Origin of the sequence: Magnetospirillum sp. UT-4 (genome assembly GCF_902729435.1) — a bacterium.
Classification (GTDB): domain Bacteria; phylum Pseudomonadota; class Alphaproteobacteria; order Rhodospirillales; family Magnetospirillaceae; genus Magnetospirillum.
This window is the reverse complement of record NZ_CACVCG010000101.1, coordinates 54,977-156,728: the sequence shown is the minus strand read 5'-3', so window position 1 is coordinate 156,728 and position 101,752 is coordinate 54,977. Positions and strand designations below refer to the sequence as shown.

Below are 101,752 nucleotides of genomic sequence, written 5' to 3'. Positions count from 1 at the left end.
ATGGGGCGGGCCAGGCCCTTCGAGACGCCGCCTGGGGCGGCTCCTCAGGGTGAGGCCCGAATGAGACGAAGCTCCCGCCTAAGGGAACGCCGATGGGCTGCCACCCGCCCGTGCGGAATTCCGGGGTAGATATGCACAATGGCCCGGGTATAGGATTTGCATCCGCGCTCCGATCGCCGAGGTCCGTCATGAAGAAACTGCTGATTGCACTCGCCGCCCTCGCCGCCGTGGTGGTGGCCGCCCTGGTGGTGCTGCCGTCCCTGGTCCCGGCCGACCGCATCAAGCAGGAGGTGGTGGCCCAGGTGAAGGCGGCCACCGGCCGCGACCTCACCATCGACGGCAAGGTCTCGGTCTCGGCCTTCCCCTCGCTGTCGGTGCAGGTGTCCAACGTGGCGCTGTCCAATCCGCCCGGCTTCTCGTCCAAGGATCTGGTGCGCCTGGGGGCTCTGGACGTGCAGCTGAAGCTGATCCCCATCCTGTCGGGCCGGGTCGAGGTGGACAGCTTCGTGCTGGTCGATCCGCTCATCAACCTGGAAGTGGACCGCCAGGGCCGCGCCAACTGGGTGTTCGACACCCCCGGCGCCAAGACCGAGGCCAAGCCGGCCGCCAAGCCCGCGGATTCGGGCGGCGGCGGCGGCGGCGGTGCCGGGCTGGGCGACGTGGCCTTGGGCGACGTCCGCATTTCCAACGGCCGTCTGGTCTATGTGGACGCCAAGGCCGGCACCAAGGAGGAGGTGGACGCGGTCGACCTCACCCTCACCCTGAAGAATCTGGATTCGCCGCTGGCCGCCAAGGGCTCGGCCAAGTGGCACGGCAAGACCATCGACCTGTCCCTGGGCGTGGCCAAGCCGCGCGCGGTGATGGAGGGCGGCACCTCGCCGGTCGAGATCGCCATCGGCGCCGAGACCGTCAAGCTGTCGTTCAAGGGCGACGCCACCGGCGGCAAGGCGGCCGGCGCCAAGGGCGAGCTCGACCTCTCGGTGCCCTCGATCCGCAATCTGGTCCAGTGGGCGACCACCAAGCCGCTGGACGCCCCCGGCACCGGCCTCGGTCCGTTCTCGCTGAAGGGCATGCTGGCGGCCGGCGGCACCAAGGTGTCGCTGTCCCAGGCCGCCATCGCCATCGATTCCATCAAGGCCAATGGCGACTTCGCCGTCGATACCGGCGGGGCGCGGCCGGCGCTGAAGGGCCGCCTCGACATCGACACCCTCGACCTCAACCCCTATCTGCCGCCCGAGGGCCAGGCCAAGGCCGGCGGCGGCGGCGCCTCCTCCCCCGCCCCGGCCGGCGGCGGCGGCGCGGCCAAGTCGGACTGGAGCGACGATGCCATCGACGCCTCGGGCCTGAAGGCCGCCGATGTGGACTTCGCCCTGTCGGTGGGCGCCATCAAGGTCAAGAAGATCCAGGTCGGCAAGAGCGCCCTCACCCTGGACATCGCCAACGGCCGCATGGTCGCCGACCTCACCCAGCTGTCGCTCTACCAGGGCGCCGGCAAGGGCCGCCTGGCGGTGGACGGCAGCCAGCCCGGCATCGGCCTGGACGCCGCCTTCAACCTCAAGGGCCTGGCCGCCGAGCCGTTCCTGACCGATTCCGCCGGCTTCGACCGGCTGTCGGGCACCGGCAATTTCGACGTCCAGGTCACGGGGCGCGGCAAGTCCGAGCGCCAGCTGGTCTCCAGCCTCGACGGCAAGGGCGCCCTGGCCTTCCTGAACGGCGCCATCAAGGGCATCAACCTGGGCGAGATGGTGCGCAACGTCGCCACCGCCTTCACCGGCACCGGCGGCGCCCAGAAGACCGATTTCGCCGAGCTGGGCGGCACCTTCACCATCACCGACGGCATCGTCAGCAACAAGGACCTGGCGTTGAAGTCGCCGCTGCTGCGGGTCGAGGGCGCCGGCACGGTGGAACTGCCGCCGCGCACCATCCATTACCGCATCGAGCCCAAGGCGGTGGCCAGCCTGGAAGGCCAGGGCGGCAAGTCCGACGTGGCCGGCCTCGCCGTGCCGGTGATCGTCGAAGGCCCGTGGGACAACCTGTCCTACCGCCCCGACCTCGCCGCCATGGTCAAGGGCCAGGCCGGCCAGGCCATCCAGGGCGCGCTGCAGGGCAAGGGCGGCGCGGTGGGCGGCGCGCTGGGCGGCCTGCTGGGCGGCGGCTCGGGGTCGGGCTCGTCCGGCGGGCAGCAGCAGCAGCAGCAGCCGCAGCAGAAGCAGAACCAGGGACCGCTGCCGCTCAACCCGGGCGCGCTGTTCGGGCGGTAAGGCGGCCGCGCACCGCCAGGATGAACAGCACGGCGGTGGCGTTCATCACCAGCGCGTAGGTGATGCTGGGCACCATCATGGCCGGATCCTGCAGCAGGGTCGCCGCCACGAAGATGCCCAGCGCGCCGTTCTGCAGCCCGGTCTCCATCACCACCGCGATGCCCTCGCGCCGCTCCAGCCGGGCGCCGCGCGCCGCCAGGAACGCCAGCGCCATGGCGGCGGCGTTGAGGGCCAGGGCCGGCGGCAGCACCTGCCCGGCATGCTCGGTCATGGTCGCCCACTGGCTGGCGAAGGCGCCGACCACGATGAGGGCGAACAGGACGGTGGCGACGTGGCGGGCGATTGGCTCCGTGCGCAGGGCGGCGGCGGGGAAGCGGGCCTTGACCGCCATGGCCAGCAGCAGCGGCAGGGTGGCGACGGCGAACACGCCCAGGGTCATGCGCGCCACCGGCAGATCGACCATCTGCTCGGCCCCGGCGAAGCGCATCAGGGCCAGATTGACCACCAGCGGCACCGACACCGCGCCGGCGACGCTGGTCAGCGCGGTCAGCGACACCGCCAGGGCGGTGGCGCCGCCGGCCAGGTGGGTGAGCAGGTTCGAGGTGATGCCGCCCGGGCAGGCGGCCAGGATGATCAATCCCACCGCGAAGGCCGGCGGCGGCGCGAAGACCTCGACCAGCCCCCAGGCCAGGGCCGGCAACAGCAGCATCTGGCAGGCCAGCCCGAGGGCGACGGCGCGCGGCCGGGTCGCCACCAGGCGGAAATCGGCGGGCGTCAGGGCCAGACCCATGGCGAACATGATGAAGGCCAGGCCCAAGGGCAGCAGGGCCTCGGTGATCATGCCAGCAGCCCCAGGGCGGCGAGGCCGGCCAGCAGCAGCTGATAGCGCGCGGTCTGGGCGAGGATGCGGTTGAAGCCGGGACCGCGCGGCTCGCGGGCGAAGGCCAGGATCAGGCGCACCGCCTCGGGCGCCGCCAGCAGCACCGGCCACCCGGCGCCGGCCGGCGGCAGCAGCGCCAACGGCGCCATCATCAGGATGGCGTAGACCGCCCGCGCCCCGTCCGGCCCCAGCCGGATGGCCAGGGTGCGCCGCCCGGCCAGGCGGTCGGGCTCGAGGTCGCGGAAATTGTTGACCATCAGCACCGCCGCCGCCGGCAGGCCGATGGCGAAACCGGCGGCCAGGGTGGCGGCGTCCATGGCTTCGGCCTGCAGCCACACCGTGCCGGCCACCGCGCCGACGCCGAAGAAGGCGACCACGAAGGCCTCGCCCAGGGCGGTATAGGCGATGGGGAACGGTCCGCCGGAATAGGCCCAGCCGGCCAGCAGCGACGCCGCCCCCAGGGCCAGGACCGGCCAGCCGCCCAGCCAGCCGAGATACAGACCGAGCAGGCCGGCGAGGCCGAAGCAGGCCGAGGCGGCCGCCCGGACCCGGGCCGGACTGGCCCAGCCCAGCGCCGTCACCCGCGGCGGCCCCTGGCGCATGGGCTGGTCGCCGCCCCTGATGGCGTCGCCGACGTCGTTCCACAGATTGGTGCCGGCCTGGATCAGCAGCGCCGCCAGCAGCGTCGCCAGCAGCGGCAGCGGCCGGAAGGCGCCCCAGCCGCCCTGGGCCAGCGCCGCCCCGAGGACGACCGGCGCCACCGCGATGGACAGGGTGCGCGGCCGCGCCGCGACCAGCCACAGCCGCCAGCCGGTGGGCGGCCGGTCGGAGCGGCTGGCCGGTTCGGCGCCGGGAACGGCGATCTCCGGCGGCGGCGCGCCGGGCTCGATCCTCATGGCTTCACCCCGCGGTGCAGGCATGCGATGCCGGCAGAGTAGTTCCTCCACCCGACATTGGCAAAGCCGGCATCGTGCATCATGTTGGCCAGCTCGCGCTGGTCGGGGAAGCGGCGGATGGACTCCACCAGGTATTCATAGGCCGCCGGCTCGCCCGCCACCCAGGCGCCCAGGCGCGGAATCGCCCAATAGGACCAGGAATCGTAGAACGGCCGCACCGGCGCCCAGGGGCGCGAGAATTCCAGGCACAGGACGCGCCCGCCCGGCTTTAGCACGCGGATGATCTCGCGCAAGGCGGCCTCGGGCTCGGTGGCGTTGCGCAGGCCGAAGGCGATGGTGACCAGATCCACCGAGCCGGTCTCGAACGGCATCGCCTCGGCGCTGCCCTCGACGAACCCCACCTCGGGCGGGCAGCGCCGCCGTCCCACCGCCATCATCGCCGGGCTGGGGTCGCACACCATCACCGCCGCTCCCGCCCCGGCCAGCAGGCGGGCGACGTCGCCGGTGCCGCCGGCCAGATCGACCACGAACTCGCCCGGCTTAGGGTTCGCCGCCTTGGCCATGGCCCGCTTCCACAGCCGGTGGATGCCCATGCTCATGACGTCGTTCATCAGGTCGTAGCGCCCGGCCACCGCCTGGAACACGGCGCGGATGCGGCGCTCGCGCTCGGCCGGCGCGACGCTCTCGCGGCCGAAGGTCCCCGACAGGGTCACGGCAGGTCGCCCCGCCGGAACAGCCGGTAGCCCAACGCCGCCGCCCCGGTCCCCAGCAGCACCGGCCAGGCCAGGGCGAAGGCCAGGTAGCCCTTGGCCCCCAGCGAATCGAGGATGACGTAGGCGGCCGGCCCCAGCACCACCATCTGCGGATCGAACAGCAGGATGGCGGCGGTGCGGAAGGATTGCAGCGGATTGAGCAGGGCGAGGCCGACCACCAGCTCCAGCGGCATCTGCTCGCGCACCAGCACCCCCAGCAGCACCAGGTCGAGGAACAGCAGCAGCACCAGCCACAGCAGGAAGGCCCCGGTCTGGGCCACGTCCGAGGACCGCGCCAGCACCGAGATCAGCATGCCGAAGCCCAGGAACGCCCAGGCCAGCGACACCAGCAGCAGGGTGTAGACGGCGAACAGGTCCCAGGCGACGCCGATCTGGCGGAATTCGGCATAGGCGGCGGCGGCGGCCATGGCGGCGAAGACCGGCAGGAACACCACGGTGAAGCGCCCGGTCATGCGGCCCCAGTACCAGGCCGACAGCGGCACCGGCAGCGACAGCATGTACTCGAACACCCCGGCCTCGCGGTCGCCGGCCACCGAGCGCACGGTGGTGATGAGCACGAAGATGGGCAGGATGGCGACGCAGAGCTGGATGTAGGTGACCAGCAGCCGCGACAACCCGGTGAAGCCCAGGATGCGCGATTCGGTCAGGCCGAACACGAACAGCCCGACCACGATGCCGCCGAACACCAGGGCGTAGAACAGGAACCAGCGCGCCCGCAGCGATTCCTGGACGTCCAGGCGGGCGGCGCGGAGGAAGGCGATCATCGCTAGGTGCTCCCTTGCGTCGGCGTCTCGCAACGGCTGGTGGAACCGCGCTCCAGGATGGTGCGCCGGAAGGCGGCGAAGTCAACCGCCCCGGCGCGGCCGTCGGGCACCGCGCCGAAATTATGGCCCATGGGCGATTTGCGGCCCTCCAGGTACCAGGCCATGCGGCCGTCCAGCCACACCCCCTTCTCGCAATCGCCGACCCAGAACTCGGTGGCGGGGTCCTCGGCGAAGGGCTGCCGGGCCAGCCACAGCACGGCGTCGCCCAGATCGTCGAATTTCTTCGCCCGCCCGCCCTTGGCGCGGACCTGGGCGGCATAGCGGGGATCGTCGACGATCATGCCGCAATACTCGCAATATTCCTTGCCCCAGCGCACCGAGACCGGCCCGGTCCTGTCCTCTCCGCAGCCGGCCAGGGTGAGAACCAGTCCAGGGGCCAGGCCGATGAAAAAGCGGCGGCTCACACCTTCTCGGTTGCACATGGATTCCCCTCCCGTTTCCCCTCGGCCATTTCCAGCCCGGCGATCAGCCCGGTGTAACGCGACAGCATGGCGAAGAACCTGAGCCGGTCCGGCCCGTTGACCGGCCCCCGCCAGTGGGTGCCGCCGCCCTCGAAGCCCCAGTCGGCGATGGTGCGGGCGAAGGCCTCGTCGGGGCGGACCAGGGTGACGCGGCAGGCCATGCGGCTGGCCATGTCCACCGTATCGGCGACGCGGTCGTCCAGCACCACCCGGCCCATGTCCATCTCGACGACCCGGTTGACCAGCGCCGCCACCTCGTCCAGGCGGTGGCTGGTGATCAGCATGATGCCGTCGTCCTTCCGGGCCGCCAGCAGGCGGAAGAAGATGTGGCGGGCCTCGGGGTCCAGGTTGGCGGCCGGCTCGTCCATGATCAGGATGTCCGAGGGCCGGCCCAGCGCCACCCCGATCAGGGTCTTCTGCTTCATGCCGCCCGACAGCTTGACGAAGGGCAGCCGACGGATGCGGTCGTAATCCAGGCCCAGCTCGGCCATCACCGCCACCATGCGGGCCGGGTCCGAGCCGCAGACCGAGGCGGCGAAGCCCACCAGCTCGCCCACCGGCATCTTCAGCGGCGGCGGGATCTGCGGCACGAAGCCGACCCGGGCCAGCACCTCGCGGCGGGCCCGGCGCGGCTCGAGCCCGTCCACCCACACCCGTCCCTCATGCACGTATTCGCCCAGCAGGCAGCGGATCAGCGTGGTCTTGCCGGCGCCGTTGGAGCCGACCAGGGCGATGCGGTCGCCCTTCAGGATGTCGAGCGAGACCCGCTCCAGCACAGCTGTGCGCCGGAAGGTCTTGGCGACGTCCTGGAAGCGGATCATGGGCGGGGGTCCTTTCTCACAGCAGCTTGTCCAGGTACTTGACCTCGAACCGCAGCGATCCGGTCGGGCAGATGTCGACGCACAGGCCGCAGCGGGTGCAATCGGCCCCCAGCCCCTGGTGCAGGCCGGTGGCGTAGCCCTTCTTGGTGGCGTCGAGCACGTGCGGCACCAGGCAGACCTTGCGGCAGGCGCCCTCGTGGTGGCACAGCGCCGGGCGATAGGCCACCCGCAGCGGGCTCACCGCCCCCACCGCGCCGTAGGTCAGCCCGATGGGGCACAAATAGCGGCACCACAGGCGACGCGAATAGAAGATCTCCAGCAGCAGCAGCACGCCGACCACCCCCAGCGCCAGGCCGGGGCCGTAGATCAGGGCGCGCGAGAGGATGCCGGTGGGCGAAATGGTCTCGTACACCGTATAGCCGGTTCCCAGGGCCAGCACCGCGAACACCACCCACAGCACGGTGCGGACACGGCGGTCGAGGGCGTGGTCCTTGACCAGCTTCCTGGCCGCAAGCTTCAGGTGCAGCGCCTCGGCCCATTCGGCCACCAGATGGTAGGGGCAGGTCCAGGAACAGAACGAGCGCCCGCCCAGCAGCAGCCACATCAGCAGCACCGTGCCGGTGCCGATGATCAGGTTGATGAGGATGGTCTTGAAGGCCAGCGTCACCTGCAGCGCCGAATTGAGGTCGGCGAAGTGGAAGCCGATGACCCGCGAGGCGGTCAGCGCCCCCTCGATCAGCTGCACGTCGAAGCGGTACGAGGCGACGAACAGCAGGTTCACCACCAGCAGGGTGATCCAGCGCCGGTTGCGCCAGGTATGGACCTTGTGGGCGTCGTGCAAGGCGGCGTGCAGCTCGTCGCGCAACGCCTTGTCGGCCTTGTGGGCGCGCTTCTCCTCGTGCAGCGCCCGGGCCTCGGGCGAATAGGCCTCGGGTGCGGGCTTGGCCGGCTCGCGCCCGAGCATGATGGCGATGGACTGCATCAGGCTCATGCCGGCCTCCATTGGGCGCGGGCGTCGATGACGATGGCGGCCGGTTCCACCGGGCAGATCATCTCGCACATGCCGCAGCCGACGCAGGTCTGGGTGATCTCGACGTGGCGGCGGCGGTCGGCGGGATCATCGCTCATGGGCCCCAGCCGGATGGCCTCCGGGACCGGGCATTCGCGCACGCACAAATCGCACAGCTCCAGGTCGTAGGGATGGTCGGCCACCGGGATCGGCTTCCAGCGATCCACCTTCTCGTAGCGGTGCAGGCCGGTATAGGACGGCCCCCGCGCCTGGCCCTTGAAGCCGGCGCCCTGGCGGGCCAGGCAGGCATCGGGCCGGGCCAGCCGGGCGATGCCCATGCGCACCTCTTCCTTCTTCGAGATGGCGTGGGTCAGCGCCCCGGTCGGGCAGGCCAGGATGCACTGCACCGCGTCGCACGAGAAGTCGCAGGCCTGGGCGCGGGCGTCGATGTGGGGCACGCCGATGCCGAAGCCCTCGGTGATGTCGCCCAGCTCGATGGCCTTGACGGGACAGACCTGGACGCACTGGCCGCACTTGATGCACGAGGCCAGGAACTCGTCCTCGGCGATGGCGCCCGGCGGACGCAGCCGGGGTTCGGCGCGAATGGCAATGGGTATCCACCCGGCCAGGGCGGCGCCCACGGCGGCCCCGCCCAGCAGGACCGAGCGCAGGAAGCGGCGGCGGCGTTCCAGTTGCACCGGGGATGGCGGCGGCCGGACGGCGGCGGCGGTCATGCCGGCTCCTTTCTCTTGGCGCTAACCGGGCGGCTGTCCTCCAGCAGCAGTTCGGGCTCGCTGAACGGGGCCAGACGGTCGAGGAAGTCGAGCACTTCAAGGATCGCCGTGCCCTTGAAGAAGCGGGTGTCGGGAACGTCCATCCACACCCGGCCGGCATAGCCCATCACCCGGTGCGGGGTGTCGCCGATGCCGTCGCCGTCGCGATCGAAGCCCTCGTAGCCGTCCCAGGCATTGCCATCCCACAGGTTGCGCTTGGCCGAGCCGCCGCCGAACACCGCCACCTCGGTCATGTTGCCGGTCAGCCGGTTGCCGGTGAAGTGGTTGCGCTCCCAGTCGTTGAGGAACGAGATGGCGATGTCGTTGAAGGCGATGCGGTTGTTGGATATGCGGTTGACCGCCTCGGGCTGGAACGGCGAGAGATCGAGGAAGATGCCGTTGGCGCAATACAGGATCTCGTTGCCCTCGATGACGATGTTGCTGGCCTCCTTGAGCGACAGACAGGTCCCGGTCGCCCCCACCGAGTGCGAGATGACGTTGTTGCGCACCACGTCGCCCTCGTCGTACATCATCGAGATGCCGACCGAATTGTTGAGGAAGCGGTTGTTCTCCACCACATTGTCGGCGGCGAACATGAAATGCATGCCGTAGCGGCTGCCGGTCGACAGGTTGCCGCGCACGGTGTTGCGCTTGGCGTACCACAGCACGAAATCGCGGCTGTCCTTGACCTCGTTGTCCTCGATCAGGTTGTCGTCGGAGTACCACAGCCGGATGGAATCGCCGCGCACCCCGAGATCGAGGGGCTTCGAGGCGATGCGGTTGCGGCGGATGACGTTGAAATAGGATTGCTGCAGGTCGATGCCGAACAGCGCGTCGTCGATGACGTTGTCCTTGACCACGTTGTTGTTGCCGCGCACCTGGATGCCCGAATCCTCGGCGTTGTGGTCCTCGCCGGTGCCGGTCAGGTGCAGGCCGCGCACGGTGGCGTCGTTGGTGCGCACCACCATCACGGTGCCGCTGCCGCCGGCGTCGATGGTGACCTTGCCGCCGCCGTCCAGGATCAGCGGCTTGTCCACCAGCACCCGGCCGCGGTAGCGCCCCGGCTCGGGCCGGATCTCCGCCCCGGGTTCGGCGGCGTCGATCATCGCCTGGATCTCGGCGGCGTCGCGCGAAGGCGGCGGCTCCGGCACCGCCGCGCCGACCACCGAGGCGGCGGCGAGCAGGGCGGCGACGGCTGATACCAAGTCCGAATTATGAATTCGGACTTGGTATGGTTTTGTTCGTCCCTCGCCGGGCGCAAACCTCCGGTTTGCTTGGCCGCGCCCGCAATGGGCGCATGATACGGAAATCGAACGGATTATTCGAATTCCGTACGACAGTGCCCGGATCATGGCGCCCTACCCCCGCTCCGCCTTCAGCTGCTTGCGCCGCAGCAGCAGGGCCAGCAGCAGCAGCAGGGCGGCGGCGGCGAGCAGGCCGAAGCCGTAATGGGGATACGAGAAGGTGCCGAACTGGGCGACCTTGCCCTCGCCGAACACGGTCGGCATGAACGGCTTGACCGTGAAGGCGCCCCACGGATGCAGGTTGTGGCCGAACCACCACAGCCAGGCGGCGTAATCGACCACGAAGGCCACCGGGATGACCACGCCGGCCAGCGGCAGCGCCCACCAGAACGGCCCCGAATAGACCAGGAACCCGGCCAGCATGGCGAGCGCCAGGCCGAACAGGTACGGGCTGGCGGCGATCTCCAGCCGCGCCCCCTTCTCGATCGGCTCCATGCCGATGAAGTGGTTGATGACGTTCATCTCGTGGACGCAGTCCAGCGCCTCGTCCTCGTAGACGTCGGCGGTCTTGGGGCGCTCCTTGCAGCCGTTGAAGACGCCGTTGACGTGGAAGTGGATGCGCACGCCGTCGGGGAAGGTGTGCTCGGGGTAGTTGGGCGCCTTCAGCGCCACCCACCAGATGGGGGAAAAGAACGCGGCCACGATCAGCGCCATGGCAATGGCGGTGAGGATGCGGAACAGGTGCCGCGGCGGGCCGGAAATCTGGGTCTGCATGGCAGCCTCTCGCTGGTCTTGGCGATGGGGCGCCCGGAGGACCCGGGCGCCCGCCTCCCGATCATTCGAAGTCGGGATTCTTCCAGCCCTTGGGACCGATCTTGTCGGCCGGGGGCTTGATGCGGCTGACGTAGTCCAGCACCGCCTTGGTGTCGCGCTCGGTCATCCACTGGATCTGCTTGATCATGTCGGGATTGGCGTTGCGGCGCTTGCCTTCCTTGATCCACTGGTACTGGCGGACCAGGTAGTTGTAATGCTGGCCCTCCAGGCGCGGATAATACTTCGCGTTGTCGCCCTGGCCGTGGTCGCCGTGGCAGCGGGCGCAATTGTCCTTGTAGAGCTTCTTGCCGTGCTCCAGGTCCTTGCCGTCGCCCATGCCGGGTTCCGGGTTCATCTTCAGCGTGCCGATATAGGCGGCGACGTCGGCGATGGCCTGGGGGCCGCCGATCTGGTCGGGCAGCGCGAAGGGATACATGGTCGGGTTGTCGCGGTTGAGGGCGCGGATGTCGGCCAGCTGCTTGATGATGACCTTGTTGTGCTGGCCGGCCAGCTGCGGGAAGGTGCCGTCGGTCAGGCCCCAGCCTTCGGGCAGGTGGCAGGCGGCGCAGACCTCGTAGACGTCGCGGCCGTTCTTGAGGTCGGGCTTGAGGTGCAGCGCTTCGTCCTGCTCGCCGCCGCCGGCGTTCCACTGGTAGTCCTTGTCGCCCACCGACTTGCCCTGGGCCGGCTTGTCGCGCGGCCCGGCAAGGGCGATAGTGCCGAAGGCGGCGGTTGCCACGAAGGCGACCGCGGCGGCCCGGATGATGGTCTTCATTCCTCTCTCTCCGCTGGCTTGGTTTATTAGGTAATGCTTGTACCCCTAGGGGTGCGGGACTTACTTGACGTTGGCTAAGAACTCGGCGATGGGCTCGATCTCGGCCTCGGTCACCAGGTGCATGACCGGCTGCATGGCGTTGGTGGCGCCGTTCTTGCGGGCCCCGGACTTGATGTCCTTCATCTGGGTCAGCAGGTACGCCTTCTCCTGGCCGCCGATGGCCGGATAGGTCTTCAGCACCGGCTTCAGCCCGTCCTTGCCGTGGCAGGCGACGCAGGTCTTGGTCATGTACAGCTTCTTGCCGGCGCCGGCGGGACCGGTGCCGGCCAGGCGCGGCAGCGTGGCCAGGTAATCGGCCAGGGCCCGCATCTCGGGCTCGGAGACCTCGTCCAGGATCGGCTTCATGGTCTCGGCGGTGAGCCCGTTGGCTCGCGCCCCCGACTTGATGTCCTTCATCTGGGTGAAGGCGTATTCGGCGTTCTGGCCGGCCAGGCGGGGATAGCCGACGTCGAGGGGCGTGTTGGCGTCCTCGCCGTGACAGGCGACGCAGCCCTTGTCGGTGAACAGCTGCTTGCCGTCGGCGGCCAGCGCCGGGGCCGCCGCAACGGCCAGCAGCGCGGCCACCGCCAGCGGACGGATCAACGGGTTGACGAACATCAATACCTCCCTCGTCCTTGTGAAACGGGGGGCGGATTGCTCCGCCCCCCGTCGTCGATAATCGCAACATCCCCTTCCCCCGCGCCGGGCGCGGGGGAAGGATTTCGGTTACTGGACCTTCTTGGCCCCGTTCTGCTCCAGGTGGGACTTGGCGCGCAGACCGATATCGGCCGCCTTGACCTGGTACTGGAACCACTGCTCGGCCCACAGCATGGCGTTCTGCCAGTCCGCCTTCTTGGCGAACTCCTCGGACTTGTCCTTGGCGCCCTTGGCGAAGTTGAGCTGGTCGGTGGCGTCCTCGACCAGGGCGACCGCCTGCGGGAAGTCCTTGTAGTTCACGCTGGTGATGTAGCCGACCACGCTGTCGATCACCTTCTGGGTATCGACGTTGGCCTTCACGCGGCCGTCATAGTCCTTCTGGGTGTAGGCCACGCCCTCCTTGCCCTTGGCGGCGTCGGCCGCCTTGTAGTTGGCGGGCTGGACCAGCAGGTAGCCCTGCATCTCCAGGTGCAGCGCCGAGCAGAACTCGGTGCAGTAGTACGGATAGACGCCGGCCTTGTTGGCCTTGAAGGTGGCCGAGGCGGTCTTGCCCGGCTCCAGCGACAGGTTGACGTTGTGCTTGGACACCGCGAAGCCGTGGGTCTCGTCCTGGGCACGCTCGAGGTTGGTGAGGTGGACGGTGACTTCGTCGCCTTCCGTGACCTCGATGATCTCGGGCGTGATGTGCGAGCGGATGACGGTGCCGAACACCTCGACCTTGCCGGGCTTCCTCTCGGTCCGCTCCTGGCCGGCGCGGACGGCGGCCGGGTGCTTCTCCTCGGTGCGCGAATCGGTGCCGTGCGGGTAGCGGATATGCGGCTTCAGCTTGTCGGCGGCGATGGCCACCGCGTAGTGGGGCTCGCCCAGCGGAAGCGGCATGTCGTAGAGCAGCTGCATCTTGTCGTTGGAGGCGTCGATCAGCTGGTGGTTCTGCGGATGCAGCGGGCCGACCGGATTGAAGCGGTCGATGGCCAGCTTGTTCAGCGCCACCACGTACTTGCCGGCGGGCTTGGCCGAATCGCCTTCCATGGCCATCAGGTGGCCGATGTTGTAGTGCACCGACACCTTGTCGAGCACCTTGCCCTCGCAGTAATCCCACTTGGCCAGCTGCGAGTCGACGTACACCGAGGTGTAGGCGACGCAGGGCTTGGCATCGTACTGGGTGTGCAGCGGGCCGAGGCCGATCTCCACCTGCTTGTGCAGCGACTTCTGCATGTCGAGGATCGGGATGCCGTACTCATCCTTGCCGGCGAACTGGCCGGCCTTGATCAGGCCCTGGATCTTCTCGAACGAATAGACGCTGGTGTGGGTGTCGAGCTTGCCCGAGACGGTGATGAACTTGCCGTCGGGGGTGACGTCGACGCCGTGCGGCGACTTCGGCTCGGGGATCAGGAACAGCACGCCTTCCTTGGCGGCGGTGGCCAGGTCGATGACCGCGTGGCCCTTGACCTTGGTGAACTTGCCGGCCTTGAACAGCTCCTCGGCCTTCTTCCAGTTGACCACGTGCAGGAAGTCGGTGTCCTTGGCCGAGCAGCCCGCCTCGAACGGCGGACGGCCCCGCTCGATGCCGCCGACATAGCGCTCGGAGCAGAACGAGTTGGTGAACGACCAGCCGTCCGACGGACCCTTGCCGAAGTCCGACAGATCCTGGCTGTAGGGCGGCAGCTCCAGCGAGAACGAGTTCTCGGGCTCGATGCGGCCCTTGGCCCGGTTGAACTTCCAATAGGTCACCGCGCCGCGGTACTTGTCGTTGAACTGCTCGGTCGGCACGAAATCGCCGCCCAGCGGGGCCGCGTACTGGGCCGCCTCGATGATGTAGTCGGTGTTGGGCGACACGAAGGTGCCGCCGTGCTCGGACTGCAGGATCGGGTTCTGGACGATCTGCTTGGTCTCGAAGTCCTTGAGGTCGATGACGGCGACGCGCGGGGTGTTCTTGTCGTTGATGAACAGGTACTGGCCGTCATACTCGCCGTTGGTCTCGGAGATGGCGGGGTGGTGGGTGTCGCCGAACAGCACCTCGCGGCCGTCCACGGTCGAGCCTTCCTTCAGCACCCGCTTCGACTCGTCGTCGTAGCCGTAGCCCTGCCAGGGCTCGGGCGTGAACACGCCGATGTACTTGAGGATGCGCATGGACGGGATGCCGTACACGATCACCTGGCCGCTCTGGCCGCCCGACGAGAACACGACGAACTCGTCGCGCTTGCCGGTGGGCGTGTAGGTCTTGGCCGCGGCCAGGACATCCTTTTCGTTCAGCCCGCGGCGCTTCATCACGTCCTGCAGGCTCTCGGCGGACCAGGCCTGGCCGGCGGCCAGCGCAACGAAGCTCGCCGTGGCGAGCAGGCTCGCCAGCTTCATGCTTCTATTCATTTTCCCCACCTTCAAGCTGTTAATAAGAATGGCAGCGTTTCCAACACTTCACCGGCGAGGATGGGGAGATGGCGCCCCGCCAGCCGTGACCTTGGTCAATTCGGGACGGTGCGAAGTCTGCTTCACTTCCGCCCGTACCGGTCCGGGCAAGGAGGAAGACATGTGGAGGAAAGTCGTGATGGCGGCCGCCTTGGCGCTGACCCTGGCGGCGCCGGCGCCGGCCGAGGAGGTGACCGGCCGTTTCCTACTGGAGACCCATGACGGCCGCCGCGTCACCGATTCCAGTTTCGCCGGCAAGGTGCGGATGATGGCGTTCGGCTATACCTACTGCCCCGACATCTGCCCGACCACCCTGGCGACCATGGCGGCGGCCCTGGACCTGCTGAGCGCCGACGAGGCGGCCCAGGTGGTGCCGATCTTCGCCACCGTCGATCCCAAGCGCGACACCGTGGCGCACCTCAAGGACTACATGGCGGCCTTCGGCCCGGCCTTCGTCGGCCTGACCGGCACGCCGCAGATGACCGACGCGGCGGCGCGCGCCTTCAAGGTCCGCTACCAGATCCATCCGCCGCCGGGCGAGGCGCGGGATTCCTACCTGGTCGATCACTCGGCCGGCATCTACCTGATGCGCCGCGACGGCAGCTTCGCCGCCCGCCTGGGCCACATGGCCGGCCCCGACGAGGTGGCGGCGCGCCTGCGCCAGGTGCTGGCGCAATGAACCGCCGCGCCCTGCTGGCCACCCTCGCGGCCGCCGCCCTGCCCCTGCCCGCGTTCGCCGCCAAGGCGGAGATGGGCCTGTTCGTCCACGCCCAGCCACGGCCGCTGCCCACCCTCGACATCCGCGACGGCGAAGGCCGGGCGGCCGGACCCGAGCAGTGGCGCGGCCGGCCGGCCCTGGTCAATCTGTGGGCCAGCTGGTGCCTGCCCTGCGTCGCCGAGCTGCCGGCGCTGGACCGGCTGGCCGCCCGCATGGCGGGGCGCGCCCACGTGGTGGCGCTGTGCCTGGACCGCGCCGGCGCGGTGTCGGCGGTCAACACCTATGCCCGCCTGGGCATCCGCACCCTGGCCGTGCGCATCGACCACCACCGCCAGGCCGGCGAGGCCTGGGGCGCGCCGGTGCTGCCGACCACCCTGCTGCTCGACCCCCAGGGACTCGAGCGGGCACGCTTCGTCGGCGCCGCCGAATGGGATTCGGCGGCCGGCGTGGCGCTGCTGCTGGCCCTCGGCGAGGGCCGCCCGCTGGCCGGCCTGGCCCCGCCGCCGCCGGTCAAGCGACCGGCGACGGCGCCGTGACCAGCTGGTGCGTGATGCCCGGCATGTGCGCGGCCGGCGCGAAACGGACTGACGTGAAGGTGTGGAAACGGCTGCCTTACGCGGCCGGCGGGGCGCGGGCCTGGGCATGCCGGGCGGGGGCCGACGGGACCAAGGACTGGGCGGCAGGCGGCAAGCGGATCGGGTCCGCGCTCTCGGTGGGGAGAGTGAAGTGCTGGGGCGGCACCGCCCCGTTCGCCAACTGCGCCGCCTGACAGGTCAGGCAGCAATCCTCGGCACCCTTTGGCGCCTCTTCTCCGGCGGGCAGCGCCTGAACGGAGCCGCCCTCGGCCTGGCACACGAACGCCGCCAGCGGGCCGTGGACGGCCAGGCCGCCGGCCTGGCCGACCAGCGCCATGCCGGGCGACGTCGCGGTGAACAGGAAGCCGAGCAGGGCGGCCAGCGCGCCGAGGTCGCGGACAAGTCCGCGTCCCATGCGTTTCAGCGCTGTCACCCCGAACAAGGTCATCGTCCCGGCTCTCCTTGGTCGGGGACAGCGTGGCGGCAAGCCGGCCGCGCCGCCGTGACGTCGGTCAAGAGGACGGGAACGATTTCCCGGTGGCGTCAATATCGCCCATAGACCGTCTCGCCGCCGCTTCCGAACGCGCGCACCTCGTTGACCTGCTTGGGGCCGGGCATGCCGGGCGACCCCGACGGCATGTCGGGCGAGGACAGCCCGCCGATCCCGGTCGGGCGCTCGCGCAGCAGGCGGCCGACCGCCTCGGCCGGGACATGGCCCTCGACCACATAGCCGGCCACCCGCGCGGTATGGCACGAGCGCAGGTGCCTGGGCACGCCGAGGGCGGCCTTGACCGGGTCGACGTCGTCGATGTCGGTGACCTTGACGCGGTAGCCGCTCTCCTTCATGTGCTCGATCCAGCCGCCGCAGCAGCCGCAGCTCGGGCTTTTCCACACTTCCACCAGGGGCGGCGCCTCGGCCGCGCCGGCCGGCGCCCACGCCATGGTCGCCGCCAATGCCAGAACCGCGATCCGCATCGTCATCGGTCGTCCTTTCCAGATGCCTTTGCGCCCATCCTGCCGTGGATGCCGCAATCCGCCCTTGATCGAGATCAACACAGCCGCTTGCCTGACGGATCGCGCACGGGCAGTGTGGCGGACATGACATCGGTCCTGCTCGGATTGCTGGCCGCCCTGGGCTGGGGCCTGGCCGACTTCGCCGCCCGCTTCTCGGGCCGCGCGCTGGGCAGCGTGGCGGCGCTGGCCGGCGTGGCGGTGGCGGGCAGCGCCGCGTTGACGCTGTGGCTGCTGACGGCCGGCGACGGCCTGCCGCTGACGAGTTGGCCGTCGCCGTGGGCGCTGGCCTATGGCGGTTTCGGCCTGGCCGGCATGCTGGGCCTTTACGAATGCCTGCGGCGCGGCCCGGTCACCGTGGTGGTGCCGCTGGTCGATACCTTCCCGGCCTGGGCGCTGGCGCTGATGGTGGCGTTCGGCGGCGTGCGCCCCGGCCCGGCGGAATGGGCCGCCATGGCGGCGGTGATGGCCGGCGTCTGGCTGGTCGCCCGCCACGCCCCCGAGGACAGGACCAGCGTGCGCCCGTCCCGCTCCACCATCGTGCTGGCGCTGGCCAGCGGCGCCGCCTTCGGCGCCGCCCTCAATTGCGGCACCCTCGCCGCCCCCGTGCACGGCGAGGTCGAGACGGTATGGATCGCCCGCAGCCTCGCCGCCCTGGTGCTGGTCCCGGTGGTGGTCCGTCGCGGCGAGTGGCGGGTGCCGCCGCGCTGGGCGGCGCTGGTGGCGGTCCAGGGGCTGCTCGACACGCTGGGGCTGCTGGCCCTGCTGTGGGCCGGGGCCGGCGAGGCGGCGGCCGACGCCACCGTGGTCGCCTCCACCTTCGGCATCATCACCTTCCTGCTGGCCCGCTTCATCCTCAAGGAGGCGGTGACGCCGCCGCAATGGCTGGGAGTGGCCCTGAGCTTCGGCGGCGTCGCGGTGCTGGCGGGATTGGGTTAGGTTAGGTTAGGTTAGGCTAGTTCCCGGCCCGCCGCCGCGCCTCGTCCAGGCAGGCGCCCAGCCACGCCATGCGGCGGGTGCGGTAGCGCTGGGCCGCCGCCTCGCGTTCGGCCTGGTCGCCCTGACTGGCGGTGGCCTCGCGCTCGGCCAGCCGCGACAGGCGCTCCTCGAGGCGGGTGCCGAGATGCTGCGGCCCCCGCCCGACCAGGGCCAGCAGATGGCCCTGCTCCTCCTCCAGCGCCGTCACCTGGCGGCTCCAGAACCAGCCGCCGGTGACCACGGCGCTGAACTGCGCCACCGGGTCGGCGGGCCGGCAATCGTCGTCCAGCGCCACGTCGCCGGGGGGCAGGGCCGCCCAGATCGCCACCGCCACGGATGCGACGATTCCCATGACACGACCGCTCATGCGCATGGCCCCCTCCGCACTGGTTCGAGGCTGGCGTCCAGGATAGCGCGGCTGTGGCCGCCGGGGAACCGCCAGTTGGGCAGATCAGCCCGCCACGGCCCACGTAGAGCCGCCGACACCCGGCGGATATTACTTCACAAAATCGTCATGTCAACGCGCCCGCATTACAACGATACACATCATTTATTGTCATCCAAAAGTATCTTGCACCATTCCCCTTCGCCACGCCGGCGCAGCCTCCGATCCGGGAATACCCCGCGCCTAGGACCGAGGCGCCGGCATCCGGTCTTTACTGTATTGCCCGTTCGTCAAACCTTCGAACCGAGAAATTCCGGCTGTTATGTGTTAGATTCTCCTTCCCCTTCTTGCTATGCTACGAGGTGCCGTTCCCCGTGGCCACGGAGGCGGGCGGCGAACCTAGCTGGGACGGATTGCATTGCCTAAGGATCGTTCGGGAGCACCAGACGGCAACAGCCCGCAAGTGCCCGCGGGCCAGGGGCCTCACATGATTGCTCCCCACGTCATCGACGCTGGCGGATCGGCTCGCATCCTGGTGCCGGGCGGCGACTTCCTGCTGACCGCCGACTACCAGAGGTCCGGCCTCGATCTGGTCCTGGTCGGCGCCGACGGCAGCCGCATCGTCATCAAGAACTACTTCGCCACCGAGACGCCGCCGGCGCTGGTCAACGAGATCGGCATGCTGATCGATCCGGCGCTGGCCGGAAAGCTGGCCGGGCCGATGGCGCCCGGGCAGTTCGCCCAGGCCGGCGACGGCCCCGGACTGGACCCCATCGGCAAGGTCGAGACGGTCACCGGCTCGGTCGAGGTGCGCCGGGCCGACGGCACCCGCGCCACGCTGAAGCAGGGCGACGTGGTCCACAAGGGCGACCAGATCCTGTCGGGCGAAGGCGCCAATGTCAGCCTGGTCTTCGCCGACAAGTCCACCTTCGCGGTGGGCGCCAAGGGCCGCGCCGTGCTCGACGACCTGGTCTACGACCCCGGCGCCAACCTGGCCCACGCCCAGATGTCGGTGGTGAGCGGCTCGTTCACCTTCGTGTCCGGCCAGATCGCCAAGATGGCGCCCGAGGCGGCCAGCATCAAGACGCCGGCCATGACCATCGGCATCCGCGGCACCGCCGGCGGCGGCAAGGTCGGATCGGACGGCGTGCAAGCGGTGCTGGTGCCGGAACAGGGCGGCGTGGTCGGCCAGCTGACCTTCACCACCTCGTCGGGCCAGAGCTTCACCGTCAACACCCCCGGCCTGGGCCTGAACGTCAGCCCGTCCGGCGTCGCCAGCGTGCAGCAATTCTCGGCCGCCCAGATCGGCTCGATGATCGGCAACGCCAATGTGGGCTCGTTCTCGAGCCAGATCGACAAGGGCTTTTCCGAGACCCTGCAGCCGGGCACCACCCAGGGCACCGACCAGCAGATCAATTTGCTGCCGGAACCGCCGCAGACCTATCAGCAGCCGGACACCCTGTTCAACGGCGTGTCGGATCTGGCCGAACTCTACATCCAGAACGGCCTCGAGGAGCTTGCGGCCGAACTGATCGAGCTGTTGCAGGGACTTGACGAGGACATCGAGGAGATCGAGGACGATTTCGAGGACTTCATCGACGACATCGACGTCGAGGATGCCGACGCCTTCGCCGACGACATCCAGGTGGCCATCGAGGAAGTCACCGAACTGCTGGAACTGGTCAGCGGCATTTCCAATTACCTGGAAACCCTGATTCCGGTCGAACAGGCCCGTCTGCTCTACGGCGACCTGTCGTTCATCCAGGGCTTCACCCCCGATCAGCTGGACCAGGCCGAGGCCATCCTGGAGCTGATCAGCAGCAGGACCTGGGGCGACACCGATGCCTCGGGCACCACCATCGTCACCTATTCCTTCCCCGACCAGGTGCCGGCCGATTACGCCGGCATGATCGAGGGCGGCGGCTTCGGCTCGTTCTCGGACGCCCAGAAGGCGGCGGTGCGCCAGGCCCTGGCCAATTGGGCCGACGTCGCCAACATCACCTTCGTCGAGGTCACCGGCGAGGGCGGCGAAATCCGCTTCGCCAACACCACCACCGGCCCCGACGTGGCCTGGACCTACATGCCCGGCGAGGGCATCGGCGGCGACGTCTGGATCGATGCCGCCAACCCCATGAACTGGGATTTGGGGGCGGGCAGCTACGGCTTCTTCACCCTGCTGCACGAGATCGGCCACGCCTTGGGCCTGGAGCATTCCGGCGAGTACAACGGCACCGGCGCCCAGGCCGGCCCCTACGATTCGCTGGCCTACAGCGTCATGTCCTATTACGGCGGCGGCCTCTACGGCTATTCCGACAAGCCGCTGGCCCACGACATCGCCGCGCTGCAGCTGCTCTACGGCGCCCGCGGCGAGGATCTGGCGGCGCAGTATTTCGGCGGCCTCGGCTTCACCACTACCGCCGCCGACGGCTCGGTGGCGCTGAACGCCTCGGGCGACTGGAACGAGGACGGCGTCACCGATGCCGAGGACGACGAGATCGAGGCGGAGATCACCGCCGCGTTCACCGGCCTGACCGATCAGGATGCCGATGGCGACGTCGACAACGACGACAAGATCATCGCCCTCGAGAACCTGATTACCACCAAGGAAACCGCCGCCACCACCATCGTCGAGCAGCTCGAGGAACAGGGCGCCTCCAGCAGCGGCCTGTTCCAGGGGCTCGAGATCGCCAAGGCCGAGGTCGAAGCCGCCAAGGCCACCGCCAAGGTCCAGGTCCTGGCCGCGCGCCAGGAAGTGGTGCAGGCGCAGATCGAGGCGCTGCTGACCACCTGGCAGACCGCCGGCACCCTGACGGCGCAGGAGCAGGCCAAGTTCGACACCCTGAGCGGAAAGCTCACCACCTACCAGACCCAGGCGACCACCTACAAGGCCCAGGTCGCCACCCTGGCGGTCAATTATCCCAGCGGTACCATAGCGGCCAAGCTGGATGCGGCGGCGACCAGCTTCGCCAAGGTCGAGGTCGCGGTCGCGGCGGCGGGCGCGCCGCTGAACATGCTGAAGACCATCACCGCCAACCCCGACAGCGACAGCTACAAGACCGACGCCATCACCGCCTGGGTCAGCGGCACCGCCGCCGCGGACGAGGCGACCAAGCAGGCGACCCGCGTCACCAAGACCCTGGACCTCAACACCGCCAAGGACGCCAGCGCCGCCGCCATCGCGGCGCTCGAGGACGCCCGCGACGCCGAGACCCCGGCCTACCTGACCTGGCAGAAGGCCGAGGCGGTGGCGGAAGGGGCGCGCGGCTATGCCGACACCCAGGTCAAGCCGAAGATGGACGACGCCGCCGACGCGGTGGCGACCTTCTCGTCCACCGCCACCACGGTGAAGATCGGCGCCACCACCGTCGATGTCACCGTGGGCGCCAACCTGCAGGGCGCCGCCAACAAGGTGGTGTCGGCCTTCACCTCGACCGGCGCCACCCGGCTGGGTCACCTGGACGACGCCCTGGACTCGGCCCTGGCCGCCAAGACCAACGCCGCCACCAACTACACCCTGGCCTTCAACACCTACCAGGCCGCCACCGGCGCCACCAACACCGCCACCGACAAGTATGTGGAGGTGGCGGCATGGAAGGCGGCGTCCACGGTGGCTGCCGATGCCTATACCCGCATCCTCGACGCCAAGGCGCTGGTGATGCTGGGACAGAACTACGTCACCGCCACCACCATGGTGGCCTCCGCCGCCGCCGCCATCGGCGATGTCCGCGGGGACTACCTGACCCAGGCCCTGGCTGCCGCCAACGCCGCCAAGACCGCCGCCGACACCGCCTATGACGGCGCCGTCGCCGCCTACATCGCCGCCCACACCGGCGCCGACGCCGCCGCCGCCGCGGCCTCCACCGACCTCGCCGACGAGATCAAGGCCAAGGCCTTCGCCGCCGACGCGGTGACCAAGATCCAGGCGGCCGAGGCCGATCCCACCAATACCACCCTGCTCAACGCCGCCCTCGGCCTGCCGGTCACCGACGCCCGCCTCGAGGCGACCACCGTGCTGGTGGCGCAGGGTCTGGCCATCAACCTGGAAATCAAGGCCTTCTTCACCGGCATCTTCTCCCAGTGGGAACAGGCCTACGCCATCGTCAACGCCGAGGCGGTCAAGTACGAGGCCGCCGCCGCCCTGGCCGAGACCGCCTACAACACGGTCAAGGCCCAGGTCACCCAGGCGGAGACCAGCGCTTCCGTCAAGCTGTCCGCCCTGCTGGCCGCCTACGACGCCCAGACCAAGGCCCGCGGCGACGAAGCGGCGGCCGAGTGGTATCTGAGCTTCGCCAAGACCACCGCCATCAACGACATCAAGGGCGACCTGGCGATTGCGGTGGACGCCGCGGTCACCGCCACCAAGGCGGCCGAGCAGGCGTCGCAGACCGCCAAGACCGAGGCCGCCGAGGCCGATGGCCACGACGATGCCGGCACCTTCGACGTCGCCGCCGCCCAGACCGACGCCCAGCAGGCCCGCGCCGCCGCCGACCTGGCGGCGACCAAGTACCAGCAGGCCGAGGGCGCCCGGGCCGAGGCGGCAATCGTGCTGGCCAAGATCGCCACCTGGAACCTGAGCACCGAGACCGCCTTCGTCACCCAGATGAATTCGGTCTATCATGCGGCGGTGAAGGCGGTTCTGTCGGCCCAGGCGGCGCGCGACGCCGCCGACTTCGCCGCCGATTCGGCCGAGGCCTCGCTGCTGCTGGCCCAGGCCCGCGCCACCGGCAACGCCGCCGCCATCGACAGCGCGGTGAACGGACTGACCGCCGTCGCCGCCCAGGCCGAGACCAAGGGCATCGACGCCGCCCGCCAGCAGGCCGCCGCCGCCCTGGACGAGGCCAGGCGCCTGAATGCCGAGGCCCAGGCGTCGCTGGCCGACGCCGACGAGGCCAAGACCGCCTATACCAACGCCACCACCACCCAGGACCAGGCCGACGCCCAGAATGCCGCCGGCACCGTGACCACCAAGCTGGGCGCCATCGAGGCCGAGGTCGCCACCGCCGATGGCGCCGGCAGCCGCGCCGCCGCCGAGGCCGCCGCCCAGGCCGCCCGCGCCCGCCTGGAAGAGGCCCGCACCGCCGCCGCCGATGCCCGCCTCAAGGCCGACCATGCCCAGGGCGCCGCCGCCGATGCCGGCCTGGCTGAAATCGCCGCGGCCAAGGTTGCGGCAACCAATGCCGCCGTCGCCGCCGAGGGCTTCGCCACCACCGCCACCAATGCCTTGGGGACGGCCAAGACCAAACTGGGTCAGATGACATCGACCGGCGACTTCAATACGCTGGCCAGCGACATCGACACCCTGAAGAATAGCGCGGTCGCCGCGTGGAACGCCGACGGCTCCACCAACGATGCCGCCGGCAAGCTCGACGAGACCAGGGCCCAGCTGGCGGCGGTCAAGGCCACCGTGCTGACCCTGCTCGACCTTGGCCCGGCCGCCGCCGCCAAGGCCAAGGAAGCCAACACCACCATCCTGCAGCTCGAGCAGCTGGTGACCCGCGCCGAGAAAGCCGTCGCCACCGCCGAAGCGGCCAAGGCCCAGGCGCTGCAGGTGGACGCCGCCGCCGAGGCCAAGCTCACCACCTACGCCGCCGCCGCCCAGGCCAAGACCGACGCCGAAAACGCCTCGAAGGCCGCCGCCACCGCCAAGCTGGAAGAGATCCTGGAGGCCGAGCGCACCCGCGCCGCCGCCGAGGCCCGCGCCGAGTCGCAGGCCGGCGACTACGTCACCGCCGCCGCCGGCCACAAGACCGACGCCCAGACGTTCCAGAATCAGGCGCAGAGTTTGTTCGAGGCCGGCGATATCGCCGGTGCCCAGTCGGCGGCCGCCAAGTCTGCGGCTTCGGCGCTGAAGGCCAAGGCGGCGTTCGAGGCGGCGGCCGAGGCCGGCGACGGCTATTCCGCCGCCATGGACGAGGTGGCGGCGGCCGCCAATCACAACAAGGACGCCCAGAGCTACGCCGCCGTCGCCCGCGCCATCTCGGACGCCGCCGGCAACCTGAAGGCGGCCGCCGAATCCTGGCGCCTGGGCACGGTGGTCACCACCCGTCTGGGCTCCATCGCCGGCTACACCGACGCCGGTGCCGGGCTGACCACCGCCCAGGCCTCCTACGAGGCGGCGGCCATCGCCGCCAATTCCGCCCGCGCCGACACCCGCGACCCGCTGATCGCCGCCGCCGCCGCCGAGGCCGCCCGCGATTCGCAGCTGGGGTCGAAAAACACCGCCTATGCCGCATACCAGGCGGCGCTGTCGGCCAACGGCAACGACGCCGCCAACCTGGTGGTGGTGGCCTACCAGGACGCCTACAACGCCGCCCTGGCCGCCTACAACAATGCCGTCGATGCCGCCACCAAGGCCCGCGCCGCCGCCGATGCCGCCGTCGCCCGCGCCGCCCTGGCCGAGGCCACCGCCGATACCGCCTACGAGTCCTATGTGGGTGCCCAGTCCGCTTTGGCCGACGCCGCCGCCACCCAGGCCAATGCCACCGCCGCCGAGACCCTGGCCCAGTACACCGCCCAGCGCGAGGTGGAGACGGCCATGACCACGGCGCTGGCCGATGCCGATGCCGCGCTTAAGAAGGTCACCTCCAATACCGGCGACGCCGACGGCATCGACCACGTCGCCGATGCCCTGGCGGCCAAGAACGTCGCCGCCCAGGCGGCCCTGGACGCCACCGCCGACAACACCGACGGCACCGCCATCACCAGCGCCGCCGCACTGGCCAAGGTCACCGCCGCCGAAACCGCGTACACCAACGCCTTCGCCGCCTACGAGCAGGCCCTGGCGGTGGGGGTCGAGGCCAATGCCGCCCTGGCCGGTGCCCAGGCCGCCCGCGACCTGGCCGCCGACCTGCCCGACCAGATGAATGTCAATGCCGACAATCTCGGCACCACCGACGACGATGCCAACGATCCCCAGGCCGCAACCGCCGCCGCCGCCCGCCTCGCCCTCGCCAAGGCCGAGGCCGACCTGGCCAAGGCCACCGGCATCCAGGCCGAGGTCGCCAAGCAGGCGGCGCTGGCCAAGTCCTACGCCGACCAGGCCTTCGAGTCGCTGAACGTCACCAAGTCGCTGCTGGCCGAGGCCCAGGCGGCTGAGGCCGGCACCCTCGCCGGCGCCCAGTCGGCGGCCGAGGCGGCCCGCCAGGCCGCTTTGAGCGCCGCCACCAAGGCCGCCGCCGCCGCCGCCACCGCGTTGGCCGCGCGCAACCTGATCGCGGTGGACGGCGGCGATGCCGACACCGTCGCCGATGGGTCCTTGCGCGCCACCCTGGACACCGAAATCGGCAAGGCCACCACCCGCCTGGCCGATTACGGCGACACCGCCTCGGGCCGCCTGAAGGCGCTCATCGACAAGATCACCAGTCTGAGCGGACGCACCGGTGTCGATACCGCCACGCTGAACACCCTCACCGACGCCAAGGACGCCGCCGCCACCAATATCGGCACCGCGCGGGTAACGGTGCTGGGCGACGGCGCCACCGATTCCGCCGCCGTCAAGGCCGATGCCGCCGCCGCCGCCGCCACCGCCGCCTATGACGACGGAACCAATGCCGCCGACGCCGCCTCGCTGGCCACCGACGCCCAGAACGCCTACGACGCCAGCGGCACCACCAACGATGCCGCCGGCAAGGCCGCCCTGGCCGCAGAAACCGACGACTTCACCACCGCCCAGGCCGCCGCCGCCGCCGCCGCCGCCTTCGCCAAGACCGCCGCCGCCGCGTCGGAATCCGCCGCCGCCAAGGCCGCCACCGCCCAGGACCAGGTCAAGGTGGTGGCCAAGCTGCAATCCGACGTCTCGTCCCAGGTCTCGGTCGCCGGCCAGCTGCTGGCGGACGCCGAGAACAAGGTCACCATCGTCACCGCCAAGGCCGACGCCGCCGACGACAAAAGTTCGGCCCAGAACACCGTCGATGCCACCGGCAGCGCCAACGACGCCGCCGGCAAGGCCGCTTTGGCCGCCGCTTCCAAGGCCAATGCCGGCGGCGATTACGACACCATCCTCGGCATCTACAACGCGCTCTACGTCAACCAGAGCGACACCGCCTCGGCCGACCGCAGCGCCCGCGCCATCATCGAAGCCGCCTACAAGAAGGCACTGCTGGCCAAGTCCGCGGTGGACGACTACTCCACCCAGTCCGCCACCGCGCTGGGCACCACCACCGACGCCGCCACCGTCAAGAGCGCCTACGGCCAATTGGCGCTGATCAACCAGACCATCGGCGCCACCAAACTGGGCTCCGCCACCGTCACCGCCGGCCAGGCGGTCGAATACGCCAAGACCGTCGACGACGCCCGCATCGAGATCGAGCGCCTGGCCGCCATCGTCGATACCGCCCAGACCAAGACGGCGGCCGAGCGGATCAAGGTCGCCGACGAACTGCTGGTGGCCCAGGCGGCACAGATTCTGGTCACCAACGCCACCACCGCGCGGACCGCCTACCAGACCGCCAATGACCAGCTCGCCATCGCCCAGGCCAAGGCGGCCACTGCGGCGACCCAGGCGGCCCTGGCCAAGGAATACGCCTTCCGCGCCGCCCAGGCGGCGCTGAACGCGGTTCCAACCGTCGCAACGCCAACCCCCACCGGCCTCTATCTCGGCGAGAATGCCGCCCATTGGAAGACCCAGGCCGACAACGCCGCCGCCGCCGCGCTGGCCGCGCGCAACGAGGCCAACACCGCCAAGCTGGCGGCGGCCGCCGCCTATGACGACAGCAACGGGCTGACCACCGAGGCCGCTTCGGCGGCGCTGGCGGCCAATGCGGCCAAGACCGTCACCCTGTCCACCGGCGCCTTCACCCTGGTCGCCGCCACCGAGGCCCAAGCCTGGGCCGACAAGACCCAGGCCGCCGCCACCAGCGCCGCCACCCAGGTGATCGATGCCGACCGCGCCGTCGCCACCGCCAACGCCGCCGCCGCCGACGCGGCGCTGTCCGCCAACGCCGCCAGCACCGCCGGCAGCAACGCCGCCCTGGTCTACGAGCAGATGGTGGATTCGTCGGTCTCGGCCACCGCCCGCTCGGCCGCCGATACCGAAGCCGCCAAGACCGCCGCCGCTGATGCCAGGGACAGCGTCGATGCCCTGATCGGCACCGCCGGCGGCGCCGGCACGGTGCTGAACAAGCTGGCCACCATCATCAGCGACATCGATACCTGGAAGGCCGCCAACCCGACCGCCGACGCCACCATCGCCGACGCCATCCGGGCCAAGGCGGTGGCGCTGCAGACCAAGGCCGATTCGGCCACCGGCACCCTGGGCATCAAGCAGCTGGCGGCCAACGCCGCCACCCAGGCCGCCCACTGGGACGACGAGGCCGACGGCAAGCTTGCCGACGTCACCACCCTGGACGACGATACCAATACGGTCGGAGACGACGCCAACACCCTGGCCGACACCACCGAGGCCAGCGGATACGCCCAGGAGGCGGCCACCGCCGCCACCAACGCCAAGGCCCAGGCCACCATCGCCCAGCTGCAGCTGTCGTCGGCGACCCAGGTGCTGGCCGATTCCAACGCGCTCTACACCGACTTCACCAGCTGGAAGAGCCAGGTGCTGCAGGCCGCCCAGCTCGCCGCCGCGCAACAGGCGGAGGCCCAGGCGGCGGCCGCCGCCGCCGACGCCAAGAACGACACCGCCACCGTCAACGAGGACGGCACCGTCACCATCTCGGTGCTGGGCAACGACACCCGCACCGACGGCGCCGCCCTGGACAGCGGCAAAATCATCTCCATCGGCGCCGTGGTCGCCCCCAGCAACGGCAAGATCGCGCTGAATGCCGCCGGCACCGCCGTGGTCTATACCCCCGACGCCAATTTCCACGGCACCGACACCTTCACCTACACCATCACCAACACGGTGACCATCGGCGGCGTCACCAAGGTCACCAGCGACACTGCCACGGTGACGGTGAACGTGCTGTCGGTGAACGACGCCCCGGTGGTGACCGCCGATGTGGGCACCGCCGTGAACGCCAACACCGCGGTGGTCATCGACGCCCTGGCCAACGACAGCGACGCGGACGGCAACACCCTGGCGCTGGCCTCGGTGACGCAAGGCGCCAAGGGCACGGTGGCCATCAGCGCGGGCAAGCTGGTCTACACCCCGACACCGGCGCAGTACCAGGCGCTGAAGGCCGGCCAGACCGGCACCGACACCTTCACCTACACCGCCTCGGACGGCCAGGGCGGCAGCCAGACCGGCTCGGTGACGGTGACGGTGACCGGCACCAACGATCTGCCGGTGGTGTCCGGCTTCACCAAATCGACGCCCGAATCCACCGATTACGTCTTCCAGTTGTCCGACTTCACCGGCGCGTATGTGGACGTCGATGCCGACACGATGACCAAGATCAAGCTGGTCACCGTGCCCGCCACCAGCGCCGGCACGCTGCAGATCACTTCGGACGGCAGCACCTGGACCACCGTCACCAGCGCCATGCTGCAGGCAAGCGAGGTCACCGTCACCAGCGCGCAACTGACCGGCGGCTACCTGAAGTTCGTGCCCAACGGTGATGCCACCGGCGCCGCCACCTTCAAGTGGAAGGCCCATGACGGCACCGGCTATTCCGAGGCCGACGCCACCGTCACGGTCCAGGTCAACAACGTCAACGACGCCCCCGCCTTCACCGCCGCCGCCACCCTGGCGGCCATCACCGAGGGCGCTTCCGCCGCCACCATCACCGGCGCCACGGTGACCAGCCTGTTCGGGGCGCTGTTCAGCGATCCCGACACCGGCTCCAGCCTGTCGGGCATCGCCATCGTCGGCAATCCGGCCACGACGCAGGGCAACTGGCAATTTTCGTCCGACAACGGCACCACCTGGGCCAATGTCGGCACGGTCGATGGCGGCGCCGGCGCCCTGGCGGTGCAGGCCACCGCCAAGCTGCGCTTCGTGCCCGCCACCGATTTCGCCGGCACCACCCCCGAGTTGGCGGTGCTGGCGGTCGACAACACCTATGGCGGCACCTGGTCCAATAGCCTGACCGCCACCCGTGCCCTGACCGACGTCGCCTCGCGCCTGCCCAGTTCGGCCCACGCCACGGAGCCGACGCTACTGACCACCACGGTCACCAACGCCAACGACGCGCCGTCGGCCACCGGCACCGCCACCCTGACGGCGGTCAAGGAGGATGTCGCCGCGCCGGCCGGGGCCACCATCGCCTCGCTGTTCACCAATGTGGTCGACCCCGACCCCGGCTTCAGCCTGGCCGGCATCGCGGTGGTCGGCAATGCGGCGGTGGCCGCCACCCAGGGCAAGTGGCAGTACTCGGTCAACGGCACCACCTGGTCCGACGTCGGCACGGTGGCCGAGGGCGCCACCGCGCTGGCGCTGTCGGCCGCCACCAAGCTGCGCTTCCTGTCGGTGGCCGATTACGAGGGCACGCCGCCGGCGCTGGTGGTGCGCGCCATCGACAACACCTTCACCGGCCTGTTCTCCGGCGCCACCGACCGCATCGCCGTCAACACCACGACCAATGGCGGCGGCACCGCCATCGCCGGCGCCACCGGCACGCTCTCCACGACCATCCTGCCCGAGAACGATGCGCCGACCATGACCGGCGCCGCCACCCTGGCACCGGTGGCCGAGGACGCCGCCGCGCCAGCCGGGGCCACCGTGGCGTCATTGTTCGGCGGCAATTTCTCGGACATCGACGCCGCCGCCGCCCTGGGCGGCATCGCCGTGGTCGGCAACAACATGTCGGTCGCCGCCACCCAGGGGACATGGCAGTTCTCCAGCGACGACGGCACCACCTGGGCCGATATCGGCCCCGCCATGGACGGCTCCATGGCCATGGCCATCCAGGCCACCGCCCGGCTGCGCTTCCTCGCCCTGCCCGACTACAACGGCGCCGCTCCGGCGCTGACCGTGCGCGGCATCGACAATTCCTACGCCGGCCCGTGGGCGCAAAGCGGCGCCAACCCCATCACCATCGACACCAATACAACCGGGGGCATCACGCCCATCGCGGCGACCACCACCACGCTGACCACCTCCGTCACCGCGGTGAACGACGCGCCCGTCGTGACGGCCGCGTCGCCCATCGACATGTCCGCCATTACCGAGGACCCGACCTCCATCACCGGCCAGGCTGTGTCGGCGCTCTTGGCCGGCCAGGTGCAGGACGTCGATGCCGCCTCCGGCCTCGGCGGCATCGCCGTGGTCGGCAACACCGCCAACGCCGCCACCCAGGGAACCTGGCAGTATTCCACCGATGCCGGCACCACCTGGCACGCGGTGGGCAGCGTCGGCGACGGCGCCACCGCCCTGGCGCTGTCCGCCGCGACCCAGCTGCGCTTCAGCCCGGTGGCCAATTACAGCGGCACCCCGCCGGACCTCGCCTTCCGCGCCATCGACAATACCCATGGCGGCGGCTGGACCAGCGGCGCCACCCGGTCCACCATCGACACCACCGCCCATGGCGGCACCACGGCCATTTCCGACGCCGTCGCCAGCCTGCACCAGGTGGTGACGGCCGTTCCCGACGCGCCGATCCTCACCGTTCCGGTCAGCCAGGCCAGCGGTCAGGCCAGTGCCCATGGCGGCGCGCTGTCCTTTGCCGGCGGCTCGCGGGTGCTGGTGGCCGACGCCCCGGACCTCGACGTCGAATCCGCCTTCACCGTCCAGGCCTGGGTCAAGCTCTCCGACGTCACCACCGAGACCAACCTGGTCGAGAAGGGCAACTGGGCCGGCAGCTGGGTTCTGCATTCCAAGCCCAATGGCGCCGGCGGCGCCACCTTCGCCCTCGCCGCCAGTCCGTGGACCTTCCCCTCCACCAGCTATGTGTACCTGCCCGGCACCACGGTCATTCAGGCGGGAACCTGGTACCACGTGACCGCCACATGGGACGGCACCACCGCCAGGATCTTCGTCAACGGGCAGAAGGAGGCCGAGGAAAGCCCCTCCGGCGGCAACCCCACCTCCAATGCCCAGGCCCTGTCCATCGGCGCCCGCGGCGACGGCACCTACGCCTCCACCTCGGTGATCGAGGATGTGCGGCTCTGGAACGTGGCGCGCAGCGAAGCGCAGGTGCTGGCCGACCTCACCACCGCGCCCAACCCCGCCGATTCCGCCCTGGTCGGGTACTGGACCTTCGCCGAGGGCAGCGGCACCACCACCGCCGACCTGGCCGGGACCAATGCCGGCGCCCTGACCGGTTCCCCCACCTGGATCGCCGACGGCACCTCGCTGACCGCCGCGCTGAATATCGCCACCGCGATCACCGATCCGTCCGAGACCATCACCGCCATCGTCGTCGGCAACCTGCCGAGCGGCGCCACCCTGTCGGCCGGCACCAACAACGGCGACGGCACCTGGACCCTGACCCCGGCCCAGCTGGCCGGCCTGACCATGACGTGGTCGCAGGGCGGCGAGACCGACGTGGCCCTGTCGGTCACCGTCCACACCGACGATGCCGGCACCGCCCTGGCCACCACCCGGACCCTGTACGTGGCGGTCGGCTCCAGCATGGTGACGAGCGTCAACGGCGCCTATGACGGCAGCCCGCTGGCCATTGCCCAGACCCTGACCGGCGGCAGCGGCGCCGACACCATCATCGGCGGTTCGGGGGCCGACACCATCACCGCCGGGGCCGGCAACGATACCGTGTCGGGCGGCACCGGCGCCGACGTCATCGTCGGCGGCACCGGCAACGGCGACGACACCTATTACGGCGGCACCGCCGCGCTGGACGACAACGCCGGCGACACCATCAAGTACTCCAGCGCCACCAGCCCGATCACCGTCAACCTGACCACCGGCACCGCCTCGGGCGTCGACATCGGCACCGACACCCTGTCAGGGTTCGAGCACGTCATCGCCGGCGCCGGCGAGGACATCATCGTCGGCAGCGCCGGCAACAACATGCTGGACGGCGGCACCGGCTACGACACCTACGACGCGTCGGCCGCGACCTCGACGGTCACCATCAACCTGGGCGCCGGCACCGCCGCAGGTGCCCAGATCGGCAGCGACACGCTGACCAGCTTCGAAACCGCGATCGCCGGTTCCGGCGACGACTTCCTGTACGGCTCGGCCGGCGACGACAACCTCTATGGCGGTGCCGGCAGCGACACCCTGGTCGGCAGTGCCGGCAACGACTATCTGGAGGGTGGAGCCGGCAACGACACCGTGACCTATTCCGCGATGGCCGGCTCGGTGGTGGCCGACATGACCGCGGAAACCATCACTTACGGCGGCGACACCACCACCGTGTCCGGTATCGAGGCGGTCATCGGCGGCACCGGAAACGACACCTTCACCAGCGGTCCCGGCCAGGACACCTTCACCGGCGGCGCCGGCAGCGACGTCTTCAAGATCACCCCCGCTTACTCGACCGTGGCCTCCCCCGACGTCTTCACCGATTTCGGCGCGTCCGACACGATCCAGCTGGCAGGCGCCTCGGGCTACAAGCTCTACGTCGCGCCGACGCAGGTGATTGGCACCGACGTCGCCACCGCCATCGCCGCCCTGCCCGCCGACCTCAACGTCGCGGTGGTGTTCCTGACCAACGGCACCAGCCACGGCTGGCTGTACGTCAAGGGTAATGCCGGCGGCACCCATTTCGCCGGCACCCTGATCACGCTGCCCGGTGTCACCGCCGCTCCCGACATCGCCAACATCCTGGGCGTCGATGGACGCCTGATGTTGGGTACCACCGGCAACGACGCCCTGACTCTGGCCACCGCCCAGGACGGCGACCTGATCCTGGGCGGGGCCGGCGACGACACCTACACCCTTGCCGCCATGCCGCCGGCAAGCACCACGGTAACCATCGACGACACCGGCGGCAGCGACGCCTTGAACGTCTCGGCGCTGCCCGACTACGCCTTGAAGGGCTTCGAGCGCAGCGGCAACGACCTGCACATCGTCTTCGCCAACGCGGCCAAGGTGGTGGTGCGCGACCATTTCGCCGGCCACACCATCGGCACCGGCATCGATGCCGAAGGCAGCGTCAAGCTGTCCCCCGCCACCCAGGCCGGCAACGTCCTGACCGGAACCGCCGTCGGGGAGATCATCGTCGGCACCAGCGCCGACGAGACCCTGGTGGGCAACGGCGGCGAGGACATGTTCTTCGGCGGCGGCGGCACCGACAAGTTCATCGGCGACGGCACCACCGATGCCTGGGGCAACGTGGTCGGCGGCGAGGTCTCGTTCGCCATGTCGGCCAGCCCGGTCACCGCCAACCTCAACACCACGGCGACGTTCGTCAACATCGACGGCCTGATCGGCTCGGCCGGCGCCGACACCCTGACCGGCCTCGATTCCCTGAATTCCAATCTGCTCGGCGGAGGCGGCAACGATACGCTGATCGCCGGAGCCGGCGCCAACACCTGGGCGGAATACTGGACGTCCTCGGCCGGCATCATCGCCAATCTGTCGGGCACCACCCAGGCCGGCGTCGCCGCCATGAGCGTGTCGGACGGATTGGGCGGTACCGATACCCTGACCGGTATCGCCAAGGTGTGGGGCTCCGCCTTCGCCGACGTGATGTTCGCCGGGGCCAGCGGCAATTACTACCTTGCCGGCGGCGAGGGCATCGACACCCTGGTCGGCGGCGCCGGCAACGACACCTTCGTGATCCGCGCCGGCGAGGGCGACACCGTCACCGGCGGTACCGGATGGGACGCCATCGCCCTCGATACCAACGACGGCGCGCCCCTCAGCCTGGATCTCAACGCCAACACGTCGATGACCGGCATCGAGGCGGTCAACCTCAACTGGAACTCGGGCAACCAGTCGGTCACCCTGTCCCAGGCCGCCATCAACGGCGTTACCGGCGGCGGCAACGTCCTGTTCGTCGATGGCACCGCGGGCGATTCCGTCACGGTGACCGACACCGGCTGGACCTTCAACGGCCTGTACGAATCGGGCCAGACCTACGCCTGGTTCACCAAGAGCGGGTTCGACCTCAAGATCGACACCGACGTCACCATGACGTTCAACGGCGTCGCCAACATGAGCCCGGCGCTGGGCATCGGCACGCCGAGTGCCACCCTGGTCGAGGCCGGCGGCACCGCCAACGCCATCGCCGGCGTCGCCACCGCCTCCGTCACGCTGACCAAGGTCGATATCGACGGTACCGTCACCTACGACACCACCTGGCTGACCGGCCAGGGGTGGACCACCGCCGATGCCGGCCTGACCTACACCAAGTCCGGAACCTACGGCACCGCGACCCTGACCGTCGCCACCAACGTCGTCAACTACGCGCTGGACAACAGCCGCGTCGCGACCCAGGCGCTGAAGTCCATAAACTCGGTCACCGATACCTTCGCCGTGCAGGTGGTGGACGACGACGGCGTCACCGCCGCCGGAAGCGTGGCGTTCTCCATCACCGGCGGCGACGATGCCCCGGTGGCGGTGGACGACACTGCCACGGTGACGGTGACCGCCGGCACCGTCAGCGGCAACGTCGCGACCAACGACTACGACCCTGATTCCAATTTCTCCGTCGTCGGACCGCGCGTCGGCGCCGTCGAGAACGCCGGCACCGCCGGAACCCTCGGCGTACCCATGGCCGGCACCTATGGCTCGTTGACCCTGAACTCCAATGGCACCTACACCTATGTGGTCGATACGGCCAGCGCGGCGGTCAAGGCCCTTGGCGCCGGTCAGACCGCGGTGGACAGCTTCAATTACCGGACCTCGGACGGCACCCGCATCGACCACGCCGTCCTGAACGTCACCGTCACCGGCGTCAACGACGCGCCGGTGCTCGCGCCGACCGCCCTGTCCTTCGACGGCGCCAACGACATCGCCACGACGGCGACCAACATGACATTGACCGGCGGCCACGCGGTCGAGGCAATGATCAAGACCTCGGCCGTCGGCACCAGCTTCGCCGGCATCGTCAGCAGCAACTCGTCCTTTGCCGGCGGGTTCTTCCAGATGGTGATGAACTCCGGCAAGCTGGTGGTGCAGGTCAGCGACAACAACGGCCAGGGTTTCTACGCCACCAGCACCGTCGATATCAATAATGGCGCCTGGCACCGGGTCGGCTTCACCTACGACCATACGACCAAGTCGGCGACCGTGTATGTGGACGGCGTCGCCTGCGGCACCGGCGAAAACGCTGCCGGCATGACGGCGCTGACCATCAACGCCCCGGTGATGCTGGGCGTCAACCGCACGTCCGCCGGCTTCGTGCCCATCGAGATCAGCGAAGTGCGGGTGTGGAACGCCACCCGCTCCGGCGCCGAGATGAGCTCGGCGTGGACCACGTTGGCCGGCAACGAGACCAACCTGGCCGCCGACTGGACCTTCCCCGCCAGCGATCCCGGCCTCAACAAGGTATCGGGCGGCGCAGCCATGACGCTGGGCGCCGGCAATGCGGCGCCGACACTGCTCAACGGCGCCACCACGCTGGGCACCATGGCCGAGGACAGCGCGCCCGGCATCGGCAGCCTGGTCTCGACCCTCACCGCGTCGGTCACCGACCCCGATGGCGTCGGCGCCCTGAAGGGCATCGCGATCACCGATGCCCCGGCGGCGGGCGGCACCTGGGAGTACAGCCTGGACGCTGGCACCAATTGGCTGCAATTCGCCCTGGTGTCGCCGACCTCGTCGCTGCTGCTGGCCGACACCGACAAGGTGCGGTTCACCCCCAACGCCGATTATTCCGGCACCCCGTCCTTCACCTGGCGCGCCTGGGACCAGACCAGCGGCAGCCACGGCCTCAAGGTCGATACCAGCGTCAACGGCGGCAACACCGCTTTCAGCAGCCTCACCAACACCGCCACCCTGACGGTGACGGCGGTCAACGACGCGCCGAGCGTGGCGCTGACCACCAGCGCGTCGGGCTTTTCCGAGGGCGGCTCGGCGACGGCACCGTTCGGCGACCTGACGCTGAACGACGTCGATAATGCCAACCTGACCGGCGCCACCATCACCATCGCCGCCCCGGTGGCCGGCGACGTCCTGGCCTTCACCGACCAGGGCGGCATCACCGGTTCCTACTCGGCCGGCGTACTGACCCTGTCGGGCTCCGCCACCCTGGCCACCTATCAGGCGGCGCTGCGCTCGGTCACCTTCTCCAACCCGTCCGATGCCCTGGCCTCGGGCTCGCGCACCATTTCCGCCACCGTCAGCGACGGCACTGCCACCAGCGCGGCGGCGACCGCGACGGTGACGGTGACGGGATTCAACGACGTGCCAACGATCGTCGGGCCGGTGACCTTGGCCGGCGGCACCGAGGACGTCTCGGCAACCATCCTGAAGGCCGATCTGGCCGCCGCCGCCAGCGATCCCGACGGCGATACGCTGACGGTGACCGGCCTGAGTGTCGATCACGGCACGCTGGTGGACAACGGGACGTCGTACACCTTCACGCCCACGCCCAATTATTCCGGCCCGGTGGCGTTCACCTACACCCTCGAGGACGGCCACGGCGGGTCGGTGGCGGCCATGGCCGACATGGAACTGGCGCCGGTGGACGACGAAGCGGTCTTCGGCAGCACCAGCGCCCAGGGCGTCATGAACACGGTCATCACCGCGTCGGTGACGGCCACCGACGCGGACGGCGGCATCTCCAGCTACGAGATCCTGGGCGGCCCCACCACCGCCCACGGTACCGTCAGCATCGATTCCAGCGGCACCTACACCTATACGCCCGAGGCCGACTACATCGGCACCGATTCCTTCCAGGTGCAGGTCACCGATCTCCTGGGCGGCATCACCGAGACCACCATCACCGTCAATATCAACGCGTTCACCGCCACCGCCGGCAACGACACCGCCAGTGGCGGCGGCGGCTCCGACGTGGTCGATCTGCTGGCCGGCAACGATTTATTCAACGCCGGAGCCGGCGACGACACCGTCACCGGCGGGGCCGGCAACGACACCATCAATGGCGGCCTCGGCACCGACACCGCGGTGTTCTCCGGCGGCTCCGGCTTCTACACCGTCTCGGCCGCCAACGGCACGCTGACCGTCACCGATACCGGCAGCAGCGACGGCACCGACACCCTGACCGGCATCGAGGAACTGGAGTTCTCGAGCGGCATCATCGGCGTGACCACCAACACCCCGACCATCAATGGCCTGTCCTTCACCGGCGCCACCGGTTCGGGGGTTACCGTGGCCCACACCGCCTCGGCCGCCGTCACCGTCGAGACCTGGGTTAAGTTCGATTCCCTGCGTGACGGGTATGAAAACGTCTTTTTCAGCACCGATTCGAGCGCGTGGAACACCACGACCTTTACCCAATCTTCGTCAATGTTCACCCAGGCGATCTACGTCGAGCCGACCAGCCACCATTTCCGCGCCTATGTGTGGGACAATACCCTTGGCGGGCGGATTGTCGAGGGCACCACGGTCATGGTGCCCGGGCAATGGTATCATCTTGCCCTGAGTGCCTCGAGCGGCGGCAACCTGCGGCTGTTCGTCAATGGCGTCGAGGAGGGCACGGCCCTTCCGCTGACCAGTTTCCCGAGCGGATCGCTGTACGTCGTCGGCGCCGAGGCCAACGTCAATCTATACGCCGGATCGGGTCTGGACGGCACGGTGGCCAATTTCTCGTCCTGGAATACCGCTCGGGATGCGGCCCAGATCGCCGCCGACATGCAGGCCTCATGGAGTGGAACGCCTTCCGGGACCGGGCTTGAGGGCTATTGGGACTTCGGCGACTATTCGGGCGGCACCGTGCCGGCGACGGTGGGCGGCAGCTCGGCCACGGCCCGCGACGCAACCGCCGTCTCCGAGCCCTATGCCAGCGGCACCACCTTCAACCTGACCGGAACCACCGGCGCAGATACCCTGAATGTCGGCACCGGCATCAACCATGTCGGCACTCAGGACGGCAACGACCTGATGGTCACCACCAGCGCGGTGCTGACCGGCACCACCACCTTCAGCGGCGGCCTCGGCACCGACACCATCCGCCTGAGCGACACCGCCGCCGTCACCGACACCCCGCTGTCGCACGTCTCGGGGGTGGAACGGCTGGTCCTGGGCTCGACCAACGCCGCCGCGCAGTCGGTCACCCTGGGCAATGCCTCGCAGAACGCCGGCATCGTCGAGGTTGACGCCTCGGCCGCCACCGGCGCCGTCACCTTGAACGCCTCGGCCCGCACCACCGGCATCACCCTGACCGGCGGCGCCGGCAACGACGTGCTGACCGGCGGCAGCGGCAACGACACCCTCACCGGCGGCGCCGGCAGCGACACCGCGTCCTTCTCGGGTGCCGTATCGGCCTACAGTTTCACCTATGCCGGTCAGACCCTGACCGTCACCGGCCCCGACGGCACCGACAGCCTGACCGGGATCGAGACGCTGTCCTTCAGCGGCGGCACGGTCACCCTGTCGGCGGCGGATACCCGCGTCAACACCACCGTCGCCGGCAGCCAAGTGTATCAAGCGGTGACCGGGCTGAACGGTGGCGGCTACGTGGTGGTGTGGCAGAGCGCCGACCAGGATGGCAACGGAATCTACGCCCAGCGCTTTGATGCCGCCGGCATGGCCCAGGGATCGGAATTCCTGGTCAACACCTTTACCGCCAACGCCCAGTCGTACCCCTCGGTGACCGGGCTGTCAGGCGGCGGCTTCGTGGTGACCTGGGACAGCTACGCCCAGGACGGGTCGGCCACCGGTATTTACGGCCAGATCTTTAACGCTGCCGGAACCGCCCAAGGGGCCGAGTTCCGGGTCAACCCATATACGCTCAACCACCAGAGCTTTAGTTCGACGACGGCCTTGTCCGACGGCGGCTTCCTGGCGACGTGGGCCAGCAACGGGCAGGATGGCTCGTCCTACGGGATCTACAGCCAGCGCTTCAACGCTTCGGGCGTGGCGGTCAGCCGGGCCGGCACGACCACCGGCGCCGACGAGTTCCGAGTCAACACCACCACCGCCGACATCCAGGATTACCCGGCCATTTCGGGCTTGTCCGACAACGGCTTCGTGGTGGTCTGGCACAGCAATCTGCAGGATGGCGCGGATTACGGCATCTACGGACAGCGCTATAGTGCCGCCGGAATCGCCCAGGGGGCGGAATTCCCGATCAACGCGACGACGGCAGGCCGTCAGTTTGACCCGGCGGTTGCCGGCCTGTCGGGCGGCGGCTTCGTGGTCACCTGGTACAGCAATCCCACCGGCACAGATAACGACGTGGTCGGCCGTTGCTTTAACGCCGCCGGGGCGCCCGTGGGCGCCGAGTTCGTGATGCCGAACAGACACAGTGAGGCATACCCCTCGGTGACGGCGCTGGCGGATGGCGGTTTCGTCATGGTCTGGCGGGGTGTCGCGGGCAGCGGCAACAGCGGCGGCTACAACATCTACGGCCAACGTTACGACGCCGCCGGAACCGCGCAGGGTCCCGAATTCCTCGTCAACACCTATGGCCCGGAAGATCAGGGTTATCCGTCCGTTTCGGTGGCCGCGCTGGATGATGGCGGCTTCGTGGTCGCTTGGCCCAGCGGATTCCAGGATACCAGTGACAGCGGCATTTTCTCCCGCCGCTTCGATGCCTCGGGCAATCCGGTGCTTGGGCCGGATGCCATGCTGACCGGAACGACCGGCAACGACATCCTGAATATCGGCGCGGGCATCGACCAGGTGGATGGCGGCGCGGGCACCGATACGGTGCTGCTTGCGGCCGGCGGCGTGCAGGTGGCCGTCACCAATGTGGAATCGCTGGTCGGCGGCGGCGGCGACGACCGCGTGTTCGTCGAGGCCGCCATCCTCAACAACACCACCGGCCGCGCCTTCGACGGCGGTGCCGGCAATGACACCCTGTTCCTCTCGACCTATAGCACCCAGGTGCTGGACGCCACCGAGACCGCCGGGCTGATCAATTGGGAAAACTGGGCGCTGACAACCTACACCGGCCCCTATAACATCACCCTGCACGATGCCAGCAACAGCGCCGGCCTGACCATCGACGGCACCGTCCTCGCCAATGGGTCGCTGATCCTCAACGGCGCCGCCGAGACCTCGGCCGCGCTGACCGTGCTGGGCGGCGCCCTGGCCGACACCCTGACCGGCGGCATGGGCGCCGACACCTTCACCGGCGGGGCCGGTGCCGACCTGCTCACCGGCGGCATGGGCGCCGACACCTTCATCTATACCGGCAATACCCAGTCCACCGCCGCCGCCACCGACACCATCGCCGATTTCGGCGGCGCCAACGGTGCCGACATCGTCAAATTCCAGGGCATGGCCGGCATCACCTACGATTCCAGCGCCTCGTTCGCCTGGAACGCCGGCGGGCTTACGGCCACCATCGCCGACATCGTCGCCAGCGGCGCCGCCAACCGTCTGTACCACGTCACCGACGGCACCGACGGGTGGCTGTACGTCAAGGGCGCCGGGACCGGAACCAGCTTCGACACCACCCTGATCAAGCTGACCGGCAAGCTGACGCCGCCCGGTGCCCTGCACTTCGACGGCATCACCGACGTCACCCCGAATCCGCCCATGGTGGTCCAGGCCCCCGAAGGGCTCGGCGCCGTCTTCACCGGCTCCGAGACCTACCTGAAGAACGACGCCCTGGCCGGCATCTCCAGCGGCACCGGCATCACCGTCGAGGCGTGGGCGAAGTTCGACGCCATCGGCGGCGGCCAGCGGTCCACCATCCTGTCCTATGTCGCCCCCGACGGCGGCAAGCTGGCGCTGTTCGCCACCGACACCGGCGAGATCCGCGCCGCCATCGAGGGCAGCACGGCGCCCTTCGCCCCGGCCGTCACCGTCGCCTCGGGCGCCTGGCACCATCTGGCGCTGACCTGGAGCAACACCGGCGGCACCGCGACGCTGTACGTGGACGGGGTGTCCTCGGGCACCGTCACCGGCCTCGGCACCGGCCAGACCATCGGCGGCGGCGGCACCCTGGTGATCGGCCAGGACCAGGCCTTCGCCGGCGGCGGCTTCGACCCGACCAAGTCCATGCGCGGCAGCCTGGACGAAATCCGCATCTGGGACAGCGTCCGCACGGCGGCGCAGATCCAGGACGACCTGGACGGCATCTCGAGCTCGACCACCGGCCTGGCCGCCGGCTACACCTTCGCCGACGTCAGCGGCACCACGGTGGCCAGCATCGTCAACTCCGCCTCGAACGCGCTGCAGCGCTTCGGCGAGCTGGCCCCGGCGGTCACCTTCAGCGCCACCGAGGATGGCGGCCAGGTGACGCACCAACTGGCCTTCAACGACCCCAACGACGTCACCCCCACCGCCACCTTCGCGGTGGCCTCGACCACCGCCAACGGCACCTTGTCGGTCACCGCCGGCGGCTTGGTCAGCTATACCCCCAACGCCAATTTCAGCGGCACCGACACCTTCACCGTCAACGTCACCGACGAGGGCGGCGCCGTCGCCACCCGCACCCTGGCCATCAAGGTCGAGCCGGTCCTGGACAGCCCGGCCCTGGCGGCGCCGGCGGCGGGCGGCACCTCGGCCCTGTCGCTGGGGGTCTCCAAGCACGCCGAAACCGCCGCCCTGGTGGTCACCGCCACCACCAACGTCACCATCGAGGCGCTGGTCAAGGGCGCCGCGATCGGCACCGCCGAGAAGGTGATCGCCTATAACGGCACCTTCGGCTCCAACGGCTTCGGCCTGGTGGTCGGCCCCGACGGCTGCCTCGGCATCCGGGTCGGCGGCACCCTGCTGCTGTCCAACCTCAAGACCTCGGACAACGCCTGGCAGCACGTCGCCGCCACCTATGACGGCACCGCCTGGAAGCTGTTCGTGGACGGCGTCCAGCAGACCGTGTCGGGCAATACCGCCGCCGCCCTGACCACCGCCACCGGCGCCACCGGCATCGGCACCACGATCAACACCACCGACACCGCCTCGTTCGTCGGCATGGTTGATGAGCTGCGGGTGTGGACGGTGGCGCGCAGCGCCGCCCAGATCAAGGCGGACATGGACAACCAGCTGACCGGCGCCGAGACCGGGCTGGCCGGCTACTGGCGCATGGACGACGGCTCCGGCACCACCATGGCCGACCAGACCAGCGGCAACCACCCCATGACCCTGGGCGCGGGCAGCGAAAACCCGGTCTGGCAGAACACCCTGCTGGCCGACGGCGCCCAGCGGGTGGTGATGGAGGACGGCTCGGTCTCGGGCGCGCTGGCCATCACCAACGGCGACGGCGGCACGCCGACCCTCAGCGTCAGCCTCGCCCCCCTGCACGGTTCGGTGACGCTGGCGCAGGACGGCGCGTGGACCTACACGCCCATGGCCAACTGGCCGTTCATGTCCAACATGAGCGACACCTTCACGGTGACGGCGATCGATTCCCTGGGCGGCACCGCGACCAGGAGCATCATCGTCAACGCCGTCCCGGTGAACGACGCGCCGGTGCTGACCGCCGGCTACACCCTGCCGACCATTGATGAGGACCCGGACGTCAATTCCGGCACCACCGTCGCCGCCATGGTCGGCATGACCGATGGCGGCGCCTACCGGGCCACGGACGCCGACGGGTCGATGACCATGGGCATCGCCGTGGTCGGCGCCGCCACCGCCAACGGCAGCTGGCAGTACAGCATCGATTCGGGCACCACCTGGACCGGCTTCCCGGCGGTGGCGGAAAGCGCCGCGCTGCTGCTGACCTCGGCCACCAAGGTGCGCTTCGTGCCCAACGCCGAGTACAGCGGCACCGCCACCTTCACCTACCGCGCCTGGGACATGACCGTCGGCGGCGGCGGTCAGACCTATGACATCACCGCGACGGGCGGCAGGACCGCCTTCAGCGCGGCGACCCAGACCGCCACCGTCACCGTGGCGGCGGTCGATGATGCGCCGTCTTCGGCCGGGGTGCGGATGGCGGCCGACGACTTCAGCGCCGCCTCGCTGGACACCGACCTTTGGACGGTGGTCGAGGGCTATGACACCTACGACCCGGATCGGGATTCCGTCACCGTGGCGGGCGACAAGGCGATTATCCAGAACCGCGAGTTCCTGCGCACCACCGACCAGTTCGCCGGCACCTCAGCCAATCCGCTGGTGGTGTGGGGCACCTTCACCGCCGGCGCCGATGACATCCTTTCGGTTGTGCTGCGCACCGCCGCCACGCCGGACAACGCCAATTACGGCTTCCCCACCGACGGCATCAACGTGCAGGCGCACTATGACGGGACGGTGAACATCATCGGCCTGGGTGGCGCCTCGGTCACCGGCGTGACCGGCGACACAACGCTGACCTGGACCGCCGGCATGAAATACCGGTTCTCCATCACCGACACCGGCAGCGCCGTCACCTTCAATATCGTCCAGGAAAACGACGCCGCCAATTCGGCCAGCCTGACCGCGACCTCGACCTATGCGCCGGCCACCAGCTACGTGGTCGTGACCAACCGAGAATACACCACCGCGAACCACATTCTGTCGCTGGACGATCTGGCGGTCGAGACGGTGGCCGGCCTCTACGCCACCGAGGACACGCCGCTGACCGGCGCCCTGCCGGTCACCGACGAGGCCGCCGCCGCCAGCCTGACCTACGCCGTTGCGGAACATCCCGCCCACGGCACCGTCACCATCGCCGCCAACGGCAGCTACACCTACACGCCGGCGGCCAATTACGCCGGCATCGACCATTTCGAGGTCGCCGTCACCGATCCGAACGGCAATGTCGGCTATGTGCCGATGATGGTCACGGTGGCGCCGGTCAATGACGGCTACACCTTCCTGGGCGCCGGGTCGCGCACCGGAATCCTGAATTTCGCCGACGACATCGCCACCACCAATGCGCAGATGTCGGCCAGTTCCGGCACCATCGAGATGTGGGTGCAGGAAGGCAGCTGGAACACCACCCAGGACGAGGCGCTGGTCGGCAACGGGCTGAGCTACGTCACCGACAACGCCCTCTATCTGTCGGTCCACAACGACGAAGGCCTGCACTTCCGCTACGGCGGCTGGAGCCAGGAGGGCAGCACCGCCCTCACCTATGCCGGCAGCGACGCCTGGGCCGACGGGTCGTGGCATCACGTCGCCATCAGCTGGGAACGCAGCGCCGGCATCACCACCCTGCGCCTGCTGGCCGACGGCGCCGTGGTGAAAACCGCCACCACCACCCTGGAGATTCCCGCCGACGCGCTGGATGCCTGGACCTTCGGGCGAATGTACGACGGTGCGACCGACTCGTTCAGCGGCAGCCTGGACGACGTGCGGATGTGGACCACCGCCCGCACTCCGGCCCAGATCGCCGCCAACAAGAACGCGGTGCCGGTCGGCAACGAAAGCGGCCTGCTGGCCAACTGGACCTTCGACAACCTGGACGCGGACGCCGCCACGGTGGCCGACCGCGCCGGCACCGACAACGTCATGGACCTGGGGGCCGGCAATCTGCACCCGATTGCCAAGACTCCGCCGGCCATCGGCATGCAGTTCACCGGCGGCACCGGCCTGGTCAGCAACGCCGTGGCGACCACCAGCCTGACCGACGTCAGCGTCGGCGCCTGGATCAAGTGGGACGGCACCCTGGCCAAGCAGGTCATCGTCCATAACGGCGACCCGGGCAGCAGCGGCTTCGGCCTGTACCTGGACGCCACTGGCAAGGTCTGCGTCGCCGCCGGGGCGAGCGCGGTCACCACCAATATCACCGCCCAGGCCGACACCTGGCAGCACGTGGCGGCCACCTATACCGGCAACACCTGGCACATCTACGTGGACGGCGCCGAGGTCGCCATCTCGTCGGGCGCCGGCACCGCCCCCACCGTGGTGTCCGGGGCGACCGTCGCCATCGGCTCGGACGGCGCCAGCGACGGCTTCACCGGCCTGATCGCCGAGGCCAGCATCTGGAACCGGGCCCTGAGCCCGGGCGACATCGCCGAGGGCATGAACGCCCAGCTCAGCGGCCACGAGCCCGACCTGATGGGCTATTGGCGCCTGGGCGAGACCGGGGCCGAGAACCTGGTGGGCTCGGCGCTGGTGGATGGCGCCACCTGGACCAACCCGACCGGCCTGTCCCTGGCCAGCGCCGGCGTGGTGCTGGATTTCGACGGCACCAACGACAAGGTGCTGCTGGGCGACATCGCCGGCATCGGCAACGCCATCACCGTCGAGGGCTGGGTGAGGCTCGATTCGCCGCTGTCCGGCACCCAGACGCTGTTCGCCCATGGAGGCGGCAGCTTCGACGTGACCGTCGATTCCAGCGGCATCGTCCGGCTGACCTTGATGAACGGCTCGGGGACCAGCGCCAGCGCGGTCGGTTCGCCGCTCACCGCAACCAACTGGTACCATGTGGCCGCCACCTATGACGGCGCCACCGCCAAGATCTACGTCAACGGCACCCTGGCCGGTTCGTCCGCGTTCACCGGATCGCTGTACGACGATCCGTCCATGTCGTGGGCCCTGGGCACCAGCCTGAACTCCAGCGGCACCGCCGCCAATTTCCTGAACGGTCAGTTGGCCGACGTGCGGGTGTGGAACACGGCCCGAAGCCAGACGAACATTTCAGACAACATGGCGGTGCGCCTGACCGGTGGCGAGAGCGGCCTGCTGCGCTACTGGAAGCTGGACGAGGGCTCGGGCGGCGGCGGTCTCATCGACAACGCGGTGGGCGACCTCACCGCCACCAAGACGGTGGTGGTGGATGCGGTGCCCGAGGTCGGCACCGCACTGACCACCCTTGAGGACACCCCGCTGGGCGGCCAGCTGATCGCATACGACCCCGATACCGGGCCGGCCGTCACCTTCAACACCACCACCGCGCCGACCAACGGCCGCCTGGCCATCAATGCCGACGGCACCTTCCTGTACATTCCCAAACCCGGCTATGTCGGCGGCGACACCTTCACCGTCCAGGCCAGCGACGGCACCACCACCAGCAGCAAGACCTTCACCGTCACCGTGACCAACAGCACGGAAATCGACGGCGCCACCCAGGAAAGCCGCTTCGCCAGCCTGAACGGCACCACCGACTACGCCACCGCCGCCGGTACCATCGACCTGAGCGGCAAGTCGTTCAGCTGGGAGTTCTGGGCCAACCGCGCCACCAGCTCCGGCATGGACTACGTCCTCGGCCAGGGCACCGCCGGCGTCGGGACCGGCCTGCAGATCGGCTACGGCGCCGGCAGCAGCTTCACGTACTCGTTCTACGGCGTGGACTTGAACGTCGCCATTCCGGGGGGGAGCACCGGCGTCGGCGAGTGGATCCACTGGGCCGGCACCTACGATGCCGTCAGCAACACCCGCATCCTGTACATGAACGGGGTCGAGGTAGCGCGCGACAACACCTTCAACGTCACCGACCGCGACTACACCGGCACCGGCACGCTGTACATCGGCAAGACCACGTGGGATACCACCGCCTTCAGCGGCAGCGTCGATGATGTCCGCATCTGGTCGGACGTGCGCAGCGCCGCCGAGATCGAGGCCAATTACCAGACCACCCTGAGCGGCGACGAAGCCGGCCTGCTGGCCAACTGGACCTTCGACGGCGACAACCCGCTGGACGACCAGGCCGGCACCAACAACGCGCTGATCAACAACGGCATCTCCATCGCCGCGCCGCCCGGCACCGCCATGCGCTTCGACGGGGTGAACGACACCGTCTCCATCGCCGACAACGCCGCCTACCACACCTCGGCCTGGACGGTGGAGACCTGGTTCCGGACCACCGACATCTCTGGCGTCGCCAACCGCATCATCCACAGCCAGCCCTTCGCGCTGGCAGTCCGCTCGGACGGCACCCTGTGGGCCGAGACCTATAACGGCAGTTCCTGGCCAACCATCCAGAGCGGGGTCAACGTCGCCGACGGCGTGTGGCACCACGCCGCCATGACCTTCGCCTCGGGTACCGCGACCCTGTACATCGACGGCGTCCTGGTCAACACGGTGGCATCCACCCCCGTGACCAATACCGGCATGACCCTGGGCAACACCACGTCGGGGGCGGATTCCTCGCAGGCCTTCGCCGGCGACATCGCCGACACCCGGCTGTGGAACACGGCAAGGACCCTGGCCGACATCAAGTCCACCATGTACGACCGGCTGGCCGGCAACGAATCGGGCCTGGTCGGCAACTGGCTGCTGGGCGATGCCACCGGCACCACGGTGCCCGACGCCACAGGCACCAATTCCGGCACGGCCAATAACGGCCCGACCATTGTCGCCACCATGCCCGACGTGGTGGACGACACCATCCATGTCGAGCCCGGCGTCACCTATACCGGCCGCCTGGCCGCCTGGGACCCGTTGGTGGGCGACAATCTGACCTGGACGACGATGAATGCCCAGGCCACCGCGCACGGCACCGTCACCGTGACACCGGATGGCCGCTTCACCTACCAGGGCACCAACGGCTATGCCGGCGACGACAGCTTCGTGGTGATCGCCAGCGACGGCCAGAACACCGTCACCAGGACCATCACCGTCAAGGGCGCCAGCGACATCGAGATCGGCGTCCGCGATGCCGGCGGCCAGTTGAAGCTGGACGGCAGCAACGACTACGCCTCCACCACCGCCACCGCCGTTGCCCTGAACGGCCAGTCGTTCAGTTGGGAGTTCTGGGCCAATCGCGCAGCCGCGACCAACGCCGACCTGGTCCTCAGCATCGGCGGCCAGTCCACCGGGGTGGTGCCGAATGACGGGCTGCTCCATGTCGGCTACTTCGCCGGGAACCAGTTCAATTTCGGCTTTGCCTACGATGACCTGACCTACACCGACTCCACCAACGGCGTCGGCCAGTGGGCGCACTGGGCCGGCACCTACGATGCCACGACCAATGTTCGCATCCTGTACAAGAATGGCGTCGAGGTGGCGCGCAACGTCGCCACCGGCGATTTCATCGGCACCGGCGTGCTGGAGATCGGCCGTGCGGTGTTCCCCGACGGCACCAACAATTTCGGCGGCCAGCTGGACGACATCCGCATCTGGTCGGACGTGCGCACGGCCGAGGAGATCGCCGACAATTACGACAAGACCCTGACCGGGTCCGAACAGGGCCTGACCGCCAACTGGACCTTCGACGATGCCGGCGGCTCGGTGGTCGATGACAATGCCGGCGGCGACACCATCCTCAACCTGGCGGCCGGCGGGGTCAGCACCACGCCGGTGGTGATCGACCCGCCGGAGCGGGCGCTGGTCTTCACCGCCACCAATCAATTCGCCGCCACCGCCGCCCTGGCCACCAGCACCACCGGCACGGTGACCATGGAGGCGTGGGCGCGCCTGGATACCGCCAATCCGTCGGCGTCGCAGATCGTCTTCTACAACGGCTCGCCCGGCTCCGCCAACGGCTACGGCCTGACCCTCTACCAGGGCCATCCGGCAATGTGGGCCAGCGGCAGCGCCAATCTGGTCGCCAACGGCGTCACCATCGGTACCGGCGAGTGGCACCATTACGCCATCGTCCGCGACGGCACCGCGTGGACGCTTTACGTGGACGGGGTCGCCGCGACCCTGACCGGTACCACCACCGCCGTTCCGGTCACCCCCACCGGCGTCACCACCATCGGCGGCGCCACGGGCCTGGGCGACCAGACCTTCCTGGGGGCCATCAGCGACGTCTCGGTGTGGACCAGGGCGCTGAGCGAAGGCGAGGTCCGGGCTTCCATGGCCGAGCGGCCCGACGGCATCGAGACCGGGCTGGCCGGCTACTGGCGCCTGGACGGCACCAATGCGGCAGGCGCCATCGACGATCTGTCGTCCGCCGCCCTCAACGCCACCATCACCGGCGCGCCCACCTTCACCATCCAGTCCGGCCCCGCCATCACCGACCAGGCGGAGATCGGCGAGGGGCAGACCCTGGCCGGCGTGCTGCTGGGCGACGACGACGGCGCCGCCATCACCTGGACCACCCAGACCAATGCCACCACCGCCGGCGGCGGCGGCAAGGTGTGGGTCAATGGCGACGGCAGCTACACTTACGTCCCCAACACCGGCTTCGCCGGCACCGACAGCTTCATTGTCGCCGGCTCCAGACGTGGGGTGAGCGTCACCGAGACCATCACCGTCACCGTCGATGACACCACCGAGATGCAGGGCATCAACGCCGCCGGCGGCGCGCTGCAGTTCGACGGCAACGACAAGGCGATGGCGACCCTGGCCAACGGGACCATCGGCAACCGCTTCACCGTCGAGCTGGCCGCCAACCTCGGCCCATTCGTCTCCGGTGCCCGTCACGACCTGTTCGGCCTCAGCGACGGCACCAACAATCACCGCCTGGTCGCCTACGTCCAGACCGACAGCACCCTGCGGGTGGCCTGGAGCACCGACGGCACCAACTTCACCGAGCTCAACACCGGCGTGACGGTGATCTCGTCGGCCACCGCCGCCTGGAAGCACATCTCGGTTGCTTTCGACAACGGCACCCTGGTGGTCTACGCCGACGGCGTGCGGGTGGCCGGCACCACTACCGGCTTTACGTCCTTCTCGGCGACCGATCAGAGCTTCATTGTCGGCAATTCCACCGCCACCAGCGGCTGGCACGGCCAGCTCGACAATGTGCGCCTGTGGAACGACACCCGCACCGGCGCGGAAGTGGCCGAGAACTGGCGCGAGAAGGTTCCCGAGGCCACCGACCACCTGGTCGGCAACTGGACCATGGAGCACGTCGGTGACGGGCTGGTGTACCCCACCAACGGTACCCTGAACCTCCAACTCGGCGCCGCCGCCGGGGCCGGAGCCGACGACCCGATCCGGATCAACCCGCCGGGCAAGGGCATCCGCTTCGCCGCCGACACCGACGTGGTCGCCACCGCCGCCGTGGCCTCGACCGCCACCGACAATCTCACCGTCGAGGCGTGGGCCATGCGCACCACCGACGACGGCGGCAGCCAGATGATCGTCTACAACGGCACCTCCAACGCCTCGGGCTGGGGCGTCATGCTGGACGCCAACGATCACCCCGCCATCATCGTCGGCGGAAAGGCCCTCCTGACCGCCGCCGGCATCACCGTCACCACCGGCCTGTGGCAGCACTACGCCGTGGTGCGCGAGGGCGGGACCTGGAAGCTGTACGTGGACGGCGTCGCGGCCACGCTGACCGCGACCGACGGCACCGTCACCACCGAGCCGAACCTGCCGGCCGGCACCACCAGCATCGGCTACACCGCCGCAGCGCCCACCGAGACGTTCAAGGGCGTCATCGCCGACGTCCGCATCTGGGAGACCGCACGCAGCCAGAGCGACATCCAGACGCTGATGAACACCCGCGCCGGCAGCGACGAGCCCGGTCTGGTGGCCAATTGGATCCTCGATGACCTGTCCGGGACCACCGCCCCCAACAGCGTGGCGGGCGGCGCCTCGGCCACCGTCACCGGTGCGGTGGCGGCGACCAATCTGAAGCCCGCCTCCTACGACGACGTCATCTCCATCCGCGAGGATTCCAGCTATCACGGCCGCGCCTTCGCCCTGGATGTGGACACCGCCCAGGGCGGCCTGACCTATGGCCTGACCGGCGGCGCCACCGTCAGCACCACCGTCACCCTGACCACCGCCAATGGCGGCACCGTGGTGCTGGCCACCGACGGCTCCAGCCTGACCTACACCCCGGCCGCCGACTGGTCGGGCACCGACAGCTTCGAGCTGACCGCCATCGAGAGCGCCAATCCGGCCGCCACCAAGACCACCCGCACCGTCACCGTCACGGTGACGCCCGAAAACGGCGTGGCGGCCTATACCGTCGATGGCGGGGCCATGACCTGGACGACCGCCGAGACCGAGGGCGGCGTCGGCAGCGAAACCGCTCTGACGGTGAATGGCAGCCTGAGCCTGGCGCCGGTCACCAACGCCAACGAATATGCCGCCAGCATGAGTGTGGGGCAGACCGGATCGGTGATGATCGGCTGGTCCACCACCGCGGCCAAGCTGACCACCTTCGGCGACGTCAGCAATGCCGGCTCGATCATGCTTTCCGGTGAACTGGTGGTCGGTGGCGACCTGGCGCTGGGCGCCAACAGCACGACCATGAACGACGGCACCTTGACGGTGGGCGGCGACGCCACCATCGCGGCGAGCGGCACCTATATCGGCCAGGATTTCGGGCTGGTGAGCGGCGACGGCACCTTGACCAACCAGGGCACCATCACCTTCGAGGACGGCTCGGTGGGGTCGCGCATCGAGATGAATACGGTGAACGCCGCCGGCGGCACCATCACCATCGGGCAGGACATCGACACCGAGACCCGGGCCACCTTCGCCAAGTCGCTGACCAACCAGGGCACCATCTCCCTGTCATCGACCACCGCCGGCAGTTTCGCCACCCTGCGCGTCGCCAGCGGGGCGACCATGGCCAACCTGGCGGGCGGCGTCATCAACACCACCTCGATCAGCAACAGCTATGCCGATGCCAACGTCATCGATATCGGCGCCGGCGCCACCTTCACCCTGTCGGGCGGCACCATCAATCTCGGCGCCGTGATGAATTCCGGCAGCCTGTACATCGACACCGAGGGCAGCACCCTGGCCCTGACCGGCGGCACCATCAACACCTGGTCCACCGAGCGCACCGTGTACATCAACGCCGGTACCGGCGGCGATCTGGTGCTGGGCGGCAACACCCTGAACCTGACCGGCGGCGGCACCATCGAGATCGACGGCCCCGAATGCATCACCGTCGCGGCCGGCGGCTTCACCCTGCTGGCCAGCAACACCGCCACCTTCCACTTCGACGGCGCGGTGGTGGTGAGCGGCGACACCTTCACCAACCAGGACGTGCTGGCCTTCGACGATGCCGACGACATCTTCAACAACCTGTTCGTCAATGCCTCGGGCGCCAGCCTCGCCATCTTCCAGACCACCACCGGGTCGAGCGGAGTCACCTTCAACAGCGGCCTGACCAACACCGGCACCATCCAGCTGGACGAGAATGCCGGGGCGACCTCCGGCAACGGCGCCTACATCACCATGGGCAGCAATTCGACGCTGACCAATTCCGCCGGCGGCGTCATCTGGTCACGCGGCACCAACGGCACCCGCACCATCAACGGCAACGTCACCAATGCCGGCGGCGACATCTGGGTCGACCAGACCCTGAAGATCAACAACGAGGGCCACACCTTCGCCATCTCGGGCGGCGATATCTCCATCGCATCGGGCGAAACGCTGATCGCCTATGGCGGCGAAGGCGTGGGGGGCGCCACCGTGCAGCTGTCGGGCACCTCGACCATCTGGACCGGCAGCGGTCAGCTGGACCTGCAGCGCAACAACGACCTGGTCATCGGCGCCGGCGGCTACACCCACAATGCGACCTATGACGCCCTGGCGATGAGCGGCACGGTGCGGGTCACCGGCGCCACATTCACCAATGCCGGCGTGCTGAATCTGAACGGCAACGACGACACGTTCCAGACCGACCTGACTAACGCGGCAAATGGTACCCTGACCTTCGGCCAGTACGGCAACACCGCCACCAACCTCACCTTCGACGGCGCCGACATCACCAATGCCGGGTCGATGGTCATTTCGGACCTCACCGCCAATTCCTACGATGCCGGAATCACCCTGACCAACGGCGCCACCATCACCAACCAGGCCGGCGGCACCCTGAAGGTGACGGGTGCCGACCAGGATTCCACCATCACCGGCGGCACCGTCACCAACCAGGGCACCCTGCGTCTGGAAGCCGGCCTGGCGCTGACCGGCACCGTCAGCAATACCGGCACCATCATCGTCGATTCCGGGGCGACCCTGAACGTCAGCGCCGCCACCTTCACCAATACCGGCACCATCAGCGGCTCCGGCACCATCAGCCGCGGCGCCAATGCCTTCACCAACAGCGGCATCATCGATGCCGGCAGCGTCGATGGCACCGTCACCGGCACCCTGAACGTCACCGCCAGCACCCTGACCCTGGCCGGCGGTTCGACCCTGGCCATCGACGTGCGCAACAATTCGGGCGCCCTGGTCGCCGACGCCCTGTCCGTCACCGGCGCGGTGGTGCTGGGCGGTACGCTGAACTTCAACTTCCTGGAATCGCTGCCGACCAACGGCAGCAGCTATACCGTGCTGACCAGCACCGGCGCCCTCAGCGGCTCGTTCGCCAGCGTCACCCACAATCTGGGGACGGACTGGACCTACAGCCTGGGCGGTACCGCCACCACCGTCACCGTCACCTTCACCCTTCAGAACGGCCGCACCTGGAGCGGCACCAGCGGCAGCCTGACCGATGCCGCCAATTGGGGCGGCACCGCGCCCAGCGCCACCGACAGCGCAGTCATCGGCACCGGCGCCAATGCCAGCCTGGCCTCGGGCAGCGCCACCCTGGACGGGCTGCGCCTGGACGGCATGGCCACCGTCAACGGCACCGGCACCCTGACGCTGAACGGCTTCAGCTTCGTCAACACCAATGGCGTGGTCACCCTCGACGGCACCGGCACCATCACCGGCACCGGCGCCCAGGACATCGACGGCACCTTCACCTTCGCCGGCGGCACCTTGGGCGGCACCGGCACCACCACCATCGACGGTCAGCTGACCATGGGGCTGACGGCGGGCGAGACCGCCACCCTCAACCGCCGACTGGAGGTGGCCAATGCCGGCTCCATGAACGGCGGCACCCTGGCCGGCTCGGGCACCCTGGCGGTGCTGGCGGGCGGCACCATGACGGTGACCGGCGACAGCACCGTTTCGGCGGATCTCGACCTCGCAACCGGCGCCACCGCCGCCGAGGCCGGCAAGCTGACCGTCTACGCCTCGGGCACGGCGGCGCGCCTGACCGTGACCCATGCCGAGACCAATACCGGAATCATCTCGCTGGAAACCGGCGGGATGGCCATGACCTCCACCCTGGTCGTCGCCGGGACGCTGACCAACCAGGGCTGGCTGGAGGCGGGCGGGTCCGGCACCGCCGTCCTCGACGCCAACCTGGTCAACACCGGTTCGGTTAAGGTCAACGGCGAATCCGAGCTTCAGTTCACCGGAGCCAGCTTCGCCAATTCCGGCATCATCGACATCGGTGGCTACGGCGTTCTGGACATCAACCGCGCCGGCGCCACCTTGACCAACACCGGAACCATCCAGGGCTTCGGCACCCTGGACGTGACCGGCGCCAGCTTTACCAACAACGGCATCCTGATGGGTGGCGATTCCGACTTCCTGGGCGACCTCGGCATCGACGGCAACGTCACCCTGGGCGCCGGTTCGGTGCTGAAGGCCTATGTCGGCAACGACGGCACCGACGATGTGGTCAGCACCCTCAATTTCGACGGCACGCTGACCCTGGGCGGCACCTTGGACATCCACTACAACGGGGACAAGCCGACCGCCAGCCACCAGATCATCACCTGGGACAGCGCCACCGGCTATTTCTCGGAGATCACCGGCCTCGACTCGGCTTGGCAAGAAGGTGCCGACTACGTCTACGCCGCCAGCTTCGGGGCCACCGGCCTCTCGGTCTCCGCCCGCACCGTCAAGTCCGGCTGGAGCGACGGCGACGACTACCTCTACAGCGAGACCCAGAACGCCGCGCTGGTGGGCGGCGGCGGCAACGACACCCTGTACTCAAGCGCCGGCGGCGACGTGCTGTTCGGCGAATCGGGCAACGACATCGTCTCGCTGAGCAACGCCAACGTCCTGTTCGCCGATGGCGGCAGCGGCACCGACACCCTGTCGTGGTGGCACGGCCAGCTCGACCTCACCGCCGTGCGCGACGACATCCTGAAGCGGTTCGAGGTCCTCGACCTGGGGCAGAGCGCCTCGGCCAAGTTCACCGCCGCCGACATCCTGGCCATGACCGAGGGCACCAACGGCGCGTCGAACACCGCCGATACCCTGGTGATCGGCGGCTCGGGCGGCAATTCGGTGGTCTTCGCCGACGGGTCGTGGACCGCGGGCGGCACCCAGACCCTCAACGGCGACAGCTACACCGTCTATTCCAAGAGCGGCGCCACGGTGTGGGTGGAAAGCGGGATCACCACCTCGACGTCGTAGTCGGCGGGGCCAAGCCCCTACGTGGCGTTGCTTTCCATCACCAGGATGGTCATGCCCTTCTCGCGGAAGCGGTCCAGCAACTGGTCCATGGGCAGCGCCATCTTCTCCTCGCGCTGGGCGTCGGGCGGCATCCGCACCGGAATGCCGTGATCCTGCAGCAGCTTGGCGAAGGCCGCCTCGAGGGTGGTCTTGCCCGAATGCTCGGGCGCGGTGAAGGTGACGATGACGGTGTGATTGAGCATGGACCTGCCCCCCTGCGAAGAACCCGTCGGGGGAGTATAGTCCGGAACCCGCCTCCTGTCACAAAACTGTCATACCAGGCTGATCAGCGAGCGGATCTGGCGCTGGCGGATGTCCTCGGCCATGTCCAGCTGGCTGACCGAGCGGCCGCCGCCGTAATTGGAAATCAGCACCCGGTGGACCTTGGTGAAGCTGCCGTAGCCGCTTTCCTCCCAATCCTCGATGCGCGGGCTGCCGTCGAAGGTGACGACCCGGCGCGGCTTGGTGGCGTTGCGCCGTACCGCGAAGGTGGCCTCGGTGACCACCACGTAGATGTGGTCGGCGGTGAAATAGCTGGCCAGCGTCCCCAGCGCAGCCCCCGCCGCCATGCCGACCGAGGCCCCGGTCACCGCGCCGTAGCCGGAGACGTGGCCGGCGACGCCGCCGGCCACCGCACCGGCGGCGGCCCCCAGGAAGCCGAACTGGGCGGTGATATCGACGTCGTATTGCTGGCTGCGGATGACGTTGAGGTCGATCTTGAGCCCGAAATCGGTACCGTCCGAGGCCTCGTAGCCCTTGGCGAGATAGCCCTGCATCAGCGTGTCGCGGGTGCCGTCCAGATCCCACACCGGATCGCCCGACATGTTGCGCAGGGACAACTTCAGGCGGCGGTTGGGATAGAGCTGGGCATCGGTGAACACCGAATTGTCCGAGCGCATGCCGTACATGCGGTCGGTCCGGGAATCGACCACCATGTCGCCCATGTTGCGCCGCTGGCAGGCCCCCACCGCCAGGGCCAGGCCGCCGGCCAGGAAAAGACGTCGGTCGAAGGACATGGCGGTCATTCTCCCCTCAGGCTCTCGTCAAGGAAACGCTTGGCTTCGGAATAATGCAGGGCGAAGTTGAGGCCGGGTGCGGGCACCATCACAACTCCACCTTCTCCCATGGATTCGCGCTGCTGGCCCCACGAATTGATCCCGACCACCTTGTCTCCCTTGAACAGCGGGCCGCCGGAATTGCCCGGATTGATGTTGGCGTCGGTCTGGATGAACAGCACCGGTCTCGCCCTCTGCCTTTGCGCCACGTTGCTGCCTTCGGCCTTGCGGATGGCGCTGACGACGCCGCGGGTGATCGAAAACAGCCGGCTCTGGGGATGACCGATGGCGTCGACCCGATCGCCCGGCATTAGCCCCTTGCCTTCAAAGAACTCGACCGGGCGGCCGCGGTCCTGGACCTTGACCAGAGCGAGGTCGAGGCGGACGTCCTTGGCGATCACCTGGCCGAAGGTCTCGCGCCGGTCGTAGAAGCGCATTTCGACGATGGGGCGGCTTTCGACCACGTGCCAGTTGGTCATCACGATGTTGGAGCGCACGAAGAAGCCGGTCCCCAAGCTGCCGGGCGTATAGACGACGACCACGCTGTCGAAGCGGGGATCGTTGAGCGGGCGGTTGTCGTAGGTCTCGGCATTGGCGCGGAGGGAGGCGCTGGTGCGGTCGCGGGCCACCTGGCGCAGCAACTCCTCCAGCGCCACCAGGGGCTGGGACGGCGCTGCGGCGGCCTGGTCGAGGACCTGGGACAGCGGGATCACCACCGCCGCCCGCTCCCAGTCGCGCAGCTGGCGCTCCGACGCCACGTCGCCCCGGACCATCGACTGTTCGGGATCGGTGGGGTCCATGTCGTAGGCCAGGGTGAACTGCTCGCGCTCGACCACGTCGAACACGCCCTTGACGGACCGCTTCTTCACCCGGTCGACCACGAAGTAGTTGACGGTCAGCGCCTTGGCGCCCTCCACATGGGCCAGCTTGTAAGCGTAGTTGCCGTAGACGGGCTGCTCGATGTAGCGGGGCGTGGTGACCAGCTTCTGCTGAGCGTCCTCGGCCATCTTGACCAGCTTGGCGTGGCCGGGGGCGCGCTCCAACTTGGCCGAGGCGGAATCCAGCTGCTTGATGGCGCGCATATAGGCCGGGTTGTCGGTCTTGTTGACGCCGACGATGCGGCGCGACGCCTTGTCCTTCATGTCGCGGACCTTGCGCGAGACCTTGGCCAGGGCGACGTCGAAGATGACGACGAAGCGCCCGGTGTCCTCGACCGAGGCCGACAGGGCGGCGCTGATGTCGCGCGGCTGGGCGTCCAGCGGCAGGTCGATGCCGACGCTGAAGGGAAAGTCGATGTCGCCCTCGATGCGCAGCAATTGGCGCGAGGTCGCCTCGACCAGGGTCACCTTGGCGATGTCGGGGCTGGCCTCGCCGGCGGCGCGGGCGGCGGCCAGCAGCGCCGGCAGGTCGCCCTCGTCGGCCGCAGCCGGAACGGCAGCAGCCCACAGCAGCGCCACCGCGGCCACCAACACCGTCATCAAATGCATATGAACGCGGCGCGTTGACATGTCCTGAAACATCATAGGTCGTGCCCGTTGATGCTAGCGAAATTTGCCAATGTACGCAAATCCGCACTGCTACCTAAGACACCGGCATCCCATGGGCGAGAACGTCCTCCAGCCAGCGGCAGCGCCCCGGCGCCAGACCGGGTCCCGACCACGCCAGGGCGATGTGCAGATCCTGGGCTTGCCGGTGCGCCACCACCCATGTGCTTGTGCCGCACGATCCGCCGCGGCCTTCGGGAAGAATCGCGCCGTCGAGGCCGAGCGCCTCGGCCAGCCCGCCGCCGATGGCCTTGGCGACGGCTTCGCGCATGCACCAGAAGGCCAGCAGCGCCCCCTGCCCCTCCGCCGCCACCGCCCGGCGCTCCGGTTGGGACAGCCAGGCATCGGCGATGCCCCGGGCGTCGCGTCCGGGCCGCAGGGTCTCGACATCGACGCCCACCCGCCCCTGCCCGGCCAGCGCCGCCGCCACCCAGGCGCCGGAATGGCTGAGCGAGAGGTCCGGCCCCCGGCTTCCGTCGCCGCCCACCACCAGCGGCCGCCCGTCCGCGTCGGCCTCGATGCGCCAGGCACCCGGGGGCAGCATGGCTCCGGCGAGCTCGCGCGCCCGCAACGACTGCCACCGCCGCAAATCGCCCCTTTCAGTGGTTTTTGGCACAGCATTCGCATCATTGTTGCATGCCAAACGATTTGATGGCCTATATGCCGAACGGGCAACTCTCAAGAGCACCGGCGGATGTGGAGATAGAACGTCCGTCATGGCTGCATCGCGTTTTCGGGGACGGGGCGCATGGTAAGCGCGGCAGCGGGCGGGGCGCAATCCGTCGGTTTCGCAGTGGCGGCGTGGACGGCGTGGCTGCCCGGCCGGGCGGCGCTGCTGTCCGGCGGCGCCGTCGCCGCGGTGCCGGCACCGGCCGGCCTCAAGCGCCGCGCGACGCCGCTGGGGCGCAAGGTGCTGGAGGCGGCGTGGCCGCTGCTGGCCGATCATGGCGACAGCCCGCGCATCGTGTTGTCCTCCCGCCACGGCGAGTACCAGCGCACCCTGGGCCTGGCCCGCGCCCTGGCGGCGGAGGAGGAGCTGTCGCCGGCCGAGTTCAGCCTGTCCATCCATCACGGCCTGGCGGCACTGCTGTCCATCGCCACCGGCAACCGCGCCGGCCATACCGCGGTGGCCGCCGGCGGCGACACCTTCGGCTGGGGCTGCGTCGAGGCGGCGGCCTGCCTGGCCGACGGCGACGGCTCCGTCCTGCTGCTGCATTTCGACGAGCCGCTGCCCGCCGAGTACCGCGACATCGCCGATGCCGAGGAGGCGGCGCTGGTGCTGGCCCTGCTCCTGCGCCCGGCAGGCGGTGATTCCGTGCGGCTCGAGTTCGAGCCGGCGGCGGCACCATCGGGCGACGACCCGGCGCTGCGCTTCGGCGAGATGCTGGCCGGCGGCGACGCTGCGGCCGAGGCCACCGGCGAACGCATGACCTGGCGGTGGCGCCATGCTGCGTAAGGCGGAATGGCTGTGGCGCGGCTTCGGCAACGCCCTGTTCCTCGCCCTGATCGGACTCGGCGGCACCATCCTGGCGCTGACCGCCTTCCCCCTCGTCACCCTGCTGACCCCGGACCGCGCGCGGCGCCGCGCCCGCATCCAGGCGGTGCTCCATCACGGCCTGCGGCTCTATTGCTTCGGCATGCGCTTCCTGCGCTTCGCCGACATCCGCACCACCGGGATCGAGCGGCTGCGGGGGCTCAAGGGCACCCTGCTGATCGCCAACCATCCGTCGCTGCTGGACGTGGTGATGATCCTGGCGGCCATTCCCAACGTCCAGTGCGTGGTCAAGGGGGCGCTGTGGCGCAATCCCTTCTTCCGCATCACCGTCGAGGGCGCCGGCTACCTGCGCAACGACCTGGCGCCCGAAGACCTGGTGGCGGCCTGCGTCGCCGCCTTGCGCGCCGGCGACAACCTGGTGCTGTTCCCCGAGGGCACCCGCACCGTGCCCGGCATGGCCATGCCGCTGCACCGCGGCTTCGCCACCATCGCCCTGGAGGCCGGGGCCGACATCCAGCTGATCACCATGGGCTGCGATCCGCCGATCCTGTGCAAGGGCGTGCCGTGGTGGTGGACGCCGTCGCGGCGCACGGCCTTTTCCATGGAGGTCGGCGAGAAGCTGCCGGCCTCCGCCTTCCCCGACCGGCACCGGGCCCTGGCGGCACGGCAGTTGGTCGACTTCATCCGGAACTACTACGCGGACAAGGTTGGACATGGACGAGTTGATACGGGACCTGAAGCGGCTGATCGTGGATGCCTTGAAGCTGGAGGACTTGTCGCCTGACGAGATCGCCACCGACGAGCCGCTGTTCGGCGACAGCGGGCTGGGCCTCGATTCCATCGACGCCCTGGAACTGGGCGTGGCCCTGCGCAAGGCGTTCGGCCTGCGCATCGAGACCGTGTCGGACGAGGTGAAGACCCACTTCTTCAGCGTCGCCACCCTGGCCGCCTTCATCCGCTCGCAAAGGACCGCCAGCCCATGACCCGCGACGAGATCCAGGCCACCCTGTCGCAGTACCTGCAGGAAATGTTCGAAATCCCGGCAGAGAAGATCACCCCCGAGGCCCGGCTGTTCGAGGAGCTGGACCTGGACAGCATCGACGCCGTCGATCTGGTGGTGCGGCTGCAGGACCTGACCGGCAAGAAGATCAAGCCCGAGCAGTTCAAGACGGTGCGCACCGTCGCCGACGTGGTCGATCGCGTCCATGACCTCTTCACCGAATAGACTCGGCGCCGTCCTGCTGGGCGCGCTGGGGCTGGCCTATCCTTTCGTGGTGTACGGCGCCCTGGGTCGGGTTCCGGCCGGCGCGCTGGCCCTGGTCGCCGTCGCCCTGGCGGCGGCCCGGCTGGGCCTGCTGCGCCGCTCGCCCCTGGCCGGCGCGCTGGTGCCGCCGGTGGCCGCCGTGGCTGTCGCCACCGCTGCCCTCGCCTTGGCCGACGGCCGCACCGCCGCGCTGGCCTATCCGGTGCTGATGAGCCTGGGCATGGCGGCGGCCTTCGGCCTGTCGCTGCGGCGAGGACCAACTCTGATCGAGCATTTCGCCCGCCTGGCCGAGCCCGATCCCGGCCCGGCGGCGCGCGCCTACATGCGCAACGTGACCCGGGTCTGGTTCGTCTTCCTGCTGGGTAACGCCGCCGTCTCGGCGGCCACCGCCGCCTCGGGCGACCTCGCCTTGTGGACCCTCTACAACGGCCTGCTCAGCTACCTGCTGATGGCGGCGCTGTTCACCGCCGAATACGGAGTGCGCACATGGCTGCGCCGGCGAGCGTGATCCCGCTGGCGCGCCTCGCCCTGGCCGACCGCCCGCCCGGGCAGGCGGTGGCGGTGGGTGCCGGGCTGGGCGGTGACGGCCTGGACTGGGCGCGGTTCCGCGCCGAGGTGGGCGGAACCGCCGCCGCCCTGTCGGGCTGCCGCCGCGGCCTGCTCTGCTGCCGCGACGGCTGGCGCTTCGCGGTCGGACTGTTCGGGCTGCTGGCGGCCGGGGCCGAGGTGGCGCTGCCGCCCAACGACCGCCCCGACACCCTGGCCCGGCTGGCCGGCGAGTGCGACCGGGTGGTGGATGACGACTTCGGCGCCGCGCCGGGCGCGTGGAGCGGGGTCATCGATCCCGGCCTGGCCATCGCCTTCCACACCTCGGGCTCCACCGGCGAGCCCAAGCGGGTGCTGCGCGGCCTCGCCGCCCTGGACGGCGAGATCGCCGCGCTGCAGGCGCTGTGGGGCGCGCGGCTGGCCGGCGCGCCGGCCCTGTCCATGGTGCCGCTCCACCATGCCTTCGGGCTGGTGTTCGGGCTGTTGTGGCCGCTGGCGGCGGGCCGCGCCGTGTTCCGCCGCCGCTGCGACGCGCCCGAGGAGGCGCTGCGCCAGGAGCTGGCGGGGGCGGTGGTGGTGTCCAGCCCGGCCCATCTGACCCGCCTGGACGGTCTGGCGCCGCTGGCGCCGGAAAGCCGCCCGCGCCTGGTGCTGTCGGCCGGCGCCCCGCTGCCCGAGGCGGCGGCGGCCGATGCCCGCGCCCTGTTCGGCGCGCCGGTGGCCGAGATCTACGGCAGCACCGAGACCGGGGCCATCGCCACCCGCCCGCGCGACGGCGGCGACCCGGCCTGGATTCCGCTGCCCGGCTACCGGGTCGAGGCCACGGCGGAGGGATTGCTGCGCCTTCACGCCCCCGGCGGCACCGCCGAGCTGGCCGACCGCATCGCGGTGGAGGACGACGGTTTCCGCCTGCTCGGGCGGGCCGACCGGATCGTCAAGATCGAGGGCAAACGGGTGGCCCTGGACGAGGTCGAACGCGATCTCGCCACCCTGGCCGAGGTGGCCGAGGCCCGGGTCCTGCTGCTGGACGGGCCGGTCCCCACCCTGGCGGCGGTGGTGGTGCCCTCGGCTACTGGTGCGGAAACCCTGGCGGCGGAGGGCGCCTTCCGCTTCGGCCGCCGGTTGCGCCGCCGTCTTTCGGCCCGGCTCGACTTCGCCTCGCTGCCGCGCCGCTGGCGCTTCGTCGCCGCCCTGCCGGCGACGGCCCTGGGCAAGCAGACCTCCGCCGCGCTGGCCGTTCTGTTCGAGGAGCCCGCGCCGTGACCGAAACCCTTCCCCGCGTCCTCGCCCGCCGCGCCACCGAGGCCGGCGCGGAACTGGAGCTGGAGCTCCAGCCCGAGCTTTTGTGGTTCCGCGGCCACTTCCCCGGCACCCCCATCCTGCCCGGCGTGGTGCAGATCCACTGGGCCCTGCATTTCGCCGCCGAGGCCCTGGGGCTGGGCGTGGCGGCGGCCACCGATTTCCAGGTCAAGTTCAAGGCCATCCTGAGCCCCGGCGACCGGCCGAGCCTGGCCCTGGCCTTGGGACCGGCGGGACGGCATCTCGACTTCACCTACCGGCGGGGCGAGCAGGTGTTCTCCACCGGACGGATCAGGCTGCCATGACCGAGACCTTCCGTCCCTGCGCCGTCATCCCCAGCCACGACCACTGGCAAGCGTTGCCCGAGGTGGTGGCCGCCCTGCGTCGCCACGGCCTGCCGGTGCTGATCATCGACGACGGCAGCGGGCCGCAGGCGGCTGCCGCCATCGCCGCCCTGCACGACCCCGAATCCGGGGTGCGGGTGGTGCGGCGACCGGTGAACGGCGGCAAGGGCGCGGCGGTGATGGACGGCTTCCGCCTGGCCCAAGACGGCGGCTTCACCCACGTGGTGCAGGTGGACGCCGACGGCCAGCATGATCCGGCGGCGCTGGCGGCGCTGCTGGCGGCGGCCAGGGACAACCCCGCCGCCATGGTCAGCGGCCGCCCCGCCTACGATGCCTCGGCGCCGCTGGGGCGGCGGCTGGGGCGCTGGATCACCCATTTTTGGGTGTTCATCGAGACCCTGTCGCTGCGCATCGAGGACAGCATGTGCGGCTTCCGGGTCTATCCCCTCGCCGCCTGCCTGGCGCTGATGGAGTCCGACCCGCCGGGCACCGGCATGGATTTCGACACCGAGATCATGGTGCGGCTGTTCTGGCGCGGGGTGGCGCCGGTGATGGTGCCGGTGCGGGTGGTCTATCCGCCCGGCAACACCTCGAACTTCCGCATGCTGCGCGACAATGTGCGCATCAGCCTGATGCATACCCGGCTGGTGCTGACCCTGCTGTGGCGGCTGCCCTCGATCCTGCGCCACCGGCCGCCTTGCCCCGATGGCGGCGCCTCGCACTGGGCCGGGCTGGCCGAGCGCGGCGGATTGTGGGGCCTGAAATTCGTCACCGCCGCCCATGCGCTGGTCGGGCGGCGGGCGGTGGCGTGGGTGCTGGCGCCCATCGTCCTGTACTTCTTCCTGGCCGGGAAGGCGCAGCGGCGGGCCTCGCGCGCCTATCTCGGCCGGGTGCTCAGGCGGCAGCCCTCGCTGGCCCAGGGTTTCCGCCACTTCATGGACTTCGCCGGGGCGGCGCTCGACACCTTCCTGGCGTGGTCGGGCGCCATCCCGCCCGATGCCATGACCACCGAGGACCCGGAGCAACTGGCCGGCCTGGTCGCCGATCCAAGGGGCGCGGTGCTGGTGGTGTCCCATCACGGCGCGGTGGAACTGTGCCGCGCCCTGATGCCGGCGGACCTGCGCCGGCGGGTGACGGTGCTGGCCCATACCCGCCACGCCGAGAACTACAACCGCATGCTGTCGCGCTTCCGCGGCGCCGAGGCCGGGCGGATGATCCAGGTGGCCGAGATCGGCCCCGACACCGCCATCGTGCTGCGCGAGGCGGTGGAGCGCGGCGAGTGGGTGGCCATCGCCGGCGACCGGGTGCCCCTGGGAATGTCGGGCAGTAGAAAGGCGCCCTCGCCGGGCGCCGCCTCCGGCGGCTTGGCCGCGGCCTCAATGGCCGCTGGTTCCGTCCCCGGTGGGGCCGTAACCCACACCACTCCCGTGCCGTTCCTCGGCGCGCCGGCGCCGTTCTCCAACGGGCCGTGGCTGCTGGCCTCGGTGCTGGACTGTCCGGTGCATCTGCTGTTCTGCCGCCGCACCGGGCCGGGGCGCTGGCGCTTCGCCGTCGAGCCCTTCGCCGAGCGCATCCAGCTGCCGCGCGGAAAGCGCGCCGAGGCGCTGGCCGGGCACGTCGCGGCCTATGCCGGCCGGCTCGAGCGCGAATGCCGGGACCACCCCTGGCAGTGGTACAACTTCTTCGACTTCTGGGCCGAGGGACGGAGTCCATGATTTGCGCCGAAATCGCCGTTACCGCCCAGTTCTTCGACCTCGACCCCATGGAGGTGGTCTGGCACGGCAACTACCCGCGCTTCCTGGAACCGGCGCGGGTCGCCCTGCTCGACCACATCGGCTACGGCTACGGCGCCATGCGCGACTCGGGCTATGCCTGGCCGGTGGTCGACATGCGGCTGAAATACATCCGCCCGGTGGTCCTGGCCCAGGCGCTGCGGGTCGAGGCGGTGCTGGCCGAGTACGAGAACCGCCTGGTGATCGACTACCGCATCCTCGATTCCGCCTCGGGCGAGGTGCTGACCAAGGCCCGCACCATCCAGCTGGCGGTCCGCATGGCCACCGGCGAGACCTGCCTGGAATGCCCGCCCGATCTGACCGAGCGGGTGCGGAGGCTGCTGCCATGATCCGCCTGATCCTTCTTCTCCTGGTCCTCGCCGTTCCGGCGCGGGCCGACGAGATACTGCTCAAGCCGGGCGAAGTGCTGCGCGGCCATTTCGTCCAGGAGCGCCACCTGGAGGGCTTCAAGGCCCCCATCCGCTCGCAGGGGCGGTTCACGGTGGTGCCCGGCCAGGGCCTGATCTGGCGCGCCGAAACGCCCTTCGCGGTGACCACGGTGGTGAGTCCGGCCGGGGTGGTCCAGAGCGTGGCCGGCACCGAGACGACGCGGCTGTCGGCCGCCCGCCTGCCCGTGCTGGCGCGCCTCTACGACATGATGGCGGGGGCGCTGGCCGGCGATTGGGGGGCGCTGGAGCGGGGGTTCACGGTGTCCCGCGCCGGGGCCGCCATCACCCTGACGCCGCGCGGCTCCGACGAGTCCGCCGCCCAGCAGATCTCGGCCATCCGCGCCCGCATGGGCCGCTATGTGGAGCGGGTCGAGATCGTGCGGCCCAACGGCGATTTCGACCGACTGACCTTCTTCGAGCAGGTGGTGAGCGCCTCCCCCCTGACGGCGGACGAAGCCGCCTTGCTGAAATGAGCAAGTCTCTCGCCTGGCTGTGGCTGGTCCTGGTGCTGGCGGCGGTGGCGCATGTCGGCGCGGTCTCCTGGCACGGCTTGCCGTTGCAGTCGGACATCATGGCGCTGCTGCCGCGCGAGGACGGCGACGACGTGATCCAGCGGGCCAAGGACCGCATGCTGGGGGCGCTGGCCGAACGGGCGGTGGTGCTGGTCGGCCATGGCGAGCGTGGGATAGCCCGCGCCCAGGCCGAGGCCCTGGGCCGGCGCCTGGCCGAGGCGGGGGTGGCCCGGCCCGGGGTTTCCGTCCCCACCGATGCGGCGATCCGCCGCCTGGGCGAGACCTATTTCCCCCACCGCGCCGGGCTGCTGGCCGAAGCCGACCGCGAGCGCCTGCTGGCCGGCGACGGCGCCGCCCTGGCGACGCGGGCGCTGTCCCAGGTCTACGGCTTCGGCGGCCCGGCCGATTCGCGCCTGCTGGCCCGCGACCCGTTCCTGCTGTTCCCCGCCTTCCTGTCGGGAGTGCCGCTGCCCGGCAGCCGGCTGGCCGTCGATGACGGCATGCTCTCCACCCGGGACGCCGACGGCACCACCTGGGTGATGGTGGAGCTGAGTCTGGCGGACACCCCCTTCGCCCTCGGCCTGCAGCGGCGGCTCGCCGCCGAGATCGCGGCCATGCGCGCCGCCGCCCCGCCGGATCTCAGGCTGCTGCGCCTGGGCACGGTGTTCTTCGCCGAGGCCGGGGCGCGCAACGGCATAAGCGAGGCCGCCGCCATCGGCGCAGTGTCGCTGGCCGGAGTGGTGGTGCTGGTGCTGCTGGTGTTCCGCTCGGCCACGCCGCTGCTGCTCACCACCGCGGCCATCGCGGTCGGGCTGGTGACGGCGCTGTCGGCCTGCCTGCTGCTGTTCGGCTCGCTCCACGTGGCGGCGCAGCTGTTCGGCGCCGGGCTGATCGGCGTCGCGGTGGATTACGCCCTGCATTATTTCGGCCAGGCCTTCACCCAGCGGCGCGACCCGGCCGAGCGCCTCGCCCATGTGCGGCCGGGCCTGGTGCTGGGGCTGGCCACCTCGGTGCTGGGCTATGCCTGCCTGGGCCTGGCCCCCTTCCCCGGATTGCGTCAGGTGGCGGTGTTCTCGGGCATCGGGCTGGCGGGGGCGTTCCTGACGGTGGTGCTGTGGTTCCCCCTGCTCGACCGCCTGCCGCCGCGCGCGCTGAACCCCCGCGTGGCCGGGGCGGTATCCGGCCTGTGGCGCCTGTGGGCCGAGGACGGCCACCGCCGCGCCCGCCTTTGGCTGGCGGCGGCGCTGCTGGCGGTCGCCGCGCTGGGAACCTGGCGGCTGGAGGTGGACGACGATTGGCGCCGGCAGCAGCGGCTGCCCCCCGATCTGGTGGCCGAGCAGGCCGAGGCGCAGCGGCTGATCGGCTTCGGCCGCGCCCATCAGTTCCTGGTGGTCGAGGGCGGGAGCGAGCAGCAGGTGCTGGAACGAGAGGAGGAGCTGGGCCGGGCGCTGGGCCAGCGGACCGGGTGGCTGGCGGTGGCGCGCTTCGTCCCATCGGCCAAGCGCCAGGCCGAGAACGCGCGGCTGGTCGAAACGGCGCTGACCGCCCCCCATCTGGAGTCCTACCGCGCCCGGATCGGCCTGCCGGCAGCGCCGCCCGAGCCGCCGCCGCCGCGCCCGCTGGAGCCGGCTGACCTGAGCGCCGCCGGCGGCCTGCCCTTCCTCGATCTGCTGGTGGTCGATGGCCTCACCCACATGGTCGCGCTGGACTCGGGAATGGACCTGGAGGCTGTGCGCAACGCCGCCGAAGGCGTGCCGGGGGTGCGCTTCGTCGATCCCACCGCCGACATGAACGGATTGCTCAAAACCTATCGCCACCGGGCGCTGGCCCTGCTGGCGCTGTCGGCGGCGCTGTCGCTGCCCTTGCTGGCGTGGCGCTACGGCTGGGGCGGCGCCGTCATGGTCCTGGCTCCCGCCGTGGTGGCGCTGACCGCGACGCCGGCGATCCTTGCCCTGTTCGGGATGCCGTTCAGCTTCTTCGGCGCCATGGCGCTGGTGCTGGTGCTGTCCATCGCCACCGACTACGCCATCTTCTGCGCCGAGGACCGGAGGCGCGACCCCGCCACCCTGTTCGCCGTCTTCCTCGCCACCGCCACCACCCTGCTCTCCTTCGGCCTGCTGGCGCTCAGCAGCCTGGCGGCGGTACGGGCCTTCGGCGCCACCATGCTGGTGGGGGTGGCACTCGCCTTCATCCTCGCACCGTCGGTCACACGGCGACGGTGGAATATCCCCGAACGGTAGGGTAAGCTCCGCCATGCGCCCGATGACCCTGGTCTTTCCCGTCTGCCTCGGCCTTGCCGCCTGCGCCGCGCCACCCCCGCCCGGCGACACGGTGGAGTTGGCGCCCGGCATCACCCTCGTCCTGCCCGCCGCCGCCGAGCTCGGCCGCTCGGTCGAGGCGGTGCAGATGGTCACCGCCCGCTACGCCGAGGAGAGCTGGACCTTCGAGGCCCGCCTGTCGGTGAATGCCAAGGGCCTGCGCCTGGCCTGCCTGGACGCCATGGGCCGGCGGGCGCTGTCGGTGACCTGGGCCGACGGGCGGCTGGCGGCGGAACGGCTGCCCTGGGTGCCCGACGAGCTGCGGGCCGAGAACATGCTGGCCGACATCGTCCTGCTGTACTGGCCCGAGGAGGTGGTGCGCCGCGCCCTCAAGGGGGCGGAGCTGAGCCAGGACGGCACCGGCCGCAGGATCGGCGACGCGGTGGCCATCGCCTGGGCCGGCGATCCCTGGAACGGCGCGGCGCGGCTGCGCAATGCCGCCTGGAACTACGAACTCGACATCAGCTCGGCGACGGTGGCGCCTTGACGCACCGGCTGTACCTGCCGGCCATGGCGGTGGCGTCGTGCCTGGGCCTGGGCAAGGCCGCCACCATCGGCCCGCTGATGGCCGGCGACCGCTCCGGCATCGGCCGGCGCGACGGCTTCCTGCCCGGGCGGAGCGTGCCGCTGGCCGGGCTGCCGGCGCCGCTGCCGCCGCTGCCCGACCACCTCGGCGGCTGGGACAGCCGCAACAACCGCCTGTATGCCCTGCTGGCCGGCGAGATCGCTGCCGAGATCGAAGCGGCCAAGGCGCGCTTCGGTGCCCACCGCATCGCCGTGGTGGTCGGCACCAGCACCTCGGGCATCGCCGAGGGCGAGGCGGCGCTGGCCCATCACGGCGCCACCGGTGGCTGGCCCGAGGGCTTCCACTACCGCCAGCAGGAGACCGGCAGCGGCGCCGCCTTCCTGGCCGGGCTGCTGGGCCTGTCGGGCCCGGCCTATGTGGTCGCCGCCGCCTGCTCGTCGGGGGCCAAGGCCATCGCCAGCGCCCGGCGGCTGATCCGCGCCGGACTGGCCGACGCCGCCATCGCCGGCGGCGCCGACACCCTGTGCCGGATGACGGTGTGCGGCTTCACCGCGCTGGAGGCCATGGCCGCCACGCCCTGCAATCCCATGAGCGCCAACCGGTCGGGCATCACCATCGGCGAGGGCGGCGCCCTGTTCCTGCTGAGCCCCGACGCGGCCGAGATCGCCCTGGCCGGGCTGGGCGAGACCTCCGACGCCCACCACATCAGCGCCCCCGATCCCGAGGGCAAGGGCGCCCTGGCGGTGATGGACGCGGCCCTGGCCGATGCCGGGCTGGCGCCGGGCCAGATCGGCTACGTCAACCTGCACGGCACCGCCACGCCGCTGAACGACGCCATGGAATCGAAGGCCATGGCCGAGCGGTTCGGCGCCGCCCAGCCGCCGGCCAGCTCGACCAAGGCGCTGACCGGCCACACCCTGGGCGCCGCCGGCGCCATTGAGGCGGCGTTCCTGTGGCTGACCCTGTCGCGGGCCTGGAACCCCGAGGGATGGGTGCCGCCCCATGTCTGGGACGGCGTGCCCGATCCCGCTTTGCCCGCCCTCGCCTTGGCGGTGCCGGGAACCCGGCTGGCCGGACCCGCCGCCATCAGCAATTCCTTTGCGTTCGGCGGCGCCAATTGCTGCATCGCGCTGGCCGGCGGCGGGGGGCGGCCATGACGCCCTGTCCCTGGAGCGTGGCCGAGCTGCTGCCCCACGTGCCGCCCATGCTGCTGCTGGAGCGGGTGCTGGACTACGATGCGGAGGCGGTGACGGCGCTGGCCGATACCGGCCCGGACAACCCCTTCATGACCGCGCGGGGGCTGCCCGCCCATGTGGGCATCGAGCTGATGGCCCAGGCCTGCGGAGCCTGGGTCGGCGCCGCCGCGCTGGAGGCCGGGGAGCCGGTCCGCCTCGGCTACCTGCTGGGCACCCGCCGCTATCTGGCCGAGACCGAATGGTTCCCCCCGGGCGAGGCACTGGAGATCGCCGTCCGGGTGGTGTTCCGCGACCAGGGCATGGGGGTGTTCGACTGCTCGCTCACCGCCGGCGGCCAGGTGCTCGCCACCGCCCAGCTCACCCTCTACCAGCCCGAGGAGACGCCATGACCACCAAGACCATCCTGGTCACCGGCGCCAGCAAGGGGATCGGCGCCGCCATCGCCCGGCGCCTTGCCGCCGACGGATTCACCATGGTCGTCCATTACCATTCGGATGCCGCGGGGGCCGCCGCGACTCTGGACCAATGCGGCGGCCGCGGCCGCCTGCTTGCCTTCGACATCGCCGACCGCGACGCCTGCCGGACCGCGCTGGAGGCCGACATGGAGGCGCACGGCCCCTATTGGGGGGTGGTGCTGAACGCCGGCATCTGCCGCGATTCCGCCTTCCCGGCCATGACCGAGGACGAGTGGGACAGCGTGCTGGGCACCAACCTGGACGGCTTCTACAACGTGCTGCGCCCGGCGATGGTGCCGATGATCTCCGCGCGCCAGGGCGGGCGCATCGTCACCCTGTCCTCGGTGTCGGGGCTGGCCGGCAATCGCGGCCAGGTCAACTATTCCGCCGCCAAGGCCGGCATCATCGGCGCCACCAAGGCGCTGGCGCTGGAACTGGCCAAGCGGGCCATCACCGTCAATTGCGTCGCCCCCGGCCTGGTCGATACCGCCATGATCGCCGAGGTGCCGCTGGACGAAGCCTTGAAGCAGATCCCCATGCGCCGGATCGGCCGGCCCGAGGAGGTGGCGGCGGTGGTCGGGTTCCTGTGCTCCGAGGGGGCCGGCTACGTCACCCGCCAGGTGATCTCGGTCAACGGGGGGATGATCTGATGCGCAGAGTTGCCGTCACCGGCATGGGCGGCGTCACCGCCCTGGGCAATACGTGGCCGGACATCCGCGCCGCCATGCGGGCCGGACGCACCGGCATCCGCGCCATGAGCCCGGACTGGGACCGCTTCGCCGGGGTCAACACCCGCCTGGGGGCGCCGGTCCTGGACTTCACCGTGCCCGAGCACTGGCCGCGCAAGAAGACCCGCACCATGGGCCGCATCGCCACCCTGGCGGCGGCCGCCACCGAACGGGCGCTGGAGGATGCCGGGCTGCTGGGCGATCCGGTGATCTCGGGCGGGCGCACCGGGGCCGCCTTCGGCTCGTCCTTCGGCAGCCCGGATTCGGTGCTGGGCTTCTACGAGCTGAAGATGAACGGCGCCTCGCGCCACCTCAACGCCACCACCTACATCCAGATGATGGGGCACACCGCCCTGGTCAATGTCGGCCTGTTCTTCGGAATCACCGGCCGCATGATCCCCACCTCCAACGCCTGCACCTCGGGCAGCCAGGGCATCGGCTACGCCGCCGAGGCCATCCGCTGGGGCAAGGCCGACATCATGCTGGCCGGCGGCGCCGAGGAACTGGATATCACCGACGTGGCGGTGTTCGACACCCTGTTCGCCACCTCGACACGCAACGACGCCCCCCACGCCTCGCCCAGGCCCTTCGACCGCGACCGCGACGGGCTGGTGATCGGCGAGGGCGCCGCCACATTGGTGCTTGAGGACTACGAGCGGGCCAGGGCGCGCGGCGCCACCATCTACGGCGAGGTGGTGGGCTTCGGCACCAATGCCGATGGCAGCCACGTCACCCAGCCCCAGGCGGCGACCATGGAGATCGCACTCCGCCTGGCACTGGAGGACGCCGGACTGGCACCCGAGGCCATCGGCCTGGTCAACGGCCACGGCACCGCCACCGAATGGGGCGACATCGCCGAGACCCAGGCCACCCGCGCCGCCTTCGGCCGCGCCGTTCCCATCCATTCCCTGAAGGGCCATTTCGGCCATTCCCTGGGCGCCTGCGGCGCCATCGAGGCCTGGCTGGGCATGGAGATGATGCGCGAGGGCTGGGCCTGCCCCACCGCAAACCTGGAGGCGATCGACGAGCGCTGCGCCGATCTCGACTACATCATGGGCGCCGGCCGGCGCATCGACGCCGAATATTTCATGTCCAACAACTTCGCCTTCGGCGGGGTCAACACCTCGCTGATCTTCCGGCGGGGGTGACGGCCGAGCGAACCAACTGTTGCAGCACCGCGACGGACGAAGTAGACGTTCCCCCCGGAAGTAGGGAGGAAGCCTCACGTGACCGCCATCGACAGCCGCCGCGCCGCCCCCTCGCGGGACGCCCTCGACCCCATCGAGATCGCCAGCCGCGACGAGATCGCCGCGCTGCAGCTCGAGCGCATGCGCTGGTCGGTGCGCCACGCCTATGACAACGTCGCCCACTTCCGCGCCAAGTGCGAGGCCAAGGGGGTGCATCCCGACCAGCTGAAGCGGCTGGAGGACCTTGCCCTGTTCCCCTTCACCACCAAGGACGATCTGCGCCAGACCTACCCCTTCGGCATGTTCGCGGTGCCCATGGACGAGGTGGTGCGGGTGCATGCCAGCTCGGGCACCACCGGCAAGCCCACGGTGGTCGGCTATACCCGGGGCGACATCGCCATGTGGTCCGAGGTGATGGCCCGCTCGATCCGGGCCTCGGGCGGGCGCCGGGGCGACAAGTGCCACATCGCCTATGGCTACGGCCTGTTCACCGGCGGCCTGGGCGCCCATTACGGCGCCGAGAAGCTGGGCTGCACCGTCATCCCCATGTCGGGCGGCCAGACCGAGAAGCAGGTCCAGCTGATCGCCGATTTCAAGCCCGAGATCATCATGGTCACCCCCAGCTACATGCTGGCCATCGCCGACGAGATGGACCGCCAGGGCATGGACACCCGCACCTGCCCGCTGCGCATCGGCATCTTCGGCGCCGAGCCGTGGACCCACGCCATGCGCGCCGAGATCGAGGAGCGCTTGGGGATCGACGCCATCGACATCTACGGCCTCTCGGAGGTGATCGGCCCCGGCGTCGCCAACGAGTGCATCGAGACCAAGGACGGCCCCCATGTGTGGGAGGACCATTTCTACCCCGAGATCATCGACCCCGAGACCGGCGCCGTGCTGCCCGACGGCGAGATGGGCGAGCTGGTGTTCACCTCGCTGACCAAGGAAGCGCTGCCCATCATCCGCTACCGCACCCGCGACCTCACCCGCCTGCTGCCCGGCACGGCCCGCAGCTTCCGCAGGATCGACAAGATCACCGGCCGTTCCGACGACATGCTGATCATCCGGGGCGTCAACGTCTTCCCGACCCAGATCGAGGAGATGATCCTGAAGGATTCCCGCCTGGCCCCCCACTACCAGCTGGAGGTCAGCCGCGACGGCCACCTGGACACCATGGCCGTCAACGTCGAGATGCGCGCCGACCAGCCCTACGACGCAACCACCGCCGCCGCCGCCGCCAAGGACCTCACCCACCACATCAAATCCTTCATCGGCATCTCCACCAAGGTCAACGTGGTCGCCCCGGAAGCCATCGAGCGCTCCATGGGCAAGGCCAAGCGGGTCATCGACAAGCGGCCGAAGGGGTGAGGCGCCGCTAAAGCAGCCCAAGACCGCGCCCGAAGGCGGTGGTCAGGCGGTCGGCATCCTCGTTTTGCAACACCCGCCCGAAGGCGGCGGTGGTCTTGGGGCCGACCCAGTTGTCCACCTTCAGGGCCTCCCAATCGTCGTGATGCCGGGGGCCGAGGACGTTCAGGGTTTCCTGCAGCACGCCACCCTCGACCTTGGGCGAGCCGGTATCAACGCCAGAGCGGAACAGCGGGCCGAAGGCACCGTGGGTGGCGGCCTCCAGTCCGTCCGCATTGCCACTGGTTTGCGCATTGCGGGCGAAGGTGTTGAAGCGGCCCAGGGCCAGACCGTCCTGCACCTTGGCCGGCCCCTGCCGGGCGGTGGCGTATTTGAGCGCGAAGTCGGTCTGCGGACCGTATTGGCCGTCCTCAGTCACCGGACCCAGCTTGGTATAGGGGCCATAGGCAGGTGAGCGGGCCGGCAAAGGATTGGCCTGGTTGAGGATGTTCAGCCCCCGCTGCAGGCCCTTGACGGCGTTGCTATAGCCATCGGTACCGGCGGCCTCGGCCACCTGCTGCCCGATCCGGGCCGTCGCCAGCCACAGGTCGCCGCCATCGGGGGTGGTGTGCGGGCTGGGCTGCTCGGGAATCGGGCGGATCGGCTTCGGCTCGACGGGCTTGCCGCCGTCATGCTGCTGGGGGCCGTCCCCGTACATGGCCACATGCCAATCCTGCACCTTCTCGTAGGTGTGATATTTCAGCGGATCGCCGGCCCGATGCCCGCGATAGTCGCCCTGGGCGTGGTTGATCATGTCCATCATCTCGGCCTGGGTGAGCTTCTCCACCGGCTTCAGCAGCGCTGAGCGACCAGGATTGTCGATGGGGGCCGAGGCCATCTCGACCAGGCTGTGGGTGCGGGGATCGGCGGGCGCTTCGGACTTCTTTTGTTCTTGCGGTGGCTCCGGTTCAGCGGGTTGATCCCCAGGCTTCGGCTCGCCGTCAACGGCGGCAGGTCCTTCTTGGTCACCCATTCGCGGCCGTGGCTCGGGACGCAGGGTGGAGAGGTCAGGTGCTGGCGCCGCCTGCCCATCATTGCCGCTGTGCTTGATGACGGTTCCCTTACCCTTTTCGTGCCCCCGCCCGGCCGAACTTTCATACTCGCGGATCGCCCCCATGAATGCTTCATATTCCGCGGGAGTAAGATCGGCGAGTTTCTTAGAGAGGTCGACTCCCGATTTTTGCTTGATGAATTGCAGGTAGGCATCCGTATTGTTCTCTGATCTCGGCGCATATATTTCCATAGCCTCGGCTATGGTCTTGCCTTTGTAGAGGCCAGAAAGCTTCATCAGGTTCCGCTTCGCTTCTTCACCAGCTTCCCAAGACGGAAAGATTGCGAATGTCCCGTCGGAGCCAATTGCGCCAAGTTTATCTCTGGTGAATGGAGACCATTTTAGGTTCCCAGGGTTATTGTTGCGCCACGCAGGTTCGCCACCGACATGCGTTGCTGTTTTGTTTCCTCCGTCGTCGTAATATTCGACCGCACGCTTGCCGTTGTGACGCGCGCGTTTCGCACTCCTGCTAGCCATGACGGTCATCTCCGTTCATCAGATTTTTCCGGGTTTTCTACGCCAAACTCATTCTTAAAAGCCTCGTTGGCACCGCAATAGGCCTTCTTGGATGTCACCTCGCCGACCAAACGAAAGGCGATGCCGACAAAGTTCTGTGCCTCATCTTCGCCGACATCCTTGGCCCGGAGCCATTTGAACACGCGGAACCTGAACGGCCGTTCTTCCCAGAATCCCTCGCCCGCGTCGCGCTCGGCGATGATGACCAAGGTCTCGGTCTTGGCCCCCTTGCCGTGGGCAAAGAGCCGAATATCCCGCAGGATGCAATCGGCCCCCTCGTGGGTGACGATGCTCTCAACCCCATGCGGGTGGCCGGGCCTACCATCAATGAAAGGAACCAGATGCCAATCCGGCCCCTCGTAGCGGAAGGGGTCGTTGGGAACCAGCCGACGATGAACGCTGTAGACGGAAGCGCTGTGGGGACCGTTGATTTCCCACCGCGACTTCATCACCAGATCCTTGCGCCCATCCCCGTCCAAATCGATCCAGTTGGGGCCATGAACCAGCGGCACCATGGCCTTGGGATTGAATTTGGGGAGCGAGGACTCGGCCCGGACGGTTACGGCTGACGCCAGCGTCACCACCGTCGCCGCCACCAGAACCACCAGCCTGTTGCACGAACGCCCCATGGACCAAGCCCCCAAGATCAAGTCGCAAGGAACAATATAGGAACACAAGCCGCTCGTCAAGGGTATTCCCTTCAAAGCGGCGAGCATCCGAATTTATGCCCGCGATGGAGGAGACCAGGCCGTTACCCTCCGTTACCGATCCCCCGTTGACGGTTTCGGCGGCACAGGGCTTGATGGAGGCATGCGCATGCCCCGGATCGCCACCATCGCCGCCGACGGCGGAGGCGCCCAAGGCCGAGGCCAGCCTGCTGCGCGACAGGGCGCAGTTGGGCCGCTCCCGGGCCGATCTTGCCCGCTATACCGAGCTGCTTGAAGGTCGGCTCGGCGACCCGCCAGAAGGTCGCCACCGCCGACGCCGCCGTGCTGGAGGCGGCGGTGAAGTCGGACCAGGCCGCCATCGACAATGCCCGCCTGGCCATCGAATACGCCGCCATCCGCGCCCCCGTGCCGGGGCGCACCGGCGCCATCAACGCCAAGCGGGTCATCGACAAGCGGACGAAGTCCTGAACCCGGCCACCACCGCCAGGGCGGTACTGATCAGGCATGCCGCCACCAGGAAGGTCGCCCGCAATCCCGCCGCCACCGCCTCGGGCGGAGCGGCGGCCAGGTCGGCGGTTCCCGCCCCCAGGGCGAATACGGCACCCATCGTCGAGGCCCCGGTGATCAGGCCCAGGTTGCGGGACAGGCTGAGCCCCCCCGACACCAAGCCGCGGCGATCCACCGGGATATCGGCCATGACCTCGGTGTTGTTGGCGGTCTGGAACAGCGCATAGCCGGCAGTGGCGGTGACGATGGCGGCCACATAGCCGGGAACGCCCGCCTCCTCCGGCAGTGCCGAGAGCGCGACGGCCCCCGCCAGGATCATCAGCAATCCGGTCACCACCACCCGGCGGGCGCCGTAGCGGTCGGCGGCCCGACCGGCGGGAAACCCGGTCAACGCAGCCACCACCGGCCCGGCGGAAACCACCAGACCGACCGAGCTGGCATCCAGTCCCAAGGTTCGCGACAGATAAAACGGGCCCACCACCAGGGTCGCCATCATCACCGTCGAGACCAGCGCGCTGGCGGCCATGCCCACGCCCAGCGCGGTCTGGCGGAACAGCTCGAGGCTGACCAGAGGGTCGGGCGCCCTGGCTTCGGTCCGCACGAACAGGACGCCCGCGACCGCGGCGACGGCGAGCAGGCCCACGCCGCCCCCTTCCGCGGTCATCGCCGTGGAATAGGCGGCCAGGGTCAGGGCCAGCAGCACCCAGCCGGCGCGGTCGAAGTGGGCCGGGCCGGGTCCGGCGACACGATCGTCGATGGGCAGGCCCCGCACGGCCAGGACCAGCGCGACCAGCCCCAGCGGCCCATTGACCAGGAGCAGACTCCGCCATCCGAGGGCATCGACCAGGAATCCGCCCAGCGACGGCCCCAATGCCGTTCCCACCGCCGACATGGTGCCGAGCAGGCCCATGGCGCGGCCGGTCCGGTCCTTCGGCACGACCTCGCCGACGAAGGACAGCGACAGCGCCATCATGGCGGCGCCGCCCAGGCCCTGCACTGCCCGCGCGGTCACCAGAACCCACAGCGACGAGGCCAGGCCCCCGGCCACTGACGCCGCGATGAACAGGGTGATGCCGACCAGCAGCAGGCGCCGCCGGCCAACCATGTCGCCCAGCCGCCCGATCCCGACGATCAAGGCGGTGACGGCGAGAAGATAGGACAGCACCACCCACTGCACCTGCGGGAACGACGCATCGAACGCCTCGGACAGGGCGGGCAAGGCGATGTTGACGCTGCTGATGCCCAGAGACGACAGCATGGTGGTGGCAGACAGGCTGGCCAGGGCCAGCCGGGTCCGGCCACGGTGAGACTGGGAAACGCAGGGTTTCATGGCGAGCCCTTTCACTTAGGAAGCTCCGGACACCCTAGGCTTGTGCCTGATATGGCGGAAGACGCACTATTTTCAGTAATTCAGTGCATGAAACGCCATATGCCGCTATCGTGGCCCCATGTCTCGGCCCGACCTGAACTTGCTGGTCACCTTGGACGTGCTGTTGACCGAGGGCAGCGTCGCGGCCGCCGCGCGGCGCCTGCGGCTCAGCCCCTCGGCCATGAGCCGGGCGCTCGCCCGCCTGCGCGAGGTGACGGGCGATCCGCTGCTGGTGCGGGCCGGTCGCGGCTTGGTTCCCACGCCGCGGGCGATGGAGCTGCGCGACCGCGTCGCCCATCTGGTGGAGGACGCCGAGGCCGCCCTGCGCCCCGTCCGCTCACTGGATCTAAGTCGTCTGCAGCGGACCTTTGCCATCCGCGCCAGCGAGGGCTTCGCCGAAACCTTCGGGCCGATGCTGCTCGGCCGGCTTGAGCGGGAGGCCCCGGGCGTGCGGCTGCACTTCATGGCGAAGGCCGATCGCCAGAGCACCCTGCTGCGGGACGGCAGCGTCGATCTGGAAACCGGCGTCATCGGTTCGGCCACCGGACCGGAGGTGCGCGCCCTGGCGTTGTTCCGCGACCACTTCATCGGTGCGGCGCGGTCGGGGCACCCCCTGGCCGTCGGCGCAATTACCCCCGGCGACTACGCCGCCGCCGGACATGTGCGCGTCGCCCGCCCCGACCAGGGCACGGGACCGGTGGATGCGGCGCTGGAACCATTGGGACTGCACCGCAATGTCCGGGTGACAGTCGGCGGCTTCGCCGCGGCCTTGGCCCTGGCCAGGACCTCGGACCTGATCGCCAGCGTCCCCGAGCGCCACACTGCCGGCCTGCGGGAAGGCATGGCGTGCTTCGCCCTTCCTGTCCCCATGCCCGAGGTCACCATCTCCCTGATGTGGCATCCCCGCATGGACGCCGATCCGGGCCATCGCTGGATGCGCGAGACCATGCGCGCGGTCTGCGGCGCCCACCGTTACCCTCCGTTACCGATCCCCCGTTGACGGTTTCGGCGGCACAGGGCTTGATGGAGGCATGCGCATGCCCCGGATCGCCACCATCGCCGCGTTGATCGCCGCCGCCGCCGTCGGCTGGTATCTGGCAACGCGCCCGCCGACGGCCGAGGCGCCCAAGGCCGAGTCGCGGCCGCAGCCGGTGGTGCTGCGTCCGGCCGAGGCGCGGCCGATGCCGGTGCGGCTGACCGCGGTGGGAACGGTGCAGGCCCTGGCGGTGGTGCCGGTGCGGCCGCGTGTCGAGGGCGAGGTGGTCAAGGTCCATTTCGCCGAGGGCGACGAGGTCGCCGAGGGGGCGCCGCTGTTCAGCCTGGACGCCCGCGCAGCCGAGGCCGCCCGCCGCCAGGCCGAGGCCAGCCTGCTGCGCGACCGGGCGCAGCTGGAGCGGGCCCGGGCCGATCTCGCCCGCTACACCGAGCTGCTCAAGGTGGGCTCGGCGACGCAACAGAAGCTGGAGCAGGCCACCGCCGACGCCGCCGTGCTGGAGGCGGCGGTGAAGGCCGACCAGGCCGCCATCGACAATGCCCGCCTGGCCATCGAATACGCCGCCATCCGCGCCCCCGTGCCGGGGCGCACTGGCGCCATCAACGCCAAGCTGGGCAGCCTGGCGCGGCCCACCGATGCCCTGCCCATGGTCACCATCACCCGCATGCGGCCGGTGACCGTCGCCTTCTCGGTGGCCGAATCGAACCTGCCGCGCATCCGCGCCGCCCTGGCCGCCGGCGCGGTCGAGGCCAGCGTCGGCTCGGCCGCCGATCCCGCCTTGGACGTCAAGGGGCGGCTCACCTTCATCGATTCCGCCATCGACACCCAGACCGGCACCATCGGGCTGAAGGCCACCTTCGCCAATGACGACACCAGCCTGTGGCCGGGCCAGTTCGTCACCATCACCCTGGTTCTGGGCACCGAGGCCGAGGCGGTCACCGTTCCGGCCGAGGCGGTGCAGACCGGCCAGCAGGGCAATTACGTCTTCGTCCCCGGCGCCGACAACCGGGCCGAGCTGCGCCCCGTCACCATCGACCGCATCGTCGATGGCGTGGCGGTCATCGCCAAGGGCCTGGCGGCCGGCGACAAGGTGGTGGTGGAGGGCCAGATGCGCCTGGCCGCCGGCATCGCCATCGCCGAACGCGGAGCCAATCCTCCGGCCAAGCCATGAACGTCTCGGCGACCTTCATCCGCCGGCCGGTCGCCACCCTGCTGCTGACCTGCGTGCTGGTGTTCGCCGGCCTGGCCGGCTGGCGCAAGCTGCCGGTGGCGGCGCTGCCCAATGTCGATTTCCCCACCATCAGCATCTCGGCCACCCTGCCCGGGGCCAGCCCGGAGAGCATGGCGGCCTCGGTGGCGGCCCCGCTGGAGCGCGAGTTCTCCACCATTTCGGGGGTCGAGACCATCACCTCTTCCTCGGGCCAGGGGACCTCGCAGATCACCCTGCAATTCGTGCTGTCGCGCGACATCGACGACGCCGCCCAGGATGTCCAGGCGGCCATCGCCCGCGCCCAGCGCCGGCTGCCCGAGGAGATGACCACCCCGCCCAGCTACCGCAAGTCGAACCCGTCCGACAGCCCGGTGGTGCTGCTGGCGCTGTCCTCGCCGACGGTGCCGCTCAACGTGCTCGACGACTATGCCCAGACCATCCTGATGCCGCGCATCTCGCGCCTGACCGGGGTGGCGCAGGTGCTGATCTACGGCAGCCAGAAATACGCCGTGCGCATCCGCATCGACCCCGATTCCCTGGCCTCGCGCAATATCGGCGTCGATGAGCTGCAGCAGGCGATCCAGGCGGCCAACAGCAACGCGCCGCTGGGGGTGCTGAGCGGGCCGAAGCAGCAGCTGACCATCCAGTCCAACGCCCAGCTGCCCAACGCGGCCGCCTTCGCCGACATGGTGGTGGCGTGGCGCGAGGGCGCCCCGGTGCGCCTCAGGGACGTCGCCCGGGTCGAGGACAGCGTCGAGAACAACCGCACCGCCAGCTGGTTCAACGGCACCCGCGCCATCGTGGTGGCGGTGCAGCGCCAGCCCGACGCCAACACCGTCGAGGTGGTGGACGCGGTGCGCGCCCTGCTGCCCACGGTGCGCGCCGCCCTGCCCGCCGCGGTCAAGGTCGATGTCATGAACGACCGCTCGCGCTCCATCCGCGACGCCATCGCCGACGTCCAGTTCACCTTCGCCATCACCGTGGCGCTGGTGGTGCTGGTGATCTTCCTGTTCCTGCGCCGGCTATCGGCCACCCTGATCCCGGCCATCGCCATGCCGGTGTCGCTGATCGCCACCCTGGGCGCCATGGCGGTCCTGGGCTTCAGCCTGGACAACATCTCGCTGCTGGGGCTGACCCTGTCGGTGGGGCTGGTGGTGGACGACGCCATCGTCATGCTGGAGAACATCCAGCGCCACGTGGACGAGGGCATGGGACCGTTCGAGGCGGCGCTGAAGGGCTCCCGCGAGATCGGCTTCACCATCGTTTCCATCACCGTGTCGCTGGTGGCGGTGTTCATCCCCATCCTGCTGATGGGCGGGGTGATCGGGCGGATGTTCCACGAATTCGCGGTGGTGGTGACCCTGGCCATCGGCATCTCGGCCCTGGTATCGCTGACCCTGACGCCGGCCATGTGCGCGCGCTGGCTGCGCCCCGAGCACAGCGCCGACGCCGGCCGGGTCGAGCGGGTCCTGGAAAAGGGCTTCGACGCCCTGCTGGGCTGGTACCGGCGAAGCCTGGACTGGGTGCTGGCGCACGGCCCGGCCATGCTGGCGCTGCTGGCCGCCACCATCGCCGCCACGGTGTGGCTGTTCATGGCCATCCCCAAGGGCTTCTTCCCCACCGAGGACACCGGCCAGGTCTTCATCAACACCGAGGCCGCCCAGGACATCTCGTTCGAGGCCATGAAGGAGCAGCAGCAGCAGGTGGCGGCACTGGTCAAGGCCTCGCCCTACGTCGCCACCGTGACCTCGGCCATGGGCGTGTCCGGCATGTCCAACGCGGTCAATGCCGGACGCATGTTCGTCAACCTGGTGCCCCGCGACCAGCGCCCCGGCATCGAGGCGGTGGTGCGGGATCTGCGCAAGAAACTGGGCGGTCGGGCGGGCATCACCGTCTACGTCAACCCCATCCAGACCCTCAACCTGGGCGGCCGCTCGTCCAAGAGCCAGTATCAGTACACCATCGAAGGCATCGACCAGCCCGAGCTTTACGCCTGGTCCGAAAAGCTGCTGAACCGGCTGCAGGTGGAGCCGCTGATCCAGGACGTCACCACCGACCTGCAGATCAAGAGCCCGCAGGCGCTGGTCGAGGTCGATCGCGACAAGGCGGCCGCGCTGGGGGTGCGGCTGGAAGACGTGCGCTCCACCCTCTATTCCGCCTACGGCAACCGCGAGATCTCGACCATCTACACCGCCGCCAACGATTATGCTGTGATCCTCGAGATGGACCCCCGCTTCCAGGTCGATACCGAGGCGCTGTCGCGGCTCAAGGTGCGCTCCAAGGCCGGGCCGCTGGTGCCGCTGGACGCGGTGGCGACCATCAGCCGCACCGTCGGTCCGCTGGTGGTCAATCACCAGTCGCAGCTGCCGGCGGTGACCATCACCTTCAACCTCGCCCCCGAAATCTCGCTGGGCCAGGCCACCGAGCGCCTGAAGGCGGTCGAGGCCGAGCTGGACCGGCCGGCCGGCATTTCCGCCTCGTTCGCCGGCACCGCCAAGGTGTTCCAGCAATCCATGAACAACCAGGGCATCCTGCTGCTGGCGGCGGTGGTGGTGATCTACGTGGTGCTGGGGGTGCTGTACGAAAGCCTGATCCACCCGGTCACCATCCTGTCCGGCCTGCCCTCGGCGGCGGTGGGGGCGCTGGCGACGCTGATGGTGTTCAACCAGGAACTGTCGGTGATCGCTCTGATCGGCATCCTGATGTTGATCGGCATCGTCAAGAAGAACGCCATCATGATGATCGACTTCGCCCTCGATGCGCAGCGCCGGGGCGGGCTGTCGCCCTACGACGCCATCCGCCAGGCCTGCCTGCTGCGGTTCCGCCCGATCATGATGACCACCATGGCCGCCATCATGGGCACCCTGCCCATCGCCGTCGGCCACGGCGCCGCCGCCGAGCTGCGCCAGCCCCTGGGCCTGTCGGTGGTGGGCGGGCTGATCGTCAGCCAGGCGCTGACCCTCTACATCACCCCGGTGCTGTACCTGTGGTTCGAGCGCCTGCGGCTGTCCGCCACCCGCAAGAAGGCACCGCCATCCCATGCGGCGGTGGCGGAATAGACGAATTCATCATTCCTTCGCTTGAGGCCCGGCATGTTGCGCCCTATCTCCTCGGCCTGGAGTATAGACGCGATGACCGACGAAAAAGACGAATTCCACCATTGCCCCGCCTGTGCCCGGCGCACCCGCCACCGGGTCAGCCGCGACCGCAAGCTGGCCCCGGTGCTGTGGTGCCAGCGCTGCTTCCACGTCCATGTGGAGGATGATGCCCTATCCCCGGTGACGGCCGACCGGGCCGCCTGAGACCTGCCGTCGTCCCCGCGTAGGCGGGGACCCAGGGGGTGCACCGCCAGCTCGTCCGCGACTTCTGGGTTCCCGCCTACGCGGGAACGACGTCCCATTCGGGCCTCAGGGTGAGGCTACGGACAAAGGAGCGCAGTCACAGCGGTGCCAGCCCCAGCCGGCCGAACAGGCTCTTGTCGTTGGCCGGCGAGGCGTTGCGGGCGGTCAGCAGCTTCTCGCCGCAGAACACCGAATTGGCGCCGGCCAGGAAGCACAGCGCCTGCATCTCCTCGGTCATGCCCTCGCGCCCGGCCGACAGCCGCACGAAGCTTTTCGGCATCATGATGCGGGCCACCGCGATGGTGCGCACGAAGTCGAAGGGATCGGGGCGTTCGACCTCGGCCAGCGGCGTGCCGGGGATGGGGATCAACAGGTTGATGGGCACCGAATCGGGCTGCTGCGGCAGGTTGGCCAGGGCGATCAGCATCTCGGCGCGGTCGCTGCCCTTCTCGCCCATGCCGACGATGCCGCCCGAGCAGACGTGCAGCCCGGCCTCCTGGACGTGGCCGATGGTCTCGAGGCGGTCCTCGAACGAGCGGGTCGAGATGATCTCGCCGTAATGGCCCGGGCTGGTGTCCAGGTTGTGGTTGTAGTAGTCGAGCCCGGCCGCCTTCAACTGGCGGGCCTGTTCGCGCGACAGCAGGCCGAAGCTGGCGCAGGTTTCCAGGCCCAGGCCCTTGACCCCCTCGATCATGGCCAGCGCCACCTGGAAGTCGTCGCCCTTGGGGCCGCGCCAGGCGGCGCCCATGCAGAAGCGCGAGGCGCCCTCGTCCTTGGCCTTGCGCGCCGCCTCGATGACCTCTTCCACCGCCAGCAGGCGTTCCTTGTCCAGGCCGGTGGCGTAATGGGCCGATTGCGGGCAGTACGAGCAATCCTCGGGGCAGCCGCCGGTCTTGATGGAGAGCAGCCGGCTGATCTGGATGCGGTTGGGGTCGAAATGGGCGCGGTGGACGGTCTGGGCCTTGAATACCAGGTCCATGAAGGGCATGGCGAACAGCGCCTCGACCTCGTCCAATGTCCAGTCGTGCCGCACCCCATCCGTCATCGCCGCCACCGTCACCGCGCAATCTCCTGAAAAACCATACGGATGCAAGGGCTTTCCCGCCCTTGCGGGTGGCAGAGATTAGTGCCCCGCACGCCGCCTTTGCAACAGCCGCGAAAACCCACTAGAACGCGGGGGCCATGCACGACCTCGACTCCCGCCTGTCCGCCGTTCTCGACGAGCTTGCCGCCTCGGGCCGGCGGCGACGCTTGCGCGCGGTCGAGCACCTGCCGGGCGGGCGGGTGCGCATGGACGGGCGCGAGCTGGTCAATTTCTCCGCCAACGACTATCTCGGCCTGGCCCGCCACCCGCTGCTGATCGAACGGGCCTGCCAATGGGCCGAGCGCTACGGCGCCGGATCGGGGGCGTCGCGGCTGGTCACCGGCCACTCCACCGCCCTCGAGGCGGTCGAGGCCAAGATCGCCGCCGCCAAGGGCGTGGCGGCGGCGCTGGTCTTCGCCAGCGGCTGGCAATGCAATGCCTCGGTGCTGCCGGCCCTGCTCGACCGCTCGCTGTGGAGCGCCGAGCCGCTGGTGTTCTGCGACCGCCTCAACCATGCCAGCCTGCACATGGGCTGCCAGGCCGCCGGGGCGCGCCAGATCCGCTTCCGCCACAACGACCTCACCCATCTCGACGAATTGCTGGCCCGCCACGCGCGCGACCCGGGACCGCGCTTCATCGTCACCGAATCGGTGTTCAGCATGGACGGCGACACCCCCGACGTCGACCGCATCGTCGCCCTGGCCGAGGAATGGAACGCCTTCCTCTACCTGGACGAGGCGCACGCCACCGGGGTGCTGGGGGCCAACGGCTTCGGGCTGTCGGTGGGCACCCATGTGGACATCGCCATGGGCACCTTCTCGAAGGCCATGGGCAGCTTCGGCGCCTATGTCGCCTGTTCGCAGTCCTGCAAGGACTTCCTCGCCAACCGGGCGTCCGGGCTGATCTACGCCACCGCCCTGCCGCCGGCGGTGCTGGGGGCCATCGACGCCGCCATCGACCTGGTGCCCCAGATGGCCGCCGAGCGCGCCCGCCTGCAGGCCGTCTCGGCGCGGGTGCGCGGGGCCTTCATCTCCGCCGGCCTGGATACCGGCGCCTCCAGCACCCAGATCGTGCCGGTGATCCTGGGCGACGAGGAGCGCACGCTGCAGGTCGCCCACGCCCTCGAGCAGCAGGGCCTGCTGGGCATCGCCATCCGCCCGCCGACGGTGCCGGGCGGCACCAGCCGCATCCGCTTCGCCCTGTCGGCGGCCCATTCCGACGAGGACGTCGAGCGGCTGATCGCCGCCACCATCGCAGCGGCGGGAGGCGACAGGTGAGAACCCTGGTGCTCGTCCACGGCTGGGGCTTCGATGCCGGTTTCTGGCAGCCGGTGGCCCAGCGGCTGCCCGATTTCGAGCGGGTGTTCGTGGACCTGGGCTTCCGCGGCGAGGCGAGGATTCCGGACAGCCTCGACCAGCCCCTGGTGGTCGGCCATTCCATGGGCTTTCCCTGGGCCCTGGCCCACCTGCCGCGCCCTTGGGCCGGCGCCATGGCCATCAACTCCTTCGCCCGCTTCCTGCGCGCCCCGGATTTCGTCGCCGGGGTGCCGCCGGTCAAGCTGCAGCGCATGATCGACAAGTTCGGGACCGAGCCGCACGCGGTCACCGCCGACTTCCTGTCGCGTATCGGCGTCGAAGCCCCCGAGGTCGAGGACATCCGCCCCGAGCCGCTGGCCAGGGCGCTGGACTGGCTGGCCGCCTGCGACCAGCGCGCCGCCCTGGCCGGGCTGGACTGCCCGCTGCAGGCGGTGGCGGGCACCCACGACCAGCTGGTGCCCGAGGCCATGAGCCGGGTTTCCTTCCCGCCCCAGGCCCTTGTGCTGGCCGAGGGCGGCGGCCATCTGCTGCCCCAGACCCACCCGGAATGGGTGGCCAGCCGCATCCGCCTGTTCGCCGCCTCGCTGAGATGACCCGCTCGCACTCGGTCGCCGCCGCCTTTTCCGCCGCCGCCGCCACCTACGACCAGGCGGCGGGCGCCCAGGCCCAGGCCGCGATGCGGCTGGCCGCCTTGGTGGCCGCGCTGCCCCGGCCGGCGGCGCCGCGCGTGCTGGAGATCGGCTGCGGCACCGGGCTGCTGACCGCCGCCCTGCTGCCGAAGCTGGGCGGCCATTGGCTGGTCACCGACCTGTCGGCGGCCATGGTCGAGGCGGCACGGCGCAGTTTCGGCGCCCGGGCCGAGTACCGGGTGATGGACGGCGAGCATCCCGACCTCGAGCCCGGCGGCTTCGATCTGGTGGTGTCCAACCTGGCGGTCCAGTGGTTCGAGGACCTGGGAGCCGGGTTGGCGCGGCTGCGGGCCTGCCTGCGGCCGGGCGGAGCCCTCGCCGTCTCCACCCTGGGGGCCGGCAGCTTCGCCGAATGGCGGGCGGCCCATGCGGCCCTCGGCCTGCCCTGCGGCACCCCCGCCTACCCCACCCCCGACGCCATCGCCGCCCTGCTGCCCGGGGCGCGCGTGGTCCGCCAGCCCATCGCCGTCGAGTATGCGGACGGCAAGGACTTTCTGGACGCGCTGCGCCGGGTCGGCGCCTCGGTGCCGGCGCCCGGCCACCGGCCGCTCAGTCCGGGCGGACTGCGCAAGGCCATGAAGGCTCTGGGCAGTCCGGCCCGGGTGACCTACGATGTGGTCCATCTGGTTGCGGGGGCGTAGATGCGGGGAGTATTTGTCACCGGCACCGATACCGAAATCGGCAAGACCCTGGTCAGCGCCTGGCTCGTCAAGGCCTGGGCGGCCGAGTACTGGAAGCCGGTGCAGACCGGCGCCGCGGACACCGCCGATTTCGACACCGTCGCCCAGCTGGTCCCCGACGCCACCATCCATCCCTCGGCCTATGTGCTGCAGGCTCCCCTGAGCCCGCACGAGGCGGCGCGGCGCGAGCGGGTGCGCATCGACCTGTCGGCCTTCACCCTGCCCGCCGCCGCCCGCCCGCTGGTGGTGGAGGGGGCCGGCGGCGCCATGGTGCCGCTGAACGAGCTGGCCCTGACCGTCGACCTGATGGAGCGATTGCGGCTGCCGGCTCTGGTGGTGGCGCGCTCGGGGCTGGGCACCATCAACCACACCCTGATGACGCTGGAGGTGCTGCGCCGGCGGCGCATTCCCATCCTCGGTGTGGTGATGAACGGCCAGCGCAACCCGGCCAACCGCCGGGCCATCGAGCATTACGGCGCGGTGCCGGTGCTGGCCGAGCTGCAGCCGCTGCCGGCGGTCACCGCCAGTGTGGTGGCCGGCCTGCCACCGCCCGCCTTCGACCCGCCCGAGGTAGGATGACCGATTCGGAACTGGATGCCGCCCATGTCTGGCACCCCTTCACCCAGGCCGCCACGGCGCCGCCGCCCATGGTGGCGGCGCGGGCCGAAGGCGCCACCATCTTCGGCGCCGACGGCCGCGAATACCTGGACCTGGTGTCGTCGTGGTGGGTCAACCTGCACGGCCACGCCAACCCGGTGATCGCCGCCGCCATCGCCGAGCAGGCGCGCACCCTGGAGCAGGTGATCTTCGCCGATTTCACCCACGCGCCGGCCGCCCGGCTGGCCGCCCGGGTGTGCGGCCACCTGCCCGGCGACCTCGACCGGGTGTTCTATTCCGACGACGGCTCCACCGCCGTCGAGGTGGCGCTGAAGATGGCCCGCCAGTACTGGAGCAATTGCGGCGAGGACCGCAGCGTCTTCGTCGCCTTCGACGGCGGCTATCACGGCGACACCGTGGGCGCCATGTCGGCCGGGCACTCGTCGGGCTTCTTCGGCGCCTGGGAATCCATGCTGTTCCCGGTCGAGGTGGTGCCCTTCCCCGCCACCTGGGACGGCGACGACGGAGTCGCGGACCGCGAGCGCCAGGCCCTGCTGGCCCTCGAAGACGTCTTCGCCCGCCATCCCGGCAAGGTCGCGGCGGTGATCGTCGAGCCGCTGGTGCAGGGGGCCGCCGGCATGCGCATGTGCCGTCCCGAGTTCCTGCGCGCCCTCGCCGCCCGCATCGCCGAAGCGGGCTCGCTCTTGATCCTGGACGAGGTGATGACCGGCTTCGGCCGCACCGGCGCCATCTTCGCCTGCGTCAAGGCCGGCATCGTGCCCGACCTGGTGTGCCTGTCCAAGGGGCTGACCGGCGGCTTCCTGCCGCTGTCCATGACGGTGGCGCGCGAATTCATCCACCAGGCCTTCCTGGGCACCGACATCGCGCGGGCCTTCCTGCACGGCCATTCCTACACCGCCAACCCGCTGGGCTGCGCCGCCGGCCTGGCCTCGCTGGACCTGCTGGAGGCGCCCGAATGCGGCGCCCGCATCGGGGACATCGAGGCCATCCACCGCCAGCGCCTGGCCGGGCTGGCGGCCCGCCACGCCCAGCTGTCGCGACCGCGCGTCACCGGCACCATCGCCGCCTTCGACCTGCCCGGCGACGGCTATGCCTCGGCCATCGGCCCGACCCTGAAGAAACGCTTCCTCGAACGCGGCCTGCTGATCCGCCCGCTCGGCAACGTGGTCTACCTGATGCCGCCCTATTGCATTGACCATATGGCGCTGCACCGCGCCTGGGATATCATCGACGGCGAACTGTCCCGGCTTTAGGCAAGGCGTCCCATGCTTCGCATCGAGGAAATCGTCGGCGCCATGGACGACGAGTTCCGCTACGCCCTGGCCGCCCTCGACGATGCCACCCTGCACGGGCTCGCCGCCGATCGGTCCGCGTTGCGCCGTCTCCGCCCCGTGGGGGTCTCCCACGCCGAGGCGCTGGCGATGATCGCCGCCATCCTGGAGCAGCGCGCCCGCCCGGCCCGGCCCGCCCGCCCCAAGCGCAAGCGCGCGCCGCGCCGGCGCCCCGCCGCGACCCACGAACCAGCCCCGGCCCAGGCGCCCACCCCCCGGCCAACGCCGTCGCTGCCCGGGCCCACGGCGCCCAGCCTGCTGGCGCCGCCCGCCGCCTCGGGGCGGCCGATCCGGCTGGGGCCGCCACCGGACGAGGCCGCCGCCATCTCCCTGCCCGGGCCGCCGCCCGCGACTCCGGAGGTGCCCGCGCCCCCCTTGCCCGAGCCGAGCCGCCACCCGGTCCGCTGGCTGGCCGCCGCCGTGCTGCTGGCGGCGGCGCTGGCGGTGCTGGCCGGTTGACCGGACACCTGCATTCCGCGCGCATCCGGCACCGGGGCGGAACCTTCGCCGTCCTCAGGCATTGACCGCGTGGGAGCGGCATTTCGCCCGCCCAGGCTAAACCCGCGGAGGATCACCATGAAGAAGCTTTTCGCCCTCGCCCTGTTGGGCGCGCTGGCGGCCGGGCCGGCCCTGGCCGCCGGCATGCAGTCCCAGAGCGGCATGCAAGGCGGCCAGCAGAGTTCCATGTCCGAGGACACCGTGCGCCAGATGCAGCAGCAGTTGCAGGCCCAGGGCTACGAGGTCGGCCAGGTGGACGGCATCTGGGGGCCGCGGTCACGCCAGGCGCTGATGAACTTCCAGCGCGACCAGAACCTGCCCGCCACCGGCAGCCCCGACCAGCAGAGCATGGCCGCCCTGGGGGTGGAATCCGACTCGCAGCAGGCCGAGATGCCCGGCCAGGGCGAGATGCAGGACATGCCCGAGGGCGGCGGCATGGACCAGCCGGCCCGCTGAAGTCCCGGCCCGGGCGGGCGGCCGGATGCGCCGCCCGCCCGAGCGCCGCCGCAACAGGGCGGGACCGACCAACCCGCCGAGGAGGTAGGATGAACCGTACCGTCATCTCTCTCGCCGTCCTGGCCGTCTTCGCCGCCTCTCCCGCCCTGGCCCAGCAGGCCCGGGGCGACATCCGCCCGACCATCGCCCAGCTGGAACCCCAACGCGACGTGCTGCGGGCGGCCGAACAGCGCCTGTCGGCGCTGGGCTACGACGTGACCGCCGATGGCCGCTTCGATGCCGATCTGCGCAATTCCGTGCTGCTGTTCCAGTCGGACCACGGCCTGCGCCCCACCGGCAGCCTGGACCTGTCCACCCTGGCGGCGCTGGACATCGACGTCGATCCGGCCGGCCGCGCCTCGGCCTATGCGGCACCGGCACAGCCGCAGCAATCGGCCAGTGCCGAGCCGGCACAGACGGATCGCCGCGCCGTCAACACCCCCAGGCCGCAGGACCCCGGCATCCCGCTGCTGCGCGACGAGCACATGTCGTCGCCCCAGTATCTCGGCCAGGGCTCGCCGCTGGAGAACCACACCGGGGTGCCGCAGACGCTTTCAGCCTATGATTCGCCGGCCGACATGGCCGGCCTGCCGCCCGGCTACACCATCGACGACTACGACGCGCCCTGGAACTGAACGCGGCCGGAACCGAGGTGCGGCGGAACGGTGGATTGTGCGGGCGATTGGTGTATCCTTCGCCAGCTCGATTGCAACTGCAACCACCATGTTCCGCCGTCCGGCCCGCCGCCTTCCCCTGCTGCTGTTCGTCGTCGCCGTGGCCGCCGCCGCGGCCTTCCTGCTGCTGCGCGGGGCGCCGCGCGGCGTCGCCACCGCCATGCCGGAGCGCGGCACCGCCATCGAGGCGGTCTACGCCACCGGCACGGTGGAGCCCGAGATCTGGGCCCGCATCGGCCCGGTGACCACCGGGCGCATCGCCGAGGTGCTGGCGCGCGAGGGCGACACCGTGCGCGTCGGCCAGCCGCTGGCCCGGCTCGACGACCGCGAGGCGCTGGCCCGCGTCGCCGAGCTGGAAGCCCGCGCCGCCTATTGGCGCGAGGAGCTGGCCCGCACCCGCGCCCTGGCCGAGCGCGGCATCAAGGCCCGCGAGGCCGAACAGAAGGCTCAAAGCGAATACAACCAGGTGGTGGCCGCCATCAACGCCGCCCGCCAGCGCCGCGCCGATTTGGTGGTGACCTCGCCCATCGCCGGAATGGTGCTGCGCCGCGACGGCGAACCGGGCGAGGTGGCGACCCCCGAAACCGCCCTGTTCTGGGTCGGCGAGCCTCGTCCCTTGCGCATCACCGCCGACGTGGACGAGGAGGACATCGCCCGCGTGCGGCCCGGCCAGCGGGTGCTGGTCAAGGCCGACGCCTTTCCCGATGGCGGGCTCGAGGGCAGCGTCGACCGGGTGACGCCGAAGGGCGATCCGGTCAACAAGACCTTCCGCGTGCGCGTGCGCCTGCCCGACGACACCCCGCTGATGACCGGCATGACCACCGAAATCAACATCGTCACCGCCGAGCACAAGGGCGCCCTGCTGGTCCCGGCCGGCGCCGTGGCCGACCGCCGGGTGATGGTGGTGGCGGGCGGTACCGCCGCGTCCCGCGCGGTGACGTTGGGCATCCGCGGCCGCGACCGGATCGAGGTGATCTCGGGCCTGGACGAGGGCGAAATCGTCATCGTCAACCCGCCCGCGGGCCTGAAGCCGGGCGACCGCGTCAAGACGGAGTGAGGCCATGGCGCTGCCGCTGGGGCTCTCCATCGCGGCCCGGCACCTGCTGCACCGGCGGCGCCAGACCCTGACCTCGCTGCTGGGGGTGTCGCTGGGGGTGGCCTTCTTCATCGGCATCGCCTCGATGATGCAGGGCTTCCAGCGCGACTTCGTCAACCGCATCATCGACGCCGCCCCTCACGTCACCGTCAAGGACGAGTTCCGCACCCCGCCGCCGCAGCCGGTGGCGATCGCCTTCCCCGACGCGGTGGTCGAACTGCGCGGCATCAAGCCCAGGGACGAGGTGCGCGGCCTGCGCGGCGCCCGCGCCATGATCGACGACCTGGAGGCCATGCCGGGCCTGGCGGTGGCGCCCACCCTGTCGGGGCAGATCCTGCTGCGCTTCGGCTCGAAGGACATCTCGGCCAACGTCACCGGCATCGTCCCCGAGAAGGAACGCCGGGTCACCAAGCTGGAGAAGGACCTGATCGCCGGATCGCTGGAGGGGCTCTATACCGCCGCCAACGGCATCATCATCGGCGAAGGCATCGCCATCAAGGCCGGCATCGGCATGGACGACATGATCAGCGTGGTCAGCCCGGCCGGGGTGGTGCTGCGCATGAAGGTGGTCGGCATCTTCCGCAGCGGCATCACGCTGATGGACAATTTCGACACCTACGCCCTGATGAAGAAGGCCCAGATCCTCCAGAACCGGCCCAACGTCATCAACCGCATCCGCATCCGCCTGGCCGACGTCGAGCAGGCCGCAGACATGGCCCGCACCATCGAGGCCCGCTACGGCTACCGCACCGAGAGCTGGCAGGAGCAATCCTCCAACATCCTGGGCATCTTCGTCATCCAGAACGGCATCATGTATTCCACCGTCGGCGCCATCCTGATCGTCGCCTGCTTCGGCATCTTCAACGTCATCTCGACGGTGGTCTACGAGAAGACCCGCGACATCGGCATCCTGAAATCCATGGGCTTCCGCGACGCCGACATCCGCCGCATCTTCGTCTATGAAGGCCTGATCGTCGGCATCGTCGGCATGGTCATCGGCTGGGCGCTCGGCTACGCCATCGTCGAGGGTCTGGGGGCCATCCGCTTCAACATGGAGGGCTTCGTCCGCGCCCAGGGCTTCGTGCTCTACCGCACGCCCAAGCACTACGTCATCAGCGGCCTGATGGCGGTCACCGCCTCGACCTTCGCCGCCTGGCTGCCGGCCCGCCGGGCCAGCCGCCTCAACCCCGTCGATATCGTCCGGGGGGCAGCATGACCGCCGCCATCGAGGCCCGCGGCGTCACCCGCGAGCTGCCCGGCCCGGTGCCGGTGACGCTGGTCCGGGACATCGACCTGGCCATCCATCCCGGCGAGTTCGTCGCCATCACCGGGCCGTCGGGCTCGGGCAAGTCGTCGCTGCTCTATCTGCTGGGTCTGCTCGACCGCCCCTCCGCCGGATCCGTCACCCTCGACGGCATCGAGACGGCGCCGATGTCGGTCGATGACCTCGCCGATCTGCGCCTCGCCCGCATCGGCTTCGTCTTCCAGTTCCACTTCCTGCTGCCCGAGTTCAACGCCCGCGCCAACGTGGCGATCCCCATGCGCCGCCTGGGCCGCCTCGCCCCCGCCGCCATCGCCGCCCGCGCCGACCAGCTGCTGGGGGCGCTGGGCCTGGCCGAGCACACCCACAAACTGCCCGAGCAGATGTCGGGCGGCCAGCGCCAGCGGGTGGCCATCGCCCGCGCCCTGGCCAACGACCCCGCCGTCCTGCTGGCCGACGAGCCCACCGGCAACCTGGACAGCCGCTCGGCGCAGACGGTGTTCGACCTGTTCCGCGACTTCGCCCGCAACCAGGGCCGCTCGGTGGTGGTGGTGACCCACGACCACGACCTCGCCGCCACCGCCGACCGCCAGGTCCATTTGGTGGACGGGCGGATCGTGTAACGGCGGCGGGGGGCCTTTCCACTCCGCTCTGTCCGCAGCCTCATCCTGAGCCGCCTGCGGCGGCGAGAGGCTTGGTTTGACTTCCAGCCCGATCTTGATCCGGAACGCCTGGCCTTCCTCGACGAAACCGGCGCCTCCACAAAGATGGCCCGGCTGCGCGGCCGGGCACCCCGTGGTGAGCGATGCCGGGTCCCGGTGGCACACGGACACGGGAAGACCACCACCTTCGTCGGTGCCCTCAGGCTGGGCGGCATGACGGCGCCCATGGTCCCGGTGATGTCGTGGTCATGGACAATCTGCCCGCCCATAAGCTCGCCGCCGTGCGGACCGCCATCGAGGCGACGGGGGCGGAGTTGCATTTCCTGCCGCCCTACAGCCCCGACTTCAGATGGCCGTCTCGAAGCTCAAGAGCTTCCTCAAGAAGACCGCGGCCCGAACCAAGGATGACCTCTGGGCAGCCATCGGCCGGGGCATCGATACCTTCACCCAAGCCGAATGCCTGAACTACTTTGCCGCTGCCGGTTATGACCGCGACTGACGGGAAAATACTCGAACAGGGTACTGAAAAACGCCTATTATTTTCCGTCATTTCCGCGCAGGCGCACGGCTGTCCGGGATTTTTCACAGTACCCCCCAGGTCCAGCGCAAATTGGGGACTGGGGGGACGCATTTGAGGTGGTCGTGGTCTGGGTTCGAACGCCACGGCAGACCTCAAAATCTTGTGTGGCGACTTCGATTTTGGGTCCAGACCTTGGCTTTTTCCGCCGTGCAGCCTCACGCCTTTGAAGAATTCCGAACAGCCGTGCGCTTGCGCGGGAATGACGACCTTGTGGCGGGACCATTTCCCTTCGCCCGATTGCCCTTCGCACTCGGGGCTTCCCAACCCAGCCCTCATGTGCTAAATGAGACTGCAAGTCACTCTTACTTTCACGGATAACGCCCATGCGCCGCCTCGTCTCCAGCCTGTCCGCACTCCTCCTCTCCGCTTCCGTGGCCCTGCCCGCCGCCGCCGCCGAGGTCAACGTCTACTCGGCGCGCAAGGACCACCTGATCAAGCCGGTGCTCGACGCCTTCACCGCCGAGACCGGGATCAAGGTCAACCTGCTGTCGGCGGCCGAGGACCAGTTGCTGGAGCGCCTCAAGAGCGAGGGCAAGGACAGCCCCGCCGACCTGTTCGTCACCACCGACGCGGTGCACCTGCACAAGGCGCGGGTGGCCGGCGTGCTGCAGCCGATATCGACGCCGGCGCTGACCGCCGCCATCCCGGCCCAGTACCGCGACCCGCAGGGGTACTGGTACGGGCTGTCGGCGCGCGCGCGGGTGATCTTCTACGCCAAGGATCGGGTCAAGCCGTCGGAATTGTCCACTTACGAAGACCTGGCCGATCCCAAGTGGAAGGGCCGCATCTGCGTGCGTTCGTCCTCCTCGGCCTACAACCAGTCGCTGCTGGCCGGCCTGATCGCGGTGATGGGGCCGGACAAGGCCGGGCAATGGGCCAAGGGGATGGTCGACAACATGGCGCGCAAGCCCCAGGGTGGCGACCGCGACCAGATTTCGGCGGTGGCCGCCGGGCAGTGCGACCTCGCCATCGCCAACACCTATTATTTCGGCGGCATGCAGACCTCGTCCAAGGCCGAGGAGCGCGACGCCGCCGCCAAGGTCGGCATCTTCTTCCCCAACCAGCAGGGGCGCGGCGCCCACATGAACGTGTCCGGCGCAGGCCTGGCCGCCTCGGCCCGCAACAAGGCCGAGGCGGTGCGGCTGCTGGAATACATGGCCGGACCCGAGGCCCAGCGCCTGTTCGCCGAGGCCAACAACGAGTTCCCGGTGCGCTCCGGCGCCAAGCTGTCGCCCACCGTCGGCGCCTGGGGTCCGTTCAAGGCCGAGACCATCAACGTCGCCATGCTGGGCGAGAACATCGCCCAGGCGGTGCGCACCTTCGACCGGGTCGGCTGGCGCTGAGACGGCCGACCCCCTATCCCTCCGCATAGTCTGCGCACAGCACCCTTGCAATCGTACCGTCACCGATGGCACTCCTAGCGGCGTCAGGGTATTACCCTATTTCGCGAGGGGACAAGATTGGACGGCGGCGACGCCATCATCGAACAGGCGGCGGTCGGGACCGCGCGGCAGGACGGCCACGCGCCCGACCAATACCGCTCGCTGTTCGAGAACGCGGTGGAGGGTATCTACCGCACCACCCCCGATGGCCGCTACCTGGCGGCCAATCCGGCGCTGGCCCGCATCTACGGCTATGACGGTCCCGAGGCGCTGGTGGCCGGGCTCACCGACATCGCCCATCTCCTCTATGTCGATCCGGCCGACCGCGACCGCTTCACCCACCTGCTCGAGCACCATTCCGAGGTGCGCAATTTCGAGGCCCGGGTGCGGCGCAAGGACGGCAGCGTCATCTGGATCGCCGAGAACGCCCGGGCGGTCCGCGACCCGGCCGGCGCCGTGCTGTGCTACGAGGGCACGGTCCAGGACATCACCGAGCGCAAGCAGACCGAGGAGCGCCTGCGGCTGGCGGCGGCAGTGTTCGACAATGTCGGCGAGGCCATCGTGGTCACCGATGGCGACCACGTGGTGCGCGCCGTCAACTCGGCCTTCGAGCGGATGACCGGTTTCACCGCCGAGGCGGTGATCGGGCTGAAGGCGCGCATCCTGGCGACCGAGGTCAACGATCCCGACCTGGTGGCCGAGGCCTTCGCCACCGCCGCCATCGGCGGCATCTGGCAGGGCGAGCTGTGGGCGCGGCGCGCCGATGGCGACGTCTTTCCGGTCTCGGCGGCGCTGACCGGCATCCGCGGCCCCGACGGCGGCGTGCAGACCCACGTCCTGCTGTGCCACGACGTCACCCGGCGCAAGCTGGACGAACAGAAGATCCGCTACCACGCCAGCCACGACACCCTGACCCGGCTGGCCAACCGCCACACGGTGATGGAGGCGCTGCGCGACGCCATCGCCCGCGCCGCCCGCACCGGCCAGCGGCTGGCACTGCTGTTCCTCGACCTCAACCGCTTCAAGGACGTCAACGACAGCTTCGGCCATGGGGCCGGCGACGATCTGTTGCGCCAGGTGGCGCGCCGGCTGAAAAGCTGCGTGCGCGCCTCGGACATCATCGGGCGGCTGGGCGGCGACGAATTCGTGGTGGCCCTGCCCACCATCACCGATCCCCAGGGGGCCGTCGCCTGCGCCGAGAAGGTGGTCTATTCCTTTTCCGACCCGTTCACCCTGGCGGGACGCGAGCTCTATACCTCGGCCAGCATCGGCATCGCCGTCTATCCCGATGACGGCGACACCGCCGAGGCGCTGCTGTCCTCGGCCGACGCCGCCATGTACCACGCCCGCGCCTCGGGCCGGCCCTACCGCTATTACGACCAGGAAATGAACCGTCAGGCGGTGGACCGCCTGAACCTGGAGAACGACATCCGCAAGGCGCTGGCCGATCGCCAGTTCCGCCTGCACTACCAGCCCAAGGTCGAGCGCGGCGGCACCCGCATCGTCGGCGCCGAGGCGTTGATCCGCTGGCGCCACCCCGAACGCGGCGACGTCAGCCCGGCCATGTTCATCCCGGTCGCCGAGCGGGCCGGCCTGGTCGGCGCCATCGGCGACTGGGCGTTGTCCGAGGCCTGCCGCCAGATGGCCGAGTGGCGCGCCCGCGGCCTGGAATTCGGCTGCGTCTCGGTCAACCTGTCGCCGGCCCAGTTCCATGACGCCGGTCTCAAGGACAAGGTCGAGGCGGCGCTGAAGGCCACCGGGCTGGGGGCCGACCGTCTCGAACTTGAGATCACCGAGACCATGATGGCGACCGAGGTCGATCGCGCCATCGCCATCCTGTCCGACCTCGGCCGGATGGGGGTGCGCGTTTCCATCGACGATTTCGGCACCGGCTATTCGTCGCTGGCCTATCTCAAGCTGTTCCCGGTCAACGCGCTGAAGATCGATCGCGCCTTCGTCTCGGAACTGCCGGGCAACGGCAAGGACGGCGCCATCGTCGCCTCGGTGGTGGCGCTGGCCGCCAATCTCGGCTTCGAGGTCATCGCCGAGGGCGTCGAGACCGAGGCCCAGGCGGCCTTCCTGATCGAGCGCGGGGTCCACGTCATGCAGGGCTTCCTCTACAGCCCCGCGGTGGATTCCGAGACCTTCGCCGGCCTGCTCGCCCAAGGGTTCTGAGCCCGCCGCCGCGCGCGGTTGGGAAAGCCTCCGCACGAAGTGGCATACCTCCCCCGATCAGGTCTGGAAAGCCTCCCCCGAGGGGGATACCTATGTGGGGCAGGACGAACCCGGCGCCAAAGCCCGGACGGGATACCCCCCAGCGGCAGGCCGCCACCACAGGAGTGTAGGGATGTTCAGCTTCTCCGGACTGCTCACCCGCGAACGCCGCAGCGTCCATTCCGGCCAGCCCCGTCCCGCCGACCACCTGGTGCACAAGGACGGCATGCCGTTCGCCATCCTCAACGCCACGCCCGCTTTGGCCGCCCGCACCGTCGCCGGCTTCCGCCTGGCGGTGCCCGAGGCGCACTGGTCCTATCAGCTGCTGTAGATGAATCACCCCCCCCTTCCCACGAGGGGGAGGGGGAGGCATCGGTGAAATGAAAGAGGGGGAAGCCGTGGGGGCGGCTTCCCCCTCATGAGCCCACCCCGGGATGCTGGGGTTCGGGGACGTACCCCGGAGCGGGCGTTTATGCGAGGGAGAGCGCTTGGGGACCGCCCTCCCTCTCGGGTGCCCTTACGCGGTGCTGGGGTTCGGGGACGTACCGCGCAAGGATCCCATCTTCATCTCCAAACTCCGGCCTTTGTCGTTGCCGGTGCCGACCGCCGCCGCTTAAGGTCGCGATCGTGTCGCAAACCTTCGCCCATCCCATTGCGGCGGCGGCGGCGACTGAATTCCGCTGCAAAACTGCGGCCCCGCAAAATAAGCACTTGAAAACCGGCGCCACATACGAATGGTTATAGACCAACGGCATCAACGAAATTGCCGTCGCGCATGAATTCGGTTCAAATGGCTGGTAAACAGGGTGTAAATACGCCGTGGGGCGTGGGAGAGAAGCCGTGACGAACGCGGGAAGAGCCCATGTGCTGATTGTCGAGGACGAGCCGGTGACGCGCTCGAAACTGGCGGCACAGCTGACGGCTGAGGGCTTTCTGGTCAGCGAGGCGGGCGATGCCCGCGACATGCGCACCATCGTCTCACGTTCGGTCCCCGATGTGGTCCTGCTCGACATCAACCTGCCCGACGAGAGCGGCCTGATCCTGGCCCGCGACCTGCGCGCCAAGTCGTCGGTGGGAATCATCCTGGTCACCGCCCGCCAGGACGAGACCGACCGCATCGTCGGCCTCGAGCTGGGGGCCGACGATTACGTCACCAAGCCGTTCAACCCGCGCGAACTGGCGGTGCGGGTGCGCAACCTGATCCGCCGGGTGGCGCCGTCCATGGCGGCCGAACGCCAGGCCAGCGGCGTGTTCGGCTTCGCCGGCTGGCGCCTGGACTGCGACGCCCGCCAACTGATCTCGCCGGCGGGCGAATCGGTGCGCCTGACCCGCGGCGAGTTCGACGTGCTGGCGGCGCTGGCCCGCAATCCCGGCCGGGCGCTGACCCGCGACCAGCTTCTCGACCTTACCCAGCATGACGGCGAGGCGGTGATCGACCGCACCATCGACGTGCTGGTCGGCCGGCTGCGGCGCAAGATCGAGGCCGACCCCAAGCACCCGGCCATCATCCTCACCGTCCACGGCATCGGCTACCGGCTGGCCAGCGGCTAGAGCCGGATGCTATCAGGTTGAATCCGCCTCTAAATCAATAAATTAGAGTGCGATGACCTTAGGTCGGCGCACTCTAGGGGGGATTGCGCACCAACAGGTTGCCCCTCGCCCGCCCGCGGGAGAGGGGCGCGAGCGTCAGCGAGCCGGGGTGAGGGCGGCGCGTGTCCACGCGCCTGAGACCCGGTAACACAAGGGCTTTCGCTGTCGCGAAACGCACCTGTCGGTGCGCCGCCCTCTCCCTCCCTCTCCCGCAGGCGGGACCTTTGCGAAACCCTCCCCACTGGTGGGGGAGGGTGGCGGCGCAGCCGCCGGGTAGGGGGGCTTACGCGCGGCGAGCGCGGAAAAATATTTAACGTCATCAAACACTTCATGTAGCGCGCTGACGCGCGCACCCCCCACCCCAGCCCTCCCCCACAAGGGGGGAGGGAGCCCAAAAAGGCAATTTCGCAAAGCTCCCGCAGGCGGGCGAGGGCGATTTTTCGGCGGGGAGGACGGTCCGGGGACGCGGTCCCCGCTCAGCTCACAGCATCGACCAGCGCCGCCAGCGAGCGGTCCCACAGCGCGGCCAGCCCGGCCGCCATCTCGGCGGCGCGGCCATCGCCGGCCCGGGCGGCATCCTCGATGGCGCGGCAATGTTCGCTCAGGGCGGTCAGGTGCAGGCTGGAGGCCGCCGAGGCCATGCGGTGGACCCCTGCCGCCAGTCCCGGCAGATCCTTTGCCTCGGCGCGGGCCAGGACGACGCGCAGATCCTCGCCCGAGCTCTGGCGGAACAGATCGACCAGCCCGCGCATGCGCTCGTGCCCCAGATCCCTGAGATCGACCAGCAGGTCCGGCAGCACCACCAGCCCGCCGGCACCGCCCAGGCCCGGAATGGGGTCGGCCTGGCGTCCGGCCAGCAGACGGGCCACCTCCTCGGCGCGGAACGGCTTGGCCAGGCAGCCGTCGATGCCGGCCTCGCGCCACAACCGGGCGTCGTGATCGACGGGATTGGCGGTCAGCAGCCAGATCGGCGCCACCGCCGAGACCGAGCCCGAGGCCCGGATGCGCCGGGCCAGTTCGAGCCCGTCCATGGCGGGCATGTGCATGTCGAGCAGGATCAGGTCGAACCTTTCGCGCGCCGCCGCCGCCAGCGCCTGGACACCGTCCGCCACCGCCGCCACCCGGTGGCCGCGGCGGACCAGCAGGCCGGTGGCGACATCCAGATTGACCTGGTTGTCATCGACCAGAAGGATGGCGCAGGGGCTCTCGTCCGGCACCGCCCCCTCGGGCGGCAGCGACGTGGCGTCGGCTTCCGCCAGCATGGCGGTGAACCAGAACGTGCTGCCCCCGCCGGGACGGCTGTCATAGCCGATCTCGCCGCCCATCAGCGTCACCAGCCGCTTGCAGATGGCCAGGCCCAGGCCGGTGCCGCCGAAGCGGCGGGCGATGGAGGTGTCGGCCTGGCTGAACTCGGTGAACAGGTCGCCGCGCACCGCATCGGCGATGCCGACGCCGGTATCCTCGACCGTCACCCGCAGTCCCAGCATCCCCGACGGCGCCGAATCGAGGCTTGCCAGTTGGATGGTCACCCCGCCCCGATCGGTGAACTTGATGGCATTGCCGACCAGGTTGAGCAGCACCTGGCGCAGCCGCAGCGGGTCGCCCGCCACCATGCGCGGCAATGCCGGGGCGAAGCGGCAGCCCAGCATCAGGCCCTTGTCGGCGGCGCGGGGCGCCAGCATCAGACGGGTCTCCTCGACCAGGTCGAACAGGTCGAAGGGCACCTCCTCCAGTTCCAGCCGCTCGGCCTCGAGGCGGGAAAAGTCCAGGATGTCGTTGACCAGCCCGAGCAGCAGCTCGCCCGATGCCAGGATGGTCTCGGCGAAGGCGCGCTGGCGCTGGTCCAGCGGCGTGTCGAGCAGCAGCCGGGCCATGCCGAGGACGCCGTTGAGCGGCGTGCGGATCTCGTGCCCGACGGTGGCAAGGAAGATGGACTTGGCGTGCACCGCCGCCTCGGCGGCATCGCGCGCCTCGGTCAGCGCGCGCTCGCCGCCCTTGCGCTCGATGGCGTGGCGCACCACCCGGGTCAGCACATAGGCGTCGCCGCGGCCCTTGACCAGATAGTCCTGGGCGCCGTGCTTCAAGGCCTCGATGGCCTGCGAGTCGTCGTCGTTGCCGGTCAGCACCACCACCGGCAGATCGGGGGCGGCGCGGGTCAGTTCGGCGATGGTGGCCAGCCCGCTGGAATCGGGCAGCGACAGATCGGCCAGCACCACGTCGATGCCGCCCCGCTTCAGCCGCTCGATGGCGCTGCCCAGGCGGCTGACGCATTCGACCTGGAAATCGCCGCCGCGGGCGCGGCGCAACATCAGCTCCACCAGGCGGGCGTCGGCGGGATCGTCTTCGACGACCAGGACCTGGAACGGCCCCATGGTCAGTGCGGCAACTGCGCCACGCTGAACCAGTAGCGTTCGATGCTGTGGATGGCGTGATTGAACTCGTCCGCCCCGAACGGCTTCGAGACGAAGCTGTTGGCCCGCATGGAATAGCAGTGCGCCACGTCGCGCTCGGCCTCGGAGGTGGTCAGCACAACCACCGGGATGCGCATCAGCGCGGGCGAGCTCTTCATCTCCTGCAGCACCTCGTAGCCCGACCGGCCCGGCAGGTTGAGATCCAGGAACACCAGATCGGGGCGCGGCGCCGATGCGTATTCGGGTCCCGATCGCTGCAGGAAGGCCAGGGCCTCGTCGCA

The 101,752-nt window shown here is 69.8% G+C and carries 68 protein-coding genes and 1 pseudogene (1 of these 69 only partly in view); 43 read left to right on the top strand and 26 right to left on the bottom strand.

Going from position 1 to position 101,752, the window contains the following annotated elements; all coding sequences use genetic code 11:
* Positions 1 to 188 precede the first annotated feature (188 nt).
* Positions 189 to 2,261 carry an AsmA family protein gene (locus tag MTBUT4_RS14255; RefSeq protein ID WP_173980357.1) on the top strand — a complete coding sequence of 691 codons (2,073 nt, stop codon included), beginning with the start codon at positions 189 to 191 and terminating at the stop codon, positions 2,259 to 2,261.
* Here MTBUT4_RS14255 and MTBUT4_RS14250 read toward each other — a convergent pair.
* From MTBUT4_RS14250 to nosZ, 13 genes are all read right to left on the bottom strand, one after another.
* On the bottom strand, positions 2,233 to 3,102 hold the full coding sequence (locus MTBUT4_RS14250; RefSeq protein WP_173980356.1) for a bile acid:sodium symporter family protein: 870 nt from the start codon (positions 3,100 to 3,102) through the stop codon (positions 2,233 to 2,235). The genes MTBUT4_RS14255 and MTBUT4_RS14250 overlap by 29 nt on opposite strands.
* Complete coding sequence (gene menA, locus MTBUT4_RS14245) at positions 3,099 to 4,037, bottom strand: 1,4-dihydroxy-2-naphthoate octaprenyltransferase (protein ID WP_173980355.1); 939 nt, start codon at positions 4,035 to 4,037, stop codon at positions 3,099 to 3,101. The genes MTBUT4_RS14250 and menA overlap by 4 nt, the downstream gene beginning before the upstream one ends.
* Positions 4,034 to 4,750, bottom strand: a complete 717-nt coding sequence (locus MTBUT4_RS14240) for a class I SAM-dependent methyltransferase (RefSeq protein WP_173980354.1) — start codon at positions 4,748 to 4,750, stop codon at positions 4,034 to 4,036. Before MTBUT4_RS14240 ends, menA begins: the two co-directional genes overlap by 4 nt.
* Complete coding sequence (locus MTBUT4_RS14235; RefSeq protein ID WP_173980353.1) at positions 4,747 to 5,574, bottom strand: ABC transporter permease; 828 nt, start codon at positions 5,572 to 5,574, stop codon at positions 4,747 to 4,749. Before MTBUT4_RS14235 ends, MTBUT4_RS14240 begins: the two co-directional genes overlap by 4 nt.
* 2 nt (positions 5,575 to 5,576) lie before the next feature.
* A complete protein-coding gene (locus tag MTBUT4_RS14230) occupies positions 5,577 to 6,038 on the bottom strand; it encodes a nitrous oxide reductase accessory protein NosL (RefSeq protein ID WP_254434867.1) in 462 nt (153 codons plus the stop codon).
* Complete coding sequence (locus MTBUT4_RS14225; protein ID WP_173980351.1) at positions 6,035 to 6,916, bottom strand: ABC transporter ATP-binding protein; 882 nt, start codon at positions 6,914 to 6,916, stop codon at positions 6,035 to 6,037. Before MTBUT4_RS14225 ends, MTBUT4_RS14230 begins: the two co-directional genes overlap by 4 nt.
* Positions 6,917 to 6,932: 16 nt before the next feature.
* Positions 6,933 to 7,907, bottom strand: a complete 975-nt coding sequence (locus MTBUT4_RS14220; protein ID WP_173980350.1) for a NapH/MauN family ferredoxin-type protein — start codon at positions 7,905 to 7,907, stop codon at positions 6,933 to 6,935.
* Positions 7,904 to 8,659 carry a 4Fe-4S dicluster domain-containing protein gene (locus MTBUT4_RS14215; RefSeq protein ID WP_173980349.1) on the bottom strand — a complete coding sequence of 252 codons (756 nt, stop codon included), beginning with the start codon at positions 8,657 to 8,659 and terminating at the stop codon, positions 7,904 to 7,906. Before MTBUT4_RS14215 ends, MTBUT4_RS14220 begins: the two co-directional genes overlap by 4 nt.
* On the bottom strand, positions 8,656 to 9,903 hold the full coding sequence (nosD, locus tag MTBUT4_RS14210; RefSeq protein ID WP_173980348.1) for a nitrous oxide reductase family maturation protein NosD: 1,248 nt from the start codon (positions 9,901 to 9,903) through the stop codon (positions 8,656 to 8,658). The genes MTBUT4_RS14215 and nosD overlap by 4 nt, the downstream gene beginning before the upstream one ends.
* Positions 9,904 to 10,056: 153 nt before the next feature.
* Positions 10,057 to 10,716 (bottom strand): hypothetical protein, encoded by a 660-nt coding sequence (locus MTBUT4_RS14205; RefSeq protein ID WP_173980347.1) that lies wholly within the window; start codon positions 10,714 to 10,716, stop codon positions 10,057 to 10,059.
* A 61-nt stretch (positions 10,717 to 10,777) separates the two neighbouring features.
* Positions 10,778 to 11,530, bottom strand: coding sequence for a c-type cytochrome (locus MTBUT4_RS14200; RefSeq protein ID WP_173980346.1), 753 nt, complete (start codon positions 11,528 to 11,530; stop codon positions 10,778 to 10,780).
* A gap of 60 nt (positions 11,531 to 11,590) precedes the next feature.
* Entirely contained in the window at positions 11,591 to 12,187 is a 597-nt protein-coding gene (locus tag MTBUT4_RS14195; protein WP_173980345.1) for a c-type cytochrome, read from the bottom strand.
* Between the two features lie 108 nt (positions 12,188 to 12,295).
* Positions 12,296 to 14,593, bottom strand: coding sequence for a Sec-dependent nitrous-oxide reductase (nosZ, locus tag MTBUT4_RS14190; protein ID WP_173980344.1), 2,298 nt, complete (start codon positions 14,591 to 14,593; stop codon positions 12,296 to 12,298).
* Between the two features lie 160 nt (positions 14,594 to 14,753).
* Between nosZ and MTBUT4_RS14185 the strand changes: the two genes are divergently transcribed.
* Together MTBUT4_RS14185 and MTBUT4_RS14180 are read left to right on the top strand one after the other, a co-directional pair.
* Positions 14,754 to 15,311 (top strand): SCO family protein, encoded by a 558-nt coding sequence (locus tag MTBUT4_RS14185; RefSeq protein WP_173980343.1) that lies wholly within the window; start codon positions 14,754 to 14,756, stop codon positions 15,309 to 15,311.
* Positions 15,308 to 15,886 (top strand): TlpA disulfide reductase family protein, encoded by a 579-nt coding sequence (locus MTBUT4_RS14180; RefSeq protein WP_173980342.1) that lies wholly within the window; start codon positions 15,308 to 15,310, stop codon positions 15,884 to 15,886. The genes MTBUT4_RS14185 and MTBUT4_RS14180 overlap by 4 nt, the downstream gene beginning before the upstream one ends.
* 76 nt (positions 15,887 to 15,962) lie before the next feature.
* Here MTBUT4_RS14180 and MTBUT4_RS14175 read toward each other — a convergent pair whose 3' ends face one another.
* Both MTBUT4_RS14175 and MTBUT4_RS14170 read right to left on the bottom strand, forming a co-directional pair.
* Positions 15,963 to 16,373: a hypothetical protein gene (locus MTBUT4_RS14175; protein ID WP_173980341.1), complete on the bottom strand. Its 411-nt coding sequence runs from the start codon at positions 16,371 to 16,373 to the stop codon at positions 15,963 to 15,965.
* Between the two features lie 95 nt (positions 16,374 to 16,468).
* On the bottom strand, positions 16,469 to 16,906 hold the full coding sequence (locus tag MTBUT4_RS14170; RefSeq protein ID WP_254434866.1) for a DUF411 domain-containing protein: 438 nt from the start codon (positions 16,904 to 16,906) through the stop codon (positions 16,469 to 16,471).
* Between the two features lie 117 nt (positions 16,907 to 17,023).
* Between MTBUT4_RS14170 and MTBUT4_RS14165 the strand changes: the two genes are divergently transcribed.
* A complete protein-coding gene (locus MTBUT4_RS14165; protein WP_173980340.1) occupies positions 17,024 to 17,875 on the top strand; it encodes an EamA family transporter in 852 nt (283 codons plus the stop codon).
* A gap of 16 nt (positions 17,876 to 17,891) precedes the next feature.
* Here MTBUT4_RS14165 and MTBUT4_RS14160 read toward each other — a convergent pair whose 3' ends face one another.
* Entirely contained in the window at positions 17,892 to 18,281 is a 390-nt protein-coding gene (locus MTBUT4_RS14160; protein WP_173980339.1) for a hypothetical protein, read from the bottom strand.
* Between the two features lie 505 nt (positions 18,282 to 18,786).
* Here MTBUT4_RS14160 and MTBUT4_RS19835 point away from each other — a divergent pair.
* Positions 18,787 to 55,101 carry a LamG-like jellyroll fold domain-containing protein gene (locus MTBUT4_RS19835; protein ID WP_173980338.1) on the top strand — a complete coding sequence of 12,105 codons (36,315 nt, stop codon included), beginning with the start codon at positions 18,787 to 18,789 and terminating at the stop codon, positions 55,099 to 55,101.
* 17 nt (positions 55,102 to 55,118) lie between these two features.
* Here MTBUT4_RS19835 and MTBUT4_RS14150 read toward each other — a convergent pair whose 3' ends face one another.
* The 4 genes from MTBUT4_RS14150 to MTBUT4_RS14135 form a co-directional block, all read right to left on the bottom strand.
* Complete coding sequence (locus MTBUT4_RS14150) at positions 55,119 to 55,343, bottom strand: hypothetical protein (RefSeq protein ID WP_173980337.1); 225 nt, start codon at positions 55,341 to 55,343, stop codon at positions 55,119 to 55,121.
* 69 nt (positions 55,344 to 55,412) lie between these two features.
* Positions 55,413 to 56,165 (bottom strand): complement resistance protein TraT, encoded by a 753-nt coding sequence (gene traT, locus MTBUT4_RS14145; protein ID WP_173980336.1) that lies wholly within the window; start codon positions 56,163 to 56,165, stop codon positions 55,413 to 55,415.
* Positions 56,162 to 57,673 (bottom strand): S1C family serine protease, encoded by a 1,512-nt coding sequence (locus tag MTBUT4_RS14140; protein ID WP_173980335.1) that lies wholly within the window; start codon positions 57,671 to 57,673, stop codon positions 56,162 to 56,164. The genes traT and MTBUT4_RS14140 overlap by 4 nt, the downstream gene beginning before the upstream one ends.
* A gap of 103 nt (positions 57,674 to 57,776) precedes the next feature.
* On the bottom strand, positions 57,777 to 58,283 hold the full coding sequence (locus MTBUT4_RS14135; RefSeq protein ID WP_173980334.1) for a 4'-phosphopantetheinyl transferase superfamily protein: 507 nt from the start codon (positions 58,281 to 58,283) through the stop codon (positions 57,777 to 57,779).
* A gap of 204 nt (positions 58,284 to 58,487) precedes the next feature.
* Between MTBUT4_RS14135 and MTBUT4_RS14130 the strand changes: the two genes are divergently transcribed.
* The 17 genes from MTBUT4_RS14130 to paaK all read left to right on the top strand — a co-directional run bounded on the left by MTBUT4_RS14130 (position 58,488) and on the right by paaK (position 73,198).
* Positions 58,488 to 59,195, top strand: coding sequence for a beta-ketoacyl synthase chain length factor (locus MTBUT4_RS14130; RefSeq protein ID WP_173980333.1), 708 nt, complete (start codon positions 58,488 to 58,490; stop codon positions 59,193 to 59,195).
* Positions 59,185 to 60,018, top strand: a complete 834-nt coding sequence (locus MTBUT4_RS14125) for a 1-acyl-sn-glycerol-3-phosphate acyltransferase (RefSeq protein WP_173980332.1) — start codon at positions 59,185 to 59,187, stop codon at positions 60,016 to 60,018. Before MTBUT4_RS14130 ends, MTBUT4_RS14125 begins: the two co-directional genes overlap by 11 nt.
* Positions 59,948 to 60,217 carry a phosphopantetheine-binding protein gene (locus tag MTBUT4_RS14120; RefSeq protein ID WP_173980331.1) on the top strand — a complete coding sequence of 90 codons (270 nt, stop codon included), beginning with the start codon at positions 59,948 to 59,950 and terminating at the stop codon, positions 60,215 to 60,217. The genes MTBUT4_RS14125 and MTBUT4_RS14120 overlap by 71 nt, the downstream gene beginning before the upstream one ends.
* Positions 60,214 to 60,459 carry an acyl carrier protein gene (locus tag MTBUT4_RS14115; RefSeq protein WP_173980330.1) on the top strand — a complete coding sequence of 82 codons (246 nt, stop codon included), beginning with the start codon at positions 60,214 to 60,216 and terminating at the stop codon, positions 60,457 to 60,459. Before MTBUT4_RS14120 ends, MTBUT4_RS14115 begins: the two co-directional genes overlap by 4 nt.
* Positions 60,440 to 61,006 (top strand): hypothetical protein, encoded by a 567-nt coding sequence (locus tag MTBUT4_RS14110; protein ID WP_173980329.1) that lies wholly within the window; start codon positions 60,440 to 60,442, stop codon positions 61,004 to 61,006. Before MTBUT4_RS14115 ends, MTBUT4_RS14110 begins: the two co-directional genes overlap by 20 nt.
* A complete protein-coding gene (locus tag MTBUT4_RS14105) occupies positions 60,985 to 62,307 on the top strand; it encodes an AMP-binding protein (protein ID WP_173980328.1) in 1,323 nt (440 codons plus the stop codon). The genes MTBUT4_RS14110 and MTBUT4_RS14105 overlap by 22 nt, the downstream gene beginning before the upstream one ends.
* A complete protein-coding gene (locus MTBUT4_RS14100; protein WP_173980327.1) occupies positions 62,304 to 62,648 on the top strand; it encodes a hydroxymyristoyl-ACP dehydratase in 345 nt (114 codons plus the stop codon). Before MTBUT4_RS14105 ends, MTBUT4_RS14100 begins: the two co-directional genes overlap by 4 nt.
* Entirely contained in the window at positions 62,645 to 64,402 is a 1,758-nt protein-coding gene (locus tag MTBUT4_RS14095) for a glycosyltransferase (RefSeq protein ID WP_173980326.1), read from the top strand. Before MTBUT4_RS14100 ends, MTBUT4_RS14095 begins: the two co-directional genes overlap by 4 nt.
* The gene (locus MTBUT4_RS14090; protein ID WP_173980325.1) at positions 64,399 to 64,809 is read left to right on the top strand and encodes a thioesterase family protein; all 411 of its coding nucleotides are present in this window, start codon (positions 64,399 to 64,401) and stop codon (positions 64,807 to 64,809) included. The genes MTBUT4_RS14095 and MTBUT4_RS14090 overlap by 4 nt, the downstream gene beginning before the upstream one ends.
* On the top strand, positions 64,806 to 65,381 hold the full coding sequence (locus MTBUT4_RS14085) for an outer membrane lipoprotein carrier protein LolA (protein WP_173980324.1): 576 nt from the start codon (positions 64,806 to 64,808) through the stop codon (positions 65,379 to 65,381). Before MTBUT4_RS14090 ends, MTBUT4_RS14085 begins: the two co-directional genes overlap by 4 nt.
* Positions 65,378 to 67,660 (top strand): MMPL family transporter, encoded by a 2,283-nt coding sequence (locus MTBUT4_RS14080; protein ID WP_173980323.1) that lies wholly within the window; start codon positions 65,378 to 65,380, stop codon positions 67,658 to 67,660. Before MTBUT4_RS14085 ends, MTBUT4_RS14080 begins: the two co-directional genes overlap by 4 nt.
* 13 nt (positions 67,661 to 67,673) lie before the next feature.
* Positions 67,674 to 68,225 carry a DUF3261 domain-containing protein gene (locus MTBUT4_RS14075; protein ID WP_173980322.1) on the top strand — a complete coding sequence of 184 codons (552 nt, stop codon included), beginning with the start codon at positions 67,674 to 67,676 and terminating at the stop codon, positions 68,223 to 68,225.
* Complete coding sequence (locus MTBUT4_RS14070; RefSeq protein WP_173980321.1) at positions 68,222 to 69,421, top strand: beta-ketoacyl-ACP synthase; 1,200 nt, start codon at positions 68,222 to 68,224, stop codon at positions 69,419 to 69,421. The genes MTBUT4_RS14075 and MTBUT4_RS14070 overlap by 4 nt, the downstream gene beginning before the upstream one ends.
* The gene (locus tag MTBUT4_RS14065) at positions 69,418 to 69,849 is read left to right on the top strand and encodes a 3-hydroxylacyl-ACP dehydratase (protein WP_173980320.1); all 432 of its coding nucleotides are present in this window, start codon (positions 69,418 to 69,420) and stop codon (positions 69,847 to 69,849) included. The genes MTBUT4_RS14070 and MTBUT4_RS14065 overlap by 4 nt, the downstream gene beginning before the upstream one ends.
* A complete protein-coding gene (locus tag MTBUT4_RS14060) occupies positions 69,846 to 70,565 on the top strand; it encodes a 3-ketoacyl-ACP reductase FabG2 (RefSeq protein ID WP_173980319.1) in 720 nt (239 codons plus the stop codon). The genes MTBUT4_RS14065 and MTBUT4_RS14060 overlap by 4 nt, the downstream gene beginning before the upstream one ends.
* Complete coding sequence (locus MTBUT4_RS14055) at positions 70,565 to 71,791, top strand: beta-ketoacyl-ACP synthase (RefSeq protein ID WP_173980318.1); 1,227 nt, start codon at positions 70,565 to 70,567, stop codon at positions 71,789 to 71,791. The genes MTBUT4_RS14060 and MTBUT4_RS14055 overlap by 1 nt, the downstream gene beginning before the upstream one ends.
* A 78-nt stretch (positions 71,792 to 71,869) precedes the next feature.
* Positions 71,870 to 73,198, top strand: coding sequence for a phenylacetate--CoA ligase PaaK (gene paaK, locus MTBUT4_RS14050; RefSeq protein ID WP_217424178.1), 1,329 nt, complete (start codon positions 71,870 to 71,872; stop codon positions 73,196 to 73,198).
* A gap of 7 nt (positions 73,199 to 73,205) precedes the next feature.
* Here the strand turns inward: paaK and MTBUT4_RS14045 are convergent, their stop codons facing one another.
* Both MTBUT4_RS14045 and MTBUT4_RS14040 read right to left on the bottom strand, forming a co-directional pair.
* Positions 73,206 to 74,771: a hypothetical protein gene (locus MTBUT4_RS14045; protein WP_173980317.1), complete on the bottom strand. Its 1,566-nt coding sequence runs from the start codon at positions 74,769 to 74,771 to the stop codon at positions 73,206 to 73,208.
* Positions 74,768 to 75,430, bottom strand: coding sequence for a hypothetical protein (locus tag MTBUT4_RS14040; protein WP_173980316.1), 663 nt, complete (start codon positions 75,428 to 75,430; stop codon positions 74,768 to 74,770). Before MTBUT4_RS14040 ends, MTBUT4_RS14045 begins: the two co-directional genes overlap by 4 nt.
* 288 nt (positions 75,431 to 75,718) lie before the next feature.
* On the opposite strand from MTBUT4_RS14040, the gene MTBUT4_RS14035 reads away from it, so the two are divergent.
* Positions 75,719 to 75,937: a hypothetical protein gene (locus tag MTBUT4_RS14035; protein ID WP_173980315.1), complete on the top strand. Its 219-nt coding sequence runs from the start codon at positions 75,719 to 75,721 to the stop codon at positions 75,935 to 75,937.
* Here the strand turns inward: MTBUT4_RS14035 and MTBUT4_RS14030 are convergent.
* Positions 75,912 to 77,306 (bottom strand): MFS transporter, encoded by a 1,395-nt coding sequence (locus MTBUT4_RS14030; protein ID WP_173980314.1) that lies wholly within the window; start codon positions 77,304 to 77,306, stop codon positions 75,912 to 75,914. The genes MTBUT4_RS14035 and MTBUT4_RS14030 overlap by 26 nt on opposite strands.
* Before the next feature lie 118 nt (positions 77,307 to 77,424).
* Here MTBUT4_RS14030 and MTBUT4_RS14025 point away from each other — a divergent pair, with 118 nt between their 5' ends.
* The 4 genes from MTBUT4_RS14025 (at position 77,425) to MTBUT4_RS14010 (ending at position 82,851) form a co-directional block, all read left to right on the top strand.
* Complete coding sequence (locus MTBUT4_RS14025; RefSeq protein WP_173980313.1) at positions 77,425 to 78,345, top strand: LysR family transcriptional regulator; 921 nt, start codon at positions 77,425 to 77,427, stop codon at positions 78,343 to 78,345.
* A gap of 37 nt (positions 78,346 to 78,382) precedes the next feature.
* Positions 78,383 to 79,510 carry an efflux RND transporter periplasmic adaptor subunit gene (locus MTBUT4_RS14020; protein ID WP_173980312.1) on the top strand — a complete coding sequence of 376 codons (1,128 nt, stop codon included), beginning with the start codon at positions 78,383 to 78,385 and terminating at the stop codon, positions 79,508 to 79,510.
* The gene (locus MTBUT4_RS14015) at positions 79,507 to 82,608 is read left to right on the top strand and encodes an efflux RND transporter permease subunit (protein ID WP_173980311.1); all 3,102 of its coding nucleotides are present in this window, start codon (positions 79,507 to 79,509) and stop codon (positions 82,606 to 82,608) included. The genes MTBUT4_RS14020 and MTBUT4_RS14015 overlap by 4 nt, the downstream gene beginning before the upstream one ends.
* Before the next feature lie 72 nt (positions 82,609 to 82,680).
* Positions 82,681 to 82,851: a hypothetical protein gene (locus tag MTBUT4_RS14010; RefSeq protein ID WP_173980310.1), complete on the top strand. Its 171-nt coding sequence runs from the start codon at positions 82,681 to 82,683 to the stop codon at positions 82,849 to 82,851.
* A 136-nt stretch (positions 82,852 to 82,987) separates the two neighbouring features.
* On the opposite strand, the gene bioB is transcribed toward MTBUT4_RS14010, so the two are convergent.
* Positions 82,988 to 83,935: a biotin synthase BioB gene (gene bioB, locus MTBUT4_RS14005; RefSeq protein ID WP_173980360.1), complete on the bottom strand. Its 948-nt coding sequence runs from the start codon at positions 83,933 to 83,935 to the stop codon at positions 82,988 to 82,990.
* A 137-nt stretch (positions 83,936 to 84,072) separates the two neighbouring features.
* Here bioB and bioF point away from each other — a divergent pair, with 137 nt between their 5' ends.
* The 16 genes and pseudogenes from bioF to MTBUT4_RS13925 all read left to right on the top strand — a co-directional run bounded on the left by bioF (position 84,073) and on the right by MTBUT4_RS13925 (position 99,021).
* Entirely contained in the window at positions 84,073 to 85,251 is a 1,179-nt protein-coding gene (gene bioF / locus MTBUT4_RS14000) for an 8-amino-7-oxononanoate synthase (RefSeq protein WP_173980309.1), read from the top strand.
* On the top strand, positions 85,248 to 85,883 hold the full coding sequence (locus MTBUT4_RS13995) for an alpha/beta fold hydrolase (protein ID WP_173980308.1): 636 nt from the start codon (positions 85,248 to 85,250) through the stop codon (positions 85,881 to 85,883). The genes bioF and MTBUT4_RS13995 overlap by 4 nt, the downstream gene beginning before the upstream one ends.
* On the top strand, positions 85,880 to 86,620 hold the full coding sequence (locus MTBUT4_RS13990) for a methyltransferase domain-containing protein (RefSeq protein WP_173980307.1): 741 nt from the start codon (positions 85,880 to 85,882) through the stop codon (positions 86,618 to 86,620). Before MTBUT4_RS13995 ends, MTBUT4_RS13990 begins: the two co-directional genes overlap by 4 nt.
* On the top strand, positions 86,621 to 87,238 hold the full coding sequence (bioD, locus tag MTBUT4_RS13985; RefSeq protein WP_173980306.1) for a dethiobiotin synthase: 618 nt from the start codon (positions 86,621 to 86,623) through the stop codon (positions 87,236 to 87,238).
* The gene (bioA, locus tag MTBUT4_RS13980; protein WP_173980305.1) at positions 87,235 to 88,530 is read left to right on the top strand and encodes an adenosylmethionine--8-amino-7-oxononanoate transaminase; all 1,296 of its coding nucleotides are present in this window, start codon (positions 87,235 to 87,237) and stop codon (positions 88,528 to 88,530) included. Before bioD ends, bioA begins: the two co-directional genes overlap by 4 nt.
* A gap of 12 nt (positions 88,531 to 88,542) precedes the next feature.
* A complete protein-coding gene (locus MTBUT4_RS13975) occupies positions 88,543 to 89,067 on the top strand; it encodes a hypothetical protein (RefSeq protein WP_173980304.1) in 525 nt (174 codons plus the stop codon).
* 117 nt (positions 89,068 to 89,184) lie between these two features.
* Complete coding sequence (locus MTBUT4_RS13970; RefSeq protein WP_173980303.1) at positions 89,185 to 89,562, top strand: peptidoglycan-binding protein; 378 nt, start codon at positions 89,185 to 89,187, stop codon at positions 89,560 to 89,562.
* An 89-nt stretch (positions 89,563 to 89,651) separates the two neighbouring features.
* Complete coding sequence (locus MTBUT4_RS13965; RefSeq protein ID WP_173980302.1) at positions 89,652 to 90,236, top strand: peptidoglycan-binding domain-containing protein; 585 nt, start codon at positions 89,652 to 89,654, stop codon at positions 90,234 to 90,236.
* Between the two features lie 88 nt (positions 90,237 to 90,324).
* Positions 90,325 to 91,332, top strand: a complete 1,008-nt coding sequence (locus MTBUT4_RS13960) for an efflux RND transporter periplasmic adaptor subunit (RefSeq protein ID WP_173980301.1) — start codon at positions 90,325 to 90,327, stop codon at positions 91,330 to 91,332.
* 4 nt (positions 91,333 to 91,336) lie between these two features.
* Positions 91,337 to 92,587: an ABC transporter permease gene (locus MTBUT4_RS13955; protein WP_173980300.1), complete on the top strand. Its 1,251-nt coding sequence runs from the start codon at positions 91,337 to 91,339 to the stop codon at positions 92,585 to 92,587.
* The gene (locus MTBUT4_RS13950) at positions 92,584 to 93,255 is read left to right on the top strand and encodes an ABC transporter ATP-binding protein (protein ID WP_173980299.1); all 672 of its coding nucleotides are present in this window, start codon (positions 92,584 to 92,586) and stop codon (positions 93,253 to 93,255) included. Before MTBUT4_RS13955 ends, MTBUT4_RS13950 begins: the two co-directional genes overlap by 4 nt.
* A 54-nt stretch (positions 93,256 to 93,309) precedes the next feature.
* Positions 93,310 to 93,793: pseudogene (locus tag MTBUT4_RS19550) on the top strand (transposase); the annotation flags it as partial.
* Positions 93,794 to 94,197: 404 nt separating this feature from the next.
* Entirely contained in the window at positions 94,198 to 95,217 is a 1,020-nt protein-coding gene (locus tag MTBUT4_RS13940) for a Fe(3+) ABC transporter substrate-binding protein (RefSeq protein WP_173980298.1), read from the top strand.
* Between the two features lie 117 nt (positions 95,218 to 95,334).
* The gene (locus MTBUT4_RS13935) at positions 95,335 to 97,431 is read left to right on the top strand and encodes a bifunctional diguanylate cyclase/phosphodiesterase (RefSeq protein ID WP_254434865.1); all 2,097 of its coding nucleotides are present in this window, start codon (positions 95,335 to 95,337) and stop codon (positions 97,429 to 97,431) included.
* Positions 97,432 to 97,603: 172 nt separating this feature from the next.
* Positions 97,604 to 97,801, top strand: a complete 198-nt coding sequence (locus tag MTBUT4_RS13930; protein ID WP_173980297.1) for a hypothetical protein — start codon at positions 97,604 to 97,606, stop codon at positions 97,799 to 97,801.
* 533 nt (positions 97,802 to 98,334) lie between these two features.
* The gene (locus tag MTBUT4_RS13925; RefSeq protein WP_254434864.1) at positions 98,335 to 99,021 is read left to right on the top strand and encodes a response regulator; all 687 of its coding nucleotides are present in this window, start codon (positions 98,335 to 98,337) and stop codon (positions 99,019 to 99,021) included.
* A gap of 515 nt (positions 99,022 to 99,536) precedes the next feature.
* Here the strand turns inward: MTBUT4_RS13925 and MTBUT4_RS13920 are convergent.
* Together MTBUT4_RS13920 and MTBUT4_RS13915 are read right to left on the bottom strand one after the other, a co-directional pair.
* On the bottom strand, positions 99,537 to 101,432 hold the full coding sequence (locus MTBUT4_RS13920) for a response regulator (RefSeq protein WP_173980295.1): 1,896 nt from the start codon (positions 101,430 to 101,432) through the stop codon (positions 99,537 to 99,539).
* Positions 101,433 to 101,434: 2 nt separating this feature from the next.
* Positions 101,435 to 101,752, bottom strand: partial view of a response regulator gene (locus tag MTBUT4_RS13915; protein ID WP_173980294.1) — the 3' portion only. 123 nt of this gene lie beyond the right edge of the window; only the last 318 of its 441 coding nucleotides appear in the window; its start codon lies off the right edge, out of view — the gene reads right to left on this strand; its stop codon occupies positions 101,435 to 101,437.

What these genes read in the sequence shown, in the direction of transcription:
- MTBUT4_RS14255 (WP_173980357.1), top strand. Translation starts at nt 189, where the DNA reads ATGAAGAAACTGCTGATTGCACTCGCCGCCCTCGCCGCCGTGGTGGTG.
- MTBUT4_RS14250 (WP_173980356.1), bottom strand. Translation starts at nt 3,102, where the DNA reads ATGATCACCGAGGCCCTGCTGCCCTTGGGCCTGGCCTTCATCATGTTC.
- menA (WP_173980355.1), bottom strand. Translation starts at nt 4,037, where the DNA reads ATGAGGATCGAGCCCGGCGCGCCGCCGCCGGAGATCGCCGTTCCCGGC.
- MTBUT4_RS14235 (WP_173980353.1), bottom strand. Translation starts at nt 5,574, where the DNA reads ATGATCGCCTTCCTCCGCGCCGCCCGCCTGGACGTCCAGGAATCGCTG.
- MTBUT4_RS14225 (WP_173980351.1), bottom strand. Translation starts at nt 6,916, where the DNA reads ATGATCCGCTTCCAGGACGTCGCCAAGACCTTCCGGCGCACAGCTGTG.
- MTBUT4_RS14220 (WP_173980350.1), bottom strand. Translation starts at nt 7,907, where the DNA reads ATGAGCCTGATGCAGTCCATCGCCATCATGCTCGGGCGCGAGCCGGCC.
- MTBUT4_RS14215 (WP_173980349.1), bottom strand. Translation starts at nt 8,659, where the DNA reads ATGACCGCCGCCGCCGTCCGGCCGCCGCCATCCCCGGTGCAACTGGAA.
- MTBUT4_RS14205 (WP_173980347.1), bottom strand. Translation starts at nt 10,716, where the DNA reads ATGCAGACCCAGATTTCCGGCCCGCCGCGGCACCTGTTCCGCATCCTC.
- MTBUT4_RS14200 (WP_173980346.1), bottom strand. Translation starts at nt 11,530, where the DNA reads ATGAAGACCATCATCCGGGCCGCCGCGGTCGCCTTCGTGGCAACCGCC.
- MTBUT4_RS14195 (WP_173980345.1), bottom strand. Translation starts at nt 12,187, where the DNA reads ATGTTCGTCAACCCGTTGATCCGTCCGCTGGCGGTGGCCGCGCTGCTG.
- nosZ (WP_173980344.1), bottom strand. Translation starts at nt 14,593, where the DNA reads ATGAATAGAAGCATGAAGCTGGCGAGCCTGCTCGCCACGGCGAGCTTC.
- MTBUT4_RS14185 (WP_173980343.1), top strand. Translation starts at nt 14,754, where the DNA reads ATGTGGAGGAAAGTCGTGATGGCGGCCGCCTTGGCGCTGACCCTGGCG.
- MTBUT4_RS14180 (WP_173980342.1), top strand. Translation starts at nt 15,308, where the DNA reads ATGAACCGCCGCGCCCTGCTGGCCACCCTCGCGGCCGCCGCCCTGCCC.
- MTBUT4_RS14175 (WP_173980341.1), bottom strand. Translation starts at nt 16,373, where the DNA reads ATGACCTTGTTCGGGGTGACAGCGCTGAAACGCATGGGACGCGGACTT.
- MTBUT4_RS14170 (WP_254434866.1), bottom strand. Translation starts at nt 16,906, where the DNA reads ATGACGATGCGGATCGCGGTTCTGGCATTGGCGGCGACCATGGCGTGG.
- MTBUT4_RS14165 (WP_173980340.1), top strand. Translation starts at nt 17,024, where the DNA reads ATGACATCGGTCCTGCTCGGATTGCTGGCCGCCCTGGGCTGGGGCCTG.
- MTBUT4_RS14160 (WP_173980339.1), bottom strand. Translation starts at nt 18,281, where the DNA reads ATGAGCGGTCGTGTCATGGGAATCGTCGCATCCGTGGCGGTGGCGATC.
- MTBUT4_RS19835 (WP_173980338.1), top strand. Translation starts at nt 18,787, where the DNA reads ATGATTGCTCCCCACGTCATCGACGCTGGCGGATCGGCTCGCATCCTG.
- MTBUT4_RS14150 (WP_173980337.1), bottom strand. Translation starts at nt 55,343, where the DNA reads ATGCTCAATCACACCGTCATCGTCACCTTCACCGCGCCCGAGCATTCG.
- traT (WP_173980336.1), bottom strand. Translation starts at nt 56,165, where the DNA reads ATGACCGCCATGTCCTTCGACCGACGTCTTTTCCTGGCCGGCGGCCTG.
- MTBUT4_RS14140 (WP_173980335.1), bottom strand. Translation starts at nt 57,673, where the DNA reads ATGACGGTGTTGGTGGCCGCGGTGGCGCTGCTGTGGGCTGCTGCCGTT.
- MTBUT4_RS14135 (WP_173980334.1), bottom strand. Translation starts at nt 58,283, where the DNA reads ATGCTGCCCCCGGGTGCCTGGCGCATCGAGGCCGACGCGGACGGGCGG.
- MTBUT4_RS14130 (WP_173980333.1), top strand. Translation starts at nt 58,488, where the DNA reads ATGGTAAGCGCGGCAGCGGGCGGGGCGCAATCCGTCGGTTTCGCAGTG.
- MTBUT4_RS14125 (WP_173980332.1), top strand. Translation starts at nt 59,185, where the DNA reads ATGCTGCGTAAGGCGGAATGGCTGTGGCGCGGCTTCGGCAACGCCCTG.
- MTBUT4_RS14120 (WP_173980331.1), top strand. Translation starts at nt 59,948, where the DNA reads ATGGACGAGTTGATACGGGACCTGAAGCGGCTGATCGTGGATGCCTTG.
- MTBUT4_RS14115 (WP_173980330.1), top strand. Translation starts at nt 60,214, where the DNA reads ATGACCCGCGACGAGATCCAGGCCACCCTGTCGCAGTACCTGCAGGAA.
- MTBUT4_RS14110 (WP_173980329.1), top strand. Translation starts at nt 60,440, where the DNA reads ATGACCTCTTCACCGAATAGACTCGGCGCCGTCCTGCTGGGCGCGCTG.
- MTBUT4_RS14105 (WP_173980328.1), top strand. Translation starts at nt 60,985, where the DNA reads ATGGCTGCGCCGGCGAGCGTGATCCCGCTGGCGCGCCTCGCCCTGGCC.
- MTBUT4_RS14095 (WP_173980326.1), top strand. Translation starts at nt 62,645, where the DNA reads ATGACCGAGACCTTCCGTCCCTGCGCCGTCATCCCCAGCCACGACCAC.
- MTBUT4_RS14090 (WP_173980325.1), top strand. Translation starts at nt 64,399, where the DNA reads ATGATTTGCGCCGAAATCGCCGTTACCGCCCAGTTCTTCGACCTCGAC.
- MTBUT4_RS14085 (WP_173980324.1), top strand. Translation starts at nt 64,806, where the DNA reads ATGATCCGCCTGATCCTTCTTCTCCTGGTCCTCGCCGTTCCGGCGCGG.
- MTBUT4_RS14080 (WP_173980323.1), top strand. Translation starts at nt 65,378, where the DNA reads ATGAGCAAGTCTCTCGCCTGGCTGTGGCTGGTCCTGGTGCTGGCGGCG.
- MTBUT4_RS14075 (WP_173980322.1), top strand. Translation starts at nt 67,674, where the DNA reads ATGCGCCCGATGACCCTGGTCTTTCCCGTCTGCCTCGGCCTTGCCGCC.
- MTBUT4_RS14065 (WP_173980320.1), top strand. Translation starts at nt 69,418, where the DNA reads ATGACGCCCTGTCCCTGGAGCGTGGCCGAGCTGCTGCCCCACGTGCCG.
- MTBUT4_RS14060 (WP_173980319.1), top strand. Translation starts at nt 69,846, where the DNA reads ATGACCACCAAGACCATCCTGGTCACCGGCGCCAGCAAGGGGATCGGC.
- MTBUT4_RS14055 (WP_173980318.1), top strand. Translation starts at nt 70,565, where the DNA reads ATGCGCAGAGTTGCCGTCACCGGCATGGGCGGCGTCACCGCCCTGGGC.
- MTBUT4_RS14045 (WP_173980317.1), bottom strand. Translation starts at nt 74,771, where the DNA reads ATGACCGTCATGGCTAGCAGGAGTGCGAAACGCGCGCGTCACAACGGC.
- MTBUT4_RS14040 (WP_173980316.1), bottom strand. Translation starts at nt 75,430, where the DNA reads ATGGGGCGTTCGTGCAACAGGCTGGTGGTTCTGGTGGCGGCGACGGTG.
- MTBUT4_RS14030 (WP_173980314.1), bottom strand. Translation starts at nt 77,306, where the DNA reads ATGAAACCCTGCGTTTCCCAGTCTCACCGTGGCCGGACCCGGCTGGCC.
- MTBUT4_RS14025 (WP_173980313.1), top strand. Translation starts at nt 77,425, where the DNA reads ATGTCTCGGCCCGACCTGAACTTGCTGGTCACCTTGGACGTGCTGTTG.
- MTBUT4_RS14020 (WP_173980312.1), top strand. Translation starts at nt 78,383, where the DNA reads ATGCCCCGGATCGCCACCATCGCCGCGTTGATCGCCGCCGCCGCCGTC.
- MTBUT4_RS14015 (WP_173980311.1), top strand. Translation starts at nt 79,507, where the DNA reads ATGAACGTCTCGGCGACCTTCATCCGCCGGCCGGTCGCCACCCTGCTG.
- MTBUT4_RS14010 (WP_173980310.1), top strand. Translation starts at nt 82,681, where the DNA reads ATGACCGACGAAAAAGACGAATTCCACCATTGCCCCGCCTGTGCCCGG.
- bioB (WP_173980360.1), bottom strand. Translation starts at nt 83,935, where the DNA reads ATGACGGATGGGGTGCGGCACGACTGGACATTGGACGAGGTCGAGGCG.
- bioF (WP_173980309.1), top strand. Translation starts at nt 84,073, where the DNA reads ATGCACGACCTCGACTCCCGCCTGTCCGCCGTTCTCGACGAGCTTGCC.
- MTBUT4_RS13990 (WP_173980307.1), top strand. Translation starts at nt 85,880, where the DNA reads ATGACCCGCTCGCACTCGGTCGCCGCCGCCTTTTCCGCCGCCGCCGCC.
- bioD (WP_173980306.1), top strand. Translation starts at nt 86,621, where the DNA reads ATGCGGGGAGTATTTGTCACCGGCACCGATACCGAAATCGGCAAGACC.
- bioA (WP_173980305.1), top strand. Translation starts at nt 87,235, where the DNA reads ATGACCGATTCGGAACTGGATGCCGCCCATGTCTGGCACCCCTTCACC.
- MTBUT4_RS13975 (WP_173980304.1), top strand. Translation starts at nt 88,543, where the DNA reads ATGCTTCGCATCGAGGAAATCGTCGGCGCCATGGACGACGAGTTCCGC.
- MTBUT4_RS13970 (WP_173980303.1), top strand. Translation starts at nt 89,185, where the DNA reads ATGAAGAAGCTTTTCGCCCTCGCCCTGTTGGGCGCGCTGGCGGCCGGG.
- MTBUT4_RS13965 (WP_173980302.1), top strand. Translation starts at nt 89,652, where the DNA reads ATGAACCGTACCGTCATCTCTCTCGCCGTCCTGGCCGTCTTCGCCGCC.
- MTBUT4_RS13960 (WP_173980301.1), top strand. Translation starts at nt 90,325, where the DNA reads ATGTTCCGCCGTCCGGCCCGCCGCCTTCCCCTGCTGCTGTTCGTCGTC.
- MTBUT4_RS13955 (WP_173980300.1), top strand. Translation starts at nt 91,337, where the DNA reads ATGGCGCTGCCGCTGGGGCTCTCCATCGCGGCCCGGCACCTGCTGCAC.
- MTBUT4_RS13950 (WP_173980299.1), top strand. Translation starts at nt 92,584, where the DNA reads ATGACCGCCGCCATCGAGGCCCGCGGCGTCACCCGCGAGCTGCCCGGC.
- MTBUT4_RS13940 (WP_173980298.1), top strand. Translation starts at nt 94,198, where the DNA reads ATGCGCCGCCTCGTCTCCAGCCTGTCCGCACTCCTCCTCTCCGCTTCC.
- MTBUT4_RS13930 (WP_173980297.1), top strand. Translation starts at nt 97,604, where the DNA reads ATGTTCAGCTTCTCCGGACTGCTCACCCGCGAACGCCGCAGCGTCCAT.
- MTBUT4_RS13920 (WP_173980295.1), bottom strand. Translation starts at nt 101,432, where the DNA reads ATGGGGCCGTTCCAGGTCCTGGTCGTCGAAGACGATCCCGCCGACGCC.